The sequence below is a fragment of the Amycolatopsis sp. NPDC058986 genome (genome assembly GCF_042741125.1).
Classification (GTDB): domain Bacteria; phylum Actinomycetota; class Actinomycetes; order Mycobacteriales; family Pseudonocardiaceae; genus Amycolatopsis.
In genome coordinates this window covers 152,611-243,462 of the sequence record NZ_JBHYJW010000007.1, presented here as the reverse complement: position 1 = coordinate 243,462, position 90,852 = coordinate 152,611, and the positions used below count along the sequence as shown (strand labels likewise).

Sequence of the window (90,852 nt, the reverse complement as noted above, 5' to 3'; positions counted from 1 at the left end):
CCACCCCCCCGCGCCCCCCCCCCCCCCACCCCCCGCCGGGGCCCTAGGGGCCCCCCGCCGGCATGCCAACCTACCCGCCAGACCGCGCGGTTAGGGAGGCCTTCACGGCACGACATCCGGAAAGGGCGTGGTCAGCGACCGGAGCCGGACAACGCCACGCAACACCCACTGGGGTCCGGGGGCGCGCCCCCGGCGCGGGGTTTGGGGGCTCGGCCCCCAAGGACACCAGCACTCGGCGATGGTCCGCGCACTCCGCGGACACGGTCCGCCCAGACGAGTGCCCCCGACGGGGTTCGAACCCGCACTGGGTCGATTTTAAGTCGACTGCCTCTGCCAGTTGGGCTACGGGGGCACCGTCCAGCCTAGGCGATGCGCGTCAGCTCGCGGCGTCGGTCCGCCGAAACTCCAGCCAGCGTTTCCCGACCTGCCCCCAGACTTCCTGGTACTCCTCGAACTTGGCCCTGATCACGGCCGGGTCGAGTTCGGCGGGCGGCGTCGAGGCGATGTAGAAGGCGAGTTCGTCGCGGAGCCGGTAGAAGTGGAACTGGCCTTCCTCCATCAGCACCCACAGCGAGCGCCAGGCGAAGAACGGCTCCAGCGCGCCCACCACGGTGGTGACCGCGACCAGAGCGAAGGCGAAACCTGTCCAGCCGTTGAGGTTCTGCAACCCCAGGATGATCGTCGACGTCCCGGACAGGGCGAGCAGCAACACCCGGATCGCCACTGCCCGCCAGCGGAAACGGCGCTTACGGCTGTGCACGTGGCGGTTGTCCCGCTCGATCCGCTCCAGCACGTGCTGCGCGAGTTCGAGCGGGGTGAGCCCGGAACGAAGGGGGACAGCCGGGACGGACTGCCGAGAGGCCTTCACCTCTCGACAGTAGTCCCTGGCGCGTCAGGACTTCGAGACCCGCGCGAAGTCTTCCTTCGGGTTGTTGATCTGGCCCAGCGAGATGATCTCGCGGCGGAACAGGCCACCGAGCATCCAGTCGAAGAGGATGCGCACCCGGCGGTTCCAGGTCGGCATGGCCTTGAGGTGGTAGGCGCGGTGGAACAGCCACGCCGGGAAGCCCTTGATCTTCATGCCCATGGCGTCCGCGACGCCCTTGTGCAGGCCGAGGCTGGCCACGGCGCCGAGGTTCTTGTGGTAGTAGTCCTTCGGCTTGCCACCGCGGATGACCCGGATGATGTTCTTCGCCAGCACCCGCGCCTGGCGCACGGCGTGTTGCGCGTTCGGCGGGCACGTCGCGGTCGGGTCGGCCTCGGTACGCGAGAGGTCCGGCACGGCGGCGTTGTCGCCCGCGGTCCAGACGTCCGGGTGACCGACGACCTGCAGGCCCGCGGTCGCCTCGAGCCTGCCGCGCTTGTCCAGCGGCAGATCCGAGTTCGCCAGCACCGGGTTGGCCTTCACCCCGGCGGTCCAGATGATCGTGTCGGTGTCGAACTCGGTGCCGTCCGAAAGCACGACGTGCCCGTTCTCGAAGGACTTCGCCGCCGTCGACAGGTAGACCTCGATGCCGCGCTTCTCGAGCTGCTGCACCGTGTACACACCCAGCGTCTCGCGGACCTCGGGCAGGATGCGCCCGGCGGCCTCGACGAGCACCCAGCGAATGTCCTCGGGCTTGATGTTCGGGTAGTAGTTCGTGGCGAAGCGGGTCATGTCCTCCAGCTCCGCCAGCGCCTCGATGCCGGCGAACCCGCCGCCCACGACGGTGAACGTCAGCAAGCGCTTGCGCAGCTCGGGATCGAGCGTGCTGGCCGCCTCGTCCAGCTTCGTCATGACGTGGTTGCGGAGGTAGATCGCCTCACCGATGGTCTTGAAGGCGATACCCTCCTCGACCAGGCCGGGGATCGGCAGGACACGCGCGACAGCACCGAGCGCGACCACGAGGACGTCGTAGCCAAGCTGCTCGACGTGGCCGTCCGCGGCCTCGACCGTGACGGACTTCTGCGCCTGCTCGATCTTGGTGACCCGCGCGGTGAGCACGTGGCAGCGCTTGAGCACGCGCCGCAGCGGCACGACCACGTGTCGCGGCTCGATCGCGCCCGCCGCCGCCTCCGGCAGGAACGGGGCATAGGTCATGTGCGGCTGGGGGTCAACGACCGTCACGGACGCCTCATTGGCCCGAAGCATTTTCTGGAGGCCGTACGCGGTGTACAGCCCTACGTACCCACCACCGAGCACGAGGATCCGAGTCGGTTCCGACTTAGCAGCCATGCACCTATAGTCGCACTCACTCGCGGGTATCGCTCGGGGACCCCACCCGGCTGTGACCAGCGTCGCCACGTCTTCGGCACCGATTCAGAAGAGTCCCGCCACCTCGGCGGCCGAGGCCAGCACGTCACACACCATCGCGTGAGTCACCCGATGCGTCTGGACATTGCGGGGGGACACGTGATAACAGCCGAAAATTCGCAGGTCGTCGAGCTGGAGCACGGCACCGTGCCCGAAGGCCGGCCGCGGCGACGGCACCGGCCATCCGGCGTCCGCGAGCACCGGCATCAGCGCCTGCCAGCCGAACGCGCCGAGCACGACGATCGCGCGCAGGGCAGGCCGCAGCAGATCGAGTTCGGCCGCCAGCCACGGACGGCAGTTGTCCCGCTCGGCAGGGGTGGGCTTGTTCTCCGGCGGCGCGCAGCGGACCGGCGCGACCATCCGGGTCCCGATGAGTTCGAGCCCGTCGCCGATCTCGGTCGACGTCGGCTGCGAAGCCAGCCCGACCTCGTGCAACGCGCGGAACAGGAAGTCGCCGGACGGGTCACCGGTGAACATCCGCCCGGTGCGGTTCGCACCGTGTGCCGAGGGGGCCAGCCCGACGATCGCCAGCGCGGCGTCGGCGGGTCCGAACCCGGGGACCGGGCGGGCCCAGTACTCCTGATCGGCGTACGCGGGACGTTTCGTGACCGCGACCTGCTCGCGCCAGGCGACCAGCCGCGGGCAGGCGCGGCATCCGATCACCTCGGCGTCCAGTTCGGGCAGCGAGCGCGGACGGGTGTGCACCAGGTCACCATGCCACAGCGCCGCGACCGCCGAAGGTCGTGCTGTCGCGGCACTAAGTTGGTTCCATGGCGGAAACGACTTCTGAAGACACCACAGCCGACGCGGCAGAGCCGGCGGCCCCCGGGAAGCCCGCTCCCGAGCCGACGGACGACCTCGTCACGACCCACCACACGCTGACGGTGAAGCGGCGCAAGCTGGCCTACACCGCGCAAACCGGGCGGATCGTGCTGCGCAAGGAGGTCGTGACCGACGGTAAATCGGAGGGCCACAAGCCGAAGGCGGAGGTCTTCGTCACCGCCTACACGCTCGACGACGCCGACCCCGGCACGCGTCCGGTGACCTTCGCGTTCAACGGCGGCCCCGGCTCGTCCAGCATCTGGCTGCACCTCGGGTTGCTGGGCCCGCGGCGGGTGCTCTCCGGGGACGTCGACGATCCGGTGGCGCCGCCGTACGGGCTGGCCGACAACCCGGAAAGCCTGCTGGCGCACAGCGACCTCGTGTTCATCGACCCGGTCTCGACCGGTTACTCGCGCCCGTCCGACGGCGAGACGGCGAAGGACTTCCTCGGCTTCAAGGGCGACATCGAATCCGTCGGTGAGGTCATCCGGCTCTGGGTGTCGCGCAACGAACGCTGGCTGTCCCCCAAGTTCCTCGCCGGCGAGTCGTACGGCACGCTGCGCGCCGCCGGGCTGGCGGCGCACCTGCAGGAGCGGCACGGTCTCTACCTCAACGGGCTGCTGCTCATCTCCTCCGTGCTCGACATGGGGACCCTGCGGTTCACCGAGGGCAACGACCTGCCGTACTCGCTGTTCGTCCCCACCTACGCCGCGATCGCGCACTACCACGGCCTGCACGGCGACCGCCCGCTCGACGACGTGCTCGCCGACGCCGAGGACTTCGCCGCGAAGGAACTGCCGTGGGCACTCGCCCGCGGCGCCCGGTTGTCCACACAGGACCGGACGGAGGCCGTCGCCACCCTGGCTTCACTGACCGGACTCAGCGAGTCCTATGTGGACCGTGTCGGACTGCGTATCGAGCACGTGCGGTTCTTCACCGAGCTGCTGCGTGACCGCGGCCTGGTCGTCGGCCGGATGGACGGCCGGTTCACCACCTGGGAACCGGACGGCGGCCGCGAGCACGCCAGCGACGACCCGTCGGTCTCGCGGATCATCGGTGCCTACGCAGCCGGGTTCAACCACTACGTGCGCGCCGAACTCGGCTACCAGAACGACCTGCCGTACGAGATCCTCTCGATCGACACGTTCAAGGCGTGGTCCTATTCGGACTTCGAGGGCCGCTCGGTGTCCGTTGTGGACTCGCTCGGTTCGGCCATGCGCGCCAACCCACACCTGAAGGTCCACGTCGCCTTCGGCCACTACGACGGCGCCACCCCGCACTTCGCCGCCGAGCACGTGCTGGCCCGCCTGCAGATCCCGGAGGAACTACGGGAGAACATCGACACGGCGTACTACCCGGCGGGGCACATGATGTACGTCCACGAACCGACCCGGCTTCAGCAGTCGAAAGACCTGGCCAAGTTCGTCAAGAAGGCCTCGAACCGCGACTGAGTGGTCCCTCCTCTCCGTCCGGGGCTCATGCGCCCCAATGTGGCGTTCGGTGCGTCCGACGCACCCAATGCCACATTGGGGCGCTCGAGCCACCTACGGACGCACGAACTCGGCGCCGTGGGTGACGGCAGCGTAGGCGTCGACGGAGCCGTGGCCGTAGAAGCCGTTGAACGCCGGGTCACCGAGGCAGGTCGCGGTGAACGAGGCGTCGCGGCCCTCCTTGAGGTAGTCCACCGTCCGCGGCACCGGGCAGGCGATCTGCGACGCGGTGCCTTCGAGGACGCGCTTCACCGCGGCCGGGTCCATCCCGAAACCACCGCGCGAAGGCTTGCCGTAGCGCGAAACGATCAGCGCGGCGACCCCGGTCGCGTGCGGCGCCGCCATGGACGTGCCCTGCAGCCACTGGTAGTAGCCGACGCGGCCGTCAGCGGCGGTGTCCTTCTGGATGCCCGCGGTGACTCCCGCGGGGGTGATGTTCCCGGCGGCGTCGATGGTTCCGGCCGCCAAGCCGACATTCTTCGGATAGGTCGAGAGGATTTCGTTCTGCAGCGTGCGGAACCACGGGGTGCCGTAACCGTCGCGGAAGTATCCGCCGGGCGCGGACACCGAGATCCGCTCGGTGCCGTAGTTCGAGTAGTCCGCTTTGGCCTGTGTCGGGCCGAAAGAGCCGACGCCGATCGCGTTCGGGCCCTCGACCGGTAGCGAGAAGCAGCTCGCGTTGTCGACCTTGCGCGGATGCGTGCTGTTGCTCGGGAAGTCGGGGCTCGTGACGTCGTCGTGCGGCGCGGCGAGTTCGTCGTGCTGGTTGCCCAGCGCCACGACCTGGGTGACACCCTTGCCGTGCGCGTAGTTCATCGCGCGGGTCAGCGCTTCGATGATCGTCCGCTGCTCCGCCTGCTGCGCGGGGGTGTCGGCAGGGTTCGCGGTGCAGTTGTACAGCCACGGGTCGACGTAGAAGCTCATGTTGACGACGTCGATCCCGGCGTCGCCCGCGTAGGTGAGCGCGTCGACGGCGGGCTGGAGGAAGAAGAAGCCCGCGTCCTGGCCGGCGCGGATGTTCACCAGCGACACGTCGGGCGCGACCCCGGAGACGCCGAAGTCGTTCAGCGCGGCGCCGATGATGCCCGCGACGTGCGTGCCGTGCCCGTTGTCGTCGTGGTCGACCGGGTCGACGCAACCGCGGAACTCACACGGCCCGTCGACCACGGTTCCGTTGACGTCGCTGGGAATGTCCTTGGTGAAGTTCCGCGAGTCGGCCCTGTCGAAGTTCGGCGCGATGTCCGGGTGCGTCCCGTCGACACCGGTGTCGATAATGCCGACCTTTACCTTCTTACTGCCCTTCGTCACCGTGTGCGCCAGATCGGCGCGGACGGCTTTCTGGCCCCACAGCTGCTCGTCCAGCGGATCGGTCTTGACCGGGTTCGCGCGCCGCGCGGAGGCGGTGGGCGCGGCCTTGCCACTTCCCTGGCCTTCCTTCTCGACGGCGTCCGGCTTGGTCTTGGGGGCGCCGTCCTTGGGCGCCGAGCCGATCGGCTTCGCCTTCGCCGCGCCGAACACCGCGCGGTTTCCCGAAACCCGTTCGGTGAAGCCGTTCGCGGGCGCGCTGGCGGTGATCAGGCCGACCGCGGTGTTCGTCGAGACGATCGTGCCGCCCGCGTCGCGGACGGCCTGCTGCGCCGCCGCGACGCTCGACCAATCGCGTGCGAGCACGGTGAACTCGGTCGCCGGTCCGGAAAGCCGCGGCTGCGCCGAAGCAACCGGGGCGGCGAACACGGAAAGTGCGCCGCACAACGACATCGTGCAGGCGGCGGCGAGCAACCTGGGTCTTCTCTTCATCATTCCTCCTAGGGGACCACGGATTTCTGCTCCGCGAAGTGACACGCCGAGAGGTGGCCGTCGGTCCTGCCGATCAGCTCGGGTTCGTCGTTCGCGCACACGTCCTGCGCCTTCCAGCAGCGAGTGCGGAACCGGCAGCCGGACGGCGGATCCAGCGGGCTGGGCACGTCGCCCTCCAGCCGGATCACCTGCCGCTGCCCGCGTACCGCCGGATCGGCGACCGGAACCGCCGAGAGCAACGCCTGCGTGTAGGGATGCGACGGCCGCTCGTAGATCTCCTCCTCGGTGCCGATCTCGACGATCTTGCCGAGGTACATCACCGCGACCCTGCTGGACAGGTGCCGCACCACCGAAAGGTCGTGCGCGATGAACACATAGGACAGTCCGAACTCCTGCTGCAGCTCACCGAGGAGGTTCATCACCTGCGCCTGGATCGAAACGTCCAAAGCGGACACCGGCTCGTCGCAGATGATCACCTTGGGCCGCAGCGCGAGCGCCCGCGCGATCCCGATGCGCTGACGCTGGCCGCCGGAGAACTGGTGCGGGTACCGGTTGAGGTGTTCCGGGTTCAGCCCGACGACCTCGAGCAGCTCACGCACCTTGGCCGCACGCGAGCCCTTGGGCGCGACGTCCGGGTGGATCTCGAACGGCTCACCGACGATGTCGCCCACGGTCATCCGGGGGTTCAGCGAGGTGTACGGGTCCTGGAGGACAATCTGGATCTCGCGCCGCAGCCGCCGCAGCTCGGCGCCACGCATCGCGAAGATGTCCTTGCCCTCGAACGTCGCGGTCCCGGCCGTCGGCTCCTCCAGGCGCATCAGCACCTGGGCCAATGTGGACTTCCCACAGCCGGATTCCCCCACCACGCCAAGGGTTTCCCCTGGCATCAGATCGAACGAAACGCCGTCGACGGCCTTCACGTACCCGACGGTGCGCTTGATCAGCACCCCGACCCGTACCGGGAAGTGCTTGACCAGCGAGGTAACCCGCAGAATCGGCTCAGCCACGCGAACTCACCACCTCTTCGGCGAAATGGCAGGCGCTGGTCCTGCCGAAACCCAGGCTGTGCTTGGCGGGCAACTCGGTCGTGCACCGATCCTCGGCCCGCTTGCAGCGTGGGTGGAACGGGCAGCCCTCGGGAATCCTGAGCAGGCTCGGCGGCAGGCCTTTGATCGTTTCCAGCGTCTGTCCTTTGAGGTCGAGCCGGGGCAGGGAATCCATCAACGCCGCGGTGTACGGATGCCCCGGCGCGCGGAAGAGATCGCCGACGTCGGCGTGCTCGACGATGCGCCCGGCGTACATCACCGCGATCCGATCGGCGACCTCGGCCACCACCCCGAGGTCGTGGGTGATCAGGACCAGCCCCATCCGCCGCTCGGCCTGGATCTCCGCGAGCAGATCCATGATCTGCGCCTGCACGGTGACGTCCAGCGCGGTGGTCGGCTCGTCGGCGATCAGCAGGTCCGGATCGAGCGCCAGCGACATCGCGATCATCGCGCGCTGCCGCATCCCGCCGGAGAACTGGTGCGGATACTCCCGCACCCGCCGCGCCGCCGCGGGAATGCGCACGATGTCGAGCAGCTCCACCGCGCGCCGCCGAGCGTCCTTTCTGGACATTCCCAACCGGACACGCAGCTGTTCCTCGATCTGGAAACCCACGGTGAACACCGGATTCAGCGCGGACAACGCGTCTTGGAAGATCATCGCGATCTCCCCGCCGCGCACCTGCATACGCCGTTCCTCGGACGCGGTCAGCAGATTCTCGCCGCGGAACCGGATCGTACCCCCGGTGACCACGCCCGGCGGAGTGTCGAGAATGCCCATCACCGTCTGCGCGGTGACGCTCTTGCCGGATCCGGATTCGCCGAGCACGGCGAGGGTTTCCCCGGCGTGCACGGAATAGCTGACACCGTTGAGCACGTTCGCGACGCCCTCGGACGTCCGGAATTCGACGTGCAGGTCCTCGACTTCGAGCAACAGCTCGTTGTCCATCGCAGACGACATCGGGCTACCTCGACTTCGGATCGAGCGCGTCGCGGATCCCGTCACCGAGCATGACGAACGCGAGCACGGTGAACGTGACGAACGCACCGGGGAAGAGCAGCATGTGCGGGGCGTTGCGGAAGTAGTCCCTGGCGTCGCTGATCATCACGCCCCAGGACACCACCGGCGGCCGGACCCCGATACCGAGGTAGGCCAGTGTCGCCTCGGCCCCGATGAACGCGCCGAGCGCGATGGTCGCGTACACCAGCACCGGTGCGATCGTGTTCGGCAGCAGATGCCGGAAAATGATTCTCGGCGTGCTCGCTCCGAGCCCGCGCGCGGCCTTGACGTAGTCGAGCTGTTTGGCCACCAACGTCGCCGAACGCATGATGCGCATCGCCACCGGCCAGCTCAGCACCGCGATCGACACGACGACCTGGACGATGATGGTCACCGGCCCCGGATTGCTGCCCGGTGCGTTGAACGTGGTCAGGATGACGATCGCGCCCAGCACGAACGGCAGCCCGGCGAAGATGTCGCCGAACCGCGAAAGCACGGAGTCGATCAGCCGTCCGTAGTATCCCCCGATGATCCCGACGATCGATCCGATGAGGACGGTCAGCAGCGTCGAGAACACTCCGACGAGCAACGAGGCACGAGCGCCGTAGATCGTTCTCGCGTAGACGTCGTATCCCTGGTTGTCGTAACCGAACCAGGCGTCCGCGGACGGTCCTTCGTTGGCGTGGGCCAGATCGCTGAACCCGGCGGGACGAGAGCTGAACAGTCCCGGCGCGATCGCGATGAGCACCACGATCAGGATGATGATCGCGGAGATCACGAACGCCGGTTTGCGGCGCAGCTGCCGCCACGCGTCGCTCCACAGGCTGCGGGGCTTCTGTGGTCCGGTGGCGGAATCGTCCACACGGGACAGTTCGGCCGCGTCGGCTCCGCCGCCGCCGACGAGATTCGGGTCAGTCATAGCGGATCCTCGGGTCGAGAACGGCGTAGAGCAGGTCGACGATCAGGCTCATCAGCAGGTACACCAGCACCAGCAGGACGACGACACCGGTGACCGTCGCGCTTTCCCGGTTCTGGATGCCGCGGAAGACGAGCCCGCCGAGGCCGTTGATGTTGAACACGCCCTCGGTGACGATCGCGCCGCCCATCAACGTGCCGAGGTCGGTGCCGAGGAAGGTCAGCACCGGGATCACCGAGTTGCGCAACAGGTGCACCCCGACCACGCGGCCGCGGGGCTGGCCCTTGGCGATCGCGGTGCGGACGTAGTCGGCGTGCCGGTTCTCCGCGATCGAGGTTCTCGACAGCCGGGCGACATACGCCATGGAGAGACTGCCCAGCGCGATGCCCGGCACGATCAGTTCGCCCACCCCTGGATCGTCCGAGACGCTGACGTCGATGATGCCCAGCTCCGTGCCGAGCACGAGCTGCAGCACGATCGCGGTGACGAACACCGGCAGCGAGATCAGGAAGGTGGTCGACACCAGGACCAGGTTGTCGAGGAATCCCTTGCCGCGCAGGCCGGTCAGTACGCCCGCGGTGAGGCCGATGATCGCCTCGATCGCCACCGCGACGAGTGCCAGCCGCAGGGTGATCGGATAGGAGTTGCCGATCAGCTCGCCGACGGAATTGCCGTTGAAGGTTTCTCCCCAGTCGCCGGTGAACAGGCTCCCGAGGTATTTGAAGTACTGCACGAAGATGTTGTCGTCGAGATGGAACTTCTGGGTCATCATGGCTACGTATTCCGGCGGGCAGGCCCGCTGGCCGCATTTACCGGCGAACGGATCCCCCGGCACGGCCCACACCAGAACGTAGATGAGAAAAGTGGTTCCGAAGAACACCGGGATCAGCTGGAGCAGTCGTCGCAGAATGTACCGAGTCATGACTGGTTCCTCGTGCGCGCCGGGCCTCGTGCGCACCGTCCGCCGGAACGGGCGCGCGCACGAGGCCGTGAGTGGTGGGCGTGGTCAGCGCGTCACTTCTTGAGTACCTGGATCGAGGGATAGTCGGCCATCCGGCGGAAGTCGACCCCGGCGGTCTTGAGATTCTTGGACTTCGCCGCGACGCCCTTTTCGCTCCACACCGGAATTGACGGAAGGTCCTGGGCGATCAGATCCTCGGCCTGCTGGTACACCTTGATCGCGGCGTCCTTGTCGGCGGTCGAGTCGGCCTGTTCCAGGATCTTGTCCACGGCCGGGTTGGAGTAGGCCGAGTCGTTCGCCGAACCGTCGGTCCGGTAAAGCGGGTTGAGGAAGTCCTCGATGGACGGATAGTCCGCCGACCAGTCCGACCTGCCCATGCCGGTCAGTTTCCTGGCGTTCACCAGGCCGCGGAACTGACCGAAATCGGTGGCCGGGACGAAGTCGCACTGGACACCGAGCACATTGTGAATGCTGTTGCAGGCGGCGACCAGTGGTTCCTTGCGTCCACCGTCGGCGTTCGAGGCGATGGTCAGCTTCCCGGTGAAACCGGACTTCTGGAAGTACGTCTTGGCCTGCTCCGGATCGAAATGGCAGAACTTGCACACGCCCTGCCGGAAACCGGGGATCCCCGGTGAAACGTAGCCGTCCGCGGGCACGTAGACGTCGTGCATCACCGTCTTGGTGATCTCCTCGCGGTTGATGGCCAGTGAAATCGCCTTGCGCAGATCGGGACTGTTGTAACCCGGCACGTAGGACGGCACCGCGATCGCGTTGATGCCGAGCAGATGCCCGGTGATCAGGTTGTCCTTGAGATCGGCCTTGTACTTGTCCCCGGCAAGGGCCGACGGCGGCAGGGCTTCGACGAAGTCGAGCTTTCCGCTCAGCAGGTCCTGGTAGGCGGTCTCCTGACTGATGTAGATCTTGACGTTCAGGTTCTTGAAATGGACCTTGTCGTCGCCCTTGTAGTCGTCGAACCGGGTGAGCTTGATGTCCTGGTTCGGCGTACGCTCGACGAATTTCAGCGAGCCGTTGCCGATGGGGTGCCGCGCGAAGGCGTCGGGGTCCTTGAAGAACGAGTCGGGCAGCGGCGCGAACGCGGTGTACCCGACCTTGATGGCGAACACCGAGAACGGGCTGTTCAACGTCACCTGGAACTCGTAGTCGCCGAGTTCCTTCAGCCCGGACATCTTGTCGGTGGGCGCGGTCTTCCCCTTTTCGGGGTGGGCCTCCGAGTAGCCCTGGATGTTGTTGAAGAAGGCCGCGTTGAGCAGGTTGGCATGGACGGCGTAGTTCCACGCGTCGACGAAGTTGTGCGCCTTGACCTCGGTGCCGTCGTGGAACTTCCAGCCCTGTTTGATCTTGATGTCGTAGACCTTGGAGTCGGACGTGGTGATCGACTCCGCCATCAGGTTGTACGGCTGGGCGCTGTCGCCCTTGAAACCGACCAACGCGGCGAACATGGGCTGCAGCGCCTTGGTGCCGCCGAGGTCGTTGATGTTCGCCGGGATCAGCGTGTTCTCCGGCTCGGTGCCGTACACAGTCACGGTGCCATCCGGATCGACCTCCCCGGCACCGGCCTTCGACCCCGAGCCGCCACAGGCGGCCACCACCAATGCCAAGGTTGTCACCACCACGGTGGATGCCCAGAGCCTGCGCGAACGACGCATGTCCCCTCCAACTCGTGTGCCCGCCGGCGCGGGATCCCCGCACCGGCCCGAAAGGTGAGACGCACGTTAGCGGCGGGGTGAACCCGCTCACAGGACCAGCGTGTTGCAAATGGGTGACAGCGGTGGGGACCACCCGGTTAGAGCACAACGTTCGTAGGAAGATCGATAGGCCGAACAGACCAATAGGGACAGTTGGTCACCGCACGCTCACCGACCGCTCATCCGGTCCGGCGGGAAGGGTTTTTCCCTTTCAGGCAAGCGAAAGTGCTATTCCGTCCAGGATGTCGTGCTCGCTGACGATCAGCTCGTCCGGACCACCGCGGGCGGCCAGTTGCTCGGCCAGCGTCTGCACGATCACGGCGCCACCGCCGATCACGTCCACCCGGCCGGGGTGGATCACCGGGTTGGCCGCCCTGGTCGCGTGGTCGGCCGCGAGCAGTGTCCGGGTGAGACGGTCGATGTCGGCGTGCGAAAGCCGCGAAAGGTGCACTCGCTCGGTGTCGTACTCGGGCAGTTCCTGGGCGACCGCGGACAACGTCGTCACCGTCCCGGCGACACCGATCCAGGTCCTGGCACGCGAGACGTCGACGATCTCGAACGCCTCGGTGAGGATCTTCGCCGCGAGCGCGCGGGCCTCGGTGATCTCGTCGGCCGTCGGCGGGTCACCCTTGAGCGCACGCTCGGTGATCCGGACGCAGCCGATGTCGACGGACTTGGCGGCCAGCACCTCGGCCTCGCGGCCGTCCCACGTGCCGAGCACCAGCTCCGTGGAACCGCCGCCGACGTCGACAACGACGAACGGGCCGTCCTCGGGATCCTGCTCGCCCACCGCGCCGGTGAACGACAGCCGCGCCTCCTCGTCGCCGCTGATCACCTCGGCCTCGGTGCCGAGCACCTCGCGGGTCATCGCGAAGAACTCGTCCCGGTTGCTCGCGTCCCGCGTCGCCGACGTCGCGACCATGCGGACCTTCTCGACGCCCTTGCGGCGCGCGGCGATCGTGTAGTCGGCCAGCGCGGCCCTGGTGCGCTCCAGCGCCTCCGGGGCGAGCCTGCCGGTGGCGTCGACGCCTTGGCCGAGCCGGACGATCCGCATCTCGCGGTGCAGATCGCGCAGGTCGACCGTGCCGTCATGACGCGGGGTCAGCTCGGCGACGAGCAGGCGGATGGAGTTGGTCCCACAGTCGATCGCGGCAACACGAGGCATGACCCCACCCTAACCAGTCACGCCGCCGCGTTCCTGGTGGCGTCAGGGCTTCGTCGTTGTTCCCGAGGCCGGGGTCGTCGACGTGGGAGTGACCGTGACCGTGGCTCCGCACGTCGGAGGCGGCGGTGTGGGCGTGGCCGTCGGCGTCCCGGTGGCAGTCGTCGTCGGGGTCACGGTGATCGTCGTCGGGGGAAGACACGTCGTCGGCTGTGTGGGTGTTGTCGGCTTCGTCGGTGTGATCGGCGTCGTCGTGCCTGGCAACGTCGTCGGCGATGTCGACGGCGGCACCGAGGGCGAGCCGGGTGCCGACGGCGGGGCCGGAGGCTGCGGCACGGCGGGCGGCGGCGGGGCCGCGGCGGCGTTCGGCGCGCCGACCGGGATCTTGCTGTCCGGGGTCGGCAGCACGCCCTTCCGGTACGCCTCCGCCCACAGGATGACCGTGTTCACATACGTGTCGGAGTTGTTGTAGCGATGGATCGACGCGCTCAGCTGCTCGGGATTGGCGAGGTCGAGACCGCCGGAGCAGAGGTACCGGCCGGTCGCGAGCGAAGCGTCGTAGAGGTTGTTCGGATCGGCGACACCGTCACCGTTCCCGTCGGAGGCGTAGCCGAGCCAGGTCGCGGGAATGAACTGCATCGGGCCCACGGCGTGGTCCCACACCGGATCGCCGTCGTACTTGCCGCCGTCGGTGTCCGGAATCGCGGCGAAGCCGCCCGAGCCGTTGAGCTGCGGGCCGAGGATGCGCTCCAGCGTCGTGCCGTGCGCGTCGACGTAACCGCCGCGCGCGTGGTTCGACTCGATCCGGCCGATGCTCGCGATCAGTGCCCAGTCGATATGGCAGCGAGGCTGTTCCTTGCCGAGGATGTCGGCGGACTTCTTGTACGCGTCGAGCGCGGTGGCCGGGATGCCGAGCGGGCCGTTGGGGAGTTCGTAGGCGGGGAGCGGGAGCGGCACCGGCGAGTTCGGGAGGCTGCCGTCCACGGAAATCTGCAGAGCCAGGGGGTTACGCGGGTCGTACCCGTCGGTGAGCGCGACGTGCTTGGTCGGCACGACGTCCGACGCGGCGAGCCATGCGGTGACACCGGTGCCGGCGAGCACCGCGGGCACCACCCCGAGGACGCCACCGACGATGGCGAAGAGGGTCTTGTGCCGGGCGCGGAGTCGCGCCGATCTTCGCAGGGCGGCTCCGATCGCGGCCGGTCCTCGCAGACGCATACCCCTTGCCCCTCCCGGACGGATTCCCCAGGAACCCGATACTCGCCCACCCCGTGTAAGGACTCCGTTGCCAGCCTGCCCCAAGCCGGACCCGGATTCACCACTCCGGGCGGATCGAACCACTCCGATCCGCGAGATTCCCCCACCCAGACCAGTTATCTCTACCCAGGGAGGCGGTGTTACCCGGCGCAGTCGCCCGAGGGCCAGCCCTTCTCCCGCAAGAGGGCGAGGGTCTCGTCACCGAACGGGTTCACCCCGGGACCGACCGCGAGCGTGTGCGCGAGGTGGACGTGCAGGCACTTGACCCTGCCGGGCATGCCACCGGCGGTCACCTGGTGGCCGAGCGGGTCGATCGCGTCCCGCTCGGCCAGGTACAGCTCGTGCGTGCGCTGGTAGGCCGCCGCGAGGTCGGCGTCCGTGGCGAGCCGGTCGGTCATCTCCTTCATCAGCCCGGAGGCCTCCAGCGTGCCGACCATCGACGTCAGCCGCGGACAGGTCAGGTAGTACAGCGTCGGGAACGGGGTGCCGTTCTCCAGGCGCGGGCTGGTCTGCACGACCGACGGGTGCCCGCTCGGGCAGCGCGCGGCGACCGCCCGCAACGCACGGGGCGGCCTGCCGAGCTGCTCCGCGATGACCTCCCGGTCGGCGTCGGTGACGGCTTCGAACTGGTGCTTTTCCGCGCTGTTCACGCCTAGCAGGTTAGCCGGGGCGTCGTGGCGCGGTGACCGCCGGTGCGCCCGGTGCTGCCGACGCTGCCGATCGGCGGCACGGCCACCCTTCCGCGCACTGTCCACAACGGACACAACCGGGCGTACCCGGTTGAGCGGTTCGGCCTGCGGCACCGATGTCGCGAACGTCGCGTTCGGGACGCTCAACGTCCCCAACGGAGCGTTCGCGACATCCGCAGCCCCCTACCAAACACCCTAGGCGACGGGGACCGACATATTCGGGCCGCACCGGGGGCCCGCAATGCCGTCCGCGAGGGTCAGCCGCCGGTGACTTGCGACCAGAGTTTTTCGTACCAGGAGCCCTCGGGGACCGGCTGCTGACCGGTCGGGCGCGACTGGTCCGGCGCCTTGTCCTCGGGAAGCTGCACGATATAGGGCGTTTCGCCCGGTTTGACCATACGCAGCCTGCGCCGCGCCTCGGCCTCGATCTGCGCGGGGTCGCTCAGCTCGGACTTGCGTGCCTCGAGCTGAGCGACCTGCCGCTGCAGTTCGGTCTGCTGTTGCTGTTGTTCGGTGACCTCGGACTTCTGGCTGAGGTAGGTCCGCAGCGGCACGGCGATGGTGAACGCCAGCGCGCACACCACGATCGCCACCACCGCCGCCCGGCGGGTGGTGGACATGCCGAGCACCTTCGCCGCACCGGAGGCCCGCTTCGCCGCCAGACCCCGGCGCAGCCGGGTCCTGGTGTTCTCGGCCTCGCCGGTCCGGCGCCGGGAAGACTCGCGCCGGGCAGGCTCACGCCGGGCGGCCTCGGGCCGGCGGGCGCGAGCCGACCCGCTCCCGCCCGCGCGGCCGCCGCGACGGCTGCGTGCCCTCCCCCGGTCAGCCATCCGGGATCAGGACTCCGCGCTGAACCGGGGGAACGCCAGGTCGCCCGCGTACCGGGCGGCGTCGGCGAGGGTCTCCTCGATGCGCAGCAGCTGGTTGTACTTCGCGATCCGCTCGCCGCGGGCCGGGGCACCGGTCTTGATCTGCCCGACACCGGTCGCGACCGCGAGGTCCGCGATGAACGTGTCCTCGGTCTCACCGGACCGGTGACTCATCATCGACTTGTAGCCGTACGACGTCGCCAGTGACACCGCGTCGAGCGTCTCCGACAGCGTGCCGATCTGGTTGACCTTGACCAGCAGCGCGTTGGCGGCGCGGCGGGAGATACCCTCCTCCAGCCGGTCCGGGTTGGTGACGAACAGGTCGTCGCCGACGATCTGGACCTTGTCGCCGATCTGCGCGGTCAGTGTGACCCAGCCGTCCCAGTCGTCCTCGCTCAGCGGGTCCTCGAGGGACACCAGCGGGTAGTCCCGGACGAGCTGCGCGTAGTACTCGGACATCTGCTCAGCGCTCTTCTTCGCGCCTTCGAACGTGTACGCGCCGTCACCGAAGAACTCGGTCGCGGCGACGTCGAGCGCGAGCGCGACGTCGCGGCCCGGGGCGTACCCGGCCTTCTCGATGGCCTGCAGGATCAGGTCCAGCGCCTCGCGGTTGTTGGCCAGGTTCGGGGCGAAGCCACCCTCGTCGCCGAGCCCGGTCGCCAGGCCGCGGCCCTTCAGCACCGACTTGAGCGAGTGGTACACCTCGGCGCCCCAGCGCAGCGCCTCGCGGAAGGACTCCGCGCCGATCGGCGCGATCATGAACTCCTGGATGTCGACATTGCTGTCGGCGTGGGAGCCGCCGTTGAGGATGTTCAGCATCGGCACCGGCAGCACGTGCGCGTTCGGCCCGCCGAGGTAGCGGAACAGCTCCAGCTCCGAGGACTCCGCGGCGGCCTTGGCCACCGCGAGCGAGGCGCCGAGGATCGCGTTCGCGCCGAGCCGGGACTTCGCCGGGGTGCCATCGAGGTCGACCAGCTTCTGGTCGACGATCCGCTGGTCGACGGCGTCGGTGCCGACCAGGTCGGGGCCGATCTCGTCGAGCACGGCGGCTACGGCACGCTCCACGCCCTTGCCGTTGTAGCGGCCGGTGTCGCCGTCACGAAGCTCGACCGCCTCGTGTTCGCCGGTGGACGCGCCGGACGGGACAGCCGCCCGCGCCAGCGTGCCGTCGTCAAGGGCCACCTCCACCTCGACGGTCGGGTTGCCACGCGAGTCGAGAATCTCACGCGCGCCTACCTGCTCGATGAGAGCCACACCTGCTCCTCATGGGGTCGTGCCTGCGGTGACGCCGCCCAGAGTAGCCGTCCGCTCGGTTCACCCGTTGGAGGCACGGCCGGTCTGGTCCGGATCCGCCCGCACCTCACTCCAGCCGGGTGGCAGCTCGACGGTGTCGGACACCTGCTGCCAGAACGTCCAGCTGTTGCCGCCGATGTCCGCGACGGTGAACACCCGCGCGCCGTACGGCTGGTCCTGCGGCGGATCGATCTCCACCTCGTCGCCGAGGATGCCCTTGATCCGCTCGTACTGCGCGTCGACGTCGTCGACGTACAGGATGTTGAGCTGGCCGACGGGACCGTCGACACCCTTCGCCGTCCAGTACTCGTCGCCGACGCCCGCCAGCTGGATCCGGCACCCGCCCGCGTTCAACGTCGCCTGGAAGACCTCGCCGGTCGAATCGGCGAACCTGAGCTCCTCGGTGAACCCGAAAACCCTGGTCAGCCAGGCCAGCGCGGTGGTGGCGTCCGCGTAGTAGAGGTACGGCGCGAGGCCTAGATAGCCGTCACTCTGGTCGTCGCTCATGGCGAGACAGTCCATCACGCCCCGTCCGACGGTCGAGAAACACCCCGTCCACCGAGTATTGTGAGAGTGACTATGACGGACGCCGCTGCACTACCCGAGCCCTCCGGCGAGTCCAACTTTTATGCCTTCCGACAGGCCGAAACGCTCATCGGGCAACGCAGACCGCTCGACGCGCTGAAAGCGCTCGAACCACTGCTGGACGACGAACCGGACAAGCCGAGCGTCCAGCTGCTCGCCGGCCGCGCGTACTTCCACTCCGCACAGTTGCGCCGCGCCGAACGCGCTTTCACCCGGGTGCTGGAGCTCGACCCGACCGATCACTACGCACGGTTCGTGCTCGGCCGGACCCTGCAACGCCTCGGCCGATTGGCCGAGGCGCTCGCGCAGCTGCGCATGGCCTCGGCCATGAACCCGGTGCCGGAGTATCTCGAGGCGATCAGCGAGGTCAACGCCCGGATCGCGCTCGGCGGCTCCTGACCCTCGGCAGATCGGCGAGATGACCGGTCGGCCGGTGCGCACCGGCCGGTCGGCCGATCCGCGGGAGGGCACCCACCAGCGATTCTGGTTCCAGGCCGCCGAAGAGGCAGCCGAACCGGAGTCCTGGAGGAGGACATCATGACGATCTTCGCGACGATCGGCGCGTTCGCCGGCCTGTTCCTGCTGGTGCTCATGGCGGTGACGCCGACGCTGGTCGACCTCGCCCAGCGTTTCCCGGTGCGCCGCCGCCCTGCCGCCAAGCCCGCTGCCCGGCACGCGCACACCTCGCGCGGCACCGCGCACGCCGCCGCCTGACCGCGCGGAACCACCTGCCTTTCGAACCACCTCGAATTCCTATACCCCCCAACGAAAACGACCCGCCGTGCGCACTTGACGACGCCCAGTGGACTGGTCCATTCTGCGAAATCAGCCGAGGGACAGAGCGGGGGCCCCATGAATCTGGCGTCATCGGCGCGCAGGAAGATCGCGGCGTTCGGAGCGATCCTCGCCGTCGGCACCGTGTCCGCCTGTTCCGGCGGGGAGAACGCGGTACCCGGCGGGCAGCAGGCCGCGCAGGGCATCGTCGATCGCGCCCCGGTGGCCACCGAAGCGGAACTGGCCGCGAGCCCGACGGCGCAGGCCATCAAGAAACGCGGCGAACTGCTCGTCGGCAGCGTGCTGGACACCCCGCTGCTCTCCCAGCAGAATCCGGCCACCGGAGAGGCCGAGGGCTTCGACGCGTTGCTGAGCAAGATGCTCGCCAAGTACATCCTGGGCACCCCGAACCGCAAGATCGTCAACGGCACACCACAAACCCGTGAGGCGTTGCTGGGCAACGGAACCGTCGACACGATCTTCATGGCCTACGGCATCAGGCCCGAACGCGCCGCGAAGGTCGGATTCGCCGGACCGTACTTCACTTCCGGCACCGCGATCGCCACGATGAAGAGCACCAACGACATCACCAAGGCCGCCGACCTCAACGGCAGGAAGGTACTCGTGCTGTCCGGGTCGAGCGCGGTCGACGAACTCAAGACCGTCGCGCCCAACACCGCGAGTGTGCAGCAGTTCCCGAGCACCCAGGAAGCCGTGCAGGCGCTCGTCCAGGGCCGGGGCGACGCCTTCGCCAGCGACCTCGTCGCCCTCGCGGGCGCCGCGTACAGCGAAAACAGGATCAAGGTGGCCGACGCGCGGGTGTTCGTTCCGGAAGCCGAAGGCATCGGTGTCCGGCACGGTGACGACGCGTTCAAGAAGTTCGTCAACGGCTGGCTGAAGAAGATCGAGGACGCCAAACTCTGGCACGAGGCGTACAAGGAGACGTTCGGCAAGGCGCTGCCCGATGTCCCGGAGCCACCGAAGATCGGCGACATCCCCGGGCTCTGACAGATCCGACGGACCTGACGCACGCGGAGATGAGTCAGCTGATCGAGTCCCTCGGCGAGTTCGGCAAGGGCGTGCTGACCACCGTGGAACTGGCCGGCGCTTCCTTTCTCGGCGCCGTCGTGGTTGCCGTCGTCGTGGTCACCTGCCGGATCGTCCCGGTGCGGCCGTTACGCCTGTTCGGCACCGCGTACGTCGAAGTGTTCCAGAGCATCCCGTTGCTGCTCTGGCTCGCGCTGGTGTTCTTCGCGCTGCCGGAAACCGGCGTCGAGTTCGGCGCGTTCGCCAGCGTGGTGCTGGCTTCCTCGCTCTACCAAGGTTCCTACTACGCCGAGGCGATCCGCTCCGGGGTGAACGCGGTACCGAAGGGGCAGGCGGAAGCCGCTCGCGCGCTGGGCTTGGGCACCCGTCGGCTGCTCACGGAGATCGTTCTGCCCCAGGCGTTCCGCAGCACCATCCAGCCGCTGACCAACATCACCATCACGCTCGTGCTGGAGACCGCGCTCGCCGCGACGGTCGGCCTGCTCGACCTGACCGAGGCGGCGAACCGGATCAACTTCCGCACTGCGGAGCCGATTCTCGTCTACACCGGTGCCGGGCTCTGCTACGCGGTGCTGGCAGTGCTGGTCTCCACGATCGGCGGCAGGCTGGAACGCGGGATGGTGATCCACCGGTGAGCGACGCCCTCTTCGACGTCCCGGGGCCGAAAGCCCGGCGGCGGATCGGAATCGCCACCGTGGCGTCGATCCTGCTCGGCGTCACGGTGCTCGTGGTGGCGCTGCTGAAGTTCGCCGACCACGGCCAGCTCGCGTTCGGCCGATGGCGCCCGTTCGGCACCTGGCCGGTCCTCGGCTATCTGTTGCAAGGCTTCGGCGGTACGGCGCTCGCCGCGGCACTGTCCACTGTGCTCGCCGCGGCGTTCGGCCTGCTCCTCGCGTTCGCCAGGATCTCCGGGCCGCACCCGGTCGCGTTCCTCGCCAGGGCTTACACGGAAGTGATCCGGGTACTCCCCGGGCTGCTGCTGATCTACGTCGTGCTGTTCGCGCTGCCGCCGCTCGGACTGTCCATGAGTCCACTGTGGATGCTCGTCACCGCGATCACGGTGTACCGGGCGACGCAGTTCGGCGAGATCTTCCGCAGCGGCATCCTTTCCCTCGACCGCGGCCAGGGGGAGGCGGCGCTGGCGCTCGGGATGACCAGGACGGGCGCGCTGTGGCACGTCGTCTTCCCCCAGGCGCTGCGGCGCGTGACGCCGTCACTGGTGGGACAGCTCGCCGGGATCGTCAAGGACACCGCGTTCGGCTACCTCGTCAGTTACGCGGATCTGCTGTTCCACGGCAAGACGCTGGCCGGCTACAACCACCTGCTGATCCAGACCTATCTGGTGATCGCGCTGGTCTACTTCCTGGTCAACCACGGGCTTTCCCGGCTCGCGAGATGGCTCGAAGCACGGGAACGCCGCAGCGGCCGGGCCCCCTCCGACGACGCCGCCCGCGAACTCGCGGCGGCGCCCGGCCAGTGAGGTGCCTGCCGCAAGCGCCCCAATGCCACATTGGGGTTTTCTCGCTAAAGAGTTCTGGGGCCGTGCGTGTTGCCGGAGGTGTTGTAGGGCGCCTGGGGTGCGACAAGGGCGTCCCTGGGTGCGGTGGATGCACCCAGGGCGTCCCTCGGACTTCCCTGCGCACGAGCCGACTCCGTTCGCCCGATGTCGCGAACGCTCCGTTGCCGACGATGAACGTCCCGAACGGAGCGTTCACGACACACACCCCGGCCCCACCGCATGCCGTGAAGGCCTCCTTCACAGCGCTCAACGCCGCGAAGGACCCCTTCACCACACCACCCTGTCCCCGGGAAAGCACCTACCGAGAAAACCTCACTGTGGCGCATGGGCCAGGACTAAGGCTGGAGGCTGGCGCCCGCGTAGGCGTCGGCGCCACTGAAGACGTCCTGCCCGTACGTCACGGCCTGGTTGTAGAACAGCACCGCGTGCCACCACCCGGCGGGCGTCGCCAGGTCGTCCCCGGCCGAGCACAGATAACGCGCGGCGGTGAAGGCGGCGTCGTCGATGTTCTGCGGATCCGGCGCCGCGCCGTCGCCATTGGCCCGCTCGGCGTACTTCCGCCAGGTCACGGGCACGAACTGCATCGGGCCGACCGCGCGGTCCCAGGTCGTGTCGCCGTCGAGCTTGCCGCCGTCGGTGTCCCGCGCGGCCTGCACGCCCGGCGAACCGTCGAGGGCGGGGCCGATGATCGGTTTGGTGACGCGGCCGTCCGCACCGATCTCCGCGCCGCCGAACCGGCCGTGCCGCGATTCGACCCTGCCGATCCCGGCGAGGAACGTCCACGACAGATGACACGACGGCTTCTGCCGCGCCATCCACATTTCGGCTCGCCCGTAGGCCGCGAGCACCCGCGCCGACACCTGCGTCTTGTCCGCGACCCGCCCGGCCCAGGCGTCGAGCTCGGCCTGATCCGAGACCTCCGGACGGTCCGGCGGCGCCGCGAGACCCGCGCGCGGGACACCCTCCCCCGGCTTCGGGCGCTGCTCTTCGACGACGAACGCGGGCTTGGGCGGCGGTTCGACCGCCGGTTGCCGCATCCCGACGGTCACGAGCAGCACCACCGCCGTCGCCACCAGCGCGAGCACGAGGATCACCCGGCCGAGGGACCGGCGAGGCGGGGGAAGATGAGGTGGCGGGAGCGGCGGGGCGGCGATCGGCGGGGTCGGTTCGGCCACCCGTTCAGGTTACGTGCCCACCCGCGAGAGGGAACCGGAAAGCCACCTCCGGCAAGCAGACGGTAAAAATTCGGGGACCGGAACGTAGCTCACACATTTCGTTATCGAACCGCACCACAGCGTCCTGACCTGCGGTTACCCTAACCTAATCCGGATCTTCGGTCCTTTTTGCCCGGTTCACCACGTTAGGCAAGGCTTACCCTCTACTGGACTTACAGGTGAGCCTTACCTAAAACCGTCACGTCGAATGCAGGGACGCGAGGAGGCGGAGCGGTGTTGTTCTCGAGCGCACTGATCGGGTTGCGCGAAGGTCTGGAAGCCGCCCTCGTGGTCAGCATCCTCGTCGCGTTCCTGGTGAAAACGGACCGGCGGTCCGCGCTGCGGTGGGTGTGGCCCGGCGTCGGCGCGGCGGTACTGCTGAGCGTCGCGGTCGGCGCGATCCTCACCTACACCACCGCCCAGCTGAGTTTCGAGCACCAGGAACTGCTCGGTGGCAGCCTGTCCATCGTCGCCGTCGTGTTCGTCACCGCGATGATCTTCTGGATGCGCAAGGCGTCCCGCAGCATCGCCGCCGAACTGCGCGGGAAGATGGACGAAGCGCTCAAGGTCGGCCCGCTCGCCGTCCTCGTGCTGTCGTTCCTCGCCGTCGGGCGCGAGGGCCTGGAAACCGCGGTGTTCTTCTACTCCGCCGTGCAGACCGCGCAGTCGGACACCGCGCAGCCGCTGATCGGCTTCGCCGTCGGCATCGCCGCCGCGATCGTGCTGGCCTACCTGCTCTACCGCGGCGCGGTGCGCTTCGACCTTGGCAAGTTCTTCCTGATCACCGGCGTGCTTCTGGTGTTCGTCGCCGCCGGGGTCCTCGGCTACGGCCTGCACGATCTGCAGGAGGCCGGATTCCTGCCGGGCATCGGCACGCTCGCCTTCGACGCGTCGAACGCGCTGCCGGAGACGTCCTGGTACGGCGCGCTGCTCAAGGGGATCTTCAACTACTCGCAGCAGACGACCGTGCTGCAGGCCATCGCCTGGGTCGCCTACGTCGTCATCGTGCTGCCGCTGTTCCTCAGGCCGGTCAAGGCCGGCAAGAAAACCGCCCCGGCGTCCGCCGTGGCCACCGCTAAGGAGTGACCGTGCGCAACACCCGTCGATTCCCGCTGGCCGTCCTCGGTGCCGGCGCCCTGGTGGCGCTCACCGCCTGCGGCGGCAAGGAGGACACCGCGGGCGCCGCCGCAGGCCCGATCAAGGTGGAAGCCACCGATACCGCGTGCACGGTGTCGGTCAACAAAGCCAACGCCGGGAACCTGACCTTCGAGGTCACCAACAAGGGCACCAAGGTCACCGAGTTCTACCTCTACGCCGAGGGCGACCGGATCATGGGCGAGGTGGAGAACATCGCGCCGGGGCTCAACCGCAAGCTGATCGTCGAGGTCGCCGACGCGGGCAAGTACCAGGCCACCTGCAAGCCGGGTATGGCGGGCAACGGGATCCGCAGCGAGTTCACCGTCACCGGCGGCGCCCCGAAACAGAACGACGCGAACGCGCTCAAGGCGCAGGCGACCAAGAGCTACGCCGAGTACGTCGCGAACAACGCCACCGCGCTGGAGGACGGCACGACCAAGTTCGTCAACGCGGTCAAGGCGGGCAAGGCCGACGAGGCCAAGGCCGCCTACGCGTCGACCCGCGTCTTCTACGAACGGATCGAGCCGGTCGCCGAGAAGTTCGGCGACCTCGACCCGGCGATCGACGCCCGCGAGGCCGACGTCGAGGAGGGCAAGCAGTTCACCGGGTTCCACCGGCTGGAAAAGGATCTGTGGAAGACCGGGCTGCAGGCCGACAGCGGCCAGATCGCGGACAAGCTGCTCACCGACGTCAAGGACCTGATCGGCAAGGCGAAGGGCCTGCAGCTGAGCGCGCTCGACCTCGCCAACGGCGCGAAGGAACTGCTTGACGAGGTCGCGACGAAGAAGATCTCCGGCGAGGAGGAGACCTTCTCGCACACCGATCTCTGGGACTTCCAGGCCAATGTGGACGGATCGAAGGCTGCGATCAACGCGCTGCGCCCGATCCTGCAGCAGAAGGACGCCACCTTGCTGGCCACTTTGGACAAGGAGTTCGGGAACGTGCAGCGGCAGCTCGACGAGCAGCGCAGCGGGGACGGGTTCAAGACCTACACCGATCTGGCCCCGGAGAAGGTCAAGCAGTTCGCCTCGGCGGTGGACGCGCTGGGCGAGCCGCTGAGCAAGGTCGCGGAGGTAGTGTCGCGGTGACGTCACCAACGGGGAGCGAAGACGGCGCCCGCGTCTCCCGCCGCAAGCTGTTCGGCCTGGCGGGAGCGGGAGCCGCCCTGGCGGGAGCCGGGGTGGCGACGGGGATCGGCATCGACAGGCTGGGCGGCGAAAGTTCCGCACAGGCCGCGGTCAACACCGTGGACTTCCACGGCGCGCATCAGGCGGGCATCACCACGCCCACCCAGCAGAACCTGCACTTCGCCGCGCTCGACGTGACCACAAAGGACCGTGAGAAGCTGGTCAAGCTGCTGCGCACGTGGACCGACGCCGCGCGCCGGATGACCGCGGGCCAGGAGGTCGTCGCGAACGGGGCCATCGGCGGCAACGCCGAGGCCCCGCCGGGGGACACCGGCGAGGCGCTCGACCTGCCCGCGTCGTCCCTCACGCTGACCATCGGCTTCGGCCCGTCGCTGTTCGACGACCGGTTCGGGCTCGCATCGAAACGCCCGGAGCAGCTGATCGATCTTCCGTTGTTCCCGAAGGACAAGCTCGACCCGAAACGCAGCGGCGGCGATCTGTGCGTCCAGGCGTGCGCGAACGACCCGCAGGTCGCCGTGCACGCCGTGCGCAACCTCGTCCGGCTCGGCTTCGGCGTCACGGAGGTCCGCTGGTCGCAGCTCGGCTTCGGCCGCAGCTCGTCGACGTCGCGGACGCAGACCACCCCGCGGAACCTCTTCGGTTTCAAGGACGGCACGAACAACATCAAGGCCGAGGACACCGACGTGCTGCGCGATCAGGTGTGGGCCGAAGCCGCGGACGGCCAGGCGTGGATGGCGGGCGGCACCTATCTGGTGGCGCGCCGGATCCGGATGCACATCGAGACCTGGGACCGCGAACGCCTGACCGGCCAGGAGGAGATCATCGGCCGCAAGAAGAGCGACGGCGCGGCGCTCGGGCAGGCCGCCGAGTTCGACCCGGTCGACCTGCACGTCGGCGGCAAGGACGGACAGCCGATGATCCCCGAGGACTCGCACATCCGGCTCGCCTCGCACGAGACGTTGAACGGCGCGCGGATCCTGCGCCGCGGCTACAACTTCGTCGACGGCTCGGACGGCGTCGGGCATCTGGAGGCCGGGCTGTTCTTCCTGGCGTTCAACCGGGACAGCCGCAAGCAGTTCGTCCCGATGCAGCAGGCTTTGTCCACAAAGGACGCGATGATGGAGTACATCCAGCACACCGGCTCGGCGCACTTCGCCGTCCCGCCCGGCGTGTCGGACAAGGGCTACTGGGGTGAGGGACTGTTCGGCTGACGATCACCGCGGGTTAACTTAACTCAAAGTCACGATTTCGCCTCCACGCTTCTTACCACGTAACGATCTTCACCCTTTTGCCCACCTCCTGGATACCTAACGTCACCAGGAGAGGGGCTGCCATGACCCGTCTGCTCCCCATCGCCGGCGCACTGATCGTCACGACGAGTGTTCTCGTTGCTACTCCGATGATCGGTGCGGCGCAGGCCGTCCCCGCCGCCACCACCCTCACGTTCAGTTCCCACGAGGACGACGACCTGTTGTTCATGAGCCCGGACATCACGTCGGACGTCCAGGCGGGCTACGCGGTCTGGATCGTCTACCTCACCGCCGGCGAGACCCCGCCCGGCGACCTCGCCTACGCCGACAAACGCATCCAAGGTGAGCGCGCCGCCTACGCCCGGGCAGCGCACCGGGCCAACCAGTGGACCTACGAGCCGATGTCCTTCGGCGGCCACGACCTGGCGACGAACCGCTTGAACGGCACCAATGTCCACCTCGTCTTCACCTTCGTGCACGCCGCGGACGGCGGGCACGGCGATCCCTGCGGCGACCTGTTCCGGATGCTGCACCTCCCGGCCTATGTCGCCCAGCCGATCGACGGCCGCGCTCCGTACACAAAGGACTCGTTCGTCGGGATGCTCGGCTCGATCATCGACACCATCCGGCCCGACTACATCCGGACCCACAACAGCCTCGGTCATCGCGATCCGGCACCGAACACCGATCACGTGGACCACATCTCCGGGGCGATCCTGTCCGCCGACGCCGACGCGGACGCCGCGGGCAGCACGAAGATCCGCCGCGACGAGTACCTCGGGTACATCATCAGGACACTGCCGGACAACGTGTTCGGCTACTGGCGTGACGAGAAAACCGCCGTGTGGAAGGCCTATCAGCCCTTGGACACGCAAACCTTCTCGACGTCGTGGAGCGTCGCGATGGGCAGGCAGTACCGCCCGGAAGGCCGCATCTTCTTCCCCGGCGCCCGGTGGGTCCCGCCCGACGACTTCACCTCGTGCTGACCCGGGCTTGACTTCAAGAGAACTTGAAGTTGGACGCTGAGGACATGTTCACCGAAGCCGAAATCGAGTACCTGTCCACCCAGCCGCTCGGCCGGATCGCGACCGCGCAGCCGAACGGGACACTGCAGGTCAGCCCGGTCGCCTTCACCTGGAATCCGGAGGCGAAGGCCATCGACGTCACCGGGTACAACCTGACCAGGAGCAGGAAGTACCGCAACGTCGCGGCCAACGGCCAGGTGGCGTTCGTCGTCGACGACCGGCCGTCGCTGGAGCCGATGCGGATCCGCTGCCTCGAGATCCGGGGCCGCGGCGAGGCGATCCCCGGCGTGTTCGCCCCGGACGGCCACCTCGACGGCGCGGTGATCCGCATCCATCCCGAACGGATCATCAGCATGGGCATCGAAGACGGCGACCACGACCCCCTCGACCTCGTCCCGAACAACCGCGACGTCTAGGCGCGGGCCGCCCAGCGCCCCTCGCGGCGGGTGATCCGGACCGGGTGATCGAAGCATTTGCTCACCTGATCGGTGGTCAGCACGTCGTCGACCTCGCCCGACGCCAGGCAACGACCTTCGCGCAGCAGCAACGCGTGCGTGGTGGTCGCGGGCAGTTCTTCGAGGTGGTGGGTGACCAGCACCGTCGCCAGCGACGGGTGTTCGCCGCGCAGCCGGTCGATGGCGGTCAGCAACTGTTCGCGGGCCGCGAGATCGAGGCCGGTCGCGGGTTCGTCGAGCAGCAGGAGCCGCGGTTCGGGCATGAGCGCGCGGGCGATCAGGGCCCGGCCGCGCTCGCCCTGGGACAGGACCGGCCACGCGGCCGTACTACGCCGGTCCAGGCCGAGCAGGCCGATGAGCTCGTCCGCGTGCGCGGCCTGCTCGGCCGTGGGTGCCCAGCGCGGGACGAGTTCGGTGGTGTTGGTCAGCCCGGTGAGCACGACTTCCCTTACGCTCAACGGCGTTCGCAGCGGATGCCGCGGGTTGACGTGCCCGAGGTACGAGCGCAGCTCCCGCATGTCGACCCGGCCGAGCCGCCGCCCCAGCACCTCGACGACGCCCCGCGTCGGATGCGCGACGGCCCCGGCGAGGCCCAGCAGCGTGCTCTTGCCCGCCCCGTTCGCCCCGAGCAGCGCCCAGTGCTCCCCCTGCCGGACGGTCAGCGAAACGCTGTCGAGCAGGTAGGTCCCGTCGCGGACGAAATCGATGTCGTCGATCCGCAGCACGGCGGTCATCGATCATCTCCTTGTTTCGAGCGGAGAAAGTCCATAATGGTGTCCACATTGGACACCGTGGCGGCGATCGCGGCTTCGGGGTCCCCGTTTTCGAGCGCGGTCAGCAGCTCGGCGTGGGAGCACGACTGATCCGGCAGGCCCGCCTCGTGGGCGACCATGTCGACCAGTGCCTCGCGCAGCTGGGGCCGGACGGAGTCGAAAAGGCCCAGCAGCACAGCGTTTCCGGACAGCTCGACGACGCCGCGATGAAAGTCGAGGTCGGCGTCGACGAACGCGGCCGGGCTGTCCTCGAGGTGCGCCTGCCGCTTGTCCAGCCGCGCCGCCAGCCCGGCGACGTCCTCGCGCCGGATGCGTTTCGCCGCGAGGCGCGCGGCTTCGACCTCCAGCGCGCGACGGACCTCGTGCAGCTCCAGCAGTTCCGCGCGGCGCAGCATCCGGCCGACGTCGACGGGAATCTCCCGGACGGCGAAGGTGCCCGAACCGTGCCGCACGTCGACCCAGCCGTCGCGTGCGAGCAGCCGGATCGCCTCCCGCACCGACGAGCGGCCGACGCCGAGTTCCGCCGCGAGCTGGACCTCGTTCGGCAGCCGCCCGCCCGCGCCCCAGCGCTTCTCGCGAAGCATCTCGCGCAGCAGGCGTTCGACCTGGGGCACCACCGGCCCGTGCCGCAGTCCCGTCATCTCGCCTCCCGTGTCGGGGCGAGCCTAACAGAATTCCTCAGACGTCTGAGGTGAGTACGCTCACCTGGCGATACCCGGAACCAGCGCGTCCAGCGCATCGCCGTGGCAGGTGAGCAGCGCCTGCCGCAGAGCCAGGATCCGCGTCTGCTGCTCCGGCTCGGGCAACGCTCGCAGAGCGCGCCAAGCCGCCTCCGCGATCGGCGCCGCCCGCTGATCGGAGTACGAGCCCGCATGGAAAGGCTTCAGGTCCCCGACGAACCACGCGGCGGCGACGACGCGCGCGGCGAACTCCCGCGGCTCGTCGCGCTGCACCGAAAAGCACGACGAAACTCCTGCCCCGCCGACCAGGACGCGAGGAAGATCGGCCGGGGCCGTGTGCTGACCCACGTAGCTCTGGAGGTCGACGAAAACCGTGGCGGGATCGCGCGGCATCACGTCGCGGAACGACGCGGGAGCCGACGATTCCACGACCTTGGTCGGGGCGCCCGGCAGTTTCGCCAGCAGCCGCAAGGTTTCCCGGCCAGGGCCCACCAGTCCGGCGAGCCTGTCCTCGTGCACTCGCGTCACGCAGACGGGCCCGTCGCACACCAGCTCGGCGGCAGCACGATCGAAGACCAGGTCGTCCGCCGGCGAAGCCGGGAACAGCGGGATCGCGATCAGCGCGCCGAGCGCCATCGGAGCGAGTGCGAACACCTTGACCCGGACCGATTTCACCACCAAGAGGAGAAAACCGGTGACGGCGAGACCGAGGAACCACAGTGTCTGTCCAATGTCGACCGAGGTGGCCGTGGTCGCGAAGACGGTCTGCGGGTCCGCGAACGCCGGCGCCAGCAACGAGACCTGGTTGGGCAGGAAGCCCTCGCCGAAAGTGCTGTTCAAGAAGGACAGGTACAGCGCCGCCTCGACCACGAATGTCACGACCGCGAGGACCGGCGCGATGATCGGGGAAGGCAGTGCGCGCCCGGCGCCGAGCCCGATACAAGCCACGGCGACGACCGCCAGCCCACCGATCAGGAACGCCGGGAGCCAGGCGAACGAGAAGTATCCGCCGCGGGCGACGACCTGCGCCGCACCGATGCCGAAGATCACCGCGTAGGCGAGAAAGGAGAGACCGGCGAGGAGTCCCGCCAGCTTCGCCGCGCGGTGCCAGGCAGGACGCGGTGTCGTGCCGAGGAGTTCCACGGTGCCGGACCGGCTGTCGCGCATGCCCTGCAGCGCTCCGGCGCCGATGACGATCGGCAGCAGGTACATCAGCAGCATGCGGGTCCACAACGCGGACGACACCCACTCCTGCCCAAAGGCCGCGGGCAACCTCAGGATCGGCCCGCGGATCGCGTACACGGTGAAGATCGCGACCGCGAGAAGCAGGAGCGCCGTCCACGGCGCGATCGTGCGGCGCAGCTCGATACGCAGGATACGCGCGTTCACCAGTTCCCTCGTTTCCGGTCGCCGCCGAGGATCGCGGAGTAGCCGCGCTCGATCGGGCTGTCGCCAATGTCGTCGGAGCTGCCCGCAGCGGCGAGATCGTCCGGTGTGCCTTGGAAAACGCGGTTGCCTTCGGCGAAGAGAACGACGTCGGTGCAGGCGGCCGCGACGTCCTCGACGAGGTGAGTCGAGACGACGACGCAGGCGTCCTGGCCGATCTCCTGGAGGAGTTCGCGGAACCGGACGCGCTGCATCGGGTCCAGGCCCGCGGTCGGCTCGTCGAGCAGCAGGATGTCCGGGTCGTTGACGATCGCCTGCGCGATGCCCGCGCGGCGCACCATGCCTCCGGAAAGCGTTTTCATCCGGTCGTCGGCGCGGTCGGTGAGGCCGACGCGGTCGATCGCGCGCTGTACCGCGGCCGGGATGTCCTTTTTGGACATCTCCTTGAGCCAGGCGAGGTATTCGACGAACTCGCGCACGGTGAAACGCTTGTAGAAACCGAAGTCCTGGGGCAGGTAGCCGATCCGGCGACGGAGGCCGCGTTGATCGATGCGTCCCCCGATCGACTCACCGAGCAACACGAGCCTGCCGCCCGCCGGCCGGAGCACCGTGGCCAGTGCCCTGATCAGCGTGGTCTTCCCGGCCCCGTTCGGGCCGAGAAGGCCGTGTACTCCCACGCCCAGCGCGAGATCCAAGCCGTCGACGGCGAGCTTGCGCCTGCCGACCCTGACCTGGAGTCCTTCCGCGTGGATCTCCTGCGCGTAAGTCGCCGGAGCGACTTCCGCGGCACTCACCGGACGCATCACATCTTCCCCTCTTCTCATGCCTGCCGCGCGCTGAGCCGCGTGAAAGCACTACGCCGCAGCACGATGACGATCGCCGTGACGACCAGGGCGGTGGCCCACAATGGCAGCCACTCCTTGCTGAACAGGAACGTTTCGCGCTGGGAGGTCACGGTCGGCACGATCACGATGGCGGCCCAGACCCCGATCAGCGCGTACGCCGCCCTGGCCATGCCGATGACGCCGCCGAGCGCGAGCGTGCCGGTGGTGAAGGCGAGACTGGGCAGCAGGGTCATCGCGATGCTGCCGCCGGTCGCCCACTGGGCGAGCAGGAGCAGCGGGACCACCACGGCCAGTACCGCGGCCGTCCGCCTGAACACGAGATAGAGCCCTGCCCTCGGGGTCGCCGCGGTCAACTCGTATGCCGGGTCGACGCCGCGGGTCCACGCGGCCGCGACTCCCAGTACCGGCAGGATCGGCGCGAAGAGCCGCACGAACGAGATGCCGTCCTCGCCCCGCCACAACCGGTCCATGGCCACGGCCGCGACGACGACCAGCAGGGCCATCAGCAGCCACGGCAGCATCACCGGGGTCACCCAGGTGCTGAGCCAGGCAGCTCTCCGGCGCGGTGCCGGGGTCGTCCGCGCGAGTTCCGGCTCCAGCAGGGACCAGACGCTCTCGAGCGCCGTGAGCGTGCCGGGGGTGTCGACCTCGGCGAGCCTGCCTCGGCAGTCCGCGCAGGTTTCGAGGTGGGATTCCAGTGCCCAGACGGCGTCACCGGCGAGTTCCTCGCCGCGCACGTATCTGGTGATCAGCGCGGCCGAAGCGTGTTCGGCGTTCATGACATGGCCTCCCGCATGGCGATCCGCGCCCTGCGTGCACGGGTTTTGACTGTTCCTTCCGGCAATCCGAGCAGGATCGACGTCTCACGGACGGTCAGGCCGTCCAAGACCATCGCCTGCAGTACGGCGCGAAGTTCGGGGGCGAGGCGGCGCAGTGCGTCACCGACGTCGTCGCCCACCGTGGTGGCCAGCGCCTCGTCCTCGGCCGCGGGCGCCAGTTCCACGGCCAGCATCGTAGGCGGCGGCTGGGCGTGGTGCGCCCGGCGGCGGAAGGCGTCGACGAGGCGGCGCGCGGCGATGGTCCACACCCAGCCGACGGCGCTGCCCCCGGTCACGCTGCCGGCGAACGAGCCGGCGGCCCGCCACACCGCGAGGTAGGTCTCCTGCAGTACGTCGGCGACGACCTGCTCGTCGGAGCAGCGGCGGCGCAGACGCACGATGAGCCACGGCGACGTGCGGCGGTAGAACTCCTCGAACGCCGCTCGGTCGCCTTTGGCTGTGAGCCGGATGAGCTTCTCCTCGTCCAACTCGCCTAGTGCACGCTTCACACCAGGCAAGACGCCGGAATCCGGCGACAGGTTCTCACTCGATGGTGTTCTGTGTCACATACTTTCGCCGTTACGTAGGCTGCGCCCATGACCACTTCCGATCTCGTGCCGGCGTTCGCCCCCACCGGCACCTTGCGCGCGTCGATCAACCTCGGCAACCCGATCCTGGCGGGCCGGGACGCGGTGAGCGGTGAGCCGGCGGGCGTGTCCGTCGACCTCGCCCGCGAGTTCGCGTCGCGGCTCGGCGTGGACGTCGAACTCGTGGTGTTCGAGAAGGCCGCCGCGTCGGTCGAGGCGGTGCGCGGCGAACAGGCCGACATCGGCTTCTTCGCCATCGACCCGGCGCGGAGCGAAGGCCTGCTGTTCACCGCGCCGTACGTGCTCATCGAAGGCGCGTACCTGGTGCCGGAATCGTCGCCCCTGCCCGGCAACGCGCAGGTCGACGCTGCCGGGCAGCGCATCTCGGTCGGCTCCGGCAGTGCGTACGACCTGTTCCTCACGCGGGAGATCCGGCAGGCGGAGATCGTCCGGCTCGAGGGCGCGGCGGGCGCCGTCGCGGCGTTGCGTTCAGGCTCGGTATCGGTGGCGGCGGGGATCCGGCAGGTGCTGGAGCGAGAGGCGTCGCGGTCGCCGGGGGTCCGGGTCCTGCCGGGGCGGTTCATGGTGATCCAGCAGGCGATGGGTCTTCCCGCCGGGCGTGGCGGCGAGGCGCGGGCCGCGTTGGCGGCGTTCGTGGAGGAGATGAAGGCGAGCGGCTTCGTCGCGGACGCGTTGAAGCGCCACTCCGTCGAGGGCGCGATCGTCGCTCCCGCCTCCGCCGAGTGATCTCGCCGGGGCTGTTCGGGGTCGCGTCGTGCCGTCAAGGCCACCTTACGGGCGTCTGACGCCCGTAAGGTGGCCTTGACGACGCTTTTGTCCTGTGTGGACAGTGCTGGGGGGCGGTAGCGAAGGTCCCTTGCTCGCGGGCCCGGGTGCGTTCCGGCTGCCCGGGGTTTGACCCGGGCGACGCACCCAACGCACCAAGGGCGTCCCTCGGCGCACCCAACGCACCGTGGGCGTCCCTCGGTGCGCCTCCATACCCGAGCGGCCCCCGTTTTGTCGGACCCCGCGCGTAGGCTGTTTGGTAGGGGCGCTCAGAGTGTCCTGAATCTTCCGTTCATTCCTTCAGCACCCCGGCCCGGCGCTCAGGCGGAGGGCCAGAACTTGCGCCAGCCGTCGGCTTCCAGGGTCGTCGGTTCGAGTCCGACGGCGCGGGCGGCTTGTTCGGCGGCGCGGACGTTCCTGGCGAACTGTTTGGCCAGGCCACGCAGTTCCCCCTCGGGGTCGATCCCGGCGCGGCGGGCGGTGGCGGCGGCGCGGAAGAGCTGCGCGGCGACGTCGGTGCCCTGCGGGAAGAGGTCGAGCGGGATACCCGCCCGCCCGGTCCGCTGGCCGAGCTTCCCCGCGAGCGCGGCGGCGGGCTGGCCGAGGGCGACGCCGTCCACAATGGACTCACGGCGCTTCTCGACCTGTTTCAGCTCTTCCCATTTGACTTCCTGGTGTTCGGCAGTCTCGATCCGCGTCGCGTCGGCGAACACGTGCGGATGACGGCCGACCAGTTTTTCGACCAGCCCGCGTGCGACGTCGTCGATGTCGAACGGGTCTTCCCCGTGCTCGGCGGCGACACGCGAGTGGAACAGCACCTGGAGCAGCACGTCGCCGAGTTCCTCGCGTAGCGCCGTCCGGTCGCCTTCCTCGATCGCGTCGAGCAGTTCGTAGGTTTCCTCGACCAGGTACTGCACCAGCGACTCGTGGGTCTGCACCGCGTCCCACGGGCAGCCGCCCGGCGACCGCAGGCGATCCATCACCTCGACGGCCTCGACCAGCGGCGGCACCGGCGTCTCGACCACCCGGGCCCCGGCGGCGAGCAACGACGCCGCAGCGGGCTCGGACCGGGACGCGGCGATCAGGACGATGCCTTGCGTGCCGGGCGCCTCGGCGACCGAGGGCACGCCGAAGGTCGCGGGGTCGACGTCTGAAGCCGCGTACACGGGTTGGGAACGCAGAAGCGGGAGTGCGGCCGCCGGAAGCGTCGCCCCTCGGGCGACCACGACGACGGACGTTGTCACTGTTGTTTGGCCCGAGCGGCACTGTTCGGAAGCAGCACTACGCCCTGGGTGGCGGCTTCGGTCGGCGCGAGGTCCATTGCGACAACATCCCACACGCCGTAACGCGGGTTGACGCGCAGGTCCTCCAGGCTCAGGTACGGCTCCAGCATCCGCCGCCCGAGCGCGACGAGCTGCGCGGCGTTGGGCTCACTGGACTGGTCGACCGCCACCGGCTTGTTGTCGGATCGTTCACGCACGAGGACGACAACCCAGCTGGTGGGATCCTTGGGGGAGTCCTGGAAGGCGGCGACGCCACCGACCGGCAGCCCGAAGTACACCTTGGACGCGGCCGCCGGGGTCTGAACGGCGGCGAAGGTCCGGGTCCCGACCGAGGCGTTGGGGTTCTTCTGCTCCCTCTTGATCATCTCGGACGCCGCGCGCGGGTCGGCGGCGAACTGCTTCGCCGTGCTGATCGCCTGAGCACGCACGGCGGCGGGGTCGGGCGCGGCGGCGGAATCGGGCACGGGCAGGGCGAAGTCCAGGGTCACCGCGAGCTTCGGCAGGTACTTCGCTCCGAGCTGCCGCAGCAGGAGCTGGTCGGTGAGTGCCTCGCGGTGGTCGCGGGCGCTGTTCACGACCAGCGACACGGCGGTCGCCGGGCTCTGCTGCGCCAGCTCGACCGGCACTGGCCGGCTGAGCTGGTCGTCCTGCAGATCCTTGGCGAGCTGAGTCTCGTCGACGGTCAGGCCCTCCTGTTTGGCGGCCTTTCCGATCAGCTCGTGCACCACGAGCTGGCGGACAACCTCGCGCCCGACGAGATCGAGCTTGTGCTGCCGCGCGAGCTGCTGGGCGTACGGCTGTTCCCGGACAGCCTTGTCGATCAGGCTCTGTACCTGGTCCACCGAGGCCGACCGGTCACCGATGATCACCGCCGCGCCGACCTGGCTGGGCCCGGCGCCGCATCCGGAGAGCAGCAGCGCGCCGGCAAGGACAGCGATCAGCCCGCGAGGGCGCCCCATGATCCGCATCACACGCACACCCTCTCATACGACACCGGCGACGAGAACCGTGTCGTGCATCCAGGTACGCGTGTCGTGCCCTTCCGTTACGTCCGGACCGTCCCGGAAAAGGGACTCGCCCCGCCGGGCCCAGTGCGCCGGGGGCTCGCCAGGCGAGCCGCGCGGCAGCCGAGCCTCCTTCGACCTTTTGGCCGATGGGCGGCCGTCTTCATCGGCGTAGCCTCGGCTCCATGGACCACTGGCTCACCATCGAGGTGCTCGACGGGGCGTTTCCCGCGAGTTCCTGGCGCCGGTCCTTTGGCGACAACCTCACGGAAGCCGCGATCACGAACGGCGCCGAACACTGGACGTGGCACCAGTACCGCTGGGGCGTAATCCTCGAAATCGAATTCGCCACCGACGCACGACGCGACCGTTTCCGGAGTCTTCCGGCGGTGACGGCCGCGCTCGATGCCGTCCCGGACCCCGAACACGGGCTGCTCATCTACCCCGGCCGCGGTGGCGGTTCGGGCTCGCGGGTTCCGCGCGGGCCGCGTCCGATGCCGATGGCGGGCGCGGGTGCGCTGCCCGTACCGCAGGAGGAGCGGTACACCCGCTTGGCCGAATCGGAACCGCCGCTCACCCAAGGCGTGACGCTCAGCCCCTGATCGGCTTCGGATCCCACACCACTCCGCCGAATCCGTGAAGGAGGCCTTCACCGCACCTTTGCCGGGAAATCAGGCCGGTGCCGGGGTTTTCGTCAGGTGGGTCAGCAGTTTCGCGCACCAGTCGAGCAACGCGTCGTCGCGGAGCATCGGCGCGCCGATGCGCCCGCCCGCCGGGCCTTCGGTCGGCTTCGGCACCGAGACCGTATTCGTGACGGCCTTGTACACCGCCTTCGGATAAAGGCGTTTCAGCCGCACCAATTGCGAATCCAGTAATGGCAACGGAGCGAACCGGATGGTGTTGCCCTGCACGGCCACCTCCGTCACGCCCGCGGCGCGGCAGGTGTGCCGGAACGCGGCGACCGAGAGCAGCCGCTGCACCGGGGCAGGCGGCTGGCCGTAGCGGTCGATCAGTTCCTCGCGGACCGCGTCGAGGCCCGCGGTGTCCGGCGCCGCGGCGATCTTCCGGTACGCCTCCAGCCGGAGCCGTTCGCCCGGCACGTAGTCGTGCGGGATGTGGGCGTCGACCGGGAGGTCGACGCGGACCTCGGCCAGCTCCTCGTCTTCGGTCGGCTCCGCGCCCGCGTGCTTGCGGAAGGCGTCGACCGCTTCGCCGACGAGACGCACGTACAGATCGAAGCCGACGCCCGCGATGTGCCCGGACTGCTCGGCACCGAGGATGTTGCCCGCGCCACGGATTTCCAGGTCCTTCATCGCGACGGCCATCCCCGCGCCCAGTTCGGTGTTCTGCGCGATCGTGGCGAGCCTGTCGTGCGCCGTCTCGGTGAGCGGCGCCTCCGGCGGGTACAGGAAGTACGCGTAGCCGCGCTCGCGACCACGGCCGACCCGGCCGCGCAGCTGGTGCAGCTGGGCGAGGCCGAGCAGGTCGCCGCGTTCGACGAGCAGCGTGTTCGCGTTGGAGATGTCGAGGCCGGTTTCGACGATCGTGGTGCACACGAGGACGTCGTACTCGTTCTCCCAGAATCCCTGGATGATCTTTTCGAGCTTTTCCTCGTTCATCTGGCCGTGCGCGGTGACGACGCGAGCCTCCGGCACCAGCTCGCGGATGCGCCGCGCGGCCTTCTCGATCGAGGAAACCCTGTTGTGAACGTAGAAAACCTGGCCGTCGCGCAGCAGCTCGCGGCGGATCGCGGCGCCGACCTGCTTGTCGTCGTACGCGCCGACGTAGGTCAGGATCGGGTGCCTGTCCTCGGGCGGGGTGAGGATCGTGGACATCTCGCGGATGCCGGCGAGCGACATCTCCAGCGTGCGCGGGATCGGCGTCGCGGACATGGTCAGCACGTCGACGTGGGTACGCAGCGCCTTGATGTGTTCCTTGTGCTCGACGCCGAACCGCTGCTCCTCGTCGACGATCACGAGGCCGAGGTCCTTGTAGCGGATCCCGGTCTGCAGCAGGCGGTGTGTGCCGATGACGATGTCGACCTCACCCGCCGCGAGCTGTTCGAGGATCGCGTCGGACTCGGCCTTGTTCGTGAACCGGGAGAGCCCCTTGATGGTGACCGGGAACGAGCGCATCCGCTCCTGGAAGGTACTGAGGTGCTGCTGGGCGAGCAGCGTCGTCGGCACGAGGACGGCGACCTGTTTGCCGTCCTGCACCGCCTTGAACGCGGCGCGCACGGCGATCTCCGTCTTGCCGTAGCCGACGTCGCCGCAGATGACGCGGTCCATCGGGACGCCGCGTTCCATGTCCCCCTTGACCTCGTCGATCGCGGCGAGCTGATCCGTCGTCTCGGTGAACGGGAAGGCGTCCTCCAGCTCGGACTGCCACGGCGTGTCCTGGGCGAACGCGTGGCCGGGCGCGGCCTGGCGGGCGGCGTAGAGCTGGACCAGCTCGGCGGCGATCTCCTTGACCGCCTTCTTGGCCTTGGCCTTGGTGTTCTTCCAGTCGGAGCCGCCGAGCTTGTTGAGCGTGGGCAGCTCGCCGCCGACGTACCGGGAGACCTCGTCGAGCTGGTCGGTGGGGACGAAGAGCCTGTCGCCGGGATGGCCGCGCTTGGACGAGGCGTACTCCAGCAGCAGATACTCGCGGGTCGCCCCCGCGACGGTGCGCTGCACCATCTCGACGAAGCGGCCGATGCCGTGCTGGTCGTGCACCACGTAGTCGCCCGCCTTGAGGGCGAGCGGGTCGACCGCGTTGCGCCGCCGGGACGGCATCTTGGTGTTGAGGTCCTTTGTGGACTGTCCGGCGGTGGCGCCGCGGCCGGTGAGATCCGCCTCGGTCAGCACGACCAGTGCGCGTTCCGGGGAGACGAAGCCCTCCGCGAGGCCGCCGCAGGTGACCGTGACGATGCCCGCCGCGGGCACTTCGGCGAGCCCCTCGCCCGCCAGCGTGGCGGGGACGTCGGCGGCGGAAAGCTGCTCGACGGCGCGCGCGGCGGTGCCCTGCCCGGCGACGACCAGCACGGCCGTGCCGCCGGCGGCGACGTGGGCGCGCAGATCCGTCATCGCGCGCTCCAGCTCGCCGCGGTAGGCGGGCGCCGGCTCGACCGTGACGCGGTAGACGTCCGGGTCTTCGCTCGTCAGCTGGGTGAGTGTCCACCAGGGGCGCTTGGTCTCCTGGGCATGCTTGGCGATCTCGGCGAGGTCGCGGTACGCGGAGGCGCCGAGGTCGATCGGGGCCTGGCCACCCGCGGCCGCCGTCGTCCAGGAGGCCTCCAGGAACTCCTGGCCGGTGCGTACGAGATCCGCGGCGCGGGCGCGGATCTTCTCCGGATCCGCCAGCAGGACGTGGGTGCCGACGGGCATCGCGTCGGTGAGCAGCTCCAGCTCGCCCTCGCAGAGGACCGGGATGAGCGCCTCCATGCCCTCGACCGGGATGCCGTCGGAGAGCTTGGTGAGCATCTCGGCGAGATGCGCGTCGGCCTCGTACGTCTTCGCGAGTTCGGCGGCCTTCGCCTTGACCGGGCCGGTGAGCAGCAGCTCGCGGCACGGCGGCGCGCTGACGCGGGGGATCTCGCCGGGCAGGGAGCGCTGGTCGGAGACCGCGAACGCGCGGATCTCGCTGACCTCGTCGCCCCAGAACTCGATGCGGACGGGATGCTGCGCGGTCGGACCGAAGAGGTCGAGAATGCCGCCGCGAACGGCGAACTCGCCGCGCTTCTCGACCATGTCGACGCGCGTGTAGGCCAGCTCGACCAGCCTGTCGAGCAGGCCCTCGAAGTCGTGTTCCTCGCCAACGGTGAGGTCGATCGGCATGAGCGCGCCGAGGCCGGGCGCCATCGGCTGGATGAGGCTACGCACCGTCGCGACGACGACACGGAGCTGCTCGTCCTCGGTGGCGAGGCGGTGCAGCACCTCGAGGCGGCGGCCGACGGTGTCCGCGCGCGGGGACAGCCGCTCGTGCGGCAGCGTCTCCCATGAGGGGAAATCGGCCACGGCATCGGCGCCGAGCAGCGCGCCGAGGGCAGCCGTCAGCTCGTCTGCCTCGCGGCCGGTGGCGGTCACCGCGAGGACGGGGCGGCCGGCCTTTCCGCCGTCTCCGGTGGCCAGCGCGGCCGCGACGAGCTGGCGTGCCGCTGTCGGGCCCTGTAGCTCGAGCAGCGGAGCGCCGGCGCGCTCGACCACCCCGCGCAGGGCCGGGTCGGGAAGGATGGTGTGGAGGAGTCCGGACAGTGGAGCGTCGGTCACTGTTCCAGCCTACGTGCCGCCACCGACAAGGCGGCGATCACCGCCGTCTCCCGCCCTGCCGGACAGGGCTCCCGGGTGGCTCCATCGGGGTGGTCAGCCCCCTCCCGTCCCGGGGGCACCCCTGCAGCCAGTCTATCGGCTCCGGGGGCCTCGGCGGGGTGGTGCGGGAAATCTGTGGACAACGAAGGCGGTTGTGGACAACTCGGATCGCGGCGGTGGCGAGGTCCGTGAATGCCACATTGAGGGATTCTGAGTCCCTCAATGTGGCATTCACGGACCCGAACTGGACGCCGGTCGAGGGCGGGGCGGGAGTACGTCCTTTGTGGACAGATACGTCGTGAGGGGAACTTCCGTGGCGTCTAGTGCGCTGAAGGACCCCTTCACAGCGTTCGGGCAGCCCGAGGGACGTGACGCCTGGGCAACGCGACGAAGGCGTCCCTCGGTGAGGCGCCGCGCCGGAGCCGTCAACCGAAGGCGGCACCGCCCGCCTGGCCCAGCAGGATCTCCACGCTCGCCCACAGCACCGCAGCGCACACGCTCCCCGCGGCGAACCGCCGGTACGGCATCGCCGCCGAACCCGCGACCCGCGGCACCAGTGTCCGCACGCCCGCGAGACAGCGTCCGGCGATCACCGCCGGGACGCCGTAGCGGGCCACCGCCGATTCCGCCCGCTCCCAGCGGTGGGCGCCGATGCGGCGCCCGAAACGCGACGAGCGCAGTCGCGGCCCCCAGTATTTTCCCTCCAGATAGGCGAGCTGATCCCCGAGCACCGCGGCCACGACGGCGACCGCCAGCGCCAGTCCCAGGTCAAGGGTGCCCCGCTGCGCGAGGAAGCCCATCAAGAGCAAAGTGGACAGTGTGGGCAGGATGATTCCGGGCAGCAGCGCCGTTTCCGCGGTGATCAACAAGAAACAGATCAGGTAGACCCACGGCGCCGGAGCGTCAAGGAGTGGCCGTAGCAGACTGTCCACGACGCGGTTCCGTTCGGGAGGCGACCGGCAGCGCGGCGCGGTGGACGAAGGCGGGCGGCAGGTTCGGCCACACCACCGGGCCGCGGTCGACGACCGCGAACCGGGCCCGCAACGCGGCGGCGAACCGGCGCGCGGGTGGTGTCCACGCCACGTGCGCGTAGGCGAAGGTGCTGAAGCAGCCTTCCGGGGCGAGGACGGCAGTGACCGCGTCGAGGATGCGGGCCTGCACCGCGTCGGACATGACCGTCCACGGCAGACCGGACACCACGACGTCCACCGGGCCGGCGACGCGCGCGGCCAGTGTCTCGGCGGAGTCCTCGACGACCTCGACCGGCGCGTGTGCGAAGCGACGTCGCAGGTCAGCGGCGAGCCGCGGGTTGATCTCGAACGCGGTCAGCCGCGCGCCGGGCGGCAGCCGGTCGAGGACGGCCCGGGTGAACACGCCGGTGCCGGGCCCGAGTTCGACGACGGTGTTCGCGCGCTCCAGCCCGAGACCCGCGGTCATCGCTTCGGCCAGCGCGGGCGAGCTCGCCGCGATGGCACCGGTGCGGACCGGGTGGCGGAGGAATTCCCTGGTGATCGACATGTTTTCGACGCTAGGAACGGGTCTTGTGGCCCGGCGTCGGCCGCGTCGTCGCGGTTCCGTCCTCCTGCGGAAGGACCCGATCGGTACCGCGGGACGACGCCCGCGCACGGCGATCCGGGTTACGTTCGACGCGTGTACCGGCTGAACATCTGGCTCCGCGGACATCCCTGGGTGCGGGATCTGCCGCTGTACGCCGTGTTCGTGTTCATGCGGCCGATGAGTGAATTCCCGGGCGTCTCGCACGCGATCCTGCTGGTGCCCTACCTCTTCCTGCTGCCGTTGCTGTTCCGGCGGCGGTACCCCAGGACCGCCGCCGTCCTGATCATCGCCGGAGTGGTCACCGCCTACACCAACACCATGTGGGCCTCCGATCGCGGCCGCGGCGACCTCGCACTGGCCGTCGTGCTGTTCACCCTGGTCAAACGAGGTGATCGCCGGTTCGCCGCGGTGGTCGCCTGCTGCATCCTGGCGCTCGACATCGGCTGGGCCGTCACCTGGGGCGTGGCCGCGCAGAACATCCCGACCGCCTTCCTCGCGGGCCTGCCGTTGCACATCGCGGCTTGGGCCCTCGGCGAGTTCTTCCGTGCCAGGGAGAAGCTCACCGAGGAGGAGGGGATCCGCGCCGAACTGGCGATATCCGAGGAGAAGGCACAGGCCAGGGCCGCCGTCGCCGAGGAACGCACCCGCATCGCCCGTGAACTGCACGACGTGCTCGCGCACAGCATGAGCGTCATCGTGCTCAACGCCGAGGGCGCGAAACTCATGCGGCACCAGGATCCCGAGTCCGTCGACAGGACGCTCGACACCATCAGCCGCACCGGCCGCGACGCGCTCGCCGAGCTCCGCAGGCTGCTCGAAGTGCTGCACGCGGGTGAAGCGGGCCGCAGTCCACAACCGACGGTCACCGAGCTGCGTACCCTCGTCGATCAGGTGAGCACCGGAGGCCGCCGCGTCGATCTCGCCGTCACCGGCGAACCCGCCGAGCTGCCGGCGAGCGCGGCGCTGCAGGTGTATCGCATCGTCCAGGAGGCGCTGACCAACATGATCAAACACGCGCCCGCCGACGCCACCGGCCGGGTCGAAGTCGACTTCGGACCTGGCGGCGCCCGGCGCGAAATCCGTGTCGAAGTCACCAATTCCGGCGGCAGGGAACATCCCGCCCCCGCGTTACCGTCGTCGGGACGGGGCCTGACCGGGATGGCGCAGCGGGTCGAGATGTACCACGGCAAGCTGGACACCGGGCCGACGGAAGACGGGGGCTATCGCGTGAGTGCGACTCTCTTGCTGGAGGACGCCGCGTGATCCGCGTCCTGATCTGCGACGACCAGGAGCTGGTGCGGGTCGGGCTGCGGATGATCATCGACAGCCAGCCCGACCTGACCGTCTGCGGCGAGGCCACGAACGGCGAGGAGGCGGTCGCCGCGGCCCGTGAGCTGGTGCCGGACCTGGTGCTGATGGACGTCCGGATGCCGGTGCTGGACGGGGTCGCCGCGACCGAGCGGATCTGCGCCGGGTTCCCGGACGTCCGGGTGCTGGTGATCACCACGTTCGACCTCGACGAGTACGCCTACTCCGCGCTCCGGGCCGGGGCCAGCGGATTCCTGGTCAAGGACGCGCCGTCGGACGAGATGCTGGTGGCCGTGCGCGGAGTGCTGCGCGGCGACGCCATGGTGTCGCCGTCGGTCACCCGGCGGCTGCTGGACCGCTACCTCGCCGACGATCGCACCCCCGCCGACGTGTCCAAACTGGACTCATTGACCGAGCGGGAGAAGGACGTTCTCGGCCTGATCGCACGAGGACTGTCGAACTCCGAGATCGCCGGGAAGCTCTACATCGGCGAGACGACGGTGAAGACGCACGTCGGCCGCATTCTCGGGAAGCTCGGGCTGCGGGACCGGGTGCACGCGGTGGTGTTCGCCTACGAGAGCGGGCTGGTCCGCCCCGGCGGCTGACCGGCCACAGTGGACACTGTGGCCGGTCGGGAAGCGGTCAGCAGCCTTTGAAACGTTTGTCAGCGGCCCAGCCGGTGTTGGCCCAGGTCTGCGGGGACGCCGGGGTGAACCCGGGGAACTGCTTCGCCAGCTCGCCCAGCAGCCAGGTGGTGAACCGGGCCGCGCCCTGCGGGCAGGTGTGGATGCCGTCGGTGCTGCGGTCGATTTTGCCGTCCCGGTCGCGCTGGTAGGTGGCCCCCCACACGGCAGTGCTGTCGAGGACGACGGCGCGTCCGCCGGAGCCGCCCGCCACCTCCTTGGCCACCTGCGGCGTCCGGTTGAGATCGTCCATATGGGACGCGTAGAACTCGTCCGGGGTGATGGGCGGGAACGGGACGAAGACGAGCCGCGCGCCGGCATCCGCCGCCGTCTTCACCAATCGCTCGTACCCGGCGCGCTGCTCCTGCTCGGAGCCCCAGTCGTACGTCGTGATCTGATAGACGATCACGTTGGGCTTGAAATCGCTTACGGTGCCAGGCAAGTCCTTCCACGTCATCTCCGCGATGGGGCCGACCACGCCACCGCCACCGGCCGAGGCGAGCGACTTCAGCGTGAGGCCGCTGGCCTTCGCCGCCGCTTCCAGCGGCAGGGACTCGCCCTCGGCGATCGAGTCACCCATGAACAACACCTTGGACAGCCCCGGCTTGTTCACCGCGGCTTCCTTTGTGGACGTTTCGTTCGCGCAGCCGGCGAGCGCCATCAGCGCCACTGCCAGGCCTGCCATCAGCTTGGTTGTTTTCCTCACGACACCGACCCTGCCGATCCGGTGTCCTGGCACTGTCCCCGGAATGTCGCGGCTTTGTCGCAGGCCGCCACTCCGAGCCTCCCGACGTCGATCGTGGTCGCCGCCGGGGACGGCACGGCCACCCACAGCACGACGAGCGCGGCCATGGCCGAGGCGAACGCGACCGCCCCCGAACGTCCCCGCGCCCAGCGTGCGCGGAACCGGATCGGGTCCTCCACCAGGTACTTCGACAGCGTCGCCAGCCCGATCGACACTACGCAGACGACGGCGGTCCGCGCCCACCCGTCGACACCTGTCCGTTGGGGCGTGAGCAAGAGCAGCACCGGCCAATGCCACAGGTACAGGCTGTAGGAGATCTGCCCCAGCCACCGCAGCGGCGGGCTAGCCAGCACGCGGGCGAACCAGCTTTGCGGTGCCTGTGCACAGAGTGCGACCACCAGCGCGGCCGCGAGCGAATGTGCGAACAGCCCACCACGGAACAGCCACAGTGATTTCTCACCGTCCACCAAGGACCAGGTCACCGCCAGCCCTGCCGTGAGCATGATCAGGACGGCTTTCCCGCCGAACCGGGCGAGCAGGCGCCGCACCGGCTCGGTCGCGGCGAGCGCGCCCAGCATCAGCGAGAACGCGCGGGTGTCGGTGCCGGTGTAGACGCGGGTCGTGTCGGCCGGGTCGAGCAGCACCACCATGAGGATCAGCGACGCCACCGAAACACCGGCCGCGATCACGGCGACCGGCCATTCCGCCCGCCTCGCCCAGCGCGCGACGAGCAGGAGCACCACCGGCCAGATCACGTAGAACTGCTCCTCGACCGCGATGCTCCACAGGTGTTCGAACACCCGGGTCGAGCCGAACCGGTCCCAGTAACTCGCGGACTCGGCGAGCAGATGCCAGTTGACCAGGTCGAACTGCACCCACGGACCGTCCACCAGCGCGAACCGCAGCAGATCCGGCGGGCCCAGCGCCCAGGTCAGCAGCGTGACCCCGGCCAGCATCACCGCCGACGCCGGCACCAGACGGCGCAGGCGCCTGCCCCAGAACGCGACCAGCGACACCGTCCCGGTCGTTTCGACCTCGCGCAGCAGCAGTCCGGTGATGAGGTAGCCCGAAAGCGCGAAAAACAGGTCCACGCCGAGAAAACCGCCGGACAGATGGCCGGTGTGGAACAACAGCACTCCCGCGATCGCGACGCCGCGAAGCCCGTCCAACGCCGGGAGATGCCGCTTTCTTTCCGTGGCACTAGGGGCGGTCAATACGTCAGTCATGCCGCCGAGGGTGGCGACCGTGTGTGCGGGCCGGGTCCACGCCCTGTCGCGGTCGTGTCGCAAGTCGTGGCGCCACATCGGACATCGGGGCATCCTGGGTGCATGCGCCCCGCTGTCGTAGCTCTGCTCGCGTCGGTGACGGCCCTGGTCACGGGCTGTTCGGCCGCGAGCACCCAGCAGTTGCCGGGACCGGCGCCGTCGACGGCGCGACCCGCCGCCGGGGCGTTCAAGGTCGAGCAGGTCGCGTCCGGTCTGGAGCACGGCTGGGACGTCGGCTTCCTGCCCGGCGGCGCCATCCTCGTCACGCAGCGTCCGGGGAAGCTGGCGCTGGTCAGCGGTGACCGCACCACGAACGTCGCCGCGGACTTCTCCGACGTCCTCGTCAACGGCGAGGGCGGCCTGATGGGTCTCTCGGTGAGCGCGGACTTCGCGACGTCCCGCGAGTTCACCACCTGCCAGACGCACAAGGAGGGCGCACGCGCCGTCGACGTCCGGCTGGTGACCTGGAAACTGGCCGAGGACAACGCGAGTGCGGCACGGGTACGGGACCTGCTGACCGGGCTGCCGGTGAACCCGAGCGGGCGGCACTCCGGCTGCCGTCCGACGCTCGGCCCGGACGGCGCGTTGTACGTCGGCACCGGCGACACCGCACGATCGATACTCGCGCAGGACCGGCACAGCCTCGGCGGCAAGGTGCTGCGCATCGACCCGAAGACCGGGGAACCGGTGCCGGGCAACCCGTTCATCGGTTCGGCCGATCCGAACGAGCGGCGGATCTACACCTACGGACATCGGAACGTACAGGGCGTCGCGATCCGGCCGGGCACGAACCAGATCATCACCGCCGAACACGGACCGGCCTTCGACGACGAGGTCAACCTGTTGCGTGCCGGGGCGAACTACGGCTGGGACCCGTCGAAGGGCGGCACCGACAGCAGTTACGACGAGAGCGTCCCGATGACCGACACGAACCGGTTCCCGGACGCCGTCCTTCCACTGTGGACAACCGGGAAGATCACCGAGGCGATCTGCGCCGACGCGTTCCTGACCGGTTCCCGGTGGGGAGCGAACGAGGGCGCGCTGGCCGTCGTCGCGCTGAAAGGACAGAAACTGCTGCTGTTCCAACTCGACGCGGCGGGCACGGTGAAGGACGTCTCGCTGCCGCCGGAGTTCGACGACCGGTTCGGCAGGCTGCGCGCGGCGCGGAGCGGCCCGGACGGCGCCTTGTACGTGACGACGTCCAACGGCACCGACGACAAGCTGCTCCGCGTCACGCCCGCCTGATCGAACTACCCGCTAGCGTCCGGCGAACGCGCCGCCGTTCACGTGCACGACCTGGCCGGTGACGTGCCGGGCGCCGGGGCTCGCCAGGAATGTGACGACCTCGGCGACGTCGTCGGGCTCGCCGGCGCGCTTGGTGAACGTGTTGCCGATGAGCCATTCGCGCCGTTCGTCACTGAGCTTGCCGCGGAAGAACTCGGTGTCGCCGACCAGCCCCGGCGCCACGACGTTCGCGGTGATCCCGCGCGGCCCCAATTCCCTTGCCACGTCGATGTTCCAGGCCTCGATCGCCGCCTTGGCCGCACCGTAGGAGCCGGCCCCGGTGTGCGCCGCGATCGACCCGATCGTGACGACGCGGGCGCCGTCGGCGAGCCGGTCGCGCAGCGCGCGGGTGACCAGCGCCGCGGTGTACACATTGGACTGGATGTTCGCTTCCCACCCCGCGGCGAACGCGGTGAGATCGTCCGGCTGCTCACGCAGGAAGTCGATGTTGCCACCCGCGTTGTTGACCAGCACGTCGACCCGCTCGGGCAGCTCGTCGAGTGCCCTGGTCACCGCGGCGGGGTCGGCCGCGTCGAACACCACCGGCCGGGCACCGAGCAGCGTCGCGGCCTCGCCCAATACCCGTTCGCGGCGCCCGGTGATCGTGACGCGGTCCCCCGCCTTCGCGAAGGCCGACGCCACGGCGTACCCGATGCCGGTACCGCCGCCGGTCACCACGATTTCCCTGCTCTGCCCCATTGTCGAGTACCTCCGTTCGTAGCCGTGTACCCGACCCTAGCGCTGGAGTGGCTCCAGGACGGCTTGGTTTTCGACCCCTATTTCCTGACCGGTTCGAGGCAGTAGCGGGTGCCGCTGAGCACGCTGCCCATGCCGTACCAGACGGCGTCCGTCGCGGTGGGCATCGACGGGCAGTTCTTCGCGATCGGATCGGTGAGCCCGTCGATCTGCGTGACGCCGTCGACCTTGCCGACGACCTTGAACCGCGCGCCCGCGCCGCAGTCGAGCACGGTCAGGCTCTTGTCCTGCACGTTCAGGCAGCTACCCACCACCGGCCTGCGGTGGCCGGGGTTCTTGAGATCCTCCAGGCAGAGCACCTTCTCCTGGGGCAGCGCCGCCGTCCCGGTCCGCTTCCACCGGACCGCGGCGCCCGCGGTCGGTGCCTGGACGCAGGAGTCGCCGCCGAAGCCGAACGCCGACCCCGCTTCGACGGCGACGACCTTGTACCCGGCCTCCCTGCAGGGAACCTTCTCGGTCTTCTGCGATTCGATGGCGTCGCCCTTGAGACAGTCGCCGACGAGCGGCATCCGCTCACCCGGTGTCTTGAGGTCCTCGAGGCAGAACGCCGTGCCGGTGCCCGATCGCGCGCCCTGCCAGAAGATCGCGTCCGCGGTCGGGAACGGCTCACACACCGACGTGGAGATCCGGAGCGCGATCTGCGACTGGTCGGCGACCTTGCCGACGACCTTGTACTTGGCATCCGGCCCGCACGTCACGGTATGAATGCTGTCGGCGTCGTCGACCTGTCCCTGAACGCACGAACCGACGTCCATTCCGGACCCGAGCTTCGGCGCCACCACGACCACGAGCCCGATGACGAACGCCGCGAGGACAGGGATCCCGGTGAACAGCGCGATCTTCAGCCCCCGGCCGCGCTGCTTGACCGGCAGGATCGGCGGTGCCTTCGGCAGTTCCGACAACCCTCTGCCGAACTCGGCCGGGTCCGACGGCAGCTTGTCCATGACGTTCCCCCTCGACGAATGACACCGCGCGTCGCGGGTGTGTGATGTCATCCGTCGCCTGCCCGCGGAACGTTACGCACGACCGGCCATTCCGGACGAAATGTAACCGGCCCCACACACGCGGGCCGGAGTCAGCCGTTGGGGCGCGTCGGGACGCCGCCGGTCACCTCCTGCCAGCCGAGGACCCGGGCACCGAACGCGGTCCCGGTGGAGCGCAGTGTCCACAGTTGACTCTCGCCGGGCGCGTTCGCGGTGACCACCGCGACGTCGGCCTTCCCGTCCTTGTCGAAGTCCCCGGTGGTGAGCACGGATTTCGCCGGGTCGAACTCGCCCGTGCGCCGCCACCAGTCATGCGGGGCGAAGCCGGTCGTGGAACCGAAGACGACCATAGCCGTGTCGCCACCACCGTGGTCGTACATCGCGACGACGTCGGCCTTGCCGTCCCCGTCGACGTCCGCGGCCACCGGAGTGCTCCGTCCGGTACAGAATGGACCGTCCCATGTGGACGCACCGGCATCGAAGGCGGAGCCGGTCGAGCGGTGCACGGTCAGGTTCGCGTGGCAGTCGCCCTCGTCGCGGAGTTCGGCCAGGTCGGTACGGCCGTCGCCGTCGAAGTCGCCGGCGACCAGGTTCGCCTTGGCCGGGTCACCGGGCGAGGTGTACCAGACGACCGGGGCGTTCAGCGCGCCGCCGGGGAACACCGTCACCTGCCAGCCGCCGCCGTCGGCGGGCCGCTGCACCGCGACGTCCGCCTTGCCGTCACCGGTGAAATCGCCGGAGAACATGCGCAGGGTGCTCAGCGGCCACGCCGCGGAGCCGCTGTCCCAGGTGTTGCGGCCCGCGTATCCGTGGCCGTCCGAGGGATACACCGACAGCTGCGCCCGGTCACCGGGTGCCTGGGTGAACGTCGCGACGTCCGTGCGGCCGTCGCCGTCGAAGTCGCCGCGGACGTAGCGCAGCGGCGCGAGGCCGCCCGAGGAGATACCGGCGTCCATCACCACGGTGCCCTGGTAGAAGCCGCCGTCGCGGGCGGTGACGTTCCAGATTCTCCTGCCGCCGAAGTCGTGGTCCATGAACAGGGTGACGTCGGACCGGCCGTCGCCGTTCATGTCCTCGGGCACATGGGCCCGCGGCGCCGGATTGTCCAAAGCGGACAGACCCCAGGACGGGGTGAGGTCGCTGACGTTGCCCGCCCGGTCGACGGCGCGGACGTAGAGACGCGCCGAGGCGACATGGGTGATCGGGTCCTCGAAGACGGTGACCGGGAGCACCGCGCTGCCGTCCGGCGCCGCCTTGATCCGGTGCGTGACCCTTTCGGCCTTGAAGCCGTACATGAACTCCGCGACGTCGGTGTCGCCCGCGGCGGCGCGCAAGGTCACCGTTCCGGTAGTGCGCGCCGGAATCACCGGCTCCCCGTCCGGGAAGTCGGCCGAGGAGATCCGTGGCACGCCAGGACGCACCGCGTCGACCGTGAAATAACAGTCCGGTGTGGACGGACCGACGTCGAGGGCATCCCTTGCCTGCGCGTGGTAGTGGTAGGTCTGGCCGTCCACGAGCACGCCTTCGGGAAGTTCCGACCACGAGAAGGCGCCACTGCCGATCGGCCCGACCTCGGTGGCGTAGGCGAGCGAGCCGTCCGCGCGGAGGATCTCCAGCCTGGTCGTGATGCCGTCCGAGGATTCGGGATCACTGCTCGCCCCGGAGAACTGACGGACCCGTCCGTCATTGAGGGGCGTTGGCGCTTCAGCGGTACCGCAACGAGACGGATAGGACGTGGAAACCCGGGTCACGGTCGGCGGATTGTTGTATTCCACGGTAAGGAAGGCGCTTTCGGGCTTGAGCGCCATTCCCTTGGGCAGATGCTCGTTCCGCAGTTTCACGCCCAGCGTGACGAAGCCGCTGCGTTCGTCCGCGGCCCTTTGCGCAAGCGCTTTCAATGCGTCACTCGCGAATTCCAGTCGCAGGAGGCCACCGCCGCAGGCGTCGCCGGAACTGGTGGCCAGCGGTGCGTCGCCGAGCCAGGCGTCGCGCGAGTTGTTCCAGGTCAGCGGCTGCGCGGGATCGATGGGCCGGACCGCCCAGAGTTCCAGCGTCGTCGGCGAACACGGCTTCGAGGTGTCGACCGAGACGTCGAATTCGGCCTTGTGGATCCGCGATCCGTTCGTCTTCGACGTGTCGATCCGGAAGAATGAGCGGAACACGCCCTTCGGATCGGCCGACCGGCCGACCCGTGCGGCGTCACGCGCGGTTTCCCAGTACGAGCGGTCGGGCTCGTGCTTGTTCACCTGCGTCCAGCGGGACATCGGCGCCGCATGGCCGACGGCTCCCGCGACGTTCTGCCCGGCGAGCGCGACGAGCAGCCCCGCCATCAGCATCGTGACGGCGGCTACTCGCGCGGCGGCGCCTGTTCTCGGTCTTTTTCCCGGCTTGTCGTCGTGAGTCGTGTACAACAACGCGGCCTCCCCATGAGCCGTTCTGGCTGTCACACCACGTACGCGCGCTTCCGGCGCGAAGTTGCCCGCGTCGTCCGAGTATCACCCGAATCGCCCAAACGGCTCACGGTGGGAAAATCAGCAACCTCAGCCGAGCCGCAGCTTCGGCTTGTGCTCCAAATGGGACAGTCCGTTCCACGCCAGGTTCACCAGATGCGCGGCGACCTCCTCGCGTTTGGGCTTGCGCGCGTCGAGCCACCACTGCCCGGTCAACGCGACCATGCCGACGAGCGCCTGCGCGTAGAGCGCGGCCAGTTTCTCGTCGTAGCCCCGTGCCGCGAACTGCTGCGCGAGAATGTGTTCGACCTGGCTGGCGATGTCGTTCAGGACCGTGGAGAACGTCCCGGTCGAACTCGCCACCGGCGAATCCCTGACGAGGATGCGGAATCCGTCGTGCGAGTGCTCGACGTAGCTGAGCAGCGCGATCGCCGCCTGTTCCAGCATCACCCTCGGGTGCCCACCGTGCAGAGTGGACACCATCCGGTCGAGCAGGAGCTGGGTCTCGCGGTCGACGACGACCGCGTAGATCCCCTCTTTCCCGCCGAAATGCTCGTACACGACCGGTTTGGACACGTTCGCCCGGTGCGCGATCTCCTCGATCGACGTCCCGTCGAAGCCCTTTTCCGCGAACAGGGCGCGCGCCACGTTCAGGAGTTGTTGCCTGCGTTCGCTTCCGGTCATCCGCACCCGGGTCACCGGGGCCGCCGGACGAGCCCCGGTGACCGTTTCACGCTTTCCCCGCCTTCGTGCCGCCACTACGGCACTGTAGCCGAGCTATGCGATTTATTTACTTTCGGTAGCGATCCGCGCCAGACGCTGCGGGGTCGGCCAGCGCACGTCGTGCACCCAGCCGAACTTTTCGAAGATCCAGATGAGCCGGGCCGACATGTCGAGCTGGCCGCGCTTGACGCCGTGCCGCGCGGACGTCGGGTCGGCGTGGTGCAGGTTGTGCCACGACTCGCCGAAGGAGAAGATCGCCAGCGGCCAGAAGTTCGCCGACCGGTCCCGCGCGGCGAACGGGCGCTCGCCGATCATGTGGCAGATCGAGTTCACCGACCAGGTCACGTGGTGCAGCACGCAGACCCGGACCAGCCCGGCCCAGAAGAACGCGGTCACCGCGCCCCACAGCGACCAGGTGACCAGTCCGCCGATCAGCGCGGGCCCGAACAGGCTCACCAGCGCCCACAGCCAGAACAGGCTGTCCACCTTCTTGATGGCCGGGTCCTTGACCAGGTCCGGGGCGAACCGCTCCTGGTTGGTGGTGTCGCGCTCGAACAGCCAGCCCATGTGCGCGTGCCAGAAACCCTTGGCGATGGCCACCGGCGAGGTGCCGAACGCCCACGGCGAGTGCGGATCGCCGTCACGGTCGGAGAAGGCGTGGTGCCGGCGGTGGTCGGCGACCCAGGTGATCACCGGACCCTGCAGCGCGACGCTGCCCGCGACGGCCATCACGACGCGCAGCCATGGCTTGGCCTTGAACGAACCGTGCGTGAAGTAGCGGTGGTAGGCGACGGTGACCCCGAGCCCGCTGATTCCGTAGAAGACGACGAAGAGCGCGACGTCGACCCAGTTCAGTCCCCAGCCCCAGGCGAAGGGGACGGCGACGAGCAGAGCGGCGAGCGGTGCGATCACACCGAAGTAGACCGAAACCTGGACGCCGACGGAGCGTGTTCCGCCGTAGAGGGGCTTGGGGCCCTTCGGGGCCGATGGCTCCCCGGTGGGCTGAGAACGGTCGAGCGTGGCCGTCATGCAGTTCACTTCTTCCTACGTGCATCCCTGCGAAGGGTTACCTAACCTACGATGCCGTAAGTTACGGTACAGGAGGTTTTGGCGGCTGGGGAGGGGCGAACGGCCGCGCGGGGGACGACAACCATGTCCGCGGATACCCGCCACGGCGGGAGATAACCCCTCCCGCACGGGGCCGCGCCGATCGTCGCTATTCTGACCAGGAACGATCCGCCGTAGTGTAATCGGCAGCACTTCAGATTTTGGTTCTGACAGTTCAGGTTCGAATCCTGGCGGCGGAGCAGCGCGAGACGGACAGCGAGCAGCGGGGGTGAGCGCGGCTGAGCGACGAGACGACGATCGACGGCTTCGCGGGAACGGCCAGGCGGCCGACCTTGGTCGAAATGTCCGACGCCTGGCTGGTCGGCCGCGCCCGCGAGCTGACGGCCGCGGTGCAGCGTCTGGAACACGCCCAGCAGCTCGAAATCGTCGCCACGATGGACGAGCTCCTCGACGAGACACAGCGCCGCGGTGAACCGCTGCTGGTCGCGCAGCTGCTGCGCGCGTCCGCACTGGCCAGGCTGCTCACCCGCGGACTCGCCGCGGAGGCGGAGCCCCGGCTCGACGAGATGCTCGCGCACACCCGCCGCCACGGCCTCGCGCTGCTGCGCGCCGACGCGCACGCGCTGCGCGGGCGCCGGCTCGTGCTGGCCGAGCAGGAGGACGCCGCGCTCACCGAGATCGCGCGGGCGCTGGCCATCCTCGACGATTCGACGATCCCGGACCGCGGCGTCGGCGTCCGCAACTGGAACCGGATGCAGTCCACCGCGCTGATCGACTGCTGGATCGTGCTCAACCAGCTCGGCGTGTACGAGGCGGCCGAGGAGGTCATCGGCCGCGCCCACCAGGCCATCCGCGAGAGCGCCAGCCCGCACGAGATCACCCTGCAGCTGTTCAACCGCGTCAAGATGCTGCTCGGCTGGGGTCTGCGGCTCGAACGCGTCGAGCAGTACGAGGCGAGCGCGGAGAAGTTCCGCGTCGCCGCGTCGATGGCCGAGGCCGCGGAGGGCCCGTTCGCCGAATCGCTGTTCCCTCGCAAGGCCGGGGTGGCCGCGGTCGACCAGGTCGGCGCGCTCGCCGCCGCGCTCGCGCTGAACAACCCCGGCGAAGAGCACATCGAACGGCTCGAGCACCTGTACTCCGGCCTCGGGTTCCCGTACGAGAAGGAAGTCGTGGCCATCGCGCTGGCCCGCTGCCTGGACAAGGCCGGGCGCCGCGAAGAGGCGCTCGACGTCCTGCGCACGACGAAGAAGGCCATGGCCGCGGACATCTCGCAGCCGACCATGCGGCTCAACGTCTCGCGCGAACTGGCCCGCCTCGACACCACCCCGGACTACGCGTCCGGTGCCAGCCAGTCGCTGATCGACTACGCGACGACGCTGGAGGCCGAGATGTGGACGCTGCGCGAATCGCAGATCGCCACGCTCAACGCGCGCCGCGAGCACGAGCGGCTGTCGGCCGAGCACGGCGCGATCACCCAGCAGGCGCTGCAGGATCCGCTCACCGGGCTGCCCAACCGCCGCGCGCTCGACGAGAAGCTGCGCATGCTGTCCTCGTCGGCCGACGCGCAGCCGCTGGCGGTCGCGCTCGTCGACCTCGACGGCTTCAAGGGCGTCAACGATCAGCAGTCGCACGCCGAGGGCGACAACGTGCTGCGGGTCGTCGCCAGCACTCTGCGCGACGCGTTGCGCGGCGACGACGTCGTCGCGCGCTACGGCGGTGACGAGTTCATCGTGCTGCTGCCCGGTGCGCCGGCGTCGGCGGCGAAGATGGCGCTCGGCCGCGCGGTGAAGTCCGTCGCGCAGCTCCCGCACCACCTTTCGCACGGCGTGACGCTGTCGATCGGGCTCGTCTCGCTGCGCCCGCAGGAGCGTGCCGAACAGGTGCTCGCGCGGGCGGACGCGGCGATGTACGAGGCGAAGCGCGGCGGCGGCAACCAGGTCGCCTCGGCGAATTCGATGACGGCCGAACCGGCGAACGTTTGGCCTGGTGAGGATGCTCCGACCGACCCCGCGTGGGGCGCCGAGGAGCCCACGTAGGATCGAACCCCGACAGAGCATGAGTTGGTGAACTGTTGGGAGTGTCGTGACCGGCCCGCTGAGCACGTTGATCCTCGCCGCGGGTGAGGGCACCCGCATGCGATCCGCCACCCCGAAGGTGCTGCACCCGATCGCCGGGAGACCGCTGGTCGAGCACGCCGTGCGGGCGGCGGCGGGGCTCGAACCGGAGCATCTGGTGGTGGTGATCGGACACGGCCGCGAGGCGGTCGGCGCGGAGCTGGGCCGCATCGGCGACACGCTCGGGCGCGGGGTGACCACCGCCGTCCAGACCGAGCAGAAGGGCACCGGGCACGCGGTGTCGTGCGCGCTGGCCGCGCTGCCCGACGGCCTGACCGGCACGGTGATCGTCAGCTACGGCGACGTGCCGCTGCTGGACACCGCGACGCTGTCCGCGCTGCTGGCCGAGCACACCGGGACGGGCAATTCGGTGACCGTGTTGACCGCGGTCGTCGCCGACCCGACCGGCTACGGCCGCATCCTGCGGGACGAGGCGGGCGCGGTGGCGGCGATCGTCGAACAGAAGGACGCGACGCCCGAGCAGCACGAGATCACCGAGATCAACTCCGGGGTGTACGCCTTCGACGCGGCTGTGCTGGCCGACGGGCTCTCCCGGCTCTCCACCGACAACGCCCAGGGCGAGCTGTACCTGACCGACGTGCTGGCCATCGCGCGTGGCGACGGCAAGGGCGTCGGGGCCCTGGTGGTCGACGACCCGTGGGTGACCGAGGGGATCAACGACCGGGTCCAGCTGGCGACGCTGGGCGCCGAGCTGAACCGCCGGATCATCCGCGGCTGGCAGCGCTCCGGCGTCACGATCGTGGACCCGGGCAGCACCTGGATCGACGCGGGCGTCACGCTCGAACGGGACGTCGTCCTCGAGCCGGGAGTGCAGCTCAAGGGGACGACGGCGGTCGGCGAGGGTGCCACGGTCGGCCCGGACAGCACGCTGGAGAACGTCCGCGTCGGCGCGGGGGCGTCGGTGGTGCGGACGCACGGTTCGGACTCCGAGCTGGGCGACGGCGTCAAGGTCGGGCCGTTCACCTACCTGCGGCCGGGCACGAAGCTGGGGGCGAAGGGGAAGCTCGGCGCGTTCGTCGAGACCAAGAACGCCGACATCGGTACCGGGACGAAGGTGCCGCACCTGACCTACGTCGGCGACGCGGTCATCGGCGAGCACAGCAACATCGGCTGCTCGAGCGTGTTCGTCAACTACGACGGCGTCAACAAGCACAAGACCGAAATCGGGTCGTACGTGCGGCTGGGCGCGGACAACACGTTCGTCGCGCCGGTGAAGGTGGGTGACGGCGCCTACAGCGGGGCGGGGGCGGTGATCCGCGAGGACGTGCCACCGGGCACGCTCGCGGTGTCCGCGGGACCGCAGCGCAACATCGAAGGCTGGGCGATCCGGCGCAGGCCGGGCACGCCCGCGGCGGAGGCGGCGGAAGCCGCGCTCGCCGCACAGCAGGACACCACCGTTGTGTCCGAACCGGTAGTAGGAAACGACGGGGAGTCGCCAGCATGAGTCAGAAGTCCGGCACGCCGAAGAAGAACCTGATGCTCTTCTCCGGCCGCGCGCACAAGGAACTCGCGGACGAGGTCGCCAAATACCTCGACGTGACCATCACGCCGCAGACCGCGCACACCTTCGCCAACGGCGAGCTGTTCGTGCGGTTCGAGGAGTCGGTGCGCGGCTGCGACGCGTTCGTCATCCAGAGCCACACGACGCCCATCAACGAGTTCGTGATGGAGCAGCTGATCATGGTGGACGCGCTCAAGCGGGCGAGCGCGAAGCGGATCACCGTGGTCATGCCGTTCTACCCGTACGCGCGGCAGGACAAGAAGCACAAGGGCCGCGAGCCGATCTCGGCGCGGCTCATCGCGGACATGTTCAAGACCGCGGGCGCCGACCGGATCATGACCGTCGACCTGCACACCGCGCAGATCCAGGGCTTCTTCGACGGCCCCGTCGACCACCTGATGGCGCAGAGCGTGCTGGCCGAGCACATCAAGAAGACCTACGGCGGCTCCGACATCGCGGTCGTTTCGCCGGACTCGGGCCGTGTGCGGCTGGCCGAGAAGTGGGCGCAGCAGCTGGGTGACCGGCCGATCGCGTTCATCCACAAGACCCGCGACCCCGACAAGCCGAACCAGGCCGTCGCCAACCGCGTCGTCGGGCACGTCGAGGGCAAGCTGTGCGTGCTGGTCGACGACATGATCGACACCGGCGGCACGATCGTCAAGGCCACCGACGCGCTGCTCGACGAGGGCGCCGCCGACGTGGTCATCGCGACCACGCACGGCATCCTGTCCGACCCGGCGACCGAGCGGCTCTCGAACTGCAAGGCCCGCGAGGTCATCGTCACGAACTCGCTGCCGATCCCGCCGGAGAAGCACTTCCCGGGCCTGACGGTGCTCTCCATCGCGCCGATGCTGGCCGAGGCTATCCAGCAGGTCTTCGAGGACGGCTCGGTGACGTCGCTGTTCGACGGCGCCGCGTAAGTCTCACCGCACATGCCGTTAAGGCCACCTTACGGGCATCAGACGCCCGTAAGGTGGCCTTAACGGCATTTCCGTCCACTGTGGACACGTCCGCTGGGCGCGAAATCGGGCCGCCGAGGGGACGCGGGCCGCTAACGTCTGCGGCATGGGGAAATTCAGGTTCGGGATCGGGCTGCGGGCCCTGGAAAACCAGGACGAGTGGATCGCGAAGTGCCGCCGGGCCGAGGAGCTCGGGTACGACGCCATCACCGTCCCCGATCATCTCGGCAAGGGCAGGATGGCGCCGTTCCCGGCGCTCGCGGTCGCGGCGGCGGTCACCGAGCGGCCTCGTCTGGGGCCGTTGGTGTCCAACGTGCCGTTCTACAACCTCGGCCTCTTCGCCCGTGAGGTCTCGACGACGGTCAAGCTCACCGGCGGCAGGCTCGACCTCGGGCTCGGCGCCGGGCACATGAAGCACGAGTTCGACGACGCCGGGCTGCCGTGGAGCCCTGCCCGCGAACGCATCGCCTTCCTCGGCAAGAGCCTCGGTGAGCTGGAGAAACACTTCGAGGACGAAGGCGTGGAAGCGCCGCCGCTGCTCATCGCGGGCAACAGCGACGGCGTCCTCGATCTCGCCGCGGCCCACGCCGACATCGTCGGGTTCGCGGGACTGCGTCAGGCACCGGGCAAGCCACCGGGCACGTTCATCCTCGACGACGCCGCCACGGTGGACGAACGCGTCGGCCACTTCCGCGCCAAGGCCGCTGGCCGCGAGACCGAGGCCAACATGCTCGTCCAGAAGGTGACCGTGACCGCCGACCGGCGTGCGGCCGCCGCGGAATGGGCGGCCGACATCCCGTGGCTGAACCTCGACGTCGACGCGTTGCTGGAAGCGCCGCAACTGCTGCTCGGCACGATCGACGAGATCATCGAGCAGCTCGTCGCCCGGCGCGAGCGCTACGGCTTCTCCTACATCACGGTGTTCGAACCGGCGATGGAAGACTTCGCGCCGGTCGTCACCGAGCTGTCCGGCAAATGATCAGTACGCGACAGTGAAGCGCCGCCGCGAGTGCTTCGGCTGCTCGATCTCGTCCACGAACGCGATCGCGTAGTCGTCGCCGCCGATCTTCGACGCGCCGTTCTCGTCGGCCAGCAGGACGTCGCCGCCGAGCCGGAACTTCCCGGTCCGCTCGCCCGCGGCCCAGGCACCGAACTCGGCGGCGGGGCTGACGTAGAACCAGTCCACATCGGACGGCAGCTCCCGCACCGCGGCAAGCACGTCGGCGTGGTTGCCCGCCTCGGGCTTGTACTCGTCGGGGAACTCCGGGGTGTCGATCAGCCGCGGCCCGCCCTCGACCACGTGCAGGCTGCCCGCACCGCCGACGAACGCGAGCCGCGCGCCCTCGGCGACAGCGGCCTTCGCCAGCGACGGGACGGCGTCCAGCAGCTTCCGGCCGTCGGCGTCCTCGCGCGCCGGGGTGGCGACGACCAGCACGTCCGCGCCCTTCGCGACCTCGGCGACGAACGGCGCGTCGTGCAGCGAGCCGGCCCGCGCGGTGAAGTCACCGGAAATCCCGTCGACGTTGCGCGCGACGCCGACCACGTCGTGCCCACGCCGCCGCGCCTCGGCGCCGATCCTGCCCCCGGCGTATCCGGTCGCGCCGAAAATCACCAGCTTGGCCATCGCGTACTCCTCAATCTTGTTCGATCCAGCGATGACGCCGATGGTAGGAACGCGGATTCGGCTACTTCAACGAAAGCAACGCACCCCGGGGTAGGCGTACAGCTCAGCGCGCCGGCGCCGTCCACATGCCGGGAACACCCGTGGGAACTCAGCCGCCGATCGTGGCGAAATCCGACTGCACGGCCTGCTTGGTCTTCTCGACGTCGACCGGCGCCCGCACCTCGCCGACCGCCGTCGGCTTCGCCAGTACCCGATAGCTCGCGGTCTTGTTGGGCAGCTGGAAACGGACGTCGCAGGCCAGCGTGAGCGTGGCCTCCGGCGCCGTGTTCCCGTCGGCCTTGCAGGTCTGCGCGCCGAGCGAATCGGCGCTGACCTCGACGGTGAGGGTGACGTGCACCGAGGTCCCCTGGCCGCCGCCGACGACCGAACTGGTCAGGTCGACCGTGGTCTTGCAGGTGCCGTCGTAGTCCTTGCAGTCGAGCTTGTCGCCCAGCACCGTGACGCTGGCCCGCGCGAGCGCGTCGAGCGGCTGGCCGATGGCGCCGACCGCGGCGTCGAGGTCGCTGTGGAACTTCTTCAGCGCGTCACCGGTGATCGGCTCGACCCGCAGGTCCGTGCCGAGTTTCGCGCCCGCCTGCTGGTCGAGCAGCGCCGGGGCGAAGCTGACCACGCGGTTCGGCTGTGCCGTGGTGACACGGAGTTTGCCGAGCCCACTGCCCACTTCGTACACCTCGGTGCCGTCGGGCAGCTTGGCCCGCACCGGTTCCCGCACCTGGTCCATTGAGGACAGTGCGGTACGCAGCCCGGCGGCGACCTTCGCGGGCGCGAGCCGCGCCGCGGGGTCGAGCGGCAGCTCCGACGGCGCCGAGCGCACCCAGCTCGTGCCGAACTGCGCGCCGTCGTCGGGTCCGTGTGCCTTCCAGTAGTCGGGGTTGGCGGCCAGGTAGAGCTGCCCGGCCGCGATCGCGACCTGCACCGGCTGGCCTTCGATGGGCAGCACGCCCACCGCGCTGCCGCCCCGGGTGACGCGCCACTGCTGATCGCCCCCTGGCAAGGTGCTGCCGTAGGCCAGCGCGGGCGCCTGTTCGAGCGCGGTGAGCGCGGTGTCGACGGCCGCGCGCTGCTGAGCGCGTTTGCCGGCCAGCTGCCGATCGCCCGCCGAGAGCCCGGCACTGCCCTGCACGGCCGCCTGACAGCCGCTGAGCAGCAGCGCCAGCGCCACCACCGCGGTGCCCCATCCAGCTCGCATACCGTTCCTCCGCCGCACCGAAATCCCATCGCGGCGGCGCGCGCCACGCATGCGGATCTGTCCGTCACGCACCGGATCCCCCGGGCGTGAGGCCTGCCCGTGGCACCCACCGCAACCTACCGGTTCCCGCCTGGTTTACACTTTCCAGGTTGTCTCGGCGAGGCGGGTTCCTGCCCTGGTGCCCGGCGTGATCGACGCGGCGGCTTTGAGGCCCCCGTGTTTGTGCACGCCTGGACTCGCCGCCGAACGCAGCCGCCCCGTACAGCCCATCCCCGCGCAGCATGTTTCCACCGAACATGTTGGTGAAAGAAGGAGTGCTCAACCGTGTCCGAGGTACGTCTTTCCGTCGAGCCGCGCACCGAGTTCGGCAAGGGCGCCGCGCGTCGCACGCGTCGCGCCGGCAAGATCCCCGCGGTCCTCTACGGCCACGGCTCGGACCCGCGGCACTTCGCGCTGCCGGCGATCGAGTTCGCCCGTGTCGTCCGCGAGAACGGCAGCAACGCCGTCATCACGCTGGACCTGGAGGGCTCCGTCGAGCTCGCGCTGACCAAGACCATCGTGGTCCACCCGCTGAAGAACTACATCGAGCACGTCGACCTGCTGGTCGTCAAGCGCGGTGAGAAGATCACCGTCGACGTCCCGGTCGTCGTCACCGGCACGCCCGGCCCGGGCACCCTGGTCACCCAGGACCTCGACACCCTGCAGGTCGAGGTCGAGGCCCTGCACATCCCCGAGCAGGTCGAGGTCTCGGTCGAGGGCGTCGAGGCCGGCTCCCAGATCCTCGCCTCGCAGGTCACCCTGCCCGCGGGCGCGACGCTGGTCACCGACGCCGAGGCGCTCGTCGTCGCGGTGAACGAGGCCCGCGCCACCGAGTCCGAGGACGAGGGTGGCGAAGAGGCCGCCACCGAAGAAGCCGCCGAGTAATCCCTACTCTGTGAGTGACTGTGTCTGAAGACGTGCCGGGGGCCGGCGAGCTGGTACTGCTCGCCGGCCTCGGCAATCCCGGGCCGCAGTACGCCGGCAACCGGCACAACGTCGGGTTCATGGTGCTCGACGAGCTGGCCTCGCGGATCGGCGGCAGGTTCAAGGCCCACAAGAGCGGCGCCGAGGTGGTCGAAGGCAGGCTGGCCGGCTCCCGGGTGGTGCTGGTCAAACCGCGTTCGTACATGAACCTCTCCGGTGGTCCTGTCGTCGGCGCCGCCCGGTTCTACAAGGTCCCGGCCTCCGGGGTCGTCGTCGTGCACGACGAGCTGGACGTCGACTTCGGCGCGCTGAAGCTGAAGCTGGGCGGCGGGGACAACGGCCACAACGGCCTGCGGTCCATCACGAAATCGCTGGGCACCCGTGACTACTACCGGGTCCGCTTCGGCATCGGCCGCCCGCCCGGCCGCCAGGATCCGGCCGATTTCGTGCTCAAGGACTTCTCGACGGTCGAGCGCAAGGAGCTCCCGTTCGAGGTCGACCGCTGCGCCGACGCGGTGGAGGCGCTCGTCTCGACCGGGCTGGCCGCCGCGCAGAATGCCTTCCACGCGGGCTAAGGAAGCTGGCAACCTGGAGTCATGACCCCCGATGAAGTCCGGGGGGTCAGCTTCGGCAAGCCGCCCTTCGGCAGGAGGGGCTACAACGAGGACGAGGTCGACGCGTTCCTCGACCTCGTAGCGCAGGCGCTGGCGGGCCGGAACACGCTGACCCCGTGGGACGTGCACAACGTCGAGTTCAGCAAGCCCCCGCTGGGTATGCGCGCCTATCACATGCGCCAGGTCGACGCGTTCCTCGACGACGTCGAGGAAGAGCTCTGGCGCCTCCGGGACGCGCCCCCGCCCAGCGGCTGAACCACGTCGTCGCTGGTAGCGGCTCACGTAATCATTCTGTGATGTGCGACACAGCGCGTTCGGTAGTCCCGGCTCACTCGATGGGCGATTGTTGGCCGCCTGATCGGGGTGAGGAGTCGGGCGAGGCCTTTCGGGGAACTCTTCAAGGGTTTAGGACGGACTACGGGAATCCGTAACCCACCCCTCAATCGGAGAGAGAGTCCCATGTCGTTCACCGCCGAAGACCTCGCCGAGGTCACCTTCGGTAACGCCCCGATCGGCCGCCGCGGCTACGCCAAGCACGAGGTCGACGCGTTCATCCGGCGTATCGCGAAGACATTCGCCGAGGAGGACGACCTGACCGCGGCCGAGGTCCACCACGTGATGTTCTCGCGGCCCCTGATCGGCAAGCGCGGCTACGACGAGCGCGAGGTCGACGAATTCCTCGACGAGGTCGAACAGCAGCTGGTCACCGAAACCGGGCGGCACGTCCCCGGTGTGCCGCTCGCCCGTGTCCAGGACGAGGCGACCGACGAGCGAGCCACACCCGAAGCCCTCGAAGAGCCTTCCGAGCGCATCAAGGAGCGGTAATGGCGGTGACGGCGATCGAGGCGCGGACCATCCAGTTCGACCGCGCCCCGATCGGCACCCGCGGCTACTACGAACCCCAGGTCGACGCCTTCCTGGAGCGGGTCGCCGCGACGCTGGACGGCGACGACGACCTCACCGCCGACGACGTCCACGACGTCGCGTTCAGCAAGGCGCCACTGTCGAAACGCGGCTACGACCACGCCGCCGTCGACGCCTTCCTGCGGCTCTGCGAAACCACCCTCGCCGACAACAGCGGCAGCGGCACCTTCCACATCGCCCCGCCGCTGGAGCACACCCACAGCCGCCGGAGCTTCTGGCGCCGCTGATCTGGGGCCGACGAGCCACCCCGGGAGCGAGCCGGTACTACTCGGCGTTCTTGGCGATGCGGTCGGCGTACTGGACAGCGGTGGCGGCGCGCTTGACCTTGCCCGACGGCGTCTTCGGCAGGCTCCCGGCGGGCAGCACCACCACGGCGAACGGGCGCATGTCGACGGCGTCGCGCACACGGGCCGCGACCTCTTTGGACAGTGCCTTCTCGGCTTCGGGATCCCCGGCGAGCTTCGATTCGACGACGACCGCGAACCGCTCGCGCCTGCTGCCCGCGTCGAGCCGCACCGCGACCGCGTTCCCGGCGCGCACGCCCTCGACCGAGGTCGCCGCCCGCTCGATGTCGGTCGGGTACAGGTTCCGGCCGCCCATGATGATGACGTCCTTGCGGCGTCCGCAGATCACGATCTGCCCGTCGACCAGGTATCCGAGATCGCCGGTGTCGAGCCAGCCTTCGGCGTCCTGTGTCGCGAGTGGACCGTCCATGGTCAGGTAGCCCGGCGTCACGGCCTCGCCGCGCAGCCGGATTTCCCCGACTTCCCGTTCCCCGAGCCGGTTTCCCTTGTCGTCCACGATTTCCGCTTCGAGCCCGTCGAGCGGGCGGCCGAGCACCGCGAACGAACGCACGTCGTCGGTGCCGCGTCGCGGGTCGCCCTCGGGCACCGGCACGGCGCGGTTGTCCGCCTCCAGCGCGTCGGCCTCGACGACGTCGAGCGTCAAACCGGTGAACAGCGGCGCGAAGGACACCGCCAGCGTCGCCTCGGCCATGCCGTAGGCCGGGAAAACGCATTCCGCGGGCATCTTGAAGCGCGCCCCGGCGTCCACAAAGGTCTGCACGGCGGTCTCGTCGATGGGTTCGGCGCCGTTGAGCGCGATCCGCAGCTTCGACAGGTCGTAGGCGTTGTCGTCGTCCACGCGCGCCATCCGCCGCCCGACGATGGCGTAGGCGAAGTTCGGCGCCGCGGTCGTGGTCCCGTTGTACTTGCTGATCAGTTCGGGCCAGATCAGCGGCCCGGCGAGGAACTCGACCGGGGTGATCTTGACCAGCTCGACGCCGAAGGTCATCGGCACGGTCAGGAACCCGACCATGCCCATGTCGTGGAAGGTCGGCAGCCACGAGACCATCACGTCGACGTCGAAGTCGAACTCCGCGCGGTCGACCATGGCCTTCACGTTCGAGTACAGGTTGCCGTAGGTGATGCGGACGGCCTTGGGCTCGGCGGTCGAGCCGCTGGTCAGCTGCAGCAGCGCCGTGTCGGACTCCTGCGTCGGCACCACCGCGTCGAGCGGCCGCGCGTCCGCGAGGTCGGTGATCAGCCGGAACCCGATACCGTGCTCGGTGAGCACCGGCGCCAGCTGGTCGAACGGTTCGCCAAGCAGCACCAGGTCGGAGCCGATCATGCGCAGCACGCGGACGGTGTCGGCGGCCCATTCGGCGAGGTCGGTCCTCGGCGTCGGCTGGTGCAGCATGGTGACGCTGCCACCCGCCAGCCACACCGCCTGCACGGTCGGCGCGATCAGCGCGGGGGCGGCGGCGAGCACGGCGACCGCGCTGCCCGGCTTCATCCCGCCTTCGACCAGCCCACCGGCGACCTTCAGCGCCTGCCGGTGGATGTCCGCCCAGGTCCGCCGGACGGGCTCCTTGGGCTCCCCGGTGACCATCCCGCGCTGCTGACCGCGCCCCGCCGCGGTGGCGACAAGCGTGTCCACGAACCGACTCATGCCGAGCAGATTACTGTCTGCCCGTCACGACCCGCCCGCCAACCGGCAATCCGCTATTCGAGCGTTTCGGACGTCTCCAGCCAGCGGGCCTCGACGTCGCCGATCTCCGCCTGCACGGCCTTCAGCTCGGTGTTCAGTTCCATCAGCCGCGCCGGGTCGGTCGCCGCCTCCAGGAGCACCGCGAGGATCTTCTCCTCCTTGCCGTGCAGCTGATCCAGCTTCCGTTCGAGCCGCCCCAGCTCCTTCTGCGCCGCCCGCACCTCGGCCGCGCTCTTCTTCGCGGCCGCCTTCTCCTCCGCCGCCGTGCCGTGAAGGCCCCCTTCCCGGCGTCCAGCGCCGGTAAGGAGACCTTCACGGCCGGACTCCCGCCGGGTGAGGTACTCGTCGATGCCGCCGGGCAGATGCGTCACCTTGCCGTCGCCGAACAACGCGACCGTGGTGTCGCAGACGCGCTCGACCAGGTACCGGTCGTGCGAGACGACGACCATCGTGCCCGGCCACGAGTCGAGCAGATCCTCCAGCTGCTGCAGGGTGTCGATGTCGAGGTCGTTGGTCGGCTCGTCCAGCAGCAGCACGTTCGGCTCGGCCATCAGCAGCCGGCACAGCTGCAGCCGCCGCCGTTCCCCGCCGGAGAGATCCTCGACCGGCGTCCACTGCCGGGCGGCCGGGAAGCCGAGCTTCTCCCCCAGCTGCGAGGCCGACATCTCCTGCTTGCCGAACACGACCCGGCTCGCGACCTGTTCGATCGCCTGGAGCACCCGCAGGTCACCGGGCAGGTCGTCGAGTTCCTGCCGCAGATGCGCCAGCCGGACGGTCTTCCCTTCGACCCGGCGGCCGGTCTCCGGTTCGACGTCGCCGCCGAGCAGCTTCAGCAGCGTCGTCTTCCCGGAGCCGTTGACACCGACGAGACCGATGCGGTCGCCGGGGCCGACGCGCCAGGTCACGTGGTCCAGCAGCGTCCGATCGCCGACCCCGAGCGTGACGTCTTCCAGTTCCAGCACGGTTTTCCCGAGCCTGCGCTTGGCGAAGGCCAGCAGTTCCACCGAATCCCGCGGCTCCGGGACGTCGGAGATCAGCGCCTCGGCCGCTTCGATGCGATACCGCGGCTTCGACGTCCGCGCCTTCGCACCGCGCTGGAGCCACGCGAGTTCCTTGCGTGCCAGGTTCTTCCGCTTCTCCTCGGCCGTCGCCGCCAGCCGCGCGCGCTCCGCGCGAGCGAACACCCAGTCCGCGTAACCGCCTTCGTACTGCTCGACGCGGCCACCCGCGACTTCCCAGGTGAGCGTGGCGACGGTGTCGAGGAACCACCGGTCGTGGGTCACGACGACCACCGCGATCCGGCGGGACAGCAGGTGATCGGCGAGCCAGCGCACACCTTCGACGTCGAGGTGGTTGGTCGGCTCGTCGAGCACGACGAGGTCGAGTTCGCCGGTCAGCGCAGCCGCGAGCGACACGCGGCGGCGTTCGCCACCGGAGAGGTTCGCGGTCGGGGTGTCCAGCCCGATCGCGGTGATCCCCAGACCGTCCACAATGGAGCGTACGCGGGCGTCGGCGGCCCATTCGTGCTCGGCGCCGTAGCGGGCGAGCACGACGTCACCGACGCTGCTCCCCTCGGGAAGTTCGGTCCGCTGGGTCACCACGGCCATCCGCAGGCCCCGGACCTGGCTCACCCGCCCGGAATCCGGCTCGCTGATCCCGGCGAGGACCTCCAGCAGCGTCGTCTTGCCACCCCCGTTGAGGCCGACGACACCGATGCGCTGCCCTTCGGCCACACCGAGGGAAACCCCGTCCAGCAGCGGGCGCACCCCGTAGGACTTGCTCACCGACTCCAGGTTGACCAGGTTGGCCATCCGATCAGCCGATCCTTTCCACTACGCGAAAATCTCGTCCGACGGCAGGCGCCGTCGCTATCCACAAAGGACGTCCACTCCGGACACCCAGGTATGTCTTACGCGTGCACTCTCGGCGGCGCGGGCCGCGGGGCGTCGTCCCCGCCGACCAGCCGCGCACCGGGCACCGGGCCGTGCGCGACCCGGACCGTGCGGCACACCCCGGCACCGGACAGCTCGGCCGCGACCTCGACCGCGGACTGCGCGTCGGCACACAGGAACGCGCACGTCGGCCCCGAACCGGACACCGTGCCCGCGAGCGCGCCGGCGTTGACCCCGGCCCGCAGCGTCCGCCGCAGTCCCGGCCGCAGGGACACCGCGGCCGCCTGGAGGTCGTTGCCGAGCAGCAGCGCGAGCTGCCGTGGATCGCCCGAGGCCAGTGCCTCGACCACCGGCGTGTGCGAGCCGATGCGCGGCGGCTTGCCCTCGGCACGGAGCCGGTCCAGCTCGCCGAACACCCGCGGCGTCGACAGGCCGCGCTGGTCGAAGGCCAGCACCCAGTGGAACGTGTGCCGCGCCAGCACCGGCACGAGCTGCTCGCCGCGGCCGGTGCCCAGCGCGGTGCCGCCGTAGAGCGCGAACGGGACGTCGCTGCCGAGCTTGGCCGCGATCTCGGCCAGCTCGTCGCGGGTGATGTCCAGTTTCCACAGCGACGCCAGCCCGACGAGGGTGGCCGCCGCGTCCGCGCTGCCCCCTGCCATCCCGCCCGCGACCGGGATGCCCTTGCGGAGCACGATGCGGACCTTCGCCTCGGCCCCCGGCTTCCCGACGTGCGCCGCCAGGGCCTGGGCCGCGCGCCAGGCGAGGTTGCTGGCGCCGGTGGGCACCGAGCCCTCACCCTCGCCGTAGACCTCGATACCCGGCTCTTCGGTGGCCATGACGGTCACCTCGTCGGTCAGCGACAGCGCCTGGAAGACGGTGACCAGCTCGTGGTAGCCGTCCTCGCGCAGGTCGGAGACCGAAAGGTGCAGGTTGACCTTCGCGGGAACGCGAACGGTCACTGGGGGCGGTACAACGGCGAGCACATGCCAAGCCTACGTGGCCTCGCCGGGAACGCTCGCGGAAGGAGAACGCACGACACGGTCTGCGCCCCGTAACGAAAAGGTCCGCCGGGCCTCCTGGCGGAACTCCAGGAGGCCCGGCGGACCTTCGTGATGCCGGTGGATCAGGCGGCGACGCCCTGCGGACCCCGCGTTGTGTGCGTGACCCGGCCGCCGCGCTCGGCGATCCAGGCCAGCGCCGCGTCCGACCGCTCACCGCGGACGCCGAGCCGGAACCGGCCCACCGGGGTGTCCCCGATGCGGGTGAGTCCGCCGCCGATGGTGGCGAGTTCGACGTCGAAGCGGCTCGCCGCCTCGGGCAGCAGGGCACCGACCGACGCGAAGCCGATCAGGACGACGTCGACCGAGCGGTCGTAGCGCGCGGCCTGCGTGCGAGTGGTCTCGATCGCGGGCAGCAGCGTCTGCGCGGTGCGGCTGGCCGGGTCGGAGATCAGGTCCAGCACGGTGCCGCGTTCGAGGACGGCGCCGTCCTCCAGCACGGCGACGTCGTCGCACACGCGCCGCACCACGGTCGCGTCCGGGGTGGTGACCACGATGGTGACGCCCAGTTCGGCCCTGGCGCGGTCGAGGACGGTCAGCACGGCCCCGGCCTCGTCGCTGTCGACGCCCGCGGTCGGGTCGTCGGCCAGCAGGACGGACGGGCTCGCCGCGAGCGCTTTCGCGACGGCGACGCGGCGCAGCTGGCCCTCGGTCAGCTCGGCCGGGCGCTGGGCCGCGCGCGGGGTGAGCCCGACCAGGTCGAGCAGCGTGCCCACGCGGCTGCGGCGCTGCGGGCCGTCGACGCCCAGCTGCTCCAGCGGGGTGGCGATGTTGCCGGCGATGGTCCGCTCGGCGATCAGCTCCGGCTTGGTGCCGACCACGCCGAGCTGACGCCGGATCTCGCGCAGCCGCCTGCCGTCGAGCGTGCCGGTGTTGAGGCCGTCGAGCCGGACCACGCCGCGGTCGGGACGCTCCTGCAGCGCGATGCAGCGGGCGAGCGTGGACTTGCCCGAGCCGGCCGGGCCGACGACGCCGAAGAGGGACCCGGCCTGCACGTCGACGCTCACGTCCCGTAGCGCGACGACCGGATTTCCGTTGTGGGGAAAGGACTTGGTCAGGTTTTCGACAGTGATCACGAAAGGCTCCAGAAGCAGGGCGCAGCACCCCCAGGCGCGCGCGACCGTTCACCAGTTGACCGTCCGAAATGGACGGTGCTCACGAAATGAGATTCAGGCGGCAGAACTCAGGCGAGAACGGTGGAGCGTCGACACGCACAGACCGTGCGGCGACCTTCATCGACTACACGCCGCCTGGTGAGCAGGAGCGGGCGGGCAACCCTCTTCATGGACGTGGCCTCCATCGGTCCTGGCGGTAGCACCTGCCCCGGGGAGGGTGGTTGCTGCGACTTCGGCGAGCCAGGTCTCTCAGTCGCTCGGGATGGACGCTTCGAGTAAAACCGATCCCAGGGATTGAACGCAAGCCCATAGGCACAGATCACACGACTGGCCGCGCCCAGACCTCGGGATCGGCCCGGACTTCAGCAAGCCGCGATAACGCCGTCACGCACCGGACGGGCGGGGCTCGCGCTCCGCTGCCGCGACGATACGCGCGAAGTCCCCGACGTCGAGCTGTTCGCCCCGCGTCTTGGGATCGATCCCCGCGGCGACGAGCAACGCACCCGCCCGGTCCGCGGAGCCCGCCCAGCCCGCCAGCGCCGCGCGCAGCGTTTTCCGCCGCTGTGCAAACGCCGCGTCCACGACACCGAACAAGGTTTCCTTATCCACAGTGGACTCTTCGGCGCCGGATTTCGCATTTTCGAAGGAGGATTCCGCACGTTCGAAGGAAACCAGCGCGGAATCCACGTTCGGCACCGGCCAGAACACGGCTCGCGGAACAGCGGCTACTTTGCGGGCACTGCCGTACCACGCGAGCTTGACGCTGGGCACGCCGTAGATGCGGCTGCCGGGCCCCGCGGCCATCCGGTCGGCGACCTCGGTCTGCACCATGACGAGCCCGCGCGCCAGCGACGGCAGCTCGGCGAGCAGGTGCAGCACGACGGGCACCGCGACGTTGTAGGGGAGGTTCGCGACGAGCGCGACCGGCTCGGCGGGCAGGTCCGCGGCCTTGACGCGGAGCGCGTCGGCGCCGACGACGGTGAGCCGCCCGGCGGCCTCCGGGCCGCGCTCGGCGACCGTCGCGGGCAGCCGCCCGGCGAGCACCGGATCGATCTCGACGGCGATCACCTCGGCACCGGCACCGAGCAGACCGAGGGTCAGCGAGCCGAGCCCGGGCCCGACCTCGAGGACGACGTCCCCCGCCCCGACCCCGGCGAGTTCGACGATGCGCCGGACGGTGTTCGGATCGTGCACGAAGTTCTGGCCGAGCTTCTTCGTCGGCCGCACGTCCAGCTCGGCCGCGAGCCCCCTGATCTCGGCAGGGCCAAGCAGTTCCACCACCGGCAGATCGTACCCAGCGCCGGTGGCCGGGGGCGTGCCGAGGGACGCCTTCGGTGCGTTGGCCGCACCGAGGGACGCCCCCGGTGCATTGAACGCACCAAGGGCGTCCCTCGGTTGCGGCCGCCCCCGCACACGACCGCTCGCGACCACTGGTGCGGCGAGCGTCACTTCGTCACAGCTGACGTGACATATGACGCCGCGATGTCACCGATTCCACTTCTCCCGGCACAACCTCGGCTCCGCACAGCCCGGCCCGGATGCGCCCCAATGTGGCGTTCGGTGCGTTGAACGCAGCCAATGCCACATTGGGGCGTTCGGGCACCTCGAGAACGGGGCACGGACCACCGAACCGGCAAAGCGAAGGCCCCCGGCGCAACGCGCCGGGGGCCTCGCGGAAAGAACAGGATCAGGGCTTGCAGCCCCAGGCGCTGTATCCGCCACGCGCGTCGCGGACCTTCTCGGCCACCGCGATCTGCTGCTCGCGCGACGCCTGGTGCGGGTAGGACGCGTATTGCTGGCCGCCGTAGGCGTCCCAGGTCTGCTTGTCGAACTGCAGACCGCCGTAGTACCCGTTGCCGGTGTTGATGTGCCAGTTGCCGGTCGACTCGCACTGGGCGATGCGGTCCCACACCGAGGTGTCACCGATGGCGGGCTGCGCCGGCTTCTTGGTGCCGACGCGGGTGATCTTCGGCTTGGGCTGGGTGGTGATCTGCTCGGAGACCTGCTCGCGAGAGACTTCCGCGCCGTTCTTCTTGGTGACCTTGTAGGTCACCATCTTCTCGCCGGGGGTGCCCGGGTCCTCGACCTGGGTCTTGCCCTTCTCCAGCGTCGGGTCGTCGACCTTCTGCTCCGGCGGGTCGATGGCCTCCTTCTGGTTGACCATCGTGACGCCGGTGCGGCTGACGTGGACCTCGGCACCGTCGGTCAGCTTGACGTCGAGGCCGCCCTCGACCGCGTCGTCCGGGCCGAGCGGCATCTTCAGCTCACCAAGGAGTTCCTTGGTGGTGACGGCGTTGCTGGTGAGCTTCTTCGGCTCGTTCGCGCCGTCGTAGAGCGTGATGTTCTTGAGGGTCTTGACCTGGACGGTCGCGCCTTCCAGCGGCAGCTCACCGCTCTGCGGCATCGACGTCCAGGCACCGGGCTTGACGACGTCGGTCATGCCGAGCTGGGTGAGCGCCTCGCCGAAGGTGGTCGCGCGGACCCAGGAGGACCGCTCGGCGCCGTCCACGACCAGCTTGAGCTGGCGGCCGCGCTCGAGCTTGATGACGCCGCCGTCGCCGACCGCGGCCTGCGGGGAGGGCGAGAGCGAGTCGTGCGCGCCGACCGACAGGCCCGCGTCCTCGAGCACCTCGCCGACGGTGCCGCCGAAGCTGTGCACGGTGCGCTGCTGGCCGTCGACGTCGACGGTGACGCTCTTGTTCGCCGCGAGCGCGGCGGCGCCACCACCGGCGACGCTGAGCAGGACGCCGAGCACGGCGCCCTTGAGGAAACGCTTCTTCCAGGTGCGGGTGGCCTCGCGCAGGCCGTCGTCGACCTTGACCGCGGCCTTCCCCGCTTCTTTGCCGACCCGGTCCTCGGCCACCTCGTCCGGCAGGACGATGGGCGGGAGCATCGTGGTCTCGGCGTTGATGAGCTCGATCAGCTCGTCGACGTCCACGTCGATCTCGGACATGAGCGTGTCGGCGTCGGGGCCGAGCGCCGCGAGGATGTCCTGCTGGGTGATGCGCGGGTCGTCGGAGAAGTCGAGCTGCCCGTAGGCGGTGTCTTCCAGCTCACGGTCGAGTACGGCCGTCTTGCTACCAGTCACCGGGTCGTTCCCTTTCCCAAGACGTCGTATTGCTACGCCGTCCTTCGCCTCGGTGCGCCGAAGCGGCGCACCTCTGAAGTCCGACACCCGCAGCCAGCGCCATCGTCACGGTTCCGAGTCGTACCAACCTCGGTTCCGCTTCCCCGACGTGCACTGACGTGACTGTGGGCGTAACAGCCGGCAACTGCTTACGCAGTTCCGACCGGCACGATCACGGGACAGTAACGGAGGTCGGCGGGTTGCGCAAACACCCCCCGGAGTGTCGTGACTTGCGTCACTCATCAGGTGGACGAATGTGACACCTCGAATGTCGCAGTCCGTTCAAGCCGATGTGACACTCGGGAGCCGGAAGACTCGTTCGGCAGTGGTCCGGACCGCTTCGGCGACCTCGTGCACCGCCTCGCCACGGAGCCCCGCGAGGTGCCGCACGGTGTAGGCGGTGCAGTACGGCTCGTTCGGCCGCCCACGGAACGGATGAGGGGTCAGGAACGGCGCGTCCGTCTCGGCGAGGTACTGCCCCTCAGGCACGATGCGCGCCGCCTCGTGCAGCCCGCGCGCGTTCCGGAAGGTCACGGTTCCCGCGAACGACAACACATATCCGGCGTCCACACACCGGCGCGCGATGTGCTCGTCGCCGGAAAAGCAGTGGAAGACGACGTCGTCCGGCGCGCCTTCCTCGTCGAGGACGCGCAGGACGTCCTCGTGCGCGTCGCGGTCGTGGATCATCAGCGGTTTGCCGATCCGCTTGGCGAGGTCGATGTGCCAGCGGAAGGCGTCCTGCTGCGCGTCGTGCGGGGAGTAGTCCCAGTAGTAGTCCAGCCCGGTCTCGCCGACGGCCACGACGCGGTCCTGCCGCACCAGACGCTCCACTTCGGACTGCTCGGCCTCGCCGAACTCCTTGGTGCGCGTGGGATGGATCGCCACCGCGGCGAACACCCGGCGGTCCCAAGTGGACGCTTCGGCGGCCCACCTCGCGGCCGCGAGGTCGTCCGCGACGGTGACCACACGGGACACTCCGGCGCGCTCGGCGCGGTCGACCATGGCCGAGACATCGGCCGCGGTGACCGCGCCGCACGCGTCGAGATGGGTGTGCGCGTCCACCACCGACACGGGCAGCCGGTCCGGGATCGGGGGCAGCTCGCGCTTTTCGTCACCCATGCGTACCTCTTACTTCTGGATCGGCGCCCATTCCGGCCCGGTCTCGCCGAGTTCCGGGTCGAGCTTGGCGAACAACGGCGTCGGCTTGTTCAGCGGCCTGCCGACCTCGATCGGGACGGACTCCCAGCGCGCCTGCTCGGCCGCGTAGTCGCCGGTGAGGATCGGGTTGACCCGGTCGGGGATGTCGAGGTCCTCGACCTCCTTCAGCTCCGGCTGGGCGGCCCAGACACCGGTGCCGCCGAGCGCCTCGTGCACCTTCTGCGCGGAGTGCGGCAGGAACGGCGTCAGCAGCGTGTTGGCGTCGGAGACGACCTGCAGCGCGGTGTGCAGCACGGTATCGCGCCGCGCCGGGTCGTCCTTGAGCTTCCACGGCTCCTGATCGGACAGGTACCGGTTCGCGGCGGTGACCACGCGCATGGCCTCGCTCGCCGCCTGCTTGAACCGCGACCGCCGCAGATGTCCGCCCGCGACGTCGAAAGCCTTGCGGGACAACGACTTCAGCTCCTCGTCGGCGGCAGCGGGGGCCTCCGGCCGGGGAATCGCGCCGACGTTCTTGTGCGCCATCGAGATGGACCGGTTGACCAGGTTGCCCCACTCGTTGGCCAGCTCGAAGTTGGTGCGCCGGACGAACTCGTCCCAGGTGAAGTCGGTGTCCTGGGTCTCCGGGCCCGCCACGGAGATGAAGTACCGCAGCGTGTCCGGGCCGAACTCGCGGAGGAAGTCGTTGACGTAGATGACGGTGCCGCGCGAGGTCGAGAACTTCGAGCCGCTCATGGTGAGGAACTCGCTCGACACGATCTCGTCGGGCAGGTGCAGCTTGCCGTACGGGCCGGGCTCGCCGCCGCGGTCACCTTCGCCGTTGTGCCCGAACAGCAGCGCGGGCCAGATCTGGGCGTGGAAGGTGATGTTGTCCTTGCCCATGAAGTAGTACGAACGCGCGTCCGGGTTGTTCCACCACTCCTGCCACGCGTCCGGGTTCCCGGACCGGCGTGCCCATTCGACGCTGGCGGAGAAGTAGCCGATCACCGCGTCGAACCAGACGTAGAACCGCTTCATCGGCTGGTCGCTCCAGCCGTCGAGCGGGATCTTCACGCCCCAGTCGAGGTCACGGGTGATCGGCCGGGGACGCATGTCGTCGATCAGGTTCTTGGTGAAGTTGAGGACGTTCGGCCGCCAGTCCGTCTTGGTGGACAGCCATTTCCCGAGTGATTCGGTGAACGCGGGGAGATCGAGGAAGTAGTGCTCGGTCTCGACGAACTTCGGCGTCTCGCCGTTGATCCGCGATTTCGGGTTGATCAGCTCGGAGGCGTCGAGCTGGTTGCCGCAGTTGTCGCACTGGTCGCCGCGGGCGCCGTCGTAGCCGCAGATCGGGCAGGTGCCCTCGACGTAGCGGTCCGGCAGGGTGCGCCCGGTGGACGGGCTGATCGCGCCGCGTGTCGTCTTCGGGACGACGTAGCCGTTACGGTGCAGCGCGAGGAAGATCTGCTGCGTCACCTCGGCGTGGTTGCCGGTGGTGGTGCGGGTGAACAGGTCGTAGGTGAGGCCGAGGCCCTGCAGGTCGGAGCCGATCTGGCGGGTGTACTTGTCGGCCGTCTGCTGGGAGGTGAGCCCCTCCTTGTCGGCCTGGACGGTGATGGGCGTGCCGTGTTCGTCGGTCCCGGACACCATGAGCACCCGGTTGCCGGCCATTCGCTGGTAGCGGGAGAAGACGTCGGACGGGACGCCGAATCCGGACACGTGGCCGATGTGGCGGGGGCCGTTGGCGTAGGGCCAGGCCACCGCGGTCAACACAGGGGTGCTCATACCTGTTTAGCCTACGGATGCCCGCTGAGGCATGGTTACTGGCGTAGGAGAAGGAGGCCGGGTGTCCGCGACACGGCTGCTGGTGCTCGGGGTCGTGCGCATGTACGGCAAGGCACACGGCTACCAGGTGCGACGCGAGCTGTTGTCGTGGCGTGCGGACAAGTGGGGCAACGTCCAGCCGGGCTCGATTTATCACGCACTCAAGAAGATGACGGCCGAAGGCCTGCTCGAACAGGTCGCCGAGGACGCGGGCGGTTCCGGCCCCGAGCGCGTCGCCTACCGGCTGACCGAGGACGGCGAAACCGAGTTCATGGTGCGGCTGACCGAGGCGCTCGCCAGTGACGAGGCGACCGGCTACAGCATGTCCGCGGCTGTGACACTCATGCCGACACTGCCCCGCGACCGCGCGCTCGCCCTGCTCCGTCAGCAGCTGGCGAACATGGAAGCCCACCTCACCGCCACCCACTACGCCCGCGAACACGCCGTCGAGCTGGGCAAGCCGCCGCACGTCGGCGAGTTGTACCGGCTGTGGAGCGCGCACGCGGAAGCCAACGTGACGTGGATGCGCGGGCTCATCGCACGGCTCGAAGCCGGGGAGTACGTCATGGCGGGCGAAGGCGAACCCGCGTTCGGCGAGCCCGCCCGGTAATCAAGTTTGACTAGCGCACGATACGTGAGGCAGACTGCGCCATTCGGGTAGTCAAATTTGACTAGTTGCGGAAGGGGTTCTCATGATCAAGGCGCGCGGTCTCGAGCGGCGGTTCCGCCGCAAGGGCCGCAACGGCGGCGAAGTGCACGCCGTCAAGGGGGTCGACCTCGACGTCGAGGCCGGGGAGCTGGTCGGCTTCCTCGGCCCGAACGGGGCCGGAAAGACCACGACACTGCGCATGCTGACCACGCTGCTCAAGCCCAGCGCGGGCACCGCGACGGTCGGCGGCTGCGACCTGCTCACCGATCCGCTGGGGGTCCGCAAGAAGATCGGGTACGTGGCACAGGGCGGCGGGACCGCGCCCGAGGTGAAGGTCGTCGAGGAGATCGAACTGCAGGGCAGGCTGTACGGCCTGAGCAAGGCGGACGCGCTCAGCCGCGGCGCCACGCTGGCCGGGCAGCTCGACCTCGCGGGGCTCGAACAGCGGCTCACCAAGACACTGTCCGGCGGTCAGCGCCGCAGGCTCGACATCGCGCTCGGGCTCATCCACTCACCGGGGCTGGTCTTCCTCGACGAGCCGTCGACCGGGCTCGACCCGCAGAGCCGCGCGAACCTGTGGGAGCACATCCGGCGCCTGCGCGACGACCACGGCGTCACCGTCTTCCTCACCACGCACTACCTCGACGAGGCGGACGCCCTGTCGGACCGGCTGATCGTGATCGACGACGGCCGGATCGTCGCCGAGGGCACGCCGGACTCGCTCAAGGCCAGGGTGTCCGGCGACGGCGTCACGATCGAGGTCGAACCGGCGTCGGCGGCCGAAGCCGCGGAGGTCGCCGGGAAGCTCACCGGGGCACACGAGTTCGCGGTCACCGGCGGCACGATCCGCTTCCGGGTGCCGCGCGGGGACACCGCGATGCCGGAACTGTTGCGGGCACTGGATTCCCGCGACATCGCGATGGCCGCGATGCAGGTGCACCGGCCGACGCTCGACGACGTCTTCCTGACGCTGACCGGCCGCAGCCTGCGCGACGCCGAAGAGGGCACCCAGCCCGTCGAGGCGGCGAAGGAGGCGAGCCATGTTGCGTGACACCTGGCTGATCTTCCGTCGCGACATGCTCGCGGCTTTGCGGAACCCGACCTGGGTGATGATCGGGATCATGCAGCCGCTGCTGTACCTGTTCCTGTTCGGCCCGCTCATGGTCGACACGGTCAAGACGCAGGGACTCACCGAGACCGACGGCTGGATGCTCCTCACCCCGGCACTGGTCGCGCAGCTGGCGTTGTTCGGCAGTTCGTTCGTCGGTTTCGCGCTGCTGGCCGAGTTCCGCTCCGGCGTGGTCGAGCGGCTGCGGGTGACCCCGGTCAGCCGGGTGGCGCTGCTGCTGGGCAAGGTGCTGGCCAACGCGCTGCAGGCGGTGGTCCAGGCGGTGCTGATCATCGTCATCGCGTACCTGGTCTTCGACCTGAACGCGCCGATCGGCGGTGTGCTGCTCAGCCTGGTGATCGTGTTCCTGCTGGCGATCACACTCGCGTCGTGCTCGTACGCGCTGGCGTTGACGATCAGGAGCGAGGAAGCCTTCCCCGCGGTGCTCAACGCCGTGCTGATGCCGTTGCTGCTGCTGTCCGGGATCCTGCTGCCGATCATTTCGGGCAAGGCGCCGGACTGGCTGTACACGATCTCGCAGATCAACCCGTTCCGGCACGTGGTCGACGTCGAGCGGAACAGCTTCAAGGGCGACTTCTCGATGGACGCGCTGTTCACCGGCAGCGTCGTCGTGGTGGTGATGGCCGTGCTCGCCGTGTGGTGGGGCGCCCGCACCTTCCAGCGCGAAAACGCCTGATCCCCGGGCCGGTGAGCTGAAGGGGACTTTCCTCGCACAAGACGCGCTGAAGGGGACTTTCGTCGCATGTGATGCGAGGAAAGTCCCCTTCAGCAGCTCTCCCCCCAAGACTGCGCTGACACGCGACGTGCCGAAGTGTCACGTTCGGCCGTTCAGCGGTTTAGAGTGGTCTATCACCCAGCTCGGGGATTGCGGGGGCAGAGCGTGACGGAACCGGAAAGCGACCAGGGCATCACTCTCTCCCACCGGGAACAGGTGGCCGACTGGACCGCCGTTCGCGGTGGGCGGGTCCGCTTCGCCTCGGTGACGATCAGCGAGAACACCAACTGGAGCAACACCGTCGCCGAACGCAATCTGGCCGGCGCGCAGCGGGCCGGGCTGCACACCGGCGGACGGCACTACGCCCGGCCCGGCGCGGTGCACGACCAGGCCGAGCACTTCGTGCGGACGGCGAGCAGGCTCGGCGCGTTCGCCCCCGGCTCGCTCGCCCCGGCGCTGGAAGTGGCCGCCGAGAGCGTCGACGACCGGTTCGTCAAGACGTGGATCAAGCACGTCCGGCACGCCGCGAAGATCACCACGGTGCTGGTGTACGCCGACCACGACCACTGGGCGCACCGGCTGCACCCCGACCGCTGGGCCGACAGCGACGTCGTGCTGTGGCTGGCGCGGCACAACGGGATCCCCGGCCGTCCCGGCTGGTTCCACAGCAGGCTCGGCATGCACGAACACGCCTTCGGCACCGACGTGCCCGGGATCGGCTGCCCGGTCGCGCAGGACGCCGTCGTCTATCCGTTCACCCTGGCAGATCTGTTGTTGTGAGGCCGGGGCGCAGCTGCCGGACCGTTTCCCGCACGAGGACCACCAGCATCGCCAGCTCCAGCGCCGCCAGGATCCGGAAGTCCACCGGCTCGCCGCCGTCGCCCGCCCGGAACAGGAACGGGAGATAGCTGAGCAGCGAGACGAACTGGACCACGACAGGCACGAACCAGAGCCGCCGCGGCAGGTGGAAGGCGAGCAGCACGGTCAGCAGGTCGGCGAGGTAGAAGTACCGCTCGTGCATCGAGGGCAGCACGAACGGCACCAGCATCACCGACACCGAGCCGAGCAGCAGGATCCGGGTATCGGTCGGCTCCGCGCGGCTGAGCAGCACGAGCAGGCACAGCACGAGCACCAGCAGCCCGGCGAAGAGCACCGCGGGCGCCCGCATGCTGTCCATGCCCTCGGTGCCGCGGAAGAACTGCCAGATCGACGGCGCGTTCATGGTCAGCTTCGGCCAGATGTCGGTCTGCCGGACGTAGATCGTCAACAGCTTGCCGGGATCGGCGCCGAGCAACAGCGCCGGGACGTCGAGCAGCAGGTACACCGCCGGGATCGCGAGCACCGCCCGCCACGGCACCCTGCCCAGCAGCACCATGATCAGCAGCAGCGGCAGGATGAAGATCGCCTGGAGCTTGAACGCCAGCGCGAGTCCGAAGAAGACACAGGCCCAGTAAGGCATTCTGCGCAGCAGGAAGTAGACGCCGCCGAGCGCGAACGACGCGTAGATCGCGTCGCCCTGCGCCCACATCGAGCCGTTGAGCACGACGGTCGGCAGCAGGAAGACGATCAGCGCGGCGACCCCGGAAACCCACGAAGCCGTGCCGAATCTCAGCGCGGTGATCCGGTAGGCGAAGAAGGCGATGAGCAGTTCGAAACAGACGGAAACGGCCTTGATCCCGGTGAGCGGCGAGCCCGGCAGCAGCGTCACGAGCACCATGACGTAGCGGTACGGCGCGTTCTGGTCCGAGAACTCGTAGCGCAACGCCGCGAACCGGCCGTGCTCGACGACGAACTCGTACCACTGGCGGTAGTAGTAGAGGTAGTCCGTGGTCTGGTACCGGAACAACGAGATCCGGAGCACTATCGCCAGCCCGATCACCGCCGAGAGCAGCACGACCACGTACCGCTGCCGGAGCCGCTCGCGGCGGTCGTCCGGTTCCCCCGACGTCGATCGCGGCCCGGCCGATACCTCATCGGTCAGATCGGTCGACATGGCAGCCGAGGGTAGTGGCCGTTTCTGTGGATCGTCAGTGACGTCACTCCCACTGTCCTTTTGATGCGTGTTACAGCGACAATGTCGCCATGCGGCTGGTGCGACGGGTGCTCGGGACGGACATCGCGCCCGAACTTGCCCTTCCGCGGCTGGCCGCGTCCGCCGCTTCACGCGGAGTCGCGCCCCCGGCGGCGTTGTGCGGCGAGTGGTTCGGCTCACGTGCGGTCGTCGTCCCCAGCCTGAGCCTCACACCCGTTTCGGACCCCGCGGAAGCCTTCGCGATCCCGGCCCGCCTGCCCGAGATCCGTGACGCCGCACCGGGTGCCGTCGGCGGCGGCTGGTTCGGTTACCTCGGCTACGACCTCACCGATCCGTCGGGACGGTCCGGCGCGCTGCCGCCCGCGGCGTGGGGCTGGGCCGATCACGTACTGCGCTGGGACAACGACGGACAGTGCTGGCTCGAAGCGCTCGTCCCCGACGACGCGGCGGATCCGGCCGACCTTCTGTCCACTGTGGAATCCGCGCTGGCACTCGACGGGCTCACGGCCACCTGGTCGGCGGGTCCGATGAACCTTCCGCTCGCCTCGACCCACCACCACGCCGTCAAGTCGTGCGTGCACGCGATCGAAGCGGGGGAACTGTTCCAGGCCAACATCTGCTGCCGGTTCACCGGCGAGTTCAGCGGCAGCGCCCCGGCCTTGTTCGCCGAGGGCGTCCGGCGGCTGGCACCTCGCCGCGCCGCGCACCTCGCGGGTTCATGGGGTTCGATCGTGTCCTTGTCCCCCGAACTGTTTCTCGCCCGGCACGGCCGATCGGTGCGTTCGACGCCGATCAAGGGCACGCTACCTCGCCGCGGCCCGGCCGACGACGGAAACGCCCAGCGGCTCCGTGAGTCCACAAAGGACGTCGCGGAGAACGTGATGATCACCGACCTGGTCCGCAACGACCTCGGCCGGGTGTGCACGGTCGGCAGCGTGACGGTGCCGGAGCTGCTGGCCGTCCGCCCCGCGCCCGGCGTCTGGCATCTGGAGTCCACAGTGGAGGGTGAGCTGGCTGGCGGCTTGTCCGACGCCGAGCTGCTGGCGGCGACGTTCCCGCCCGGTTCGGTGACCGGCGCGCCGAAGATCCGTTCCCTTGACCTGATCGCCGAACTCGAAGCGAGCGGCCGGGGCGTCTACACCGGCGCCATCGGCTGCGCGTCGCCGATCGCCGGGCTGGAACTGAACGTCGCGATCCGGACGTTCGAAATCCACCGGGACACGATCGCGCTCGGGGTCGGCGGCGGGATCACCGCCGACTCCGACGCCGAGGCCGAATGGCAGGAATGCCTGCACAAATCGGCCCCGCTCACGCGATTGCTGGCGACCCCGCCCCGCTGAGCTACTTCGCCGGGTCGAGCAGCAACTTGCCGACCGTGCCCCGCGACCTGAGCGCTTCGTGCGCCTTGCGCGCGTCCGAAAGCGCATACTCACCACCCGGCACCGCGCGGATCTTCCCGGCCAGTGCTAGGTCGAACAGCTCGGCCAGCGCGGTGCCGAAGACGTTGCCCGGCAAGCGGAACACGTGCGGCAGCCACATCCCGGCGATCGTCGTGCTGTGGCCGAGCAGGTTGCGCAGCTCGACCGGCTTCGGCCGCTCACGCCCGGCCATACCGTAGAACGCGAGACGACCGAACGGCGCGAGCGCGGCGATGCTCTGGTCGGTGGTGCTCCCGCCGACCATGTCGAGCACGACGTCGACACGGCGGCCGTTCGCGTCGAGCAGCACCTCGGTCATGTCCGCGGCGCGGGAATCGACGGCGATGTCGGCACCGAGTTCCAATGCCAGCGCGCGTTTCTCGTCGCTGCTCGCGGTGGCGATGACCCGGCCGGCGCCCCACGCCTTGGCGAGCTGGACCGCGATCGACCCGACCCCGCCCGCCGCGGCGTGCACCACGACGGATTCGCCCGGCTCGAGATGGGCGTTCTTGCGCAGCAGCACCCACGCGGTCGCCCCCTGGACCAGCATGGACAGCGCGGTCAGATCGTCGACCCCGTCCGGCACCGGAAACGTCATCGCGTCGTCGGCGACCGCGCGCTCGGCGTACCCGCCCCCGCCGTTGAGCAACGCCACGACCCGCCGGCCGTCCGAAGTGCGCCCGACGACCTCGCCGCCGGGCACGAACGGCAGCTTGGTCGGCGCGAGATAGCTGTTCTCGGCCTGATGCGTATCGGCGAAATTGACGCCGATGCGGTCGATCTCGATCAGGGTCTGCCCCGGGCCGGGTTCCGGGTCCGGCAGGTCGACGGGGGTGAGCACCTCGGGCCCGCCGAACTCGGTGACCTGCACTGCGCGCATCTGCGTCCTCCTCGCGGTCGAGATGAGACATTCTTCCATATGTCTCATGCCGTGACGGTACGTGATAAGTTGGCCACATCGAAACCGCAGCTGTCTCCCGTCCACGGCGGCCCGATGCCGTCCGCGCCTTCACCGTCGCGCGCGAATGGTTCCTGCACGGCCGCCGCATCGACATGCGTGACCTGGCCGGAGCGCTGGACATCAGCCGCGCCACGCTGCATCGCTGGGTGGGCAGCCGCGATCAGCTCCTCGGCGAGATCCTCTGGTCACTCACCGAAGCCGTGCTCGACGCCCGCTCCCGCCACGCACACGGCCGCGGCGCCGCGGGCATCGCCGACGTCGTCGGCGCCTTCGCCCGCACGGTGAACGAATCGGCCCCCTTCCGCGACTTCCTCCGCCGCGAACCCGAGCGGGCGCTGCGGATACTCACGACGAAGGCCAGTCTCGTACAGAGCCGGACCATCGTGAAGGTGTCCGCGCTACTGGAAGCGGAGATCGCCGCGGACCGCCTCGACCCGCCGCTGCCGGTACCCGATCTGGCGTATCTGCTGGTGCGCATCGGCGAGTCCTTCATCTACACCGACATCATCACCGGCGGCACCCCCGACGCCGAAAAAGCCCGCGCCGCGGCGATGGCTCTGCTGGGCTGAGCCTGTTCGGCCCCGCAAGCGCGGGGAACACTCGACGGTGTCGAATCAGAACTCGGCGACGGGAGGATCATCCCCGCAGGGCGCGGGGATGATCCCGTTCAGAAGCGCGCTTTTGGCATCGGCGTGGGTTCATCCCCGCCGACGCGGGGAACACCGGTCGATCGTGAGCGACCGGCCGCCCTTCCGGGGGCCAGCCCCGCAGACGCGGGGAGCACGTCCCGTCGCAGTGGATCGTGATCCCGGTGCAGGGATCAGCCCCGCAGACACGGGGAGCACTGCCCGGAGAGCGGGCCGAGGATCGGCTTGTTGGGGTCATCCCCGCGTCTGCGGGGAGCACACTTGTTCACCTGCGGTTTTACACCACGCATTGCCCATTTTGCTTCACTTCGCTCCGGCCCAGCTCCTAGCGTCGCCCTCGCAGCCATGCCGCGTCCGGATCGTGCGGTGGTCATGCGCCCCAATGTGGCGTTCGCTGCGTCCAACGCACCGAACGCCACATTGGGTGCGTCCAACGCACCCAATGCCACATTGGGGCGCTCGACCGCGTCACTTCCGAGCCGCGAGCACGGCGTCGTACAGCTCCTTTTTGGACACTCCAGCAGCCTCCGCCACCTCAGCGGCCACGGCCTTCAACCGCTCCCCCGAAGCGACCCGCTCACTGACCTCCCCGACGAGATCCGCGACCGACACCGAACGCGGCTCCGCCCCCGCCAACACCACGGTGATCTCGCCACGCACCCCGTCGGCGGCCCACGCTGCCAACGACGAAAGAGACCCGCGCTTGACCTCCTCATACGTCTTCGTCAGCTCACGGCACACCGCCGCCTGCCGCTCCCCACCCAGCGCCGAAGCGGCGTCGGCCAGCGTGCTCGCCAGCCGATGCGGCGACTCGAAGAACACCACGGTCCGCTGCTCGGACTCCAAAGCCGAGAGCCACTTCGCACGCTCCCCCGGCTTACGCGGCGCGAAACCCTCGAAACAGAACCGGTCACACGGCAAACCGGACAAAGCGAGCGCGGTCGTCACCGCGGACGGGCCAGGAAGGCACGTCACCGGCAGGTCCTCCGCGACGCACGCGGCCACGAGCCGGAACCCCGGGTCCGACACGCTCGGCATCCCGGCGTCGGTCACCAGCACCACGGTCTCGCCCGACCGCAGGGACTCGACGAGCTTCGGCAGGCGCGACGTCTCGACGTCCTCGTAGAAGCTCACGACACGCCCGCGTGGTGTGACGCCGAGTGCGGCGGCCAGCGAACGCAGGCGGCGGGTGTCTTCGGCGGCGATGACGTCGGCGTCGGTCAGCGCCTCGGCCAGCCGGGGCGACGCGTCGCGCACATCCCCGAGCGGGGTGGCCGCCAGGACCAGACGACCTGCCGTCGGGGAGGAACTCATGGCCGCACCTTATAAGCCCCATGACAAGCCCCGCGAATCTCACCGATCCGCACGACGAGCGAACAGGCCCGGCCGTAGTATCAGGCCCCGTGACCGCACTGCTGACCCGTCCCGACGACGAGGGTGTGCGGCCGGGCCCGGCCGAAGCGCCCCCCTCCGACCGGGAGGCCACGCTGCTCGGCCGCGGGATGCCGGCCGACCGCCTGCGCGGCTGGGTCGTCACGCTCGTGCTCACCGTCATCGGCGCCATCGTCCGGATCCAGGATCTCGCCGGGGCCACCGACGTCGGCACCCCGGTCTTCGACGAGAAGCACTACGTCCCGCAGGCGTGGCAGATGCTGCGCAACGGTGGCTACGAGGACAACGCCGGGTACGAGCTGGTCGTCCACCCGCCGCTGGCCAAGCAGCTCATCGCGATCGGCGAATGGCTGTTCGGCTACAACGGCTGGGGCTGGCGGATCATGCCCGCGCTGGCCGGGACGCTGATCGTGCTGCTCACCGTCCGCATCGCGCGGCGGCTCACCCGCTCGACGCTGCTCGGCGGGATCGCCGGGGTGCTGGTGATCTGCGACGGCGTACTGCACCTGCAGTCGCGGATGGGCATGCTCGACATCTTCATCGCGGTGTTCGTGCTGGCCGCGTTCTCCTGTCTGCTGTGCGACCGTGACCAGGTCAGGGAGCGGCTCGCGGTCGCGGTCCGCGAGGGCTGGATCGGCGAATCCCCATGGGGCCCGAAGCTCGGGTTCCGCTGGTGGCGGTTCGCGACCGGCCTGATGATCGGCCTGACCTTCGGCGTGAAGTGGTCGGCGCTGTACTACATCGCCGCGTTCGGGCTGCTGTGTGTCGCCTTCGACGTCGCGGCGCGGCGCGCGGCGGGCGTCGAACGGCCGTGGCTGGGCACGCTCCGCCGGGACGTGCTGCCCGCGCTGTGGGCGATCCTGGTCATCCCGTTCCTGATGTACTTAGCCGCGTACTGGGCATGGTTCGCCAGCGAGACCGGCACCGACCGGCACTACACCGAGATCAAGGACATCGCCCCCGGCTTCTGGGGCTGGGTACCGCCGGCGCTGCGCTCGCTCGGCGACTACGCGATGAACGTCCTGCACTTCCACGAGACGCTGCTGACGCCGAAGAACAACCCGCATCCGTGGGAGTCCAAGCCGTGGACCTGGCCGATGGGTCTGCGGCCGATGCTCTACTACACCAACGGCAACCTGACCGGCTGCGGCGAATCGCGCTGTACCTCGATCACGATGCTCATCGGCACCCCGGCGATGTGGTGGCTGGCGCTGCCGATGCTCGGCTGGGGCCTCTGGCGCTGGTTCTTCCGCGCGGACTGGCGGTACGCCGCGGTGCTCGTCGGCTACTTCGCCGGTCTGCTGCCGTGGTTCACCAACATCGACCGGCAGATGTACTTCTTCTACGCCACACCGATGGCCCCGTTCCTGGTGCTCGGGCTGACACTCGCGCTCGGGCAGATCCTCGGCGGCGCCAAACGCGGGTTCGAACGCCGGGGCACCGGTCTGCTCGTCGTCGCCCTGTACGTCGGGCTGGTGGTGGCGAACTTCGCCTGGCTGTGGCCCATCCTGAACGGCGTCCCGATCACCAACGCGCACTGGCAGGCCGAAATGTGGCTGCCCTCCTGGCGTTAGCCGCCGCTCACCCGGCGAAGTAGGCGCCTGGCGTGACCCCGACGGCTCGCCGGAAGGCGGCGACGAACGCGCTCGCCGACGCGTAGCCGACCCGCTCGGCCACGGCCGCGAGCGGTAGTCCCGCGGCCAGCAGCGGGAGCGACGCCCGCAGCCGGACCTGCGTCCGCCAGGTCCCGAACGTCATATGGCATTCGCGGACGAAGATCCGTGCCAGGGTCCGTTCGCTCGCGCCCACCGCGCGGCCGAACTCGGCGAGTCCGCGCGGATCGGCGGGCTCCGCGGTGACCGCGGCTTGGACGTCGAGGGCACGCGGGTCCGACGGCGACGGCACCACGATCGGGACGACGTCGAGGGGTTCCAGCAGGTCGAACACCACCGCTTCGGCGCGGCGCCGCGGCTGTTCGGGCAGGTCCGGATCGGTGAGGTGGTCCAGCAGTTCGCGCAGCAACGGCCGGACCGTGACCATGCGGGGCTCCGGCCAGGTCACGGGGCACCGTGGCGGATCGGCGTAGATCCCGAGCATCACCGCGTGGCCGACCGAACCACTGCGATGCCGGACGCCCGCGGGCAGCCACAGCGCGCGGGTCGAGGGCAGGACCCAATGCGCTTCGCCGACGTTCACCGCGAGCACGCCGCGCGCCGCCCAGACGAGCTGGTGATGGCCCTCGTGCTCGTGCCACGGCGTCCACGTTCCCGCCGGGAAGTCGAACGCGCCGAGCAGCATCGCGCCGGACTGTCCGCGAAGTTGACCGTTCTGCGACATCACTTGTCAGGCTATCGCCTTCCGGCCACGATCGCGTCTGCCTACCGTCGGATCCATGCCGATGAACTTCCTGCACCGCAAGCTCTGCAGCTCCGAATTATGGGCCAAGAAGATCGACGACGTCCTGCCGGAGTTCCTGGACGGGTTCGATCTCGGCGACGACGTCCTCGAGATCGGCCCCGGCTTCGGCGCCACCACGAACGTCCTGCTGCGGCGGACCTCGTCGTTGACCGTGATCGAGGTCGACGACGCGTCGAGCCGCCTGCTCCGGGACAAGTACGGGGACCGCGCCGAGGTCGTGCACGGCAGTGGAGCCGAAATGCCGTTCGAGGACGGACGGTTCTCCGCGGTCGTGTGCTTCACGATGCTGCACCACGTGCCGACCGCCGCACTGCAGGACGCGATCTTCGCCGAGGCAGCGCGGGTGCTGCGGCCGGGCGGGCTGTTCCGCGGCACCGACAGCCAGCTCAGCTTCGCGTTCCGGCTGCTGCACATCGGCGACACGATGAACGTCGTCGACGTCGGCACCCTGCCGGAGCGGTTGCGGCGGGCCGGGTTCGCCGAGGAGCAGGTGCGGCACGTGCCCAAGGAGTACGTCGAGTTCTCCGCCGTCAGGCCCGCGGCCTGACCGTCAGCGACGCGGTGGCGGCTGCACCTGCCTCGTGCGCTGCGGCTGCCGGGGAACGAGCTGGGTGACCGGGCCGTCGGGCGACTTGCCCGCACGGGCGAGCCAGCCTTCGACCTCGCGGCGTACCGCGTTCAGCGTCGGGCGGCGGCGGGGTTCCTGGTCGAGCGACGCGCTCAGGATCCGGGTGTGCGCGCTGCGCTGGGGCAGCCGCGACACCGGTTCGGCACGCGCGGCGGCCATCAGCGCGGCCATCGGCGTCTCGCGGGTGCCGCGTGGCGGCTGTCCGGACAGCGCGTAGCTCACGGTCGCAGCCAGCTGCCACGCGTCGGACGCGGGGCTCGCGGGCGCGCCCATGGCGGTCTCCGGGGCGACGAAGTCGGGCGTGCCGATCATCATCCCGGTCGCGGTCAGCTTGGAATCACCCTGGCTGCGCGCGATCCCGAAGTCGATCAGATGGGCCAGCCCGCCGGGATCGATGATGATGTTCGACGGCTTGAGGTCGCGGTGCAGCACGCCCTTGTCGTGTGCGGCGGCCAGTGCCCCGGCCATCGTCGACCACAGCCGTCCGGCGGCGATGTCGTCGAGCGGGCCGTGGGCATCGACGACGTCGGCGAGCGCGCGGCCCTCCAGGTACTCCATCACCAGCGCGAGCCCGTCGGGCTCCTCGACCAGGTCGTACACCTTGACGCAGTTCGGGTGGTTCACCACGGCGAGCGCGCGGGCCTCCCGCTGCATCCGTTCCTCGGTGTCGCGGTCCGGCGCGTGCGCGATCTTCAGCGCGACGGTGCGGTTGAGCTGGGTGTCCACGGCCTGCCATACGGTGCCGAACCCGCCGGCGCCGAGCTGCCGGACCCGCCGGTAGCGGCTGCCGCCCGCGTTGCGCGAGCCGGGTGGCGGCGGGACCGGGCCCGGCACGGCAGCCAGCGCGGGTGGCTCCGGGGCCTGCGCGAGCGCGGTCGCCGGGTACTGCCGCGGTGGCGGCGGGACGGGCGCGGCCTGCGACGGCGGCTGGGGCGGGCGCTGCGGTTCCGGGTCGCGCTTCTCCTGCACCGACCGGTGGATGACCGACCACGGCGGCGGCCCGACCAGCGCGACCGGGATCAGCCCGAGCACGCTGAACGGCAGGAAACCGAGCCAGAAGTGGATGGCGGTGTTGGCCTCCATGGACACGCTGACCAGCACCATGACCACGAACGGGATCCAGAAGAACCGGGACGGCCACTTCGGGCCGCGCCGGAACGCCGTCCGCGCCTGCAGCATGATGAACAGCAGCGACCCGGCCGGCAGCGCGATGAGCGCGACCAGGTAGTAGACGTAGGAGATCTGCAGGCCCTGCGGGTAGAAGAGCGTCTCGTAGATGTTCTGGCCGCCGCCGAGATAGGTCTTCTGCGGGCCGATGAAGTCCGCATACGACTTGTCCATGGTGGCCAGCTCTGCCTTCGAGAGGCCGCTCTTCTCCCCGGCGTTCACCGCCCGGTAGGTCTCGGAGATGCCGACGGACAGCAGCCACGGCAGAACCAGCGTGCTGACCACGCCGATCCCCCCGAACACCGACAGCGTCACCGCGTCGTAGCGGTTGCCGGTCCCCTTGCGGACGATCGCGACGGCGAGCGCGCCGATCGCGGGCACCAGTGCGACGAGCGCGCCGGCGGTACTCGTCGCCCAGACCCAGTCACCAGGCCAGATTCCCGGCCCGAACAGGGAATGCGCGAGCGAGAGCAGTGCGCTCGCGAGTCCGCCCACCGCCTGGCTCCCCTCACCGTCTGTGTTGTCCCGTGACGTCTCTGTGCTGCCACGAGCTTGTTCCCCCGTGGTCCAGCTTAGGACGCTCACCGTTCGCACGAGGTTGCCGGGTATGTGGCACAGCCCATCCTCCGTAGTGGTCCTGTGACTCCGCTGATAGCGCCCGGCCCCGACCCCGAGGTTCACCTGAATACCGCAATCGCGACGTCGAGCGCCCGAGCCACCCTGCGTGGAGCGAGCCCTTCATCCGATGTCGGTGATTCCCCGACCGACGTGTCTCGCGGTGCGACGCGCCATCAGATGATCACATTGCGTGACGACTTTCCGTCGCCACCCGGCGGCGCGCCGTCGCACGCCGACCGCGCGCCTGGTCATCCACTGTGGACACGTCACCCTGCGCAGCACCCCGGCAAGACTTCACGGAAAACCCCGCCGCCGGCGCCCGGACGCGCGCCGCTCGTTCATGAAGCCGTCACGCTGAGCCGATCACCGGTCTGGACCAGTACGACGAAGGAGTGTTGTGCTCCACACCACATTGGTCTATACCTCTTTAACGACTCTCCTGATCCCCCCGACCGGAGGTGCTCCGTGAGGAAGCGCTTGTCCAGAGCCGTGCTGGGCGCGGCCGTCGTGAGTCTCGCGACTCTCGGCCTGCCCGCACTGGCAGGCTCGGCGACGGCCGCCGAAGCCGATCGTCACCAGGGAAACACCGAACGCAGCGTGACCGACGTCGTCCCCGCGCCCGTCGAGGCGAAGGCCGACGCCAAGGCGAGCTTCCAGCTCTCGCCGTACACCGTCATCCGCGCCGACAAGGGCGCGAACCAGGTCGCGGACTACCTCCGCGACCTTCTCCGCCCGGCCACCGGTTACCGGCTGCCGGTCGTTTCGAAGAACTGGGGTGCTCCGGCGATCTCGCTGGAGCTGGGCCACGCCGACAAGCGCGTCGGCACCGAGGGCTACCAGCTCGACGTCTCCCGCCACGGCGTCACGCTCAAGGCCAACACGGCCGACGGCCTGTTCACCGGCGTGCAGACGCTGCGTCAGCTGCTGCCGTCGGCGATCGACGCGAAGTCCGTGCAACACCGCCGCTGGACCGTCTCGGGCGGCTCGATCCTCGACTACCCGCGCTTCGGCTACCGCGGCGCGATGCTCGACGTCGCGCGGCACTTCTTCACCCCGGACCAGGTCAAGACCTACATCGACCAGATCGCCCAGTACAAGATCAACACGCTGCACCTGCACCTGGCCGACGACCAGGGCTGGCGCATCGAGATCAAGAGCTGGCCGCGGCTGGCGACCTACGGTGGCCAGACCCAGGTCGGCGGCGGCAAGGGCGGCTACTACACGCAGGAGCAGTACAAGGACCTGGTGGCCTACGCGGCCTCGCGGCACATCACCGTCGTGCCGGAGATCGACATGCCCGGACACACCAACGCGGCGCAGGCCTCCTACGCCGAGCTGAACTGTGACGGCGTCGCGCCGCCGCTGCGCACCGACATCGAGGTCGGCTACAGCTCGCTGTGCATCAACAAGGACATCACGTACAAGTTCCTCGACGATGTGCTCCGCGAGATCTCGGCGCTCACGCCGGGCAAGTACGTCAACATCGGCGGCGACGAGGCCCACGCGACCAAGCCGGAGGACTACCTGACCTTCGAGCGCAAGGTTCAGCCGATCGTGGCCAAGTACGGCAAGCTGATCACCGGCTGGCACGACATCGCGAAGTCGCAGCCGCCGACCTCGGCGATCCCGCAGTTCTGGGACACCGTCGGCACCAACGCCGACGTCGCCGCTGCCGCCGCGCGGGGTAACAAGATCCTGATGTCGCCGGCGAACAAGGCGTACCTCGACATGCAGTACAACAAGGACAGCCCGCTCGGCCTGCACTGGGCCGGGTACGTCGAGGTCAAGGACGCCTACGACTGGGATCCGGCCACGTACGTGCAGGGCGTGTCGGAACACCAGGTCGCCGGCGTCGAGGCCCCGCTGTGGTCGGAAACGCTGGTGAACAACGACAACATCGAGTACATGGCGTTCCCGCGACTCGCCGGTCACGCCGAGATCGGCTGGTCGCCGAAGTCGACGCACAACTGGGACGCCTACCGGACGCGGCTGGCCAAGCAGGGCCCGCGGTGGACCGCGCAGGGCATCGACTTCTACCGCTCCCCGCAGGTCGACTGGAAGTAGTTCCCATCCCCCGATGGTTCGTGGGGGCCTCCTTGAGGGACTCTGGCTCCCTCGGGGAGGCCCCCACGGCTTTTCTCGGCAGAGGTGGGGGGTTCGCGCTGCGGCCCTCGGATGTTGGCGCCGGCCCCCGGGTGTTCGGCCGAAAAGCCGACCACCCCGGGCGCGCCCAACCCCCCCCGGG

General features: G+C 69.4%; 83 protein-coding genes, 2 tRNA genes and 1 riboswitch. Of the genes, 35 read left to right on the top strand and 50 right to left on the bottom strand.

Going from position 1 to position 90,852, the window contains the following annotated elements; all coding sequences use genetic code 11:
• Positions 1 to 278: 278 nt before the first annotated feature.
• The 4 genes from ACFW0G_RS09785 to ACFW0G_RS09770 form a co-directional block, all read right to left on the bottom strand.
• A tRNA-Leu gene (locus ACFW0G_RS09785) sits at positions 279 to 352 on the bottom strand.
• A gap of 24 nt (positions 353 to 376) precedes the next feature.
• Positions 377 to 868 (bottom strand): SLATT domain-containing protein, encoded by a 492-nt coding sequence (locus ACFW0G_RS09780; RefSeq protein WP_378324506.1) that lies wholly within the window; start codon positions 866 to 868, stop codon positions 377 to 379.
• Positions 869 to 892: 24 nt separating this feature from the next.
• The gene (locus tag ACFW0G_RS09775) at positions 893 to 2,215 is read right to left on the bottom strand and encodes an NAD(P)/FAD-dependent oxidoreductase (protein WP_378324504.1); all 1,323 of its coding nucleotides are present in this window, start codon (positions 2,213 to 2,215) and stop codon (positions 893 to 895) included.
• Positions 2,216 to 2,299: 84 nt separating this feature from the next.
• Entirely contained in the window at positions 2,300 to 2,998 is a 699-nt protein-coding gene (locus ACFW0G_RS09770; protein WP_378324503.1) for a uracil-DNA glycosylase, read from the bottom strand.
• 65 nt (positions 2,999 to 3,063) lie between these two features.
• On the opposite strand from ACFW0G_RS09770, the gene ACFW0G_RS09765 reads away from it, so the two are divergent.
• Positions 3,064 to 4,566 carry a S10 family peptidase gene (locus ACFW0G_RS09765; protein ID WP_378324502.1) on the top strand — a complete coding sequence of 501 codons (1,503 nt, stop codon included), beginning with the start codon at positions 3,064 to 3,066 and terminating at the stop codon, positions 4,564 to 4,566.
• Between the two features lie 93 nt (positions 4,567 to 4,659).
• Here ACFW0G_RS09765 and ACFW0G_RS09760 read toward each other — a convergent pair whose 3' ends face one another.
• The 12 genes from ACFW0G_RS09760 to ACFW0G_RS09705 all read right to left on the bottom strand — a co-directional run bounded on the left by ACFW0G_RS09760 (position 4,660) and on the right by ACFW0G_RS09705 (position 17,805).
• Positions 4,660 to 6,363, bottom strand: coding sequence for a S8 family serine peptidase (locus ACFW0G_RS09760; RefSeq protein WP_378324523.1), 1,704 nt, complete (start codon positions 6,361 to 6,363; stop codon positions 4,660 to 4,662).
• A gap of 47 nt (positions 6,364 to 6,410) precedes the next feature.
• The gene (locus tag ACFW0G_RS09755; protein WP_378324501.1) at positions 6,411 to 7,409 is read right to left on the bottom strand and encodes an ABC transporter ATP-binding protein; all 999 of its coding nucleotides are present in this window, start codon (positions 7,407 to 7,409) and stop codon (positions 6,411 to 6,413) included.
• Complete coding sequence (locus ACFW0G_RS09750) at positions 7,402 to 8,394, bottom strand: ABC transporter ATP-binding protein (protein WP_378324521.1); 993 nt, start codon at positions 8,392 to 8,394, stop codon at positions 7,402 to 7,404. The genes ACFW0G_RS09755 and ACFW0G_RS09750 overlap by 8 nt, the downstream gene beginning before the upstream one ends.
• A 16-nt stretch (positions 8,395 to 8,410) precedes the next feature.
• Positions 8,411 to 9,364 carry an ABC transporter permease gene (locus ACFW0G_RS09745; protein ID WP_378324500.1) on the bottom strand — a complete coding sequence of 318 codons (954 nt, stop codon included), beginning with the start codon at positions 9,362 to 9,364 and terminating at the stop codon, positions 8,411 to 8,413.
• Positions 9,357 to 10,283 (bottom strand): ABC transporter permease, encoded by a 927-nt coding sequence (locus ACFW0G_RS09740; protein ID WP_378324498.1) that lies wholly within the window; start codon positions 10,281 to 10,283, stop codon positions 9,357 to 9,359. Before ACFW0G_RS09740 ends, ACFW0G_RS09745 begins: the two co-directional genes overlap by 8 nt.
• Positions 10,284 to 10,375: 92 nt before the next feature.
• A complete protein-coding gene (locus tag ACFW0G_RS09735; protein ID WP_378324497.1) occupies positions 10,376 to 11,989 on the bottom strand; it encodes an ABC transporter substrate-binding protein in 1,614 nt (537 codons plus the stop codon).
• 250 nt (positions 11,990 to 12,239) lie between these two features.
• Positions 12,240 to 13,193: an exopolyphosphatase gene (locus ACFW0G_RS09730; protein ID WP_378324496.1), complete on the bottom strand. Its 954-nt coding sequence runs from the start codon at positions 13,191 to 13,193 to the stop codon at positions 12,240 to 12,242.
• A 42-nt stretch (positions 13,194 to 13,235) separates the two neighbouring features.
• On the bottom strand, positions 13,236 to 14,408 hold the full coding sequence (locus tag ACFW0G_RS09725) for a lytic transglycosylase domain-containing protein (protein WP_378324495.1): 1,173 nt from the start codon (positions 14,406 to 14,408) through the stop codon (positions 13,236 to 13,238).
• A gap of 179 nt (positions 14,409 to 14,587) precedes the next feature.
• The gene (locus tag ACFW0G_RS09720) at positions 14,588 to 15,097 is read right to left on the bottom strand and encodes a DUF501 domain-containing protein (RefSeq protein WP_378324494.1); all 510 of its coding nucleotides are present in this window, start codon (positions 15,095 to 15,097) and stop codon (positions 14,588 to 14,590) included.
• A gap of 296 nt (positions 15,098 to 15,393) precedes the next feature.
• A complete protein-coding gene (locus tag ACFW0G_RS09715; RefSeq protein WP_378324520.1) occupies positions 15,394 to 15,756 on the bottom strand; it encodes a septum formation initiator family protein in 363 nt (120 codons plus the stop codon).
• Positions 15,757 to 15,972: 216 nt separating this feature from the next.
• Positions 15,973 to 17,259, bottom strand: a complete 1,287-nt coding sequence (gene eno, locus ACFW0G_RS09710) for a phosphopyruvate hydratase (protein WP_378324493.1) — start codon at positions 17,257 to 17,259, stop codon at positions 15,973 to 15,975.
• Positions 17,260 to 17,319: 60 nt separating this feature from the next.
• Positions 17,320 to 17,805, bottom strand: a complete 486-nt coding sequence (locus ACFW0G_RS09705; protein ID WP_378324492.1) for a VOC family protein — start codon at positions 17,803 to 17,805, stop codon at positions 17,320 to 17,322.
• Between the two features lie 72 nt (positions 17,806 to 17,877).
• Here ACFW0G_RS09705 and ACFW0G_RS09700 point away from each other — a divergent pair, with 72 nt between their 5' ends.
• The 5 genes from ACFW0G_RS09700 to ACFW0G_RS09680 all read left to right on the top strand — a co-directional run bounded on the left by ACFW0G_RS09700 (position 17,878) and on the right by ACFW0G_RS09680 (position 21,184).
• Positions 17,878 to 18,282: a tetratricopeptide repeat protein gene (locus ACFW0G_RS09700; RefSeq protein ID WP_345398972.1), complete on the top strand. Its 405-nt coding sequence runs from the start codon at positions 17,878 to 17,880 to the stop codon at positions 18,280 to 18,282.
• Between the two features lie 138 nt (positions 18,283 to 18,420).
• Positions 18,421 to 18,597: a hypothetical protein gene (locus tag ACFW0G_RS09695; protein ID WP_378324490.1), complete on the top strand. Its 177-nt coding sequence runs from the start codon at positions 18,421 to 18,423 to the stop codon at positions 18,595 to 18,597.
• A gap of 138 nt (positions 18,598 to 18,735) precedes the next feature.
• A complete protein-coding gene (locus ACFW0G_RS09690) occupies positions 18,736 to 19,665 on the top strand; it encodes a transporter substrate-binding domain-containing protein (protein ID WP_378324489.1) in 930 nt (309 codons plus the stop codon).
• Positions 19,666 to 19,694: 29 nt separating this feature from the next.
• Positions 19,695 to 20,339 carry an amino acid ABC transporter permease gene (locus ACFW0G_RS09685; protein WP_378324488.1) on the top strand — a complete coding sequence of 215 codons (645 nt, stop codon included), beginning with the start codon at positions 19,695 to 19,697 and terminating at the stop codon, positions 20,337 to 20,339.
• Positions 20,336 to 21,184: an amino acid ABC transporter permease gene (locus tag ACFW0G_RS09680; protein ID WP_378324487.1), complete on the top strand. Its 849-nt coding sequence runs from the start codon at positions 20,336 to 20,338 to the stop codon at positions 21,182 to 21,184. The genes ACFW0G_RS09685 and ACFW0G_RS09680 overlap by 4 nt, the downstream gene beginning before the upstream one ends.
• A 374-nt stretch (positions 21,185 to 21,558) precedes the next feature.
• Here the strand turns inward: ACFW0G_RS09680 and ACFW0G_RS09675 are convergent, their stop codons facing one another.
• Positions 21,559 to 22,296: a lytic murein transglycosylase gene (locus ACFW0G_RS09675; protein WP_378324519.1), complete on the bottom strand. Its 738-nt coding sequence runs from the start codon at positions 22,294 to 22,296 to the stop codon at positions 21,559 to 21,561.
• 375 nt (positions 22,297 to 22,671) lie between these two features.
• Between ACFW0G_RS09675 and efeU the strand changes: the two genes are divergently transcribed.
• The 5 genes from efeU (at position 22,672) to ACFW0G_RS09650 (ending at position 27,413) form a co-directional block, all read left to right on the top strand.
• Positions 22,672 to 23,523 (top strand): iron uptake transporter permease EfeU, encoded by an 852-nt coding sequence (gene efeU / locus ACFW0G_RS09670; protein ID WP_378324485.1) that lies wholly within the window; start codon positions 22,672 to 22,674, stop codon positions 23,521 to 23,523.
• Positions 23,520 to 24,662 (top strand): iron uptake system protein EfeO, encoded by a 1,143-nt coding sequence (efeO, locus tag ACFW0G_RS09665; protein WP_378324484.1) that lies wholly within the window; start codon positions 23,520 to 23,522, stop codon positions 24,660 to 24,662. Before efeU ends, efeO begins: the two co-directional genes overlap by 4 nt.
• On the top strand, positions 24,659 to 25,933 hold the full coding sequence (efeB, locus tag ACFW0G_RS09660) for an iron uptake transporter deferrochelatase/peroxidase subunit (RefSeq protein WP_378324483.1): 1,275 nt from the start codon (positions 24,659 to 24,661) through the stop codon (positions 25,931 to 25,933). Before efeO ends, efeB begins: the two co-directional genes overlap by 4 nt.
• Positions 25,934 to 26,055: 122 nt before the next feature.
• Positions 26,056 to 26,958, top strand: coding sequence for a PIG-L family deacetylase (locus tag ACFW0G_RS09655; RefSeq protein WP_378324482.1), 903 nt, complete (start codon positions 26,056 to 26,058; stop codon positions 26,956 to 26,958).
• 44 nt (positions 26,959 to 27,002) lie between these two features.
• The gene (locus ACFW0G_RS09650; RefSeq protein WP_378324481.1) at positions 27,003 to 27,413 is read left to right on the top strand and encodes a PPOX class F420-dependent oxidoreductase; all 411 of its coding nucleotides are present in this window, start codon (positions 27,003 to 27,005) and stop codon (positions 27,411 to 27,413) included.
• Here the strand turns inward: ACFW0G_RS09650 and ACFW0G_RS09645 are convergent.
• Genes ACFW0G_RS09645 through ACFW0G_RS09620 form a run of 6 tightly spaced genes read right to left on the bottom strand, consistent with a single transcriptional unit; the run spans position 27,410 to position 32,463 of the window.
• Positions 27,410 to 28,186: an ABC transporter ATP-binding protein gene (locus ACFW0G_RS09645; RefSeq protein ID WP_378324480.1), complete on the bottom strand. Its 777-nt coding sequence runs from the start codon at positions 28,184 to 28,186 to the stop codon at positions 27,410 to 27,412. The genes ACFW0G_RS09650 and ACFW0G_RS09645 overlap by 4 nt on opposite strands.
• Positions 28,183 to 28,866, bottom strand: coding sequence for a FadR/GntR family transcriptional regulator (locus ACFW0G_RS09640; RefSeq protein ID WP_378324478.1), 684 nt, complete (start codon positions 28,864 to 28,866; stop codon positions 28,183 to 28,185). Before ACFW0G_RS09640 ends, ACFW0G_RS09645 begins: the two co-directional genes overlap by 4 nt.
• Before the next feature lie 60 nt (positions 28,867 to 28,926).
• The gene (locus ACFW0G_RS09635) at positions 28,927 to 30,294 is read right to left on the bottom strand and encodes a hypothetical protein (protein WP_378324477.1); all 1,368 of its coding nucleotides are present in this window, start codon (positions 30,292 to 30,294) and stop codon (positions 28,927 to 28,929) included.
• Positions 30,291 to 31,094 (bottom strand): ABC transporter ATP-binding protein, encoded by an 804-nt coding sequence (locus ACFW0G_RS09630; protein ID WP_378324475.1) that lies wholly within the window; start codon positions 31,092 to 31,094, stop codon positions 30,291 to 30,293. The genes ACFW0G_RS09635 and ACFW0G_RS09630 overlap by 4 nt, the downstream gene beginning before the upstream one ends.
• 17 nt (positions 31,095 to 31,111) lie before the next feature.
• Positions 31,112 to 31,915, bottom strand: a complete 804-nt coding sequence (locus ACFW0G_RS09625; protein WP_378324474.1) for a zf-HC2 domain-containing protein — start codon at positions 31,913 to 31,915, stop codon at positions 31,112 to 31,114.
• Positions 31,912 to 32,463, bottom strand: a complete 552-nt coding sequence (locus ACFW0G_RS09620) for an RNA polymerase sigma factor (RefSeq protein ID WP_378324473.1) — start codon at positions 32,461 to 32,463, stop codon at positions 31,912 to 31,914. Before ACFW0G_RS09620 ends, ACFW0G_RS09625 begins: the two co-directional genes overlap by 4 nt.
• 87 nt (positions 32,464 to 32,550) lie before the next feature.
• On the opposite strand from ACFW0G_RS09620, the gene ACFW0G_RS09615 reads away from it, so the two are divergent.
• A complete protein-coding gene (locus ACFW0G_RS09615) occupies positions 32,551 to 33,288 on the top strand; it encodes a transporter substrate-binding domain-containing protein (protein ID WP_378324471.1) in 738 nt (245 codons plus the stop codon).
• A 359-nt stretch (positions 33,289 to 33,647) separates the two neighbouring features.
• On the opposite strand, the gene ACFW0G_RS09610 is transcribed toward ACFW0G_RS09615, so the two are convergent.
• Both ACFW0G_RS09610 and ACFW0G_RS09605 read right to left on the bottom strand, forming a co-directional pair.
• The gene (locus ACFW0G_RS09610) at positions 33,648 to 34,571 is read right to left on the bottom strand and encodes a MazG family protein (protein ID WP_378324470.1); all 924 of its coding nucleotides are present in this window, start codon (positions 34,569 to 34,571) and stop codon (positions 33,648 to 33,650) included.
• On the bottom strand, positions 34,568 to 35,578 hold the full coding sequence (locus tag ACFW0G_RS09605) for a hypothetical protein (RefSeq protein ID WP_378324468.1): 1,011 nt from the start codon (positions 35,576 to 35,578) through the stop codon (positions 34,568 to 34,570). Before ACFW0G_RS09605 ends, ACFW0G_RS09610 begins: the two co-directional genes overlap by 4 nt.
• 221 nt (positions 35,579 to 35,799) lie before the next feature.
• Between ACFW0G_RS09605 and ACFW0G_RS09600 the strand changes: the two genes are divergently transcribed.
• A complete protein-coding gene (locus ACFW0G_RS09600) occupies positions 35,800 to 36,216 on the top strand; it encodes a hypothetical protein (protein ID WP_378324467.1) in 417 nt (138 codons plus the stop codon).
• Between the two features lie 69 nt (positions 36,217 to 36,285).
• Here the strand turns inward: ACFW0G_RS09600 and mfd are convergent, their stop codons facing one another.
• The 3 genes from mfd to ACFW0G_RS09585 all read right to left on the bottom strand — a co-directional run bounded on the left by mfd (position 36,286) and on the right by ACFW0G_RS09585 (position 41,418).
• On the bottom strand, positions 36,286 to 39,846 hold the full coding sequence (mfd, locus tag ACFW0G_RS09595) for a transcription-repair coupling factor (protein WP_378324518.1): 3,561 nt from the start codon (positions 39,844 to 39,846) through the stop codon (positions 36,286 to 36,288).
• 479 nt (positions 39,847 to 40,325) lie between these two features.
• Complete coding sequence (locus ACFW0G_RS09590) at positions 40,326 to 40,832, bottom strand: DedA family protein (protein ID WP_378324466.1); 507 nt, start codon at positions 40,830 to 40,832, stop codon at positions 40,326 to 40,328.
• Positions 40,804 to 41,418: a class I SAM-dependent methyltransferase gene (locus tag ACFW0G_RS09585; protein WP_378324465.1), complete on the bottom strand. Its 615-nt coding sequence runs from the start codon at positions 41,416 to 41,418 to the stop codon at positions 40,804 to 40,806. Before ACFW0G_RS09585 ends, ACFW0G_RS09590 begins: the two co-directional genes overlap by 29 nt.
• Positions 41,419 to 41,550: 132 nt before the next feature.
• Between ACFW0G_RS09585 and ACFW0G_RS09580 the strand changes: the two genes are divergently transcribed.
• Both ACFW0G_RS09580 and ACFW0G_RS09575 read left to right on the top strand, forming a co-directional pair.
• Positions 41,551 to 42,720 carry a sensor histidine kinase gene (locus ACFW0G_RS09580; protein WP_378324464.1) on the top strand — a complete coding sequence of 390 codons (1,170 nt, stop codon included), beginning with the start codon at positions 41,551 to 41,553 and terminating at the stop codon, positions 42,718 to 42,720.
• The gene (locus ACFW0G_RS09575; protein WP_378324463.1) at positions 42,717 to 43,370 is read left to right on the top strand and encodes a response regulator; all 654 of its coding nucleotides are present in this window, start codon (positions 42,717 to 42,719) and stop codon (positions 43,368 to 43,370) included. Before ACFW0G_RS09580 ends, ACFW0G_RS09575 begins: the two co-directional genes overlap by 4 nt.
• Before the next feature lie 37 nt (positions 43,371 to 43,407).
• On the opposite strand, the gene ACFW0G_RS09570 is transcribed toward ACFW0G_RS09575, so the two are convergent.
• Positions 43,408 to 44,154 (bottom strand): SGNH/GDSL hydrolase family protein, encoded by a 747-nt coding sequence (locus tag ACFW0G_RS09570; protein WP_378324461.1) that lies wholly within the window; start codon positions 44,152 to 44,154, stop codon positions 43,408 to 43,410.
• Positions 44,151 to 45,419, bottom strand: coding sequence for an acyltransferase family protein (locus ACFW0G_RS09565; RefSeq protein WP_378324460.1), 1,269 nt, complete (start codon positions 45,417 to 45,419; stop codon positions 44,151 to 44,153). The genes ACFW0G_RS09570 and ACFW0G_RS09565 overlap by 4 nt, the downstream gene beginning before the upstream one ends.
• Positions 45,420 to 45,521: 102 nt before the next feature.
• On the opposite strand from ACFW0G_RS09565, the gene ACFW0G_RS09560 reads away from it, so the two are divergent.
• Positions 45,522 to 46,703 carry a PQQ-dependent sugar dehydrogenase gene (locus ACFW0G_RS09560; RefSeq protein WP_378324458.1) on the top strand — a complete coding sequence of 394 codons (1,182 nt, stop codon included), beginning with the start codon at positions 45,522 to 45,524 and terminating at the stop codon, positions 46,701 to 46,703.
• A 12-nt stretch (positions 46,704 to 46,715) separates the two neighbouring features.
• Here ACFW0G_RS09560 and ACFW0G_RS09555 read toward each other — a convergent pair whose 3' ends face one another.
• From ACFW0G_RS09555 to ACFW0G_RS09535, 5 genes are all read right to left on the bottom strand, one after another.
• Positions 46,716 to 47,441, bottom strand: a complete 726-nt coding sequence (locus tag ACFW0G_RS09555) for an SDR family NAD(P)-dependent oxidoreductase (RefSeq protein ID WP_378324457.1) — start codon at positions 47,439 to 47,441, stop codon at positions 46,716 to 46,718.
• Positions 47,442 to 47,518: 77 nt separating this feature from the next.
• Positions 47,519 to 48,442, bottom strand: coding sequence for a hypothetical protein (locus ACFW0G_RS09550; protein WP_378324456.1), 924 nt, complete (start codon positions 48,440 to 48,442; stop codon positions 47,519 to 47,521).
• A gap of 131 nt (positions 48,443 to 48,573) precedes the next feature.
• Positions 48,574 to 50,895, bottom strand: coding sequence for an FG-GAP repeat domain-containing protein (locus ACFW0G_RS09545; protein ID WP_378324455.1), 2,322 nt, complete (start codon positions 50,893 to 50,895; stop codon positions 48,574 to 48,576).
• A gap of 126 nt (positions 50,896 to 51,021) precedes the next feature.
• A complete protein-coding gene (locus ACFW0G_RS09540; RefSeq protein WP_378324454.1) occupies positions 51,022 to 51,615 on the bottom strand; it encodes a TetR family transcriptional regulator in 594 nt (197 codons plus the stop codon).
• A 102-nt stretch (positions 51,616 to 51,717) separates the two neighbouring features.
• A complete protein-coding gene (locus ACFW0G_RS09535; RefSeq protein WP_378324453.1) occupies positions 51,718 to 52,683 on the bottom strand; it encodes an acyl-CoA desaturase in 966 nt (321 codons plus the stop codon).
• Positions 52,684 to 52,889: 206 nt separating this feature from the next.
• Between ACFW0G_RS09535 and ACFW0G_RS09530 the strand changes: the two genes are divergently transcribed.
• The 5 genes from ACFW0G_RS09530 (at position 52,890) to ACFW0G_RS09510 (ending at position 58,296) form a co-directional block, all read left to right on the top strand.
• Positions 52,890 to 52,961, top strand: a tRNA-Gln gene (locus ACFW0G_RS09530).
• 102 nt (positions 52,962 to 53,063) lie between these two features.
• Positions 53,064 to 54,758, top strand: coding sequence for a diguanylate cyclase domain-containing protein (locus tag ACFW0G_RS09525; RefSeq protein WP_378324452.1), 1,695 nt, complete (start codon positions 53,064 to 53,066; stop codon positions 54,756 to 54,758).
• Positions 54,759 to 54,804: 46 nt separating this feature from the next.
• Positions 54,805 to 56,301 (top strand): bifunctional UDP-N-acetylglucosamine diphosphorylase/glucosamine-1-phosphate N-acetyltransferase GlmU, encoded by a 1,497-nt coding sequence (gene glmU, locus ACFW0G_RS09520; protein WP_378324451.1) that lies wholly within the window; start codon positions 54,805 to 54,807, stop codon positions 56,299 to 56,301.
• Positions 56,298 to 57,278 (top strand): ribose-phosphate diphosphokinase, encoded by a 981-nt coding sequence (locus tag ACFW0G_RS09515; RefSeq protein WP_378324450.1) that lies wholly within the window; start codon positions 56,298 to 56,300, stop codon positions 57,276 to 57,278. Before glmU ends, ACFW0G_RS09515 begins: the two co-directional genes overlap by 4 nt.
• A gap of 145 nt (positions 57,279 to 57,423) precedes the next feature.
• On the top strand, positions 57,424 to 58,296 hold the full coding sequence (locus tag ACFW0G_RS09510) for a TIGR03621 family F420-dependent LLM class oxidoreductase (RefSeq protein WP_378324449.1): 873 nt from the start codon (positions 57,424 to 57,426) through the stop codon (positions 58,294 to 58,296).
• Here the strand turns inward: ACFW0G_RS09510 and ACFW0G_RS09505 are convergent, their stop codons facing one another.
• On the bottom strand, positions 58,297 to 58,941 hold the full coding sequence (locus tag ACFW0G_RS09505; protein ID WP_378324448.1) for an NAD(P)-dependent oxidoreductase: 645 nt from the start codon (positions 58,939 to 58,941) through the stop codon (positions 58,297 to 58,299).
• A 148-nt stretch (positions 58,942 to 59,089) separates the two neighbouring features.
• Entirely contained in the window at positions 59,090 to 60,190 is a 1,101-nt protein-coding gene (locus ACFW0G_RS09500; RefSeq protein ID WP_378324446.1) for a hypothetical protein, read from the bottom strand.
• Between the two features lie 324 nt (positions 60,191 to 60,514).
• Between ACFW0G_RS09500 and ACFW0G_RS09495 the strand changes: the two genes are divergently transcribed.
• From ACFW0G_RS09495 to ACFW0G_RS09475, 5 genes are all read left to right on the top strand, one after another.
• A complete protein-coding gene (locus ACFW0G_RS09495) occupies positions 60,515 to 61,114 on the top strand; it encodes a 50S ribosomal protein L25/general stress protein Ctc (RefSeq protein WP_378324445.1) in 600 nt (199 codons plus the stop codon).
• Positions 61,115 to 61,134: 20 nt separating this feature from the next.
• Complete coding sequence (gene pth / locus ACFW0G_RS09490) at positions 61,135 to 61,728, top strand: aminoacyl-tRNA hydrolase (RefSeq protein ID WP_378324517.1); 594 nt, start codon at positions 61,135 to 61,137, stop codon at positions 61,726 to 61,728.
• Positions 61,729 to 61,749: 21 nt separating this feature from the next.
• On the top strand, positions 61,750 to 62,022 hold the full coding sequence (locus tag ACFW0G_RS09485; RefSeq protein WP_378324444.1) for a DivIVA domain-containing protein: 273 nt from the start codon (positions 61,750 to 61,752) through the stop codon (positions 62,020 to 62,022).
• Positions 62,023 to 62,226: 204 nt separating this feature from the next.
• Positions 62,227 to 62,592, top strand: a complete 366-nt coding sequence (locus tag ACFW0G_RS09480) for a DivIVA domain-containing protein (RefSeq protein ID WP_378324443.1) — start codon at positions 62,227 to 62,229, stop codon at positions 62,590 to 62,592.
• Positions 62,592 to 62,918 (top strand): DivIVA domain-containing protein, encoded by a 327-nt coding sequence (locus tag ACFW0G_RS09475; RefSeq protein ID WP_378324442.1) that lies wholly within the window; start codon positions 62,592 to 62,594, stop codon positions 62,916 to 62,918. Before ACFW0G_RS09480 ends, ACFW0G_RS09475 begins: the two co-directional genes overlap by 1 nt.
• A gap of 37 nt (positions 62,919 to 62,955) precedes the next feature.
• Here the strand turns inward: ACFW0G_RS09475 and ACFW0G_RS09470 are convergent, their stop codons facing one another.
• From ACFW0G_RS09470 to metG, 8 genes are all read right to left on the bottom strand, one after another.
• The gene (locus ACFW0G_RS09470) at positions 62,956 to 64,641 is read right to left on the bottom strand and encodes a fatty acyl-AMP ligase (RefSeq protein WP_378324441.1); all 1,686 of its coding nucleotides are present in this window, start codon (positions 64,639 to 64,641) and stop codon (positions 62,956 to 62,958) included.
• Between the two features lie 53 nt (positions 64,642 to 64,694).
• Positions 64,695 to 66,491 (bottom strand): ATP-binding cassette domain-containing protein, encoded by a 1,797-nt coding sequence (locus ACFW0G_RS09465; protein WP_378324439.1) that lies wholly within the window; start codon positions 66,489 to 66,491, stop codon positions 64,695 to 64,697.
• 98 nt (positions 66,492 to 66,589) lie between these two features.
• Positions 66,590 to 67,555, bottom strand: coding sequence for a 4-(cytidine 5'-diphospho)-2-C-methyl-D-erythritol kinase (locus tag ACFW0G_RS09460; RefSeq protein ID WP_378324438.1), 966 nt, complete (start codon positions 67,553 to 67,555; stop codon positions 66,590 to 66,592).
• A 140-nt stretch (positions 67,556 to 67,695) separates the two neighbouring features.
• Positions 67,696 to 68,706, bottom strand: coding sequence for a methionine ABC transporter ATP-binding protein (locus tag ACFW0G_RS09455; protein WP_378324437.1), 1,011 nt, complete (start codon positions 68,704 to 68,706; stop codon positions 67,696 to 67,698).
• Positions 68,707 to 68,923: 217 nt separating this feature from the next.
• Positions 68,924 to 69,014, bottom strand: a riboswitch (SAM riboswitch).
• A gap of 115 nt (positions 69,015 to 69,129) precedes the next feature.
• Positions 69,130 to 70,026: a 16S rRNA (adenine(1518)-N(6)/adenine(1519)-N(6))-dimethyltransferase RsmA gene (rsmA, locus tag ACFW0G_RS09450; RefSeq protein ID WP_378324436.1), complete on the bottom strand. Its 897-nt coding sequence runs from the start codon at positions 70,024 to 70,026 to the stop codon at positions 69,130 to 69,132.
• 406 nt (positions 70,027 to 70,432) lie between these two features.
• Entirely contained in the window at positions 70,433 to 71,833 is a 1,401-nt protein-coding gene (locus ACFW0G_RS09445; RefSeq protein ID WP_378324435.1) for a transglycosylase family protein, read from the bottom strand.
• A 321-nt stretch (positions 71,834 to 72,154) separates the two neighbouring features.
• Positions 72,155 to 72,991, bottom strand: a complete 837-nt coding sequence (locus ACFW0G_RS09440; protein WP_378324434.1) for a TatD family hydrolase — start codon at positions 72,989 to 72,991, stop codon at positions 72,155 to 72,157.
• Positions 72,992 to 73,000: 9 nt separating this feature from the next.
• Positions 73,001 to 74,794 carry a methionine--tRNA ligase gene (metG, locus tag ACFW0G_RS09435; RefSeq protein WP_378324433.1) on the bottom strand — a complete coding sequence of 598 codons (1,794 nt, stop codon included), beginning with the start codon at positions 74,792 to 74,794 and terminating at the stop codon, positions 73,001 to 73,003.
• Between the two features lie 61 nt (positions 74,795 to 74,855).
• On the opposite strand from metG, the gene ACFW0G_RS09430 reads away from it, so the two are divergent.
• The 4 genes from ACFW0G_RS09430 (at position 74,856) to ACFW0G_RS09415 (ending at position 78,106) form a co-directional block, all read left to right on the top strand.
• On the top strand, positions 74,856 to 75,443 hold the full coding sequence (locus tag ACFW0G_RS09430) for a PadR family transcriptional regulator (protein ID WP_378324431.1): 588 nt from the start codon (positions 74,856 to 74,858) through the stop codon (positions 75,441 to 75,443).
• Between the two features lie 82 nt (positions 75,444 to 75,525).
• Positions 75,526 to 76,533, top strand: a complete 1,008-nt coding sequence (locus tag ACFW0G_RS09425; RefSeq protein WP_378324429.1) for an ATP-binding cassette domain-containing protein — start codon at positions 75,526 to 75,528, stop codon at positions 76,531 to 76,533.
• Positions 76,523 to 77,287, top strand: a complete 765-nt coding sequence (locus ACFW0G_RS09420; protein WP_378324428.1) for an ABC transporter permease — start codon at positions 76,523 to 76,525, stop codon at positions 77,285 to 77,287. The genes ACFW0G_RS09425 and ACFW0G_RS09420 overlap by 11 nt, the downstream gene beginning before the upstream one ends.
• A 204-nt stretch (positions 77,288 to 77,491) precedes the next feature.
• The gene (locus tag ACFW0G_RS09415) at positions 77,492 to 78,106 is read left to right on the top strand and encodes a glycoside hydrolase family 25 protein (protein WP_378324427.1); all 615 of its coding nucleotides are present in this window, start codon (positions 77,492 to 77,494) and stop codon (positions 78,104 to 78,106) included.
• Here the strand turns inward: ACFW0G_RS09415 and ACFW0G_RS09410 are convergent.
• Positions 78,081 to 79,319, bottom strand: a complete 1,239-nt coding sequence (locus ACFW0G_RS09410) for a hypothetical protein (RefSeq protein WP_378324425.1) — start codon at positions 79,317 to 79,319, stop codon at positions 78,081 to 78,083. The two genes, ACFW0G_RS09415 and ACFW0G_RS09410, sit on opposite strands and share 26 nt — an antisense overlap.
• An 89-nt stretch (positions 79,320 to 79,408) precedes the next feature.
• Between ACFW0G_RS09410 and ACFW0G_RS09405 the strand changes: the two genes are divergently transcribed.
• Complete coding sequence (locus ACFW0G_RS09405) at positions 79,409 to 80,698, top strand: aminodeoxychorismate synthase component I (protein WP_378324423.1); 1,290 nt, start codon at positions 79,409 to 79,411, stop codon at positions 80,696 to 80,698.
• Position 80,699: 1 nt separating this feature from the next.
• On the opposite strand, the gene ACFW0G_RS09400 is transcribed toward ACFW0G_RS09405, so the two are convergent.
• Positions 80,700 to 81,656: a zinc-binding alcohol dehydrogenase family protein gene (locus ACFW0G_RS09400; protein WP_378324421.1), complete on the bottom strand. Its 957-nt coding sequence runs from the start codon at positions 81,654 to 81,656 to the stop codon at positions 80,700 to 80,702.
• Positions 81,657 to 81,829: 173 nt separating this feature from the next.
• Here ACFW0G_RS09400 and ACFW0G_RS09395 point away from each other — a divergent pair, with 173 nt between their 5' ends.
• The gene (locus tag ACFW0G_RS09395) at positions 81,830 to 82,306 is read left to right on the top strand and encodes a QsdR family transcriptional regulator (protein WP_378324420.1); all 477 of its coding nucleotides are present in this window, start codon (positions 81,830 to 81,832) and stop codon (positions 82,304 to 82,306) included.
• Between the two features lie 546 nt (positions 82,307 to 82,852).
• Here ACFW0G_RS09395 and rsmI read toward each other — a convergent pair.
• A complete protein-coding gene (rsmI, locus tag ACFW0G_RS09390) occupies positions 82,853 to 83,698 on the bottom strand; it encodes a 16S rRNA (cytidine(1402)-2'-O)-methyltransferase (protein ID WP_378324419.1) in 846 nt (281 codons plus the stop codon).
• An 89-nt stretch (positions 83,699 to 83,787) separates the two neighbouring features.
• Here rsmI and ACFW0G_RS09385 point away from each other — a divergent pair, with 89 nt between their 5' ends.
• Complete coding sequence (locus tag ACFW0G_RS09385) at positions 83,788 to 85,350, top strand: dolichyl-phosphate-mannose--protein mannosyltransferase (RefSeq protein WP_378324417.1); 1,563 nt, start codon at positions 83,788 to 83,790, stop codon at positions 85,348 to 85,350.
• 7 nt (positions 85,351 to 85,357) lie between these two features.
• On the opposite strand, the gene ACFW0G_RS09380 is transcribed toward ACFW0G_RS09385, so the two are convergent.
• Positions 85,358 to 86,113, bottom strand: a complete 756-nt coding sequence (locus ACFW0G_RS09380) for a helix-turn-helix domain-containing protein (RefSeq protein ID WP_378324416.1) — start codon at positions 86,111 to 86,113, stop codon at positions 85,358 to 85,360.
• Between the two features lie 55 nt (positions 86,114 to 86,168).
• Between ACFW0G_RS09380 and ACFW0G_RS09375 the strand changes: the two genes are divergently transcribed.
• Positions 86,169 to 86,741 (top strand): class I SAM-dependent methyltransferase, encoded by a 573-nt coding sequence (locus ACFW0G_RS09375; protein ID WP_378324415.1) that lies wholly within the window; start codon positions 86,169 to 86,171, stop codon positions 86,739 to 86,741.
• Positions 86,742 to 86,744: 3 nt separating this feature from the next.
• On the opposite strand, the gene ACFW0G_RS09370 is transcribed toward ACFW0G_RS09375, so the two are convergent.
• The gene (locus ACFW0G_RS09370) at positions 86,745 to 88,484 is read right to left on the bottom strand and encodes a serine/threonine-protein kinase (protein WP_378324414.1); all 1,740 of its coding nucleotides are present in this window, start codon (positions 88,482 to 88,484) and stop codon (positions 86,745 to 86,747) included.
• Between the two features lie 588 nt (positions 88,485 to 89,072).
• Between ACFW0G_RS09370 and ACFW0G_RS09365 the strand changes: the two genes are divergently transcribed.
• Positions 89,073 to 90,671, top strand: coding sequence for a beta-N-acetylhexosaminidase (locus tag ACFW0G_RS09365; RefSeq protein WP_378324413.1), 1,599 nt, complete (start codon positions 89,073 to 89,075; stop codon positions 90,669 to 90,671).
• The last annotated feature ends 181 nt before the right edge of the window (positions 90,672 to 90,852 follow it).

Excerpts from the sequence above, each read along its gene's own strand:
- ACFW0G_RS09615 (WP_378324471.1), top strand. The coding sequence starts at position 32,551 with ATGACCACTTCCGATCTCGTGCCGGCGTTCGCCCCCACCGGCACCTTG.
- ACFW0G_RS09630 (WP_378324475.1), bottom strand. The coding sequence starts at position 31,094 with ATGCGTCCGGTGAGTGCCGCGGAAGTCGCTCCGGCGACTTACGCGCAG.
- ACFW0G_RS09525 (WP_378324452.1), top strand. The coding sequence starts at position 53,064 with ATGTCCGACGCCTGGCTGGTCGGCCGCGCCCGCGAGCTGACGGCCGCG.
- ACFW0G_RS09440 (WP_378324434.1), bottom strand. The coding sequence starts at position 72,991 with ATGGGTGACGAAAAGCGCGAGCTGCCCCCGATCCCGGACCGGCTGCCC.
- ACFW0G_RS09600 (WP_378324467.1), top strand. The coding sequence starts at position 35,800 with ATGGACCACTGGCTCACCATCGAGGTGCTCGACGGGGCGTTTCCCGCG.
- ACFW0G_RS09705 (WP_378324492.1), bottom strand. The coding sequence starts at position 17,805 with ATGAGCGACGACCAGAGTGACGGCTATCTAGGCCTCGCGCCGTACCTC.
- ACFW0G_RS09475 (WP_378324442.1), top strand. The coding sequence starts at position 62,592 with ATGGCGGTGACGGCGATCGAGGCGCGGACCATCCAGTTCGACCGCGCC.
- rsmI (WP_378324419.1), bottom strand. The coding sequence starts at position 83,698 with ATGAGTTCCTCCCCGACGGCAGGTCGTCTGGTCCTGGCGGCCACCCCG.
- ACFW0G_RS09725 (WP_378324495.1), bottom strand. The coding sequence starts at position 14,408 with ATGCGTCTGCGAGGACCGGCCGCGATCGGAGCCGCCCTGCGAAGATCG.
- ACFW0G_RS09685 (WP_378324488.1), top strand. The coding sequence starts at position 19,695 with ATGAGTCAGCTGATCGAGTCCCTCGGCGAGTTCGGCAAGGGCGTGCTG.
- ACFW0G_RS09400 (WP_378324421.1), bottom strand. The coding sequence starts at position 81,656 with ATGCGCGCAGTGCAGGTCACCGAGTTCGGCGGGCCCGAGGTGCTCACC.
- ACFW0G_RS09690 (WP_378324489.1), top strand. The coding sequence starts at position 18,736 with ATGAATCTGGCGTCATCGGCGCGCAGGAAGATCGCGGCGTTCGGAGCG.
- ACFW0G_RS09505 (WP_378324448.1), bottom strand. The coding sequence starts at position 58,941 with ATGGCCAAGCTGGTGATTTTCGGCGCGACCGGATACGCCGGGGGCAGG.
- ACFW0G_RS09405 (WP_378324423.1), top strand. The coding sequence starts at position 79,409 with ATGCGGCTGGTGCGACGGGTGCTCGGGACGGACATCGCGCCCGAACTT.
- ACFW0G_RS09555 (WP_378324457.1), bottom strand. The coding sequence starts at position 47,441 with ATGGGGCAGAGCAGGGAAATCGTGGTGACCGGCGGCGGTACCGGCATC.
- ACFW0G_RS09550 (WP_378324456.1), bottom strand. The coding sequence starts at position 48,442 with ATGGACAAGCTGCCGTCGGACCCGGCCGAGTTCGGCAGAGGGTTGTCG.
- ACFW0G_RS09540 (WP_378324454.1), bottom strand. The coding sequence starts at position 51,615 with ATGACCGGAAGCGAACGCAGGCAACAACTCCTGAACGTGGCGCGCGCC.
- ACFW0G_RS09480 (WP_378324443.1), top strand. The coding sequence starts at position 62,227 with ATGTCGTTCACCGCCGAAGACCTCGCCGAGGTCACCTTCGGTAACGCC.
- ACFW0G_RS09605 (WP_378324468.1), bottom strand. The coding sequence starts at position 35,578 with ATGCGGATCATGGGGCGCCCTCGCGGGCTGATCGCTGTCCTTGCCGGC.
- ACFW0G_RS09510 (WP_378324449.1), top strand. The coding sequence starts at position 57,424 with ATGGGGAAATTCAGGTTCGGGATCGGGCTGCGGGCCCTGGAAAACCAG.
- ACFW0G_RS09420 (WP_378324428.1), top strand. The coding sequence starts at position 76,523 with ATGTTGCGTGACACCTGGCTGATCTTCCGTCGCGACATGCTCGCGGCT.
- ACFW0G_RS09375 (WP_378324415.1), top strand. The coding sequence starts at position 86,169 with ATGCCGATGAACTTCCTGCACCGCAAGCTCTGCAGCTCCGAATTATGG.
- metG (WP_378324433.1), bottom strand. The coding sequence starts at position 74,794 with ATGAGCACCCCTGTGTTGACCGCGGTGGCCTGGCCCTACGCCAACGGC.
- ACFW0G_RS09485 (WP_378324444.1), top strand. The coding sequence starts at position 61,750 with ATGACCCCCGATGAAGTCCGGGGGGTCAGCTTCGGCAAGCCGCCCTTC.
- ACFW0G_RS09740 (WP_378324498.1), bottom strand. The coding sequence starts at position 10,283 with ATGACTCGGTACATTCTGCGACGACTGCTCCAGCTGATCCCGGTGTTC.
- ACFW0G_RS09655 (WP_378324482.1), top strand. The coding sequence starts at position 26,056 with ATGACCCGTCTGCTCCCCATCGCCGGCGCACTGATCGTCACGACGAGT.
- ACFW0G_RS09735 (WP_378324497.1), bottom strand. The coding sequence starts at position 11,989 with ATGCGTCGTTCGCGCAGGCTCTGGGCATCCACCGTGGTGGTGACAACC.
- ACFW0G_RS09395 (WP_378324420.1), top strand. The coding sequence starts at position 81,830 with ATGCGTGACCTGGCCGGAGCGCTGGACATCAGCCGCGCCACGCTGCAT.
- ACFW0G_RS09765 (WP_378324502.1), top strand. The coding sequence starts at position 3,064 with ATGGCGGAAACGACTTCTGAAGACACCACAGCCGACGCGGCAGAGCCG.
- ACFW0G_RS09695 (WP_378324490.1), top strand. The coding sequence starts at position 18,421 with ATGACGATCTTCGCGACGATCGGCGCGTTCGCCGGCCTGTTCCTGCTG.
- ACFW0G_RS09410 (WP_378324425.1), bottom strand. The coding sequence starts at position 79,319 with ATGTCGACCGATCTGACCGATGAGGTATCGGCCGGGCCGCGATCGACG.
- ACFW0G_RS09730 (WP_378324496.1), bottom strand. The coding sequence starts at position 13,193 with ATGCCTCGTGTTGCCGCGATCGACTGTGGGACCAACTCCATCCGCCTG.
- ACFW0G_RS09585 (WP_378324465.1), bottom strand. The coding sequence starts at position 41,418 with ATGTCGATCACCAGGGAATTCCTCCGCCACCCGGTCCGCACCGGTGCC.
- ACFW0G_RS09760 (WP_378324523.1), bottom strand. The coding sequence starts at position 6,363 with ATGTCGTTGTGCGGCGCACTTTCCGTGTTCGCCGCCCCGGTTGCTTCG.
- ACFW0G_RS09380 (WP_378324416.1), bottom strand. The coding sequence starts at position 86,113 with ATGTCGCAGAACGGTCAACTTCGCGGACAGTCCGGCGCGATGCTGCTC.
- ACFW0G_RS09650 (WP_378324481.1), top strand. The coding sequence starts at position 27,003 with ATGTTCACCGAAGCCGAAATCGAGTACCTGTCCACCCAGCCGCTCGGC.
- ACFW0G_RS09515 (WP_378324450.1), top strand. The coding sequence starts at position 56,298 with ATGAGTCAGAAGTCCGGCACGCCGAAGAAGAACCTGATGCTCTTCTCC.
- ACFW0G_RS09640 (WP_378324478.1), bottom strand. The coding sequence starts at position 28,866 with ATGACGGGACTGCGGCACGGGCCGGTGGTGCCCCAGGTCGAACGCCTG.
- ACFW0G_RS09645 (WP_378324480.1), bottom strand. The coding sequence starts at position 28,186 with ATGACCGCCGTGCTGCGGATCGACGACATCGATTTCGTCCGCGACGGG.
- ACFW0G_RS09565 (WP_378324460.1), bottom strand. The coding sequence starts at position 45,419 with ATGACTGACGTATTGACCGCCCCTAGTGCCACGGAAAGAAAGCGGCAT.
- ACFW0G_RS09425 (WP_378324429.1), top strand. The coding sequence starts at position 75,526 with ATGATCAAGGCGCGCGGTCTCGAGCGGCGGTTCCGCCGCAAGGGCCGC.
- ACFW0G_RS09775 (WP_378324504.1), bottom strand. The coding sequence starts at position 2,215 with ATGGCTGCTAAGTCGGAACCGACTCGGATCCTCGTGCTCGGTGGTGGG.
- ACFW0G_RS09535 (WP_378324453.1), bottom strand. The coding sequence starts at position 52,683 with ATGACGGCCACGCTCGACCGTTCTCAGCCCACCGGGGAGCCATCGGCC.
- ACFW0G_RS09700 (WP_345398972.1), top strand. The coding sequence starts at position 17,878 with ATGACGGACGCCGCTGCACTACCCGAGCCCTCCGGCGAGTCCAACTTT.
- ACFW0G_RS09500 (WP_378324446.1), bottom strand. The coding sequence starts at position 60,190 with ATGCGAGCTGGATGGGGCACCGCGGTGGTGGCGCTGGCGCTGCTGCTC.
- ACFW0G_RS09745 (WP_378324500.1), bottom strand. The coding sequence starts at position 9,364 with ATGACTGACCCGAATCTCGTCGGCGGCGGCGGAGCCGACGCGGCCGAA.
- ACFW0G_RS09715 (WP_378324520.1), bottom strand. The coding sequence starts at position 15,756 with ATGTCCACCACCCGCCGGGCGGCGGTGGTGGCGATCGTGGTGTGCGCG.
- ACFW0G_RS09750 (WP_378324521.1), bottom strand. The coding sequence starts at position 8,394 with ATGGACAACGAGCTGTTGCTCGAAGTCGAGGACCTGCACGTCGAATTC.
- ACFW0G_RS09625 (WP_378324474.1), bottom strand. The coding sequence starts at position 31,915 with ATGAACGCCGAACACGCTTCGGCCGCGCTGATCACCAGATACGTGCGC.
- ACFW0G_RS09560 (WP_378324458.1), top strand. The coding sequence starts at position 45,522 with ATGCGCCCCGCTGTCGTAGCTCTGCTCGCGTCGGTGACGGCCCTGGTC.
- ACFW0G_RS09470 (WP_378324441.1), bottom strand. The coding sequence starts at position 64,641 with ATGAGTCGGTTCGTGGACACGCTTGTCGCCACCGCGGCGGGGCGCGGT.
- ACFW0G_RS09465 (WP_378324439.1), bottom strand. The coding sequence starts at position 66,491 with ATGGCCAACCTGGTCAACCTGGAGTCGGTGAGCAAGTCCTACGGGGTG.